Annotated in this window: 108 protein-coding genes, 3 tRNA genes, 1 other RNA gene, 1 pseudogene and 1 other annotated feature (1 of these 114 running past the window's edge); of the genes and pseudogenes, 58 read left to right on the plus strand and 55 right to left on the minus strand. The window is 53.1% G+C overall.

Annotated elements, in window-relative coordinates; genetic code table 11:
* The 4 genes from nirB to RIN69_RS10320 all read left to right on the plus strand — a co-directional run.
* A protein-coding gene (gene nirB, locus RIN69_RS10305) for a nitrite reductase large subunit NirB (protein ID WP_313857244.1) crosses the window boundary here: on the plus strand, nt 1-808 show its 3' end. It extends 3,281 nt beyond the left edge of the window; 808 of the gene's 4,089 nt are visible here — the last part of the coding sequence; its start codon lies beyond the left edge, outside the window; it ends in the stop codon at nt 806-808.
* Nucleotides 805-3,435, plus strand: coding sequence for a nitrate reductase (locus tag RIN69_RS10310; protein WP_313857245.1), 2,631 nt, complete (start codon nt 805-807; stop codon nt 3,433-3,435). Before nirB ends, RIN69_RS10310 begins: the two co-directional genes overlap by 4 nt.
* Nucleotides 3,436-3,446: 11 nt before the next feature.
* Nucleotides 3,447-4,277 carry a uroporphyrinogen-III C-methyltransferase gene (gene cobA, locus RIN69_RS10315; RefSeq protein WP_313857247.1) on the plus strand — a complete coding sequence of 277 codons (831 nt, stop codon included), beginning with the start codon at nt 3,447-3,449 and terminating at the stop codon, nt 4,275-4,277.
* 78 nt (nt 4,278-4,355) lie between these two features.
* Entirely contained in the window at nt 4,356-5,795 is a 1,440-nt protein-coding gene (locus RIN69_RS10320) for a YchO/YchP family invasin (RefSeq protein WP_390902511.1), read from the plus strand.
* A 46-nt stretch (nt 5,796-5,841) separates the two neighbouring features.
* Here RIN69_RS10320 and RIN69_RS10325 read toward each other — a convergent pair whose 3' ends face one another.
* Nucleotides 5,842-6,912, minus strand: a complete 1,071-nt coding sequence (locus RIN69_RS10325; RefSeq protein ID WP_313857248.1) for a porin — start codon at nt 6,910-6,912, stop codon at nt 5,842-5,844.
* A gap of 943 nt (nt 6,913-7,855) precedes the next feature.
* On the opposite strand from RIN69_RS10325, the gene RIN69_RS10330 reads away from it, so the two are divergent.
* From RIN69_RS10330 to spy, 6 genes are all read left to right on the plus strand, one after another.
* On the plus strand, nt 7,856-9,076 hold the full coding sequence (locus RIN69_RS10330; protein WP_313857249.1) for an aspartate aminotransferase family protein: 1,221 nt from the start codon (nt 7,856-7,858) through the stop codon (nt 9,074-9,076).
* Nucleotides 9,073-10,110: an arginine N-succinyltransferase gene (gene astA, locus RIN69_RS10335; protein WP_313857250.1), complete on the plus strand. Its 1,038-nt coding sequence runs from the start codon at nt 9,073-9,075 to the stop codon at nt 10,108-10,110. The genes RIN69_RS10330 and astA overlap by 4 nt, the downstream gene beginning before the upstream one ends.
* The gene (gene astD / locus RIN69_RS10340) at nt 10,107-11,573 is read left to right on the plus strand and encodes a succinylglutamate-semialdehyde dehydrogenase (RefSeq protein WP_313857251.1); all 1,467 of its coding nucleotides are present in this window, start codon (nt 10,107-10,109) and stop codon (nt 11,571-11,573) included. Before astA ends, astD begins: the two co-directional genes overlap by 4 nt.
* Nucleotides 11,573-12,901 carry an N-succinylarginine dihydrolase gene (gene astB / locus RIN69_RS10345; protein WP_313857253.1) on the plus strand — a complete coding sequence of 443 codons (1,329 nt, stop codon included), beginning with the start codon at nt 11,573-11,575 and terminating at the stop codon, nt 12,899-12,901. The genes astD and astB overlap by 1 nt, the downstream gene beginning before the upstream one ends.
* Nucleotides 12,902-12,974: 73 nt before the next feature.
* A complete protein-coding gene (gene astE / locus RIN69_RS10350) occupies nt 12,975-13,970 on the plus strand; it encodes a succinylglutamate desuccinylase (protein WP_313857254.1) in 996 nt (331 codons plus the stop codon).
* A 305-nt stretch (nt 13,971-14,275) separates the two neighbouring features.
* A complete protein-coding gene (spy, locus tag RIN69_RS10355) occupies nt 14,276-14,761 on the plus strand; it encodes an ATP-independent periplasmic protein-refolding chaperone Spy (RefSeq protein WP_313857255.1) in 486 nt (161 codons plus the stop codon).
* A gap of 86 nt (nt 14,762-14,847) precedes the next feature.
* Here the strand turns inward: spy and cho are convergent, their stop codons facing one another.
* The 4 genes from cho to RIN69_RS10375 form a co-directional block, all read right to left on the minus strand.
* Nucleotides 14,848-15,711 carry an excinuclease Cho gene (cho, locus tag RIN69_RS10360; RefSeq protein WP_313857257.1) on the minus strand — a complete coding sequence of 288 codons (864 nt, stop codon included), beginning with the start codon at nt 15,709-15,711 and terminating at the stop codon, nt 14,848-14,850.
* A 131-nt stretch (nt 15,712-15,842) separates the two neighbouring features.
* On the minus strand, nt 15,843-16,670 hold the full coding sequence (nadE, locus tag RIN69_RS10365; protein ID WP_313857258.1) for an ammonia-dependent NAD(+) synthetase: 828 nt from the start codon (nt 16,668-16,670) through the stop codon (nt 15,843-15,845).
* A gap of 104 nt (nt 16,671-16,774) precedes the next feature.
* Nucleotides 16,775-17,965 carry a multidrug effflux MFS transporter gene (locus RIN69_RS10370; protein ID WP_313857259.1) on the minus strand — a complete coding sequence of 397 codons (1,191 nt, stop codon included), beginning with the start codon at nt 17,963-17,965 and terminating at the stop codon, nt 16,775-16,777.
* Nucleotides 17,962-18,537, minus strand: coding sequence for a TetR/AcrR family transcriptional regulator (locus tag RIN69_RS10375; RefSeq protein WP_313857260.1), 576 nt, complete (start codon nt 18,535-18,537; stop codon nt 17,962-17,964). The genes RIN69_RS10370 and RIN69_RS10375 overlap by 4 nt, the downstream gene beginning before the upstream one ends.
* A gap of 215 nt (nt 18,538-18,752) precedes the next feature.
* Between RIN69_RS10375 and osmE the strand changes: the two genes are divergently transcribed.
* Nucleotides 18,753-19,088, plus strand: a complete 336-nt coding sequence (osmE, locus tag RIN69_RS10380; protein ID WP_313857262.1) for an osmotically-inducible lipoprotein OsmE — start codon at nt 18,753-18,755, stop codon at nt 19,086-19,088.
* A 133-nt stretch (nt 19,089-19,221) separates the two neighbouring features.
* On the opposite strand, the gene katE is transcribed toward osmE, so the two are convergent.
* The 6 genes from katE to hxpB form a co-directional block, all read right to left on the minus strand.
* Nucleotides 19,222-21,486, minus strand: coding sequence for a catalase HPII (gene katE / locus RIN69_RS10385; protein ID WP_313857263.1), 2,265 nt, complete (start codon nt 21,484-21,486; stop codon nt 19,222-19,224).
* 186 nt (nt 21,487-21,672) lie between these two features.
* Nucleotides 21,673-23,064 (minus strand): L-cystine transporter, encoded by a 1,392-nt coding sequence (locus RIN69_RS10390; RefSeq protein ID WP_313857266.1) that lies wholly within the window; start codon nt 23,062-23,064, stop codon nt 21,673-21,675.
* A 170-nt stretch (nt 23,065-23,234) separates the two neighbouring features.
* A complete protein-coding gene (locus tag RIN69_RS10395) occupies nt 23,235-23,825 on the minus strand; it encodes a metal-dependent hydrolase (protein ID WP_313857268.1) in 591 nt (196 codons plus the stop codon).
* Nucleotides 23,826-23,998: 173 nt separating this feature from the next.
* A complete protein-coding gene (gene kduD, locus RIN69_RS10400) occupies nt 23,999-24,760 on the minus strand; it encodes a 2-dehydro-3-deoxy-D-gluconate 5-dehydrogenase KduD (protein ID WP_313857270.1) in 762 nt (253 codons plus the stop codon).
* Between the two features lie 51 nt (nt 24,761-24,811).
* Nucleotides 24,812-25,648, minus strand: coding sequence for a 5-dehydro-4-deoxy-D-glucuronate isomerase (gene kduI / locus RIN69_RS10405; RefSeq protein ID WP_313857271.1), 837 nt, complete (start codon nt 25,646-25,648; stop codon nt 24,812-24,814).
* Between the two features lie 178 nt (nt 25,649-25,826).
* On the minus strand, nt 25,827-26,495 hold the full coding sequence (gene hxpB, locus RIN69_RS10410; RefSeq protein ID WP_313857273.1) for a hexitol phosphatase HxpB: 669 nt from the start codon (nt 26,493-26,495) through the stop codon (nt 25,827-25,829).
* 160 nt (nt 26,496-26,655) lie between these two features.
* On the opposite strand from hxpB, the gene RIN69_RS10415 reads away from it, so the two are divergent.
* The gene (locus RIN69_RS10415; protein WP_313857274.1) at nt 26,656-27,195 is read left to right on the plus strand and encodes a YniB family protein; all 540 of its coding nucleotides are present in this window, start codon (nt 26,656-26,658) and stop codon (nt 27,193-27,195) included.
* A gap of 22 nt (nt 27,196-27,217) precedes the next feature.
* Here the strand turns inward: RIN69_RS10415 and RIN69_RS10420 are convergent, their stop codons facing one another.
* Both RIN69_RS10420 and ghoS read right to left on the minus strand, forming a co-directional pair.
* Nucleotides 27,218-28,111 (minus strand): fructosamine kinase family protein, encoded by an 894-nt coding sequence (locus RIN69_RS10420; RefSeq protein ID WP_313857275.1) that lies wholly within the window; start codon nt 28,109-28,111, stop codon nt 27,218-27,220.
* A gap of 104 nt (nt 28,112-28,215) precedes the next feature.
* On the minus strand, nt 28,216-28,503 hold the full coding sequence (gene ghoS, locus RIN69_RS10425) for a type V toxin-antitoxin system endoribonuclease antitoxin GhoS (protein ID WP_313857276.1): 288 nt from the start codon (nt 28,501-28,503) through the stop codon (nt 28,216-28,218).
* A 144-nt stretch (nt 28,504-28,647) separates the two neighbouring features.
* Between ghoS and RIN69_RS10430 the strand changes: the two genes are divergently transcribed.
* Both RIN69_RS10430 and RIN69_RS10435 read left to right on the plus strand, forming a co-directional pair.
* Complete coding sequence (locus tag RIN69_RS10430; protein ID WP_313857277.1) at nt 28,648-29,778, plus strand: ABC transporter substrate-binding protein; 1,131 nt, start codon at nt 28,648-28,650, stop codon at nt 29,776-29,778.
* 256 nt (nt 29,779-30,034) lie between these two features.
* On the plus strand, nt 30,035-30,787 hold the full coding sequence (locus RIN69_RS10435) for a DUF481 domain-containing protein (protein WP_313857278.1): 753 nt from the start codon (nt 30,035-30,037) through the stop codon (nt 30,785-30,787).
* Nucleotides 30,788-30,839: 52 nt separating this feature from the next.
* Here RIN69_RS10435 and RIN69_RS10440 read toward each other — a convergent pair whose 3' ends face one another.
* From RIN69_RS10440 to RIN69_RS10460, 5 genes are all read right to left on the minus strand, one after another.
* Nucleotides 30,840-31,610 carry a DUF6216 family protein gene (locus RIN69_RS10440; RefSeq protein WP_313857700.1) on the minus strand — a complete coding sequence of 257 codons (771 nt, stop codon included), beginning with the start codon at nt 31,608-31,610 and terminating at the stop codon, nt 30,840-30,842.
* Nucleotides 31,556-31,711, minus strand: a complete 156-nt coding sequence (locus RIN69_RS10445; protein ID WP_313857279.1) for a hypothetical protein — start codon at nt 31,709-31,711, stop codon at nt 31,556-31,558. The genes RIN69_RS10440 and RIN69_RS10445 overlap by 55 nt, the downstream gene beginning before the upstream one ends.
* A gap of 62 nt (nt 31,712-31,773) precedes the next feature.
* Complete coding sequence (araC, locus tag RIN69_RS10450) at nt 31,774-32,649, minus strand: arabinose operon transcriptional regulator AraC (protein ID WP_313857702.1); 876 nt, start codon at nt 32,647-32,649, stop codon at nt 31,774-31,776.
* A gap of 52 nt (nt 32,650-32,701) precedes the next feature.
* Entirely contained in the window at nt 32,702-34,714 is a 2,013-nt protein-coding gene (locus RIN69_RS10455) for a beta-galactosidase (protein WP_313857281.1), read from the minus strand.
* Between the two features lie 12 nt (nt 34,715-34,726).
* Nucleotides 34,727-35,959: an oligosaccharide MFS transporter gene (locus RIN69_RS10460; protein WP_313857283.1), complete on the minus strand. Its 1,233-nt coding sequence runs from the start codon at nt 35,957-35,959 to the stop codon at nt 34,727-34,729.
* 369 nt (nt 35,960-36,328) lie between these two features.
* Between RIN69_RS10460 and thrS the strand changes: the two genes are divergently transcribed.
* The 8 genes from thrS to ihfA all read left to right on the plus strand — a co-directional run bounded on the left by thrS (nt 36,329) and on the right by ihfA (nt 43,704).
* Nucleotides 36,329-38,257, plus strand: a complete 1,929-nt coding sequence (thrS, locus tag RIN69_RS10465) for a threonine--tRNA ligase (protein WP_313857284.1) — start codon at nt 36,329-36,331, stop codon at nt 38,255-38,257.
* Nucleotides 38,258-38,260: 3 nt separating this feature from the next.
* Nucleotides 38,261-38,812, plus strand: a complete 552-nt coding sequence (gene infC, locus RIN69_RS10470; RefSeq protein ID WP_052901890.1) for a translation initiation factor IF-3 — start codon at nt 38,261-38,263, stop codon at nt 38,810-38,812.
* A gap of 94 nt (nt 38,813-38,906) precedes the next feature.
* Nucleotides 38,907-39,104 carry a 50S ribosomal protein L35 gene (rpmI, locus tag RIN69_RS10475; RefSeq protein ID WP_010275699.1) on the plus strand — a complete coding sequence of 66 codons (198 nt, stop codon included), beginning with the start codon at nt 38,907-38,909 and terminating at the stop codon, nt 39,102-39,104.
* Between the two features lie 162 nt (nt 39,105-39,266).
* The gene (rplT, locus tag RIN69_RS10480) at nt 39,267-39,623 is read left to right on the plus strand and encodes a 50S ribosomal protein L20 (protein WP_052901887.1); all 357 of its coding nucleotides are present in this window, start codon (nt 39,267-39,269) and stop codon (nt 39,621-39,623) included.
* Between the two features lie 188 nt (nt 39,624-39,811).
* Nucleotides 39,812-39,937, plus strand: a sequence feature (Phe leader region).
* Nucleotides 39,817-39,861, plus strand: a complete 45-nt coding sequence (gene pheM / locus RIN69_RS10485) for a pheST operon leader peptide PheM (RefSeq protein WP_106120997.1) — start codon at nt 39,817-39,819, stop codon at nt 39,859-39,861. Its footprint overlaps the feature before it by 45 nt.
* Before the next feature lie 76 nt (nt 39,938-40,013).
* Complete coding sequence (gene pheS, locus RIN69_RS10490; protein ID WP_313857288.1) at nt 40,014-40,997, plus strand: phenylalanine--tRNA ligase subunit alpha; 984 nt, start codon at nt 40,014-40,016, stop codon at nt 40,995-40,997.
* Between the two features lie 15 nt (nt 40,998-41,012).
* Nucleotides 41,013-43,400, plus strand: a complete 2,388-nt coding sequence (gene pheT / locus RIN69_RS10495) for a phenylalanine--tRNA ligase subunit beta (protein ID WP_313857289.1) — start codon at nt 41,013-41,015, stop codon at nt 43,398-43,400.
* 4 nt (nt 43,401-43,404) lie between these two features.
* Complete coding sequence (ihfA, locus tag RIN69_RS10500) at nt 43,405-43,704, plus strand: integration host factor subunit alpha (protein ID WP_017802142.1); 300 nt, start codon at nt 43,405-43,407, stop codon at nt 43,702-43,704.
* A gap of 110 nt (nt 43,705-43,814) precedes the next feature.
* On the opposite strand, the gene RIN69_RS10505 is transcribed toward ihfA, so the two are convergent.
* The gene (locus RIN69_RS10505) at nt 43,815-44,183 is read right to left on the minus strand and encodes a hypothetical protein (RefSeq protein ID WP_313857291.1); all 369 of its coding nucleotides are present in this window, start codon (nt 44,181-44,183) and stop codon (nt 43,815-43,817) included.
* A gap of 1,286 nt (nt 44,184-45,469) precedes the next feature.
* On the opposite strand from RIN69_RS10505, the gene mdtJ reads away from it, so the two are divergent.
* The 9 genes from mdtJ to RIN69_RS10550 all read left to right on the plus strand — a co-directional run bounded on the left by mdtJ (nt 45,470) and on the right by RIN69_RS10550 (nt 52,326).
* Nucleotides 45,470-45,829: a multidrug/spermidine efflux SMR transporter subunit MdtJ gene (gene mdtJ / locus RIN69_RS10510; RefSeq protein WP_313857293.1), complete on the plus strand. Its 360-nt coding sequence runs from the start codon at nt 45,470-45,472 to the stop codon at nt 45,827-45,829.
* A complete protein-coding gene (gene mdtI / locus RIN69_RS10515) occupies nt 45,819-46,139 on the plus strand; it encodes a multidrug/spermidine efflux SMR transporter subunit MdtI (RefSeq protein ID WP_313857294.1) in 321 nt (106 codons plus the stop codon). The genes mdtJ and mdtI overlap by 11 nt, the downstream gene beginning before the upstream one ends.
* A gap of 180 nt (nt 46,140-46,319) precedes the next feature.
* Nucleotides 46,320-46,697, plus strand: a complete 378-nt coding sequence (locus tag RIN69_RS10520) for a DUF2502 domain-containing protein (protein ID WP_390902512.1) — start codon at nt 46,320-46,322, stop codon at nt 46,695-46,697.
* Nucleotides 46,698-46,789: 92 nt separating this feature from the next.
* Nucleotides 46,790-47,773, plus strand: a complete 984-nt coding sequence (gene btuC / locus RIN69_RS10525) for a vitamin B12 ABC transporter permease BtuC (RefSeq protein WP_390902513.1) — start codon at nt 46,790-46,792, stop codon at nt 47,771-47,773.
* Nucleotides 47,774-47,812: 39 nt separating this feature from the next.
* Entirely contained in the window at nt 47,813-48,358 is a 546-nt protein-coding gene (locus RIN69_RS10530) for a glutathione peroxidase (protein WP_313857297.1), read from the plus strand.
* Nucleotides 48,359-49,111 carry a vitamin B12 ABC transporter ATP-binding protein BtuD gene (gene btuD / locus RIN69_RS10535; protein WP_313857299.1) on the plus strand — a complete coding sequence of 251 codons (753 nt, stop codon included), beginning with the start codon at nt 48,359-48,361 and terminating at the stop codon, nt 49,109-49,111.
* 73 nt (nt 49,112-49,184) lie between these two features.
* Nucleotides 49,185-49,643: an NlpC/P60 family protein gene (locus RIN69_RS10540; protein ID WP_313857300.1), complete on the plus strand. Its 459-nt coding sequence runs from the start codon at nt 49,185-49,187 to the stop codon at nt 49,641-49,643.
* Between the two features lie 381 nt (nt 49,644-50,024).
* Nucleotides 50,025-50,771 carry an EAL domain-containing protein gene (locus RIN69_RS10545; RefSeq protein ID WP_313857302.1) on the plus strand — a complete coding sequence of 249 codons (747 nt, stop codon included), beginning with the start codon at nt 50,025-50,027 and terminating at the stop codon, nt 50,769-50,771.
* 115 nt (nt 50,772-50,886) lie between these two features.
* Nucleotides 50,887-52,326, plus strand: coding sequence for a protein adenylyltransferase SelO (locus RIN69_RS10550; RefSeq protein ID WP_313857303.1), 1,440 nt, complete (start codon nt 50,887-50,889; stop codon nt 52,324-52,326).
* Here the strand turns inward: RIN69_RS10550 and RIN69_RS10555 are convergent.
* The 8 genes from RIN69_RS10555 to ppsR all read right to left on the minus strand — a co-directional run bounded on the left by RIN69_RS10555 (nt 52,323) and on the right by ppsR (nt 60,482).
* A complete protein-coding gene (locus RIN69_RS10555) occupies nt 52,323-53,102 on the minus strand; it encodes a heme ABC transporter ATP-binding protein (protein WP_313857304.1) in 780 nt (259 codons plus the stop codon). The two genes, RIN69_RS10550 and RIN69_RS10555, sit on opposite strands and share 4 nt — an antisense overlap.
* Complete coding sequence (locus RIN69_RS10560; RefSeq protein ID WP_313857305.1) at nt 53,095-54,096, minus strand: FecCD family ABC transporter permease; 1,002 nt, start codon at nt 54,094-54,096, stop codon at nt 53,095-53,097. Before RIN69_RS10560 ends, RIN69_RS10555 begins: the two co-directional genes overlap by 8 nt.
* Entirely contained in the window at nt 54,093-54,911 is an 819-nt protein-coding gene (locus RIN69_RS10565) for a heme/hemin ABC transporter substrate-binding protein (RefSeq protein WP_313857307.1), read from the minus strand. Before RIN69_RS10565 ends, RIN69_RS10560 begins: the two co-directional genes overlap by 4 nt.
* Nucleotides 54,908-55,939 (minus strand): hemin-degrading factor, encoded by a 1,032-nt coding sequence (locus RIN69_RS10570; protein ID WP_313857308.1) that lies wholly within the window; start codon nt 55,937-55,939, stop codon nt 54,908-54,910. The genes RIN69_RS10565 and RIN69_RS10570 overlap by 4 nt, the downstream gene beginning before the upstream one ends.
* 53 nt (nt 55,940-55,992) lie before the next feature.
* Nucleotides 55,993-58,008 (minus strand): TonB-dependent hemoglobin/transferrin/lactoferrin family receptor, encoded by a 2,016-nt coding sequence (locus RIN69_RS10575; RefSeq protein ID WP_313857310.1) that lies wholly within the window; start codon nt 58,006-58,008, stop codon nt 55,993-55,995.
* Nucleotides 58,009-58,116: 108 nt separating this feature from the next.
* Nucleotides 58,117-58,284, minus strand: a complete 168-nt coding sequence (gene hemP / locus RIN69_RS10580) for a hemin uptake protein HemP (RefSeq protein ID WP_313857311.1) — start codon at nt 58,282-58,284, stop codon at nt 58,117-58,119.
* 159 nt (nt 58,285-58,443) lie between these two features.
* Complete coding sequence (locus RIN69_RS10585) at nt 58,444-59,490, minus strand: 3-deoxy-7-phosphoheptulonate synthase (protein ID WP_313857313.1); 1,047 nt, start codon at nt 59,488-59,490, stop codon at nt 58,444-58,446.
* Nucleotides 59,491-59,648: 158 nt separating this feature from the next.
* Nucleotides 59,649-60,482: a posphoenolpyruvate synthetase regulatory kinase/phosphorylase PpsR gene (gene ppsR / locus RIN69_RS10590; RefSeq protein ID WP_313857315.1), complete on the minus strand. Its 834-nt coding sequence runs from the start codon at nt 60,480-60,482 to the stop codon at nt 59,649-59,651.
* 474 nt (nt 60,483-60,956) lie between these two features.
* On the opposite strand from ppsR, the gene ppsA reads away from it, so the two are divergent.
* Nucleotides 60,957-63,332, plus strand: coding sequence for a phosphoenolpyruvate synthase (gene ppsA, locus RIN69_RS10595; protein ID WP_313857317.1), 2,376 nt, complete (start codon nt 60,957-60,959; stop codon nt 63,330-63,332).
* Between the two features lie 207 nt (nt 63,333-63,539).
* On the plus strand, nt 63,540-64,694 hold the full coding sequence (locus RIN69_RS10600) for an RHS repeat-associated core domain-containing protein (RefSeq protein WP_313857319.1): 1,155 nt from the start codon (nt 63,540-63,542) through the stop codon (nt 64,692-64,694).
* Between the two features lie 26 nt (nt 64,695-64,720).
* Here the strand turns inward: RIN69_RS10600 and rprA are convergent.
* Nucleotides 64,721-64,826: antisense sRNA RprA (gene rprA, locus RIN69_RS10605), an RNA gene on the minus strand.
* A gap of 259 nt (nt 64,827-65,085) precedes the next feature.
* Entirely contained in the window at nt 65,086-66,219 is a 1,134-nt protein-coding gene (gene ydiK / locus RIN69_RS10610) for an AI-2E family transporter YdiK (RefSeq protein WP_313857321.1), read from the minus strand.
* Nucleotides 66,220-66,520: 301 nt separating this feature from the next.
* On the opposite strand from ydiK, the gene ydiJ reads away from it, so the two are divergent.
* Complete coding sequence (gene ydiJ / locus RIN69_RS10615) at nt 66,521-69,574, plus strand: D-2-hydroxyglutarate dehydrogenase YdiJ (protein ID WP_313857324.1); 3,054 nt, start codon at nt 66,521-66,523, stop codon at nt 69,572-69,574.
* Nucleotides 69,574-70,008, plus strand: coding sequence for a hotdog fold thioesterase (locus RIN69_RS10620; protein WP_313857325.1), 435 nt, complete (start codon nt 69,574-69,576; stop codon nt 70,006-70,008). Before ydiJ ends, RIN69_RS10620 begins: the two co-directional genes overlap by 1 nt.
* A 9-nt stretch (nt 70,009-70,017) precedes the next feature.
* On the opposite strand, the gene RIN69_RS10625 is transcribed toward RIN69_RS10620, so the two are convergent.
* The 4 genes from RIN69_RS10625 to RIN69_RS10640 all read right to left on the minus strand — a co-directional run bounded on the left by RIN69_RS10625 (nt 70,018) and on the right by RIN69_RS10640 (nt 73,820).
* Nucleotides 70,018-70,167 (minus strand): DUF2474 domain-containing protein, encoded by a 150-nt coding sequence (locus RIN69_RS10625; RefSeq protein ID WP_313857326.1) that lies wholly within the window; start codon nt 70,165-70,167, stop codon nt 70,018-70,020.
* A gap of 59 nt (nt 70,168-70,226) precedes the next feature.
* Nucleotides 70,227-71,234, minus strand: coding sequence for a cytochrome d ubiquinol oxidase subunit II (gene cydB, locus RIN69_RS10630; protein WP_313857327.1), 1,008 nt, complete (start codon nt 71,232-71,234; stop codon nt 70,227-70,229).
* Nucleotide 71,235: 1 nt separating this feature from the next.
* On the minus strand, nt 71,236-72,660 hold the full coding sequence (locus RIN69_RS10635; protein WP_313857328.1) for a cytochrome ubiquinol oxidase subunit I: 1,425 nt from the start codon (nt 72,658-72,660) through the stop codon (nt 71,236-71,238).
* A 752-nt stretch (nt 72,661-73,412) separates the two neighbouring features.
* Nucleotides 73,413-73,820, minus strand: a complete 408-nt coding sequence (locus RIN69_RS10640; protein ID WP_313857329.1) for a hypothetical protein — start codon at nt 73,818-73,820, stop codon at nt 73,413-73,415.
* Nucleotides 73,821-74,214: 394 nt separating this feature from the next.
* Here RIN69_RS10640 and sufA point away from each other — a divergent pair, with 394 nt between their 5' ends.
* The 7 genes from sufA (at nt 74,215) to RIN69_RS10675 (ending at nt 80,924) form a co-directional block, all read left to right on the plus strand.
* Nucleotides 74,215-74,589 carry a Fe-S cluster assembly scaffold SufA gene (gene sufA / locus RIN69_RS10645; RefSeq protein ID WP_313857331.1) on the plus strand — a complete coding sequence of 125 codons (375 nt, stop codon included), beginning with the start codon at nt 74,215-74,217 and terminating at the stop codon, nt 74,587-74,589.
* 8 nt (nt 74,590-74,597) lie between these two features.
* Complete coding sequence (gene sufB / locus RIN69_RS10650) at nt 74,598-76,094, plus strand: Fe-S cluster assembly protein SufB (RefSeq protein ID WP_313857332.1); 1,497 nt, start codon at nt 74,598-74,600, stop codon at nt 76,092-76,094.
* A 51-nt stretch (nt 76,095-76,145) separates the two neighbouring features.
* The gene (sufC, locus tag RIN69_RS10655) at nt 76,146-76,892 is read left to right on the plus strand and encodes a Fe-S cluster assembly ATPase SufC (RefSeq protein WP_313857333.1); all 747 of its coding nucleotides are present in this window, start codon (nt 76,146-76,148) and stop codon (nt 76,890-76,892) included.
* Nucleotides 76,867-78,156, plus strand: coding sequence for a Fe-S cluster assembly protein SufD (gene sufD, locus RIN69_RS10660; RefSeq protein ID WP_313857334.1), 1,290 nt, complete (start codon nt 76,867-76,869; stop codon nt 78,154-78,156). Before sufC ends, sufD begins: the two co-directional genes overlap by 26 nt.
* The gene (gene sufS, locus RIN69_RS10665; RefSeq protein WP_313857336.1) at nt 78,146-79,369 is read left to right on the plus strand and encodes a cysteine desulfurase SufS; all 1,224 of its coding nucleotides are present in this window, start codon (nt 78,146-78,148) and stop codon (nt 79,367-79,369) included. Before sufD ends, sufS begins: the two co-directional genes overlap by 11 nt.
* Nucleotides 79,370-79,398: 29 nt before the next feature.
* On the plus strand, nt 79,399-79,815 hold the full coding sequence (sufE, locus tag RIN69_RS10670) for a cysteine desulfuration protein SufE (RefSeq protein ID WP_313857337.1): 417 nt from the start codon (nt 79,399-79,401) through the stop codon (nt 79,813-79,815).
* A 68-nt stretch (nt 79,816-79,883) separates the two neighbouring features.
* On the plus strand, nt 79,884-80,924 hold the full coding sequence (locus RIN69_RS10675) for a L,D-transpeptidase family protein (protein WP_313857338.1): 1,041 nt from the start codon (nt 79,884-79,886) through the stop codon (nt 80,922-80,924).
* Between the two features lie 125 nt (nt 80,925-81,049).
* On the opposite strand, the gene RIN69_RS10680 is transcribed toward RIN69_RS10675, so the two are convergent.
* The 6 genes from RIN69_RS10680 to RIN69_RS10705 form a co-directional block, all read right to left on the minus strand.
* Nucleotides 81,050-81,286: a major outer membrane lipoprotein gene (locus RIN69_RS10680; RefSeq protein ID WP_052898670.1), complete on the minus strand. Its 237-nt coding sequence runs from the start codon at nt 81,284-81,286 to the stop codon at nt 81,050-81,052.
* 303 nt (nt 81,287-81,589) lie between these two features.
* A complete protein-coding gene (gene pykF / locus RIN69_RS10685; RefSeq protein ID WP_313857340.1) occupies nt 81,590-83,002 on the minus strand; it encodes a pyruvate kinase PykF in 1,413 nt (470 codons plus the stop codon).
* Nucleotides 83,003-83,385: 383 nt separating this feature from the next.
* Nucleotides 83,386-83,462, minus strand: a tRNA-Val gene (locus RIN69_RS10690).
* Nucleotides 83,463-83,485: 23 nt separating this feature from the next.
* A tRNA-Val gene (locus RIN69_RS10695) sits at nt 83,486-83,562 on the minus strand.
* 40 nt (nt 83,563-83,602) lie between these two features.
* Nucleotides 83,603-83,679: transfer RNA gene (locus RIN69_RS10700), tRNA-Val, on the minus strand.
* A 151-nt stretch (nt 83,680-83,830) separates the two neighbouring features.
* Nucleotides 83,831-85,204 carry an MATE family efflux transporter gene (locus RIN69_RS10705; protein ID WP_313857341.1) on the minus strand — a complete coding sequence of 458 codons (1,374 nt, stop codon included), beginning with the start codon at nt 85,202-85,204 and terminating at the stop codon, nt 83,831-83,833.
* Nucleotides 85,205-85,437: 233 nt separating this feature from the next.
* On the opposite strand from RIN69_RS10705, the gene RIN69_RS10710 reads away from it, so the two are divergent.
* Complete coding sequence (locus tag RIN69_RS10710; RefSeq protein WP_313857342.1) at nt 85,438-86,088, plus strand: riboflavin synthase subunit alpha; 651 nt, start codon at nt 85,438-85,440, stop codon at nt 86,086-86,088.
* A 77-nt stretch (nt 86,089-86,165) separates the two neighbouring features.
* On the opposite strand, the gene cfa is transcribed toward RIN69_RS10710, so the two are convergent.
* Complete coding sequence (cfa, locus tag RIN69_RS10715; protein ID WP_313857344.1) at nt 86,166-87,314, minus strand: cyclopropane fatty acyl phospholipid synthase; 1,149 nt, start codon at nt 87,312-87,314, stop codon at nt 86,166-86,168.
* Nucleotides 87,315-87,739: 425 nt separating this feature from the next.
* On the minus strand, nt 87,740-88,948 hold the full coding sequence (punC, locus tag RIN69_RS10720; protein WP_313857345.1) for a purine nucleoside transporter PunC: 1,209 nt from the start codon (nt 88,946-88,948) through the stop codon (nt 87,740-87,742).
* 118 nt (nt 88,949-89,066) lie between these two features.
* Between punC and punR the strand changes: the two genes are divergently transcribed.
* The gene (gene punR, locus RIN69_RS10725) at nt 89,067-89,975 is read left to right on the plus strand and encodes a DNA-binding transcriptional activator PunR (protein WP_313857346.1); all 909 of its coding nucleotides are present in this window, start codon (nt 89,067-89,069) and stop codon (nt 89,973-89,975) included.
* Nucleotides 89,976-90,006: 31 nt separating this feature from the next.
* On the opposite strand, the gene purR is transcribed toward punR, so the two are convergent.
* Nucleotides 90,007-91,032, minus strand: a complete 1,026-nt coding sequence (gene purR, locus RIN69_RS10730; protein ID WP_313857347.1) for an HTH-type transcriptional repressor PurR — start codon at nt 91,030-91,032, stop codon at nt 90,007-90,009.
* A gap of 283 nt (nt 91,033-91,315) precedes the next feature.
* Between purR and cydH the strand changes: the two genes are divergently transcribed.
* Entirely contained in the window at nt 91,316-91,405 is a 90-nt protein-coding gene (cydH, locus tag RIN69_RS10735; protein ID WP_156322070.1) for a cytochrome bd-I oxidase subunit CydH, read from the plus strand.
* Nucleotides 91,406-91,598: 193 nt separating this feature from the next.
* Nucleotides 91,599-93,881, plus strand: a complete 2,283-nt coding sequence (gene ybiO / locus RIN69_RS10740) for a mechanosensitive channel protein (protein ID WP_313857348.1) — start codon at nt 91,599-91,601, stop codon at nt 93,879-93,881.
* Nucleotides 93,882-93,940: 59 nt separating this feature from the next.
* Here the strand turns inward: ybiO and RIN69_RS10745 are convergent, their stop codons facing one another.
* Complete coding sequence (locus RIN69_RS10745; protein WP_313857349.1) at nt 93,941-94,729, minus strand: C40 family peptidase; 789 nt, start codon at nt 94,727-94,729, stop codon at nt 93,941-93,943.
* A 407-nt stretch (nt 94,730-95,136) separates the two neighbouring features.
* Between RIN69_RS10745 and RIN69_RS10750 the strand changes: the two genes are divergently transcribed.
* The gene (locus RIN69_RS10750; protein ID WP_313857350.1) at nt 95,137-95,469 is read left to right on the plus strand and encodes a Grx4 family monothiol glutaredoxin; all 333 of its coding nucleotides are present in this window, start codon (nt 95,137-95,139) and stop codon (nt 95,467-95,469) included.
* Nucleotides 95,470-95,531: 62 nt separating this feature from the next.
* Here RIN69_RS10750 and rnt read toward each other — a convergent pair whose 3' ends face one another.
* The 6 genes from rnt to RIN69_RS10780 all read right to left on the minus strand — a co-directional run bounded on the left by rnt (nt 95,532) and on the right by RIN69_RS10780 (nt 101,018).
* Nucleotides 95,532-96,188 (minus strand): ribonuclease T, encoded by a 657-nt coding sequence (gene rnt / locus RIN69_RS10755; protein ID WP_313857351.1) that lies wholly within the window; start codon nt 96,186-96,188, stop codon nt 95,532-95,534.
* 106 nt (nt 96,189-96,294) lie between these two features.
* Nucleotides 96,295-96,702 (minus strand): lactoylglutathione lyase, encoded by a 408-nt coding sequence (gene gloA / locus RIN69_RS10760; protein ID WP_313857352.1) that lies wholly within the window; start codon nt 96,700-96,702, stop codon nt 96,295-96,297.
* Nucleotides 96,703-96,851: 149 nt separating this feature from the next.
* Nucleotides 96,852-97,949, minus strand: a complete 1,098-nt coding sequence (gene nemA, locus RIN69_RS10765) for an alkene reductase (RefSeq protein WP_313857354.1) — start codon at nt 97,947-97,949, stop codon at nt 96,852-96,854.
* A gap of 48 nt (nt 97,950-97,997) precedes the next feature.
* Complete coding sequence (locus RIN69_RS10770) at nt 97,998-98,591, minus strand: TetR/AcrR family transcriptional regulator (protein ID WP_313857355.1); 594 nt, start codon at nt 98,589-98,591, stop codon at nt 97,998-98,000.
* 26 nt (nt 98,592-98,617) lie between these two features.
* Nucleotides 98,618-100,267, minus strand: a complete 1,650-nt coding sequence (gene eptA / locus RIN69_RS10775) for a phosphoethanolamine transferase EptA (RefSeq protein WP_313857356.1) — start codon at nt 100,265-100,267, stop codon at nt 98,618-98,620.
* A 106-nt stretch (nt 100,268-100,373) separates the two neighbouring features.
* The gene (locus RIN69_RS10780) at nt 100,374-101,018 is read right to left on the minus strand and encodes an NAD(P)-dependent oxidoreductase (RefSeq protein WP_313857357.1); all 645 of its coding nucleotides are present in this window, start codon (nt 101,016-101,018) and stop codon (nt 100,374-100,376) included.
* Nucleotides 101,019-101,124: 106 nt separating this feature from the next.
* Here RIN69_RS10780 and RIN69_RS10785 point away from each other — a divergent pair, with 106 nt between their 5' ends.
* The 5 genes and pseudogenes from RIN69_RS10785 to RIN69_RS10805 all read left to right on the plus strand — a co-directional run bounded on the left by RIN69_RS10785 (nt 101,125) and on the right by RIN69_RS10805 (nt 104,601).
* Nucleotides 101,125-102,054 carry a LysR substrate-binding domain-containing protein gene (locus RIN69_RS10785; protein WP_313857359.1) on the plus strand — a complete coding sequence of 310 codons (930 nt, stop codon included), beginning with the start codon at nt 101,125-101,127 and terminating at the stop codon, nt 102,052-102,054.
* 42 nt (nt 102,055-102,096) lie between these two features.
* Nucleotides 102,097-102,336 (plus strand): DUF1289 domain-containing protein, encoded by a 240-nt coding sequence (locus RIN69_RS10790; protein ID WP_313857360.1) that lies wholly within the window; start codon nt 102,097-102,099, stop codon nt 102,334-102,336.
* An 81-nt stretch (nt 102,337-102,417) separates the two neighbouring features.
* Complete coding sequence (locus RIN69_RS10795) at nt 102,418-103,314, plus strand: aldo/keto reductase (RefSeq protein WP_313857361.1); 897 nt, start codon at nt 102,418-102,420, stop codon at nt 103,312-103,314.
* A gap of 87 nt (nt 103,315-103,401) precedes the next feature.
* Entirely contained in the window at nt 103,402-103,923 is a 522-nt protein-coding gene (sodC, locus tag RIN69_RS10800) for a superoxide dismutase [Cu-Zn] SodC (protein WP_313857362.1), read from the plus strand.
* Nucleotides 103,924-104,076: 153 nt separating this feature from the next.
* A pseudogene (locus RIN69_RS10805) lies at nt 104,077-104,601 on the plus strand (phenolic acid decarboxylase).
* 40 nt (nt 104,602-104,641) lie between these two features.
* Here RIN69_RS10805 and RIN69_RS10810 read toward each other — a convergent pair.
* From RIN69_RS10810 to RIN69_RS10820, 3 genes are read right to left on the minus strand one after another with little or no spacing between them, the layout of a single operon-like run.
* Entirely contained in the window at nt 104,642-106,654 is a 2,013-nt protein-coding gene (locus RIN69_RS10810; protein WP_313857707.1) for an FUSC family protein, read from the minus strand.
* A 6-nt stretch (nt 106,655-106,660) separates the two neighbouring features.
* Entirely contained in the window at nt 106,661-107,518 is an 858-nt protein-coding gene (locus RIN69_RS10815) for an HlyD family secretion protein (protein ID WP_313857363.1), read from the minus strand.
* A 4-nt stretch (nt 107,519-107,522) separates the two neighbouring features.
* Nucleotides 107,523-107,750, minus strand: coding sequence for a DUF1656 domain-containing protein (locus tag RIN69_RS10820; RefSeq protein ID WP_313857708.1), 228 nt, complete (start codon nt 107,748-107,750; stop codon nt 107,523-107,525).
* 165 nt (nt 107,751-107,915) lie between these two features.
* Here RIN69_RS10820 and slyA point away from each other — a divergent pair, with 165 nt between their 5' ends.
* Nucleotides 107,916-108,353 (plus strand): transcriptional regulator SlyA, encoded by a 438-nt coding sequence (gene slyA, locus RIN69_RS10825; RefSeq protein ID WP_313857364.1) that lies wholly within the window; start codon nt 107,916-107,918, stop codon nt 108,351-108,353.
* A gap of 44 nt (nt 108,354-108,397) precedes the next feature.
* Here slyA and slyB read toward each other — a convergent pair whose 3' ends face one another.
* Complete coding sequence (slyB, locus tag RIN69_RS10830) at nt 108,398-108,865, minus strand: outer membrane lipoprotein SlyB (RefSeq protein ID WP_313857367.1); 468 nt, start codon at nt 108,863-108,865, stop codon at nt 108,398-108,400.
* Nucleotides 108,866-109,149: 284 nt separating this feature from the next.
* On the opposite strand from slyB, the gene anmK reads away from it, so the two are divergent.
* From anmK to pdxY, 5 genes are all read left to right on the plus strand, one after another.
* The gene (anmK, locus tag RIN69_RS10835) at nt 109,150-110,274 is read left to right on the plus strand and encodes an anhydro-N-acetylmuramic acid kinase (protein WP_313857368.1); all 1,125 of its coding nucleotides are present in this window, start codon (nt 109,150-109,152) and stop codon (nt 110,272-110,274) included.
* Nucleotides 110,275-110,304: 30 nt separating this feature from the next.
* Nucleotides 110,305-110,622 (plus strand): MliC family protein, encoded by a 318-nt coding sequence (locus RIN69_RS10840; protein ID WP_313857369.1) that lies wholly within the window; start codon nt 110,305-110,307, stop codon nt 110,620-110,622.
* Nucleotides 110,623-110,690: 68 nt separating this feature from the next.
* On the plus strand, nt 110,691-111,347 hold the full coding sequence (gene pdxH / locus RIN69_RS10845; RefSeq protein ID WP_313857370.1) for a pyridoxamine 5'-phosphate oxidase: 657 nt from the start codon (nt 110,691-110,693) through the stop codon (nt 111,345-111,347).
* A 136-nt stretch (nt 111,348-111,483) separates the two neighbouring features.
* Nucleotides 111,484-112,758: a tyrosine--tRNA ligase gene (gene tyrS, locus RIN69_RS10850; protein ID WP_313857371.1), complete on the plus strand. Its 1,275-nt coding sequence runs from the start codon at nt 111,484-111,486 to the stop codon at nt 112,756-112,758.
* 70 nt (nt 112,759-112,828) lie between these two features.
* Nucleotides 112,829-113,689, plus strand: coding sequence for a pyridoxal kinase PdxY (gene pdxY / locus RIN69_RS10855; protein WP_313857372.1), 861 nt, complete (start codon nt 112,829-112,831; stop codon nt 113,687-113,689).
* A gap of 43 nt (nt 113,690-113,732) precedes the next feature.
* On the opposite strand, the gene map is transcribed toward pdxY, so the two are convergent.
* Together map and RIN69_RS10865 are read right to left on the minus strand one after the other, a co-directional pair.
* Complete coding sequence (gene map, locus RIN69_RS10860) at nt 113,733-114,518, minus strand: type I methionyl aminopeptidase (RefSeq protein WP_313857374.1); 786 nt, start codon at nt 114,516-114,518, stop codon at nt 113,733-113,735.
* Nucleotides 114,515-114,754, minus strand: coding sequence for a ParD-like family protein (locus tag RIN69_RS10865; RefSeq protein ID WP_313857375.1), 240 nt, complete (start codon nt 114,752-114,754; stop codon nt 114,515-114,517). The genes map and RIN69_RS10865 overlap by 4 nt, the downstream gene beginning before the upstream one ends.
* Between the last annotated feature and the right edge of the window lie 228 nt (nt 114,755-114,982).

Here is a 114,982-nt window from a genome sequence, read left to right on the forward strand (position 1 = left end):
GATCGCCACCGATAAAGGCTGGAACCTGTATGTCTGCGGCAATGGCGGCATGAAACCGCGCCATGCGGATCTGTTTGCCAGCGATCTCGACGATCAAACGCTGTTGCGCTATGTCGACCGCTTGCTGATGTTCTATGTGCGCACTGCCGACCGTCTGCAACGCACCAGCGTGTGGATGGACAATATGGAAGGTGGCCTCGACTATTTGCGGGCGGTGGTGATCGAAGACAGCCTCGGTATCGCCAGCGAGCTGGAACAGGAGATGCAGCGGGTAGTTGAAGCTTATCAATGCGAATGGCAGACCACGCTGGAGAATCCGGATCGCCGCGCGCTGTTTCGCAGCACCCTCAACAGCGATCAACCGGATGAAACCGTGCGCTGGCAGCATCAGCGCGGGCAGATTTGCCCGTCGACCGAAGCGACTATTCCGCTGCAGCAACTGCCTGCAGAGCAGTGGACCCGACTCTGTCAGCTTGACGAGATCCCGCCGATGGCCGGGATCGGTGCGCGGCTGGGCAGTGTGCGCATCGCGCTGTTCCGCTTTGGTGAGCAGCTGTATGCGCTGGATGATATCGAGCCGGGTACCCATGCCAGCGTGATCTCGCGGGGATTACTGGGCGATGCCGGAGGAGAGGCGATAGTGATTTCTCCCCTGTACAAACAGCGTTTCCGCCTGCGCGACGGGCAGAGTCTCGATCGACTCGATCTGCAACTGCGCTGCTGGCCGGTAAAACTGGAAAACGGCGCGGTACTGGTGGCAAATTTCCCGCTGAGTGTGGCACCGATTGCGATTGCGGTGGCGTCGTGAACAGCACCTGTCCTTACTGCGGCGTCGGCTGCGGCGTGAAAGTCACGCCACAGCCGTCAGGCGCATTTCAGGTTGAGGGCGACACGCAGCATCCGGCGAATCAGGGGCGGCTGTGCGTCAAAGGTGCGGCGCTGGGTGAAACGCTGGGGCATCAGGGGCGTTTGCTGTATCCGCAGGTCAATGGTCAGCGGGTCAGCTGGGATGAGGCATTGCAGCAGGTTGCCAGCGATCTGCAACAGATTATTGATAACTATGGCGCGCAGGCGGTAGCGTTTTATGCCTCCGGCCAGCTGCTGACTGAGGATTACTACGTCGCCAATAAACTGATGAAGGGTTTTATTGGCGTCGGCAATATTGATACTAACTCGCGACTCTGTATGGCTTCGGCGGTAGTTGGCTATAAACGCGCATTTGGCGCGGATGCGGTGCCGTGCTGCTATGACGACTTTGACCACAGTGACCTGGTCATTCTGGTCGGATCTAACGCCGCATGGGCGCACCCGGTGGCTTATCAGCGGCTGGTCGCGGCGAAAAAACAGCGGCCTGATATGCAGGTGGTGGTTATCGATCCGCGTCGCACCGCCACCTGCGATCTCGCCGATCTGCATTTACCGCTGCGGCCGGGCAGTGATGCCGCATTGTTTAATGGCTTACTGCACTGGCTGTCGCAGCATCAGGCCATCGACAGCAGCATGCTGCCGCAGCTCGACGGCGTTGAGGCGGCACTGGCGGCGGCGCAGCCGTGGGACAGCCGGGCCGTTGCTGAGTTTTGCCAGCTGGAACAGGCTCAGGTCGAAGCGTTTTATCAGCGGGTGGTTGCCAGTCACAACCTGCTGACGCTGTATTGCATGGGGATTAACCAGTCGGGCAGCGGCAGCGACAAATGTAATGCGATTATTAATGTGCATCTGCTGAGCGGCAAAATCGGCCGCGCTGGTAGCGGGCCTTTTTCGCTGACCGGGCAGCCTAATGCCATGGGCGGTCGTGAAGTGGGTGGGCTGGCGAATCAGCTGGCGGCACATATGAACTTCGAGCCGGACGATATCGACCGTTTGCAACGTTTCTGGCACAGCGATCGGGTGGCGCGACAGCCAGGGCTGAAAGCGGTGGAGTTGTTTCAGGCAATTGAACGCGGTGAAGTGAAAGCCGTCTGGATTATGGGCACCAATCCGGCGGTATCGCTACCGGACGGTCATCGGGTGGCTCAGGCGCTGGCACGCTGTGACAAGGTGATCGTCTCTGACGTCAGCCAGCATACCGACACCACTGCCTGGGCCGATATTCTACTGCCCGCGCAGGGCTGGGGCGAAAAAAACGGCACGGTGACCAACTCTGAACGGCGTATCTCGCGCCAGCGCGGTTTTGTCGCAGCGGCGGGCGAGGCGCGGCCCGACTGGTGGATTCTCGCCGAGGTAGCGAAGCGCATGGGCTTTGCCGATGCGTTTAGCTGGCAGCATCCGGCAGACATTTTTCGCGAACATGCGGCGCTCTCCGGCTTTGAAAATCACGGTACGCGTGCATTTGATATCAGCGGGCTGGCACAGTTAACTAACGCGCAGTGGGATGCGCTGCAACCGCTGCAATGGCCGGTCAATGCTCAATATCCTCAGGGATGCGCGCGACTGTTCAGTGAACGGACGTTTTTCCATGCCAACGGTAAAGCGCGCCTGCTGCCAATCAGCCCGCGTTTACCGGTGGCGCAAGTCAGCGCTGGCTGGCCATTAATGATGAATACCGGCCGCATCCGCGATCAGTGGCACACCATGACGCGAACCGGCAGCGTGCCACGCCTGATGCAGCATCACAACCAGCCGTTTGTCGAAATTCATCCACAGGATGCCCGCCAGCATCAGATTAACGAAGGCGATTTGGTGCGGGTGCAGTCGGCCACCGGCTGGCTGGTGGTGCGCGCCCAGCTTTCCGGCGGGCAACAGCGCGGCAGCGTGTTTGTACCGATGCACTGGACGCGTCAGTTCGCCGCGCAGGCCAATGTTGATTTGCTGGTATCAGCGCATCTTTGCCCGGAGTCTGGCCAGCCGGAAAGCAAACAGACGCCGGTACGCCTGCGCCGCTGGCATAGCGACTGGCAGGGAGAGTTATTCTTGCGTGACACTGTCACTGTCACTGATATTCGGGCGCTGTGGTGGGCGCGTACGCCATACCCTGCTGCCACGCGCTATACGCTGGCCGCTGATGGCGATCCGCAACAGTGGCTGTCCCGGCAGTTCGATCTGAGTGAACTGACCTTGCAGTATGCCGACGGACAAGGGATGTTCCGGCGCGTGCTCGGCTGGCAGTCAGGAGAACTGGTGCTGGCATTTTATGCTGATGGCGTTCGTCCACAGCTGGATGAGGCGTTTATCGCTGCGGCGTTCAGCCAGCCGGTGCAGACGGCGCAGCACCGGCACGCTTTACTTGCCGGTTATGCAGCACAGAGCGAGGCGAAAGGCAGAACGGTTTGTAGCTGTTTTGGCGTCGGCGAACAGCAAATTGTCGCGGCCATCGCCAGTGGCTGCGTTACCCCCGAAGCGCTGGGTAAAAAATTACAGTGCGGCACCAACTGTGGTTCCTGCATTCCTGAACTCAAACAGTTAATTACCCGAAGTGAAATCATTCAGCCGGGTTAACGAGGACTCTGATGACTTACACTGTCTCTTCTCTGGATAAGTTACTGACCGGCAAGTCCACCGGCAGTGAACCGGGCGCGGTGTGGCTGGTGGGTGCAGGGCCGGGCGATGTCGATTTGTTAACCGTGAAGGCACTGCGTTTGATTGAAAGCGCCGAAGTGGTGGTGTATGACCGGCTGGTCAGCCCTGAGATTCTGGCACTGGCACCGCCAGAAGCGTTGTGCATTGATGTCGGTAAAACGCCGGGCTTTAACGGTATGAAGCAGGCGCAGATTAATCAGCTATTGGTCGATCTCGCTGCAACCGGACGTCAGGTGGTAAGGCTGAAGGGTGGCGATCCGTTTATTTTTGGTCGCGGCGGTGAGGAAATGAGCTGGGTGCAACAAGCCGGTATTGCCTGTCATATCGTGCCAGGCATTACCGCGGCGATTGGTTGTGCGGCAGCGACCGGTATTCCGCTGACCCATCGCGATATGGCGCAGTCGGTGCGTTTTATTACCGGCCACGGGCGCGACGGTAAGCCGCAGCTTGACTGGCAAAGCCTGCAGGACAAGCGCCAGACGCTGGTGTTTTACATGGGGCTAACCTGGTGCCAGGCGCTGAGCCAGCAACTGATTGGTCACGGTCGCGACGCCGACACGCCGGTGGCAATCGTGGAACGCGGCACCCGGCGCGATCAGCGGGTAATCATCACCCGTTTGCAGCAGCTGGCAGAGTGTGTGGCCCGGCAGCAGCCGCAATCACCCAGCCTGTTGATTGTTGGTGAGGTGGTAAAAATGTATCGTCAGCCACCGGAAGCGACGCAGTGCTCATTTTTCGAAATGACCGATGCAGTATGTTAAACTAAAGTCTACTTTTTTATGTCAACTCCGTGAGCACCATCATAAATTGCTCAACGGCCAGACTAAACGGTAGGTTTGATGTCGATATTGCAGCGCAATAAAGGGTTCTGTACGCTCCTGATGCTTAGCGGCATCGGGTTGGCCGTGTCTGAAGCCAGCGCGCTGCAAACCGACACGCAGGTTGCTGAGTATCCTTTCGACAATCCCGCACGCTTCAGTGAGATGCAAAGCGGTTTGCCCGAACTGGGCGGCGCCAGTGCCAGCAGTGACGCTTTTGCCACCAAATTAGCCACGGTCGCCAGGGATATTGGTCAGGCCAGTATGAACAGTACGACTGACGATCCGCTAAGAAAGCAGGCCGGTGAGTGGGCCTTCAATCACTTCCGCGATGAGCTGGCAGAGCGGGTCGTCGATCGCGGCCAGAGCCTGCTTTCGCCCTATGGTTCAGCCAGCTTGTCATTGCAGGTTGATATGGAAGGCAACTTAAACGGCAGTAATGCGCAGTTGCTGACGCCGTGGCAGGATAAATATCAGTATTTAACCTTTACACAGGTCGGCGTAACCGAAGCGGATAACAGCACCATCGGCAATGCCGGTTTAGGCCAGCGTTGGTTCGCCGGTAACTGGCTGCTGGGCTACAACGCCTTTGTCGACCGCCAGTTTGACAACGGTTTGCAGCGGGCCGGAATTGGCACCGAGGCCTGGGGTGACTTCCTGCGTTTTTCAGCCAATTATTACCATCCGATTGCCGGCTGGCGCGACGACAGCAGCAGTTCACAGACGCGTCTGGCGCGTGGTTATGACATTACCACTCAGGGGTATCTGCCTTTTTACCGTCAGCTGGGCGTATCGCTGACTTATGAGCAGTATCTCGGGGACAATGTCGATCTGTTTAACAGCGGCAACCGCTATCGCAATCCGGTGGCGGTTAAAGTTGGCGTTAATTACACTCCGGTGCCGCTGCTGAGTTTTACCGCTTCGCATAAAGAGGGCGAGGGGGGAGAGTCTCAGGATCAGTTTGGTATGAAGGTGAATTATCGCATTGGGGTGGCGCTGAGCAAGCAGCTTTCGGCTAATAATGTCGCAGAGGCGCGTTCGCTGCGCGGCAGCCGTTATGATACCGTTGAACGCAACAATACGCCGGTGCTGGAGTTCCGCCAGCGTAAAACGCTGTCGGTGTTCCTCGCGACCCCGCCGTGGCAGTTGCAGCCTGGAGAAACGCTGCCGTTGAAACTGCAAATCCGCGCGGCTAATCCTGTCAGTAAGGTCAGCTGGCAGGGTGATACCCAGACCCTGAGCCTGACGCCACCCGCCAATAACAGCGATCCGCAGGGCTGGACGATCATTATGCCGCAGTGGGACAACTCGCCGGGCGCCAGCAACGAGTACCGATTGTCGGTGACGCTGGAAGACAGTAAACAACAGCGCGTGACCTCCAACTGGATCACGCTGAAAGCCTCGCCGCCAATGTCACTGGAAAATAACCGTGGCGGCAGTTTTGACCTGATGGCACCCTGAAGGCAGGCAGCGCGTCAGTCGCGCTGCCGCAGGATCGCAGGCCAGATCAGAACTGGTAGGTCAGACCAATACCGGTAACATCATCATTAGACAGGCCAAGTGGGTTATCACTGTCCAGCAGGTTGATTTTGTATTCTGCGTAGAACACCATGTTTTTGTTGAAGTAGTAGTAGGTCCCCACCGCGATATATTTAAACAGGTCGGCGCTGCCAATCCCTTCGATATCTTTGCCTTTCGACGAAACATACGCCAGAGAAGGGCGTAAGCCATTCAGGAATTGATACTGAGCCACCGCTTCAAAATTCTGCGCTTTATTGGCAAAGCCACCGCTGATTGGCGTGGCGTTACGCGTTTCACCGTATAGCGTTGCCAGGTAGATCTGGTTAGCGTCGTACTTGATTGACGTAGCCCAGGACTGCGCGCGATCGCCGTCACCGCGAGCTGCCGCATTCTGTGCCGCAGTGCGATCAATGCTGGCATAAGCACCGGTTATGCCAAAACCGGAGTCCAGATTATAAGCCGCGGAGAGGGCATAGCCATCACCGTTCGCGCGCCGAACGGCATCGGCATTGCCGCTGCGCTCGTTTTTACCCTGATATTGCAGGGCAAAATTCAGCCCGTCCACCAGACCAAAGAAATCGTTGTTGCGCCAGGTCAGCAGGCCACCGGCACGAGCGGAGGCGAAGCCATCGCTGTAGCCAGAGTCGCCACCAAATTTTGGCAGCATATCGGTGGCGGCCAGTGCGTCATAGATAAGACCGTAGTTGCGGCCGTAGTCGATCGAGCCCCAGTTAGCGAATTTCAGACCGGCAAAACCTAAGCGGGTTTTATTGCCATTCTGCGCATCGGAACCTTCAGAGTTATTGACCTGAAAATTGTATTGCCACATGCCGTAGCCGCTGAGCTGTTCGGTTATCTGCGTTTCACCTTTAAAGCCGAGGCGGGCGTATGTGGTATCGCCATCATTATTGGCGTCATTGGAGAACACATGACCGGCGTTAACTTTTCCCGACAGATCGAGTTTATTCCCGTCCTTGTTATAAATTTCTGAAGCCTGAGCATTACCCAGCACTAGCAGAACAGGTATTACCACTGCAATTACATTACGCTTCATCATTAAAATATCCTGTGATTTATTTTTTTATTTTGACGCTGATTTGCGACCGGAAGAAAATGTCATAAATAATAAATTTACAATAGAGTCATAACTGTTACAAAATGTAAATAAGTGACCATTATCATCATTTATGACGTTTATCGCACTATTAAGACCATGCTTATCATTTTTTCGTATTTAGAAGAGTAGTGCGCGAAGTTTGCGGTTGGTTGTTTAATTGATTGTATTTAATTGATAATTTATTGTAATTCCTGCTTTACTAAACTCGCAATCTGACGAGTGGTTAATTTTTATCCATTTATGAATTATTTAATTCTCTTCCCTGTTGTCACTCAATAATTATATGATCGTGTTACATGTAATGCTTATTTTTAATTTTCATAGTTACAAATATTTCTTGATGGAAATAGTTTTTTATGAGGTGAATACAGATATAAACTGGACGGGTTAGCTGTTGTATCGCTGCCGAAATGAAAACAGCACCGTACTGACTACGCGCTCATAACCAGGGACAAAAACATTGCAGGTGAGCGCCGCGGCAAAAATTATATCAGATGCATTGTAGGGTGATTACCCTATAACAGAGGGCGAGACACTCGCACTGTTTCAGTGCGCGATGCGCCATAAACGTGCGTTAAATGCTTCTTAATAAAACCAAATCCCATCATCGATCACAAAAGCGATATTTTATTTGGCAAATGCATAATTTGTCTTTTTTATGTTCCGCATATGGCCTGCTTTCGGATTGTTATTCACTTTATATGCATTAATTATGCATATCGCGCTGAGCTAACTTATTGATATTTGGTTGGTGATAACGATTTATGCATTTATAGCGCTGGCTGGCACGATGCGTGCACTTTACAGTAGGGCTGTGGTAAATCATTTCATTAACATTTTATAAACTTTTAGTTCACCTGACAGAGTGAACAGTGAGGCCGCTATGCAACAGTCAGTTTCGCGTGAAAATTTTGACCAGTGGATGGTTCCATCCTATGCACCTGCCACTTTTGTACCGGTGAGAGCGGAGGGATCAACGCTGTGGGATCAAAATGATAAAAACTATATCGATTTTGCTGGCGGTATTGCGGTTAACGCCCTTGGACATGCGCATCCTGAATTGCAGCTGGCGTTGCAGCAACAGGCGGCCCGTTTATGGCATACCGGTAATGGCTACACTAATGAACCCATTCTGCGGCTGGCAAAACAGCTGATTGATGCCACCTTTGCCGAGCGGGTATTTTTCTGTAACTCCGGAGCTGAGGCTAACGAAGCGGCACTGAAACTGGCGCGTAAATATGCCCATGATCACTATGGCCCACATAAAAGCGGTATCGTCGCCTTCAATAATGCCTTCCATGGCCGCACGCTGTTTACCGTTTCGGCCGGTGGTCAGCCTGCCTACTCGAAAGATTTTGCGCCGCTGCCGGGAGCGATTGAGCATGCGGTTTTCAACGATTTAGATTCTGCTGCCCGGCTGATTAATGATGAAACCTGCGCGGTAATCGTCGAGCCGATTCAGGGCGAGGGCGGCGTAGTGCCGGCAGAACCGGCATTTTTACGCGGCCTGCGTGCGCTGTGTGACCAGCATAACGCGCTGCTGATTTTTGATGAAGTGCAGACCGGCGTTGGCCGCACCGGCTCGCTGTATGCCTATATGCACTACGGCGTGACGCCGGATGTGCTGTCAACCGCCAAAGCGCTGGGCGGCGGTTTCCCGATTGGTGCAATGCTGACCAGCGAAAAACTGGCCTCAGCAATGGGGGTTGGCACTCACGGCACCACTTACGGCGGTAATCCGCTGGCGGGTGCGGTGGCGGGTAAAGTGATTGAGCTGATTAACCGTCCGGATGTGATGGATGGTGTCGGCCTGCGTCACCGCTGGTTTATCGACGGATTAAATGCGATTAATCAGCGTTTGCATCTGTTTAAAGAGATTCGTGGTCTCGGCCTGCTGATTGGTTGCGTGCTGAATGAAGATTACAGCGGCAAAGCGAAACAGTTCAATCTGGCGGCTGCCGAACAGGGACTGATGGTGCTGATCGCCGGTGCGAATGTGGTGCGTTTCGCCCCGTCACTGGTGATCAGTGAACAGGAAGTTAAAGAGGGACTGAGCCGCTTTGAACGTGCTTGCGAAGCGGTCGTTACAGGAGTGAGCGTATGATGTTTATTCGTCCCGTTGAGCGGGACGATCTGCCGCAGCTGCTGGCGCTGGCGGGTAAAACCGGTGGTGGCCTGACCTCCTTGCCTGCCGACAGTAATACCCTGTCGGCGCGGATCGAACGCTCAATCCAGACCTGGCAGGATGCTTTGCCGCGTGCTGAGCAGGGGTACGTTTTTGTCCTCGCCGACGGCAGCAGCGGCAAAGCGGTCGGCATCTGCGCCATTGAGGTCGCGGTCGGCTTGCAGGATCCGTGGTACAACTTTCACGTTGGCACCCAGGTTCACGCTTCGAAAGAGCTGAATGTGTATAACAATCTGCCGACTTTGTCGCTCAGCAATGACCATACCGGCAGCAGCGAGCTTTGTACGCTGTTTCTCGATCCCGATTATCGCGATGGTAAAAATGGCTATCTGCTGTCGAAGTCGCGCTTTTTATTTATGGCTGAGTTTCGTCAGCGATTTATGGACAAAGTGGTGGCAGAGATGCGTGGCGTCAGTGATGAGCAAGGTCGCTCGCCGTTCTGGGATAGCGTCGGCAGCCGTTTCTTCTCGATGGCTTTTGCCGACGCTGACTTTCTCAGCGGCACCGGGCAGAAAGCGTTTATTGCCGAACTGATGCCCAAGCATCCGCTATATATCGACTATCTGTCGCCTGAGGCCCAGGCGGTAATTGGCAAAGTGCATCCGCAAACGGCGCCAGCACGGGCGGTACTGGAGGCCGAAGGTTTTCAGTATCAAAACTATGTCGATATTTTCGACGGTGGCCCGACGCTGGAGTGCGATATTGATCGGGTGCGCGCCATCCGTAAAAGTCGGCTGTTATCGGTAACGATCAGTGATGCTCCGCCGGATGAAAGCCTGCCGCTGTGCCTGGTGGCTAACAGTCATTACCAGCAGTTCCGCGTAATGTTGCTGCATGCTGACACCAAAAGCGGAAGTATCGCTATCAGCGAGGAAGTGGCGCAACAGATGAAATGTCAGGCGGGCGACAACCTGCGGGTAGTGAAACTCTGTACTGAGGAGAAAAAAGCATGACGCACTGGATTAACGGACAATGGCTCAGCGGCCGCGGTGAGGCTTTCAGTAAACGGGATCCGGTTGACGCGGTGCAACTGTGGCAGGGGCAGGCGGCCAGTGGCGATCAGGTGGCTGCCGCCTGTGAAGCGGCGCGCGCGGCCTTCTCCGGCTGGGCGCGACAGCCGTTTGCTGCACGTCAGGCGCTGGTGGAAAAATTTGCCGCACTGCTGGAAAAAAATAAAAGCGAACTGACCGCAGTGATTGCGCAAGAAACCGGAAAGCCGCGCTGGGAAGCGCAAACCGAAGTGCAGGCGATGATCAATAAAGTGGCCATCTCAGTCAAAGCCTTTCATGCCCGCACCGGCGAACAGCAAGAGGGCGACAGCTCGCTGCGGCATCGTCCGCACGGCGTAATGGCGGTGTTTGGTCCCTATAATTTTCCGGGGCATCTGCCTAATGGTCATATAGTTCCGGCGCTGCTGGCGGGCAATTGCGTGGTGTTTAAACCCAGTGAACTGACGCCGCTGACCGCTGAGCATACCGTGCGTTTGTGGCAAAGTGCCGGGCTACCGGCGGGAGTACTGAATTTAGTGCAGGGCGGTCGCGAAACCGGTCAGGCGCTGGCGCAGGATCAACAAATTGACGGCCTGCTGTTTACCGGCAGCGCCGGTACCGGTTATCAGCTCCATCGCCAGTTTGCCGGCCAGCCGGAAAAAATGCTGGCGCTGGAGATGGGCGGCAATAATGCGCTGATTGTCGAAGATCCTGATGATATCGATGCGGCGGTGCATATCGCCATTCAGTCTGCGTTTATCACCGCCGGGCAGCGTTGTACCTGCGCGCGCCGGATGCTGGTAAAACGTGGTGCGGCCGGTGATGCCTTCCTCAAACGTCTGGTGCAAGTGGCGGGGCGACTGACCACCGGCCGCTGGAATGACGAGGTGCAGCCGTTTATGGGGAGCGTGATCTCGTTGTCGGCGGCGGAGCATATCTGGCATGAGTGGCAGTCGCGCGTGGCTGCCGGTGGTGAAGTTCTGCTGGAAATGCAATGGCCGCAGCGCAGCAGCGCGATTCTGACGCCGGGCATTATTGATGTGACGCAGCTGAAAGACCTGCCGGATGAAGAGGTGTTTGGGCCGTTGCTGACGGTGATACGCTATGACGATTATCAGCAGGCGATTGCAATTGCCAACAACACCCGCTATGGCTTGTCCTGTGGGTTAATCTCGCCGCAGCGTGACAAATTTGACCAACTGTTAATTGATGCGCGCGCCGGTATTGTTAACTGGAATAAACCGTTGACCGGCGCGGCCAGCAGCGCACCTTTCGGTGGCATCGGTGCTTCCGGCAATCATCGTGCCAGCGCCTGGTATGCGGCGGATTACTGCGCGTGGCCGATGGCCTCGCTGGAAAGCCCGCAGCTGACATTACCTACGGCGCTGTCGCCGGGGCTGGACTTTAGTCCGGCAGGAGATCGGTGATGAAAGCAGCCGAAGTCAATTTTGACGGTCTGGTGGGCTTAACTCACCATTACGCCGGGTTATCCTTTGGCAATGAAGCCTCAACCCGCAACCAGCATCAGCAATCAAACCCGCGTCTGGCGGCAAAGCAGGGCTTGCTGAAAATGAAGGCGCTGGCCGATCTCGGCTACCTGCAGGGCGTTATTCCCCCCCATGAACGGCCGAATATCTGCGCACTGCGTCAGATTGGTTTCAGCGGCAGCGATGCACAGGTGCTGGCGAAGGCGGCCAGAGAGGCGCCGCAGCTGCTCTCCGCTGCCAGTTCTGCTTCGGCGATGTGGGTCGCTAATGCGGCGACCGTTTCTCCGTCAGCGGACAGTGGTGATGGCCGGGTGCATCTGACGGTTGCCAACCTGAATAATAAGTTTCATCGCGCAATGGAAGCGCCGACTACCGAAGCATTGCTGCGCGCCATTTTCCGCGATAAACAGCACTTTATCGTGCATCAGGCACTGCCGCAGGTGGCGCTGTTTGGTGATGAAGGGGCGGCTAATCATAACCGTTTTGCGGCCGATCACGGCGAGCCTGGGGTACAGTTGTTTGTTTATGGCCGTGAGGCGAACAGTCACGGGCAGGCCCCGGCGCGTTATCCGGCACGTCAGACGCGTGAGGCCAGCGAAGCCGTGGCGCGTCTGCACCAGCTGAATCCGCAGGCGACGGTTTTTGCCCAGCAGAACCCGGCGGTGATCGACAAAGGGGTATTTCACAATGATGTGATTGCCGTCAGCAATCAACAGGTGCTGTTTTGCCATCAGCAAGCTTTTCTCCATCAGCCGCAGCTGCTGGCCGAACTACAGGAAAAAGTCAGTGGTTTCACCGCAATTGAGGTGGCTGATAACCGCGTGTCGGTCAGTGATGCGGTGCAAACCTACTTATTTAACAGCCAGTTGTTAAGCCGCGATAATGGTAAAATGCTGCTGGTTCTGCCGGAAGAGGCGCGGCAACATGCTGGTGTCTGGCGTTACCTTACTGAACTGTCAGAGAGCGGCGGGCCGATTGATCGGCTGGAAGTGTTCGATCTGCGTGAAAGCATGTGTAACGGTGGCGGCCCGGCCTGCCTGCGTTTGCGCGTGGCGTTGAATGCACAGGAGCAGGCGGCGGTAAATCCGGCGGTGATGATGAATGAAAAGCTGTTTACCACACTTAATCATTGGGTCGATCGCCACTACCGCGATCGCCTGTCGCAGGATGACCTTGCCGATCCGCAATTGCTGATTGAAGGGCGCGAAGCGCTCGATGAGCTGACTAAGCTGCTAGACTTAGGCAGCATTTACCACTTTCAACGATGATCATGGATGAACTGTAAGGGCGGCGATAGCGCCGCCTTCATAATAAGGAGCACGATGATATTAAGGAGTATCAATGCAGGATTTTCTACAGCAAACGCTTTCTGGTGTGACACCGCAACCTCAGTCCGGTGAAAACTCCCGGCTGCGCTGGCAGTGGTGGGATGAAGGCATTCTCGAGTTAACGCCGCATCAGGCGACGCGTCAGGCGATTGTCATTTCGGCAGGATTACACGGTAACGAAACCGCGCCGGTCGAGATTCTGAACGCGTTAATCACTCAGTTACTAAAAGGTGAGAAAGCGCTGGTGCCGCGGGTTCTGGTGATCCTCGGTAACCCGGCGGCGCTGCGTGCCGATAAACGCTATCTCCGTTGTGATATCAACCGCATGTTTGGCGGGCGCTGGCAACAGTATGAAGATTGCCCGGAAGCGCGACGCGCCTGGCGGCTGGAGCAGGCGATGGAAACCTTCTGGCAGGCGGGTGACCATGTTGAGGTGTGCTGGCATATCGATCTGCACACCGCTATCCGTGGCTCTTATCATCCGCGTTTTGGCGTGCTGCCGCTTAATCAGCGTGAGTGGCCAGAGAACTTTATGCAGTGGCTGGCGGCGGCCGGGCTGGAAGCGCTGGTGTTTCATCGCGCACCGGCAGGCACCTTTACCCACTACAGTTGTGAACACTTCAATGCTGCCAGCTGCACGCTGGAGCTGGGCCAGGCCCGGCCATTTGGTGAAAACGATCTGTCGCAGTTTGCCGCGGCACAGCAGGCGCTTGCTTCGCTGCTGTTTGGTGAGCCTTTGCCGCACAATGCAGAGGCGCCGCGCCGTTATCGGGTTTCGCAGCAAATTACCCGCGCCTCAGCCGCATTCAAACTGCATATGAGCGCTGAGACGCTGAATTTTACCGCCTTTCCACAGGGAACACTGCTGGCGGAAGATGGCGAAAAGCGTTACTACGTTCAGCAGGCGCGAGAATATGTGCTGTTTCCGAATTCGCAGGTTGCCCCCGGGCTGCGGGCAGGTTTAATGCTGGTGGAAGATAACGCCCACAATAAAATCACGGGTTCATGACCAATACCTCGGGCGCATCCCGCGCCCGAAATCAATAAAGTGTAAAGCCACGCGGTTAGTCTTTCCCTGAAACTGTATTTAGCGTTACACTCCTCCATAATTTCTACTGAAATCACTGCAAATTCATATTCTTTAGCAATTCTTAATCAAATTCTTCTTATTCTCTCCATGATTGTTTCTTTATTGTCTCTTATGCTTTCAGGGCTTTACCCACGCTCTGAGTACTTGACGTTCAGCGCCCTAAACTTAATTCCGTACTCACGACACAGGCTGTCGTCATAAAACTGAAAAGTAAGGACAATATTATGCGTAAATTAACATCCCTTTTTGTTGCAACTACACTGGCACTGGGTGCAGCTAATATCGTTCACGCTGCAGCGGACAACCTGACACCTCCGCCAGCAGGCACTGAAAAACCGATGCACAAGCCAGCGATGCATCGTGGTATGCACGATATGTTTAAAGGTCTGAACCTGACCGATGCGCAGAAAGAGCAGATGCGCACTATCATGCGAGATTCACGTAAAGAGATGAAGCGTCCGTCACTGGAAGAGCGCCGTGCTAACCACGCGATTATCGCGTCAGACAGCTTTGATAAGAGCAAAGCCGAAGCGCAGGCTGCGACCATGACCGCTAACGCCAAAGAGAATGCGGTCGCGATGATGGAAACGCAGAACAAGCTGTATAACGTGCTGACGCCGGAACAGAAGAAACAGTACAACGCTAATTTTGAGAAGCGTCTGACAGAAAAACCTAAGCATGAAGGTAAAATGCAGCCTCCAGCAGAGTAATGACTCTGGTTAGCATGCGATGATTTGAGACCGCCGGTGTTGCCCACATTGCCTAAAGCTTGTGGTCAGCCCCGGCGGTTTTACATTTATTTCAGCTCAATAATTGGATATTTGCCGCTGAGCAGTGGGCGACAAAGAATCTTGTAGCCGTCGTTATCAAACCCCTTCGGCGTGACGCACAGCGCCGATGCCTCACTGATATCACTGACCGAACCGAGATAGAACCAGTGATCGATGATGTGAATCTGCGTTTCTGCCGGTCCTTTCTCCACTAAACCTATCGCTCCCCGATAAGGCCAGCAGACAACGCGCACCTGCTCCAGCGCCGCCAGCAGGCGTTGCTGATGCGCCTCTTCACTCTCTTTACCGCAGCATGCCCCGGCGCAGCGCCCAAGGCTGGCGCGAAAGCAACCGCGACCTTTGCTGAGCTTTTCCAGACCCAGCAGGCCATAACAGAGGCGCTGTTCGTCGGCTATTTTCTTTAACTGCTCAAGGGCGGCAAAGCGGCTGGCATACAGACCAAACAGATTGGGCGAAGTGGAGAAATCCAGCTCTTTGGCATACACCACGGCGGGTTTGCTGTCGGTTAACTGGAGTGAGCAGAGCTGACGATTTTTACGCAGTCGTTTATTAAATAGCGGCTGCTGAGTTTTGATCATCTGCGCCTCCAGCAGCAGCGCACCCAGTTCACCTGCGGTGGTGATCCAGCTGATGCGTCGCGCCTGGCGCAGCATTCTGGCTTCGTCGGTGGTGCGAAAATGTGACATCACCCGGGTGCGCAGGTTGACACTCTTACCGATATACAGCGGCATGACTTCACTGTCACCGTGAAAAAAATAGACGCCGGGCAGGTTGGGGAGCTCATCCAGCCAGCTGCGCAGGTGTTCAGGATATTCATAAATTGTGGCTGGTTCAAAATCCAGCCGATGACTTGCGACTCGCCTTACCACTCTGTACTCCGGTTACTGGTTACTTATCCAGTATAGCAGCTGAAGGGAGAACAAAAAAGAGTCAGTGGGGAGCATCTGGAAGGCGCTGTATTTTGCGGGCGGCGAGAGCACCGCCCGAATGAATCAGGGGATTATTTTTTCCAGAAATCGTCAAACACGGTGATCGGTGGGCGGCGTTTATGTTCGGTTTTCAAATACCAGCCCTCAATAATTTTCGCCGTCTGCTGTTCGAGTTGTTTGCCTTCCAGATACTGATCAATCTGCTGGTAAGTGACGCCCAGCGCCACCTCATCCTGCAAACCAGGTCGGTCATCTTCCAGATCGGCAGTCGGCTGTTTCAGATACAGATGCTCCGGGCAGCCCAACGCTTCCAGCAGCTGTTTACCCTGACCCTTATGCAGACGGAAAATCGGGTTAATATCAGTGCCGCCATCGCCGTATTTGGTGAAGAAGCCGGTCAGCGCTTCTGCGGCGTGATCGGTACCGACCACCACGCCAGCGTTCATGCCAGCAATGCTGTATTGCGCCTTCATTCTTTCACGGGCTTTTTCATTACCGCGAATAAAATCGGAGAGGATGACGCCGGCCTGCTTCAGCGCTTTTTCACTGGCCAGCACCGCTTCCTTGATATTGACAGTCAGCACCTGGTCAGGCTGAATGAAATCGATGGCGTCCTGACAATCCTGCTCATCAGCCTGCACGCCATAAGGCAGGCGCACCGCAATAAAGCGATAATCGCCGTTACCGGTTTCTGCACGCAGTTCGTTAATCGCCATCTGACACAATTTGCCGGTTAGCGTGGAGTCCTGGCCGCCGCTGATGCCCAATACTAAGGATTGTATAAACGGGTAGGTTTTCAGATAAGACTTCAGAAATTCAACGCTGGTGCGGATCTCTTGCTGCGCGTCGATGACCGGCTTAACGCCGAGTGCTGCGATAATGTCTTGCTGCAGTGCCATGAACCTCTCCTCAAATCAGTTACGAAAGCGTTGCTTAAAGCTAACGCGCATCGGGCGAAACGACAAGTCACAATCCCTGTCGCTTCGCATCAAATGCTGTTAAATCAGGCAGTTTTCGGTTTTTTGGCTAACAGTGTGAACATGATAATCGCCAGCATATAGCAGCCAAAAATCGTCATGTTCATAGTCAGCACCGACGTTCCGCCAATACCGGTGACCGGCACGCTGATTGCCCCGAGGGTGAACATGGTCACCCCAATCACTGCGGAAGCACTTCCGGCACGATGCCCCTGACTTTGCATCGCCAGTGATGACGCAGTGGTGGCAATCACGCCATTACTGGCGACGCTAAAGAACAGTGCGACTAACACCAGCGGTAGTGCGGCACCGCTGAATCCTGCCAGTAGCAGAGTAGCGGAAGAGATCAATGCCAGCGTCAGGCCGCCTTTCAGCACCCGGTATTCACCCCACAGCGGACAGAGTCGCGCACTGGTTTGTGAAGCAATGATCAGGCCAACACCGTTGGCGGCAAAACAGAGGCTGAACGCCTGCGGCGACATACCATAAAGTTCCTGAAGCACAAAGGGGGATGCACCGATATAGGCGAACATGCCAGACATCATAAAGCCCTGCGTCAGGCAGAAGCCCATAAATGGGCGATGCTTCACCACCTCGCCGAGTGCCGCCCAGGCAGAAAACAGGCTGCCCTGACTGCGTTTTTCTGGCGGTAGCGTCTCTGTTAATTTAGTGCGGGCCAGCACCAGCAGCAGAATGGCAATCAGCGCCAGTATCATAAACAGCCCGCGCCAGTCGAAGAAGGCCATCAGTGCGCCGCCCATCACCGGTGCGGCAATCGGTGCCAGGCCATTGACCAGCATCAGCATCGCGAAGAAACGCGTCAGTTCATGGCCGCTGTACATATCACGCGCGATAGCACGCGACAGCACCGCACCACCGGCGGCAGAAAGCCCTTCAAACAGCCGCGCCAGTAGCAGCTGATTAATATCCTGTGCCAGCGCGCAGCCGACGGAAGCGATACACAACAGTACCAGCGACAGTAACAGTGGGCGAATACGACCATATTTGTCACTCATCGGGCCGAAAATCAGCTGGCCCGCACCGAGGCCAAGCAGGCCGGCGGTCAGGCTTAGCTGCGCGGTGGCGGTGGGGGTGTTCAGATCGCGCGCCAGTTCCGGCAGCGCGGGTAAGTAAAGGTCAATACATAACGGCCCGAGTGCCGCCAGTAAGCCAAGGGTAATCGCATAGCCAATGCGACCAGGATGTGCAGGTGTCATTTATCTTCTGTCTCGAATAGTTGTTTAATCAGTTGCTGGTAAATCGTGTGGAGCCGATCCGCGGATGCTTTTTGTGGCGTCAGCCGGCGAAAAGCGGTGCCTTCCACCATCACCGCCAGCACTTCCACGCAGGCACGCAGTTTCTCCTCGCTGAACTGCGGATAATCCTGTTGCAGAGTCTGCATTGCATGGTCAAACATGCGGCTGTCTGCTTCGACCAGCATGCTGGCGACGCGCGGATTACGCGTAGCTTCCGCCGCCACTTCCAGCATCAGCGCCTCGTCGTCTTCATCAGTAACCTGACGCCAGGCAAGCAGTGCCGGCAGCCTTGGCGTATGGCTGTTCACCACAACTTCAGCCATGCGGTCATCAATAATTCTCTTTACCATCTGTTCGATAATCGCATCTTTATTCGTAAAGTAGCGATAGATCTGGCCGACGCTAAGCTGCGCTTCACCGGCCAGCTGCGCCATACTGGCGGCGTGAAAACCGGACTGACGAAAACAGCGCCGCGCCGCAGTGATAATGTCATCCTGGCGCTGACGATGGCGGGCATCGCGTTCAAGGTTCATATCAAATTCCGGGTGAGTGTGAACGTTCATTCTCATTCGCAGCATTATACCCAAGCCGTCTGCGAATCCCAGCCCTTTTATCCGCCGCCGCTTCCAGCTGAGCGGGGCTGTATCAGCGGAGTCCTAAAAACCAAAAATTAACGGCATAAACTTGATAAATCAGCATTTATATTCCAGGCTTAAATTCGCATGGATAATAAATGAGGAATAACAAGATGACTAAAGTAACGGGACTTATTGGTGCTGCAGTGGCTCTGGCGATGTTATCTGGCTGTACGGCTTATGATCGTGCAGAAAGCTACGTCACCAAACCGGTGGTGAAGGACGTCAAGAAAGGGATGACACGTGACCAGGTTCGCCAGATTGCCGGCGCTCCGTCTACTGAAATCACCATGGTACACGCGCGCGGTACTTGCCAGACTTATGTGCTGGGCGAGCGTGACGGTAAAGCACAGACTTACTTCGTCAGCTACAGCGACACTGGCCGTGTGATGAACTATGGCTTCCAGAGCTGTAAAGACTACGATACCGATCCGCAGGTTAATCAGTAATTACTGCGCAGGTCTCTGATTTAAAAAAGCCGGGAACGTAATGTTCCCGGCTTTTTTATGGTTGTGATACCACAAGGCTGCAAACAGAGACAGTAATTGAAACCGGTGGCGAAATCGCCGCCGGTTAATCAGGTCAGGCCGGCACGCTCAGCGCTTTCTGGCTGCGTGACCAGATGCGGTGTGCGGCCATAAATGACAGAAACTCACTCATAAACAGGCCTTCTGCTTTGTCATCCGCAACAATGCCTTCTTCCTGCTCGTCATCCGCCAGCCCGAACTGTGCTTTAAAGCGTCGTGCATCGCCGCTCAGCCCAATGACCTTCAAATGCTTATACGCTTCCAGCAGGTAGTAACGCGCATCGCCGCTCAGCAGCAGGGCGTCGATATTGCCATCCGGCACGATAACCGCATCAAAAGTAAGTGACGGCAGGCCGCTAAAGGTGGCGTCAATTGGCAGCGTTGAGCCATCATCAGCCCGGATTTGGCCCATGTGCGATGCCAGCAGTTTAGCGTGCACACCGCTGGCTTTCAGTTCCTGTAAAATCGCCAGTACATCAGCGGCTTTGACCCCATCGCTAATAAGCAGCGCCACCTGACGGCCCTTAACATTACCGCTTGGTACGGCATACAGGCTGAGGCTGGCATCCTTTTTCAGGCCATTAACGTCTTTTGGCGGCGCGGTGTGCAGTTTCTCATCTGACAGTGCGATACCCAGATTTTCCGCCACCGCGTTCGCCAGCGACACGTCGATATGCAACAGATGATCGACGACCCGTTCACGGATATAGGGGCGGGAGAGCTTGCCAAGTTCAAATGAGAAAGCATCAATTATATGCTGCTGCTCAACCGGCGTCTGGCTCAGCCAGAACAGACGTGGCTGCGAGTAATATTCGCCAAACGACGGACTGCGCTCGCGCACTTTATGGCCTTCAATCCGCTCCTGATAACTTTCAAAGCCGCCACGATGCGGTGCCGGTGGCGTTTCACGTGGCCAGTTATCATTGATTGAGTTAGGTTCGTAGTTAGCTGGATTAGTATCAATATCCTGCCGATGCATGCCGCCGCGCTGGAAGTTATGATACGGGCAAACCGGGCGGTTAATCGGAATTTCGTGGAAATTCGGCCCGCCAAGACGGCTAATCTGGGTATCGGTGTAGGAGAACAGACGGCCCTGCAACAGAGGATCGTTAGAGAAATCGAGGCCTGGTACAATATGGCCCGGGTGGAACGCCACTTGCTCAGTTTCAGCGAAAAAGTTATCCGGGTTACGATTCAGCACCATTTTACCAATCAGTTCGACCGGTACCAGCTCCTCCGGGATCAGTTTGGTGGCATCCAGCAGATCAAAGTCGAACTTAAATTCATCCTCTTCCGGTACCAGCTGAACGCCCAGCTCATATTCCGGGAAGTCTCCGGCTTCAATTGCTTCCCATAAATCGCGGCGGTGAAAGTCGGGATCGCGGCCAGTGAGCTTTTGCGACTCATCCCACAGTAATGACGCTTTACCCGCCACCGGTTTCCAGTGGAAGCGGACAAAGGTGCCTTTACCTTCGGCGTTGATCATCCGGAAGGTGTGAATACCAAAGCCTTCCATGGTGCGATAACTGCGTGGAATACCGCGGTCCGACATCGCCCAAATCACGTTATGCAGCGTTTCTGGCTGTAGCGAGACGTAATCCCAGAAGGTGTCGTGGGCGCTTTGACCCTGCGGCATTTCATTATGCGGCTCCGGCTTTACCGCATGAACAAAGTCGGGGAATTTATGGGCATCCTGAATAAAGAACACTGGCGTGTTGTTGCCGACCAGATCGAAAACCCCTTCCTGGGTGTAAAACTTGGTGGCCCAGCCGCGAATATCACGCACGGTATCGGCGGAACCGGCGCCACCCTGTACGGTAGAGAAGCGCACAAACACCGGCGTTACCGTATCAGGATCGCGCAGGAAGTCAGCTTTAGTAATATCACTCATATCGCGATAGGGCTGAAAATAGCCGTGAGCAGCGGAACCGCGTGCGTGGACGATACGCTCTGGAATGCGTTCGTGGTCGAAGTGAGTGATTTTCTCCCGCAGAATAAAGTCTTCCAGCAGGGTTGGCCCACGAGTACCGGCACGCAGCGAATTCTGATCGTTTGCAATGCGAGTGCCCTGGTTGGTGGTCAGCGGAAAGTTTTCACCGCCTTTACGGTGCGCTTCAAGCTGGTCCAGCTTGGCGTTATGGGTATCTGGTGCTTTCAGGCTGCCTGGGGCGGTCGGCTGCTTGCCCGGTGCACTCGGCTCGGCTGAAGGTTTGTGAGAACCATCCGCTGGTGCCAGTGAACCAAGTCCGGGTTTTGCCGACTCAGGGCCTGTCGTTGGAGCATTGTGGCTCAGCTCCTTGCTGTCAGTTTCTTTCGACATGATGTAGTGCTCCCGTTGATGTCGTGTTTTAGGCATCCTTAACTATAGAACAGTGGCGTTTATACGCCTGCAAAGTTCATGGATATGTCACAACATGCCAGAAATCAGCGGAGGGAAGCGGGGAAAAGAGCTGTAAGGATTTGTTTCGCGGATAAGAAAAAGGCCGGAGATTCCGGCCTTTAGCTATTACTTGTGGATGAGTTCAGCGTGCTCGTCGCTGTTCAGCACCTTTTTATCGGTCAGTTTCAGCCAGCGACTGGTCAGCGAGCCGGCAGTCATAGAACCATTAACGTTAAGCGCCGTACGGCCCATATCAATGAGCGGTTCGATTGAAATCAGCAGCGCAACCAGGGTAACCGGCAGGCCCATGGTTGGCAGCACAATCAGTGCGGCAAAGGTGGCACCGCCACCGACGCCCGCGACACCGGCAGAGCTGAGCGTCACGATGCCCACCAGCGTGGCAATCCACAGCGGGTCGAGCGGGTTAATTCCCATGGTGGGTGCAACCATCACCGCCAGCATCGCCGGATACAGGCCAGCGCAGCCGTTCTGACCAATAGTGGCACCGAAAGATGCAGAGAAGCTGGCAATGGACTCAGGTACGCCAAGACGACGCGTTTGCGTCTCAATGCTCAGCGGAATACTGGCGGCGCTGGAGCGGCTGGTAAAGGCAAAGGTGATCACCGGCCATACTTTACGGAAGAAGCGCATTGGATTGATGCCGTTTACCGACAGCAGCAGGGCGTGTACTGCAAACATAATCGCCAGGCCGAGGTATGACGCCACCACAAAGCCACCGAGCTTAACGATGTCCTGCAGGTTAGAGCCGGCGACGACTTTGGTCATCAGTGCCAGCACGCCGTAAGGCGTCAGTTTCATAATCAGGCGCACCAGCTTCATCACCCAGGATTGCAGAGTGTCGATAGCGGCCAGCACGCGCTGTCCTTTAACCTGGTCGTCTTTTAACAGCTGCAGTGCCGCCACGCCGAGGAAGGCAGCAAATATCACCACGCTGATAATCGAGGTCGGGCTGGCACCAGCCAGATCGGCAAACGGATTCTTCGGGACAAAAGAGAGCAGCAGCTGTGGCACGGTTAAATCAGCAACCTTACCGGCATAGTTGCTCTGAATTGCCACCAGGCGCGCGCTTTCCTGAGTGCCTTGCACCAGGCCTTCTGCCGTCAGGCCAAACAGCTGAGTGACAAACACGCCAACCAGCGCGGCGATCGCGGTGGTAAACAGCAGCACCCCAATGGTCAGAACGCTAATTTTACCCAGTGACGAAGCGTTATGCAGGCGGGCTACCGCGCTGAGAATCGAAGCGAAGACCAGCGGCATCACGATCATTTGCAGCAGCTGCACATAACCATTACCAACGATATTAAACCAGCTAATCGACTCCTTCACCACGGCGGAGTTTTCGCCATAGATCAGTTGCAGGCCAAGGCCGAACAGTACGCCAAGCACCAGGCCGGCGAGAACTTTTTTCGACAGACTCCAGTTTGTGCGGCCGGTGCGTGCCAGCAGCACGATCAGCGCGAGAAAAACCACGATATTCAGAATCAGCGGTAGATTCATCCCATTTCTCCGGTGAAGGGCAATCCGTGACGCTTTGGCGCGGATCACCAAATGGCGATATTTTATATCGCGCAAAAAGATTTATTAGCGGGGGATATTATCAGTTGTATGAAGCGCAGCATTATATCCAAAAGTAATGGGCTATAACCTTTTGATATTAAATTGTATAATTATTGTGCTAACTGTTTATTGGTTATTCGATTGATGCCATCTTGCACGGAATTAATTATCTGCGCGGGCCAGCCATGGGTGCCTAAATAAGGCTGTTCCGGCGAAAACCAGATGGCGTAGCCGACCAGTGCCAGGCAGAGTGCACGTTCAAGCTGATTGCCTTTCTGGCTGTTAAGCAGCGGCAGGCGAAAGCGCCAGCGGCAAGGCCATAATAGCGGCACACCGGCGGGCGTCAGCATATCGGCAATAATATGGCTGAGGTAGCCGAGCACCATGCCCTGTAATACGTCGGCGGGTACCGGCCAGTCGGCGGGCACATTAATCTGAAACAGCGCCAGCCCACCCAGCACCGCCAGCAGGCTGTGGGTAAATCCACGATGGCCGAAGGCGCGGGATATCGGCACCGCGATCCATTTCAGCCGTTGGCCAAGCAGTGATTTTGGATGATCGATATCCGGTAACAGACAGGTCAGCAACGCAGCCGGAATCAGATGCCACCAGTCAGCGCTGGCCAGCACCGGCGTCAGCTCGGCGCGCTTGGCGAAAATTGCGCTGGCGATGGCAAAAATAATATGGCCTTCGGCCGTCATGGGGATAACCTGGCTGCATAGCTGTCGATGCATCCAGTATAGGGGATATATCCAGTAGATTAAATATGTGACGCTGTAACTAAAGGTGAATTTTGTCACCTTTCTTCAGTAACACGGCAGTTCGATTTTCCGCGGGCGACAGCGTTGCCGCCCAACGGCAGAAAACTGAAAGATTAACGTGCCAGCCAGCCGCCATCCACCGCCAGCGTATAGCCGTTAACATAGTCTGAGGCTGATGACGCAAGGAACACCACCGGCCCCATCATATCCTCTGGCTTTCCCCAGCGAGCAGCCGGAATACGGCCAAGAATTTCCTGGTTACGTCCTTCGTCATTACGGATCTGTTCGGTGTTATTGGTCGCCATATAGCCGGGCGCAATGGCATTGACATTAATATGATGCGGTGCCCATTCATTGGCCATCAATTTGGTTAAGCCCATTACGGCGCTTTTTGACGCCGTATAAGAAGGAACGCGGATGCCGCCCTGGAAGGAGAGCATCGAGGCGATATTAATGATCTTGCCGCCGTTGCCCTGTTTAATAAACTGACGAGCGACCGACTGCGACAGAAAGAACAGGGTCTTACTGTTAATGTTCATCACATCGTCCCAGTCCTGCTCGCTAAATTCCAGTGCGTCCGCGCGGCGAATAATACCGGCATTATTAATCAGAATATCAATACGACCGAATGCGGCGATGGCCTGTTCAACCACCTGTGGCACCGTGGCGCTGTTGGTCAGATCGGCTTCAATACTACAGAAACGGCGGCCAGTGGCTTCCACACGGGCCTGGGTTTCATCCGGAACGCTACGATTAACGCCAATAATATCGCAGCCCGCTTCGGCAAGGCCGACGGCCATTCCCTGACCTAAACCGGTGTTACAGCCGGTGACCAGCGCCACTTTGCCTTCCAGATTAAATGCATTAAGGATCATATTCGCTCTCTTTTTCTTCGGCCCGCTGGCCGCAACGTTGCTGATTAGCGCTTAGCGCAATTCGCTGACTTTGACGTGGTCCATATCGTCAAACACCTGATTCTCACCGACCATGCCCCAGATAAAGGTGTAACGTTTGGTGCCGACCCCGGCATGAATCGACCAGCTTGGGGAGATAACCGCCTGTTCGTTATGCACCAATAAATGACGGGTTTCCTGCGGCTGGCCGAGCATATGGAACACCGCGGTCTCTTCATCCATATCAAAGTAGAAGTAGACTTCCATCCGGCGCTCATGGGTATGACAGGGCATGGTGTTCCACAGGCTGCCTTCTTCCAGCTGTGTCAGGCCCATTGTCAGTTGGCAGGTGGGCAACACCTCCGGGACGAGATATTTATTGATGGTGCGGCGGTTACTGGTCGCAGCATCACCGAGCGTGGTAGTGGCGGCTTCGTCGAGGGTAATTTTTTTGTCAGGATAGCGGTGGTGAGCAGGTGCGCTGTTGTAATAGAATTTGGCCGGTTTTGCCGCATCAACACTGCTGAAAACCACTGATTGTGCGCCCATACCGACATACAGCGCCTGCTGATGGTCAATCTCCCAGCATTTACCATCCACTTCAATGATGCCCGCACCGCCAATATTAATGACGCCCAGTTCACGACGCTCAAGAAAGTAACTGACGCCCAGCTGTTTACCCACTTCACTGCCAATGGTGACGCTTCGGCTTTGCGGCATCACGCCGCCGATAATTATGCGGTCGGTGTGGCTGTAGGTCATGGTGTAGTTATCGACAGCAAAAATAGTTTCAATAAGAAACTCTCCGCGCAGTCCGGCGGTATCGAGTTGTCTGGCGTGGTCGCGGTGAATGCTTTGACGAACGTGCATGTCGATGCCTCTCTGATTCGGGTTAGCCGTGCGAAGCTGATAACCGATGATAGGCATGATGGGACGTTAATTCAATAAAAATGAAATGCTGTTTTATTTATTATGTCGCGTGGATCATATTTTTGCGACAGCAGAAAAAACACGGGCCGCATCTGCGGCCCGTCGAGAGAGAAGGCGATTATCCGATAAGATGTTGTAAGCTTAATTGTTCAAGCGAAGCGAGTTGCACATCTGCCAGCGACCAGCGGGGATCCTCGCGCGCCGCGCTGGCCGGGATCACGATTGAACGCATACGCGCCGCTTTGGTGGCTATCATCCCGTTGAGCGAATCTTCCAGCGTCACGCAGTTCAATGGATCGATGCCCAGTTTTGCCGCCGCATCGTGATAAACCTGCGGATGAGGCTTGCTCCACGGCAGTGATTCGGCCGATGCAATGACGTCAAAGTAGTCACGCAGGTTAAATAATTCCAGTACCCGCTCCAGCATAAACAGGGGTGAGGCCGAAGCCAGGCCGATCTTCAGGCCATTATCACGGCACAGCTGCAGTGCATGCTCAACGCCGGGTAGCAATGGACGCTGCTGTTCAACCAGCGTCAGGGCGCGCGCAATCACGCGCTGCGCCACTTCTGCCTGGTCCGGGCCGTTCCACGGACAGGTCTCGTACCACATGCGCACCACCTGATCGATACGCAATCCAACGGTATCCGGCAGTTCATTGCGCCGCGATACGTCACCGCCCAGCGTGGCAAAGATATCCAGTTCGGCGCGTTCCCACAGCGGCTCCGAATCAATCAGTAAACCATCCATATCGAATATTGCAGCAAGCACAGGTCGGCTACAGGACATATAACGGCTCCGTTTTACAGTTTTCCTAACCTTAGCATGAAGCCTGGCGCGTCTGAACCATTCAGATTCGGGAAAATCAGCCGGTCACCACGTTTTTTGCAGGCAGTTTTCTTCGCCAGCGGGTAGACTTACAGCCAAACATAAGGTGTAAGGAGAAACCATGACTTATCAACAAGCTGGCAGAGTCGCCATCCTCAAGCGCATTGTCGGCTGGATTGTCTTTATCCCGGCATTACTTTCAACCCTGATTTCACTGCTGAGCTTTATGTTTAAGCACAGTGAAAAACAGCCGGGGATTGATGCGGTCATGCTTGATTTTGTTCATGTGATGATCGATATGATTCGCTTTAATACGACGTTTCTCAATTTTTTCTGGGAAAACTCGCCGGTGCCGAACTTCAACGGTGGCACCAATTTGAGCTTCTGGGGGATTTATATCCTGATTTTCGTCGGTCTGGCGTTACAGGCCTCCGGAGCACGGATGTGGCGGCAGTCACGTCACCTTAAAGAAGGTATAGAGGATCAGCTGATTCTGGAAAATGCCAAAGGCAGCGAAGGACGCAGTCGTCAGCAGTTGGAAGAGAAGATTGTGGTGCCGCGCCACACCATCTTTTTGCAGATTTTCCCGCTGTATATCCTGCCGATAATTATCGCCGTCGCGGGTTATTTCATCCTGTCACTGTTAGGCTTTATTCATTAATTCCCGGCCTGATGCTGCGGCATCAGGCCGGTTTTGCCTGTTTATCTCCCAGTTCATCCTGATCGAGCAGGGCGCCCACAGCGCGTTGCGCCTCACCCAGCCAGCTGCCACCGAACACGTTAGCGCGATTCAGCAGATAGTAGAGTTGATAAATCGGCTGCCGCTGAATAAAGCCGTGCGGCAATGGCCATACTGACTGATAGCCATCGTAGATTTGCGGCGGTAGCTCATCGAACCACGGCAGCATCGCCAGATCGCATTCGCGATCGCCCCAGTAGCAGGCAGGATCGAATATCCACGGGCCGCTGCTGCTGCCAGCGCAATTAGCCGGCCAGAGATCGCCATGCAGCAGGGAAGGCTGCGGATGATGCGCGGCCAGTGCCTGTTGCACGCAGGCGACAATCAGTTCCGTATCGCCATACTGAATGCCTTTCTCCGCTGCCAGTTGCAGCTGCCAGCCAATACGCTGCTCAGCAAAAAATACCGACCAGCGGCGTAACCAACTGTTGGGCTGCGGGGAGGTGGTAAGATTGTTGTCAAAATCGAGGCCGAACTGAGGTTGCTCACTCCACTGATGCAGCCGCGCCAGCTGCTGACCGAGCTGATAGGCACTGTGGGCATCAAGCGGCTTAACGGGCAGGTATTCCAGCAGTAAAAAGCTGTAGTCACGGTCGCTGCCGACGCCATACACTTTTGGCACCCGCACCGTCTGGCTGCGCGCCAGCAACTCCAACTGGTCGGCTTCCCAGGTAAACAGCGCCAGCATCTCGCGCTGATTACATTTGACGAATACGTCATATTCGCCGTAACGAATATGCCAGGCAGGATGAACGTCACCGCCGGGAAGCTCGGTGCGCTGGTGGATTTCGGCGTTGCCTAACTGCTCACTCAACAGACGACTAATGGCTGACCACATTGGGGTTTCCTCTATTTCGCTGCGAAATGCCAATTCTAACGCTTAAATATTAATCAAATCCAGCCTTTTGCACCCTCTAACGCTCCCTTTACATAATCATACGGTTAAGGCTGTTGTTGCTGATAAGTCTCCCAGCTTTGCACTTCAACTTCCGGCCGCTGGCCGAGCGCCACTTCGCCTAAGCCGGCCGCCATTTCGCTAATTTCCTGCTGTTCAAGCGCACTGACAAAACCAAAGCTGTTGGTGCCCAGCTCATGTGGAACGCCGTTGTCATCGTGATGCGTCAGTGAAAAGCCCGCACCGGTCAGGGTGCTGGTGAGTTTATTCAGGTCAGTCAGACCTTTTTCCTGGTAACGAAAGGTCACTACATAGCGGGTTAATGATGAGCTCATGATTTACCTCGTTGTTATATGGCGTTTTTTCAGCATAGACCATCATCACAAAAATGGGGTCAATACGGCACAATTGGATTTGATAATGCAATTGATTATCATTACTATCACTTGGTTAACAATTCGATCCTAAAGGAGCACGACGTGCAACGCGCAATCAAATTTGCCACGCTGGCCTCACTGCTGGCGCTCTCTTCCCATGCTCTGGCGACGACCTATCCGCTTACGCTGACTGACTCAGACGGGCAAAAAGTGACGCTGAAACAGGAGCCAAAACGGCTGGTTGTTCAGGATGGTCGCGATATCATGACGCTGGCGTTACTGGATCGTGATAATCCGTTTGAGCGCGTGGTCGCCTGGAATAACCTGCTGAAGAAGAGTGACGGTGCCACCTGGGAACTGATGGCTGATAAGTGGCCTGAGTCGAAAAAAATCATCGATATGGGCTTTAGTGATAAAGGTGAAGTAAACCTGGAGAGCGTGATTGTTCAGCGTCCCGATCTGATGATTGCGCAGCTGCGTTCTAAACCGTCACTGACGCAGACCGGCGTGCTGGATAAAATGAAGCAGCTGGGGATTCCGGTGCTGTTTATCGACACCTTCCAGAAGCCGGTGGAGAATGCACCAAAAAGCATCACGCTGCTGGGCGAGGCGTTGAATCGTGAAGCAGAAGCCAAACAGTACACCGATTTCTATCAGCAGCATTATCAGGCAATTCTCGATAAGGTGCGTGATGTCGAGCCAAAGCCGCTGGTATTTATTGAAGCCAAAGCCGGGCTGGGTGGACTGGAATCCTGCTGCTTTACCCACTCGCACGTCGGCTGGGGAGCATTGGTAGAGGCGGTGGGGGCGAAGAACATTGGTTCCGAGCTGCTGCCTGGCGCAACCGGCGATATCTCACTGGAAAAAGTGATCGCCATGAAGCCGGATGCTTATATCGTTTCCGGTTCACAGTGGGCGAGTAAAAATAACGCGGCGGTGCCATTTGGTTATGGCGTTACGCAGCAGCAGGTTGATGCCGCATTTGAAAAAATGAAGCAGCGTCCTGGTTTTGCTCAGCTTCAGCCGATCAAACAGGATCGCTTCTACGGCCTGTATCACAACTTCTATAACCATCCGTATAACATCGTCGGTCTGGAGTATCTGGCGAAGTTTATCTATCCGCAGCAGTTCAGCAGCCTTGACCCGGCAAATACCTGGCATGAGATTCTGACTCGCTTTACCACGGTGCCGGAAGGTAAGGGCGTATTAGGTTCGCAAGCGCCGAAAAACTAAGTCTCTGGCGGGCGCGACAGTGTTGTGCCCGCCGTGCATAAATTCTTGTTGTAAAGCCAGTGTACCGCCGTCTAATAACCTCTATAATGCGCGCCGTTAATAAGAAGAATCTTATTAATGGAGCGTTTCAGCAAGGGTGCTTAATAAAAAAAGCGATTTCATATTTTTTTACAAAAGTTACCGTAAATTACATTGATCGTCCTCGAAAACGCTTCAGACTCTCTCTTTTTTAAACTGTCGTACGGGTCATACTTTCATGAAAGCGCTTAAAAATTTATCTGCAATTCTCTTGCTCTCCGGAGCTTTCTGCCACCAGGCCATGGCTGATAATAACGTCTTTACTTCAATGGACGATCCCTCTACTGCAAAAAAACCGTTTGAGGGCAGTGCATCGGCGGGTTACCTGGCTTCAACCGGCAACACCACCAGTTCTGCACTGTCTGCTTCCACCAATATGACCTGGTTTCAGACCAGAACCGCGTGGAGTCTCTGGGGCAATGCGGCAAATAACTCTTCCAATGATGAGCGCTCCTCTGAGACCTATCAGGTGGGTGGTCGTTCACGTTATAACATGACCGACTATGACTACCTGTTCGGCCAGGCCAGCTGGTTAAGCGACCGGTTCAATGGCTACGACGGTCGTTCTATTTTCGCGGCCGGTTACGGTCGCCAGATCCTTAACGGCCCGGTACACTCTCTGCGTATTGAAGCCGGTCCGGGTGTGCGTTACGACGAATATCATGGTGGCGGTCACGATACTCAGGCACTGGCTTACGGCGCACTGAGCTATAACTGGCAGCTGACTGACAGCACCAAATTTATTCAGGGTGTGTCCGTGCTGGGTAGCGACGATACCACGGTGAACTCCGAAACCGGTTTACAGGTGGCGATCAACGATCACTTCTCACTGAAACTGGCTTACAACGTGACCTGGAACCAGAATCCACCGGCATCTGCACCGGATAAAACTGACACCAGAACCTCAATTCAGCTTTCCTACGCGATGTAATTCCTCCCCGGGCCGAATACTTTCGGCCCGCTGCTACCGTGGGCCGATACTGTCAGCGCGTGTTTAAAACGGTTTTTCGGTGCTGTTTACGGTAGTGGCGATACTTTGTTAACAGCATTTTTCGGCCATCAAAAATGCGGCCTAATTTTATTCCTTCACGATAAAAAACCCATGCCATAAATAAAAACAGCGCGCTAAACCACCAGAATACTTTCTGACTGGCGATGGTTTCATTGATATATTGCCGATCCTTTTTGCTGCTGAAAGCCTGGCATATTGAGCGGATACTGTCTGCTGACAGCGCGGTTGCCGTCATTAGCTGCCGTTGATCGCCGTCATCGCGCGCGCACTGCTCAGCACTGATTTTCCAGCGATCGCGCTGGCTGGATTTAAGAAATTTAGTGGCATGATCGTCAGACAGCCATATCCACGGCTCGTCAGGTTTAAGCTTCAGCAGTGCCGCATTTTGCGAGGCGATAATCGCCGGAATCACCGCCGCCAGCGTAAAAGCTGCACATAACAATAGAGCCAGCAGAATCAGCTTCACCGAACCTTTGCGGATTTTCAGTCGTTCAATATCAAAATAGCCGCGAATCGATGACAGCATTCTCACTGCCACACCGTATTTCAGCGTCCACTGTTTGAATTTGATAATATGCCCGGTACTGTCGGCCGCCATATTGAAGTTGACGTTAAATTTTTCGATGTCGGAAGAGTACTGATAAAAGGCTTCTATCTCCGGATCGTGATACTTCCTGCCGCCGACGATTAAAAACCAGATGCGGTTAATAATGCTGTAGGCTGACCCAGCCTTGCGCCAGATATACCGACGGCAGCAAGGATCAGCAGCAGAATAAAAGCAATATTGATAAAATTATTATAATCGACGATTAAATTCAGCAGGCCGTCAAACAGATTACTCATAACACCTCCTTGTTAACTTTAGCGGGCAACGTAATCTCCAGCATAATGGCAATCAAACGCGGTTAAAAGCTGTTCATTTTTTCAAAGGTCTTTTTATACTCGCGCGGGCTGACGCCACAGTGATGACGGAATATACGCGAAAAATAGAGCGGGTCGTCGTAGCCAACCGCTTGTGCAATCTGGCTGACTGAAAGATGGGTGGTCTGCAACAGGCTGCGTGCGCGGATCACCCGCTGTTTTTCGCGCCAGGCAAAAATAGTCTGATGCATTTCACTTTTGAACAGATGCGCGACGCGCGACGGCGAAAGAAATATCTGCTTTGCCAGCTGCTCAATTTTCAGATCTTCAGCAATATGATCGTTAATAAACTGACAAAGTGAATTAATTCGTGGGTCGACGGCATTGCGATTGCTGAGTGGCTGTGCCTGGAAGCAGGACAAAATGATGCGCTCCAGCGCGTTCATCGCCATCGCCTCGGAAAAGGCATCGGTCACCGAATGATGATGAATAACTTCAGAAAACAGTGATCTCATCGACTCAACGCCAGCGGCGTTTTGCAGCGTCATTCGCCAGATACCGCCGTCACTGACATCCCAGCGTAGCCAGTCGAGCCAGTAGGGTCGGGGCAGAAAATAGATCCACAAATGATCCCAGCATGCGCTGTGTTGCTCACGTCCATAGTGATGCGCGACGCCGGGTGGAAATAACAACATCTGATTTTCTTCGCAGTGCAGGTAGTGGTCGCCGGCTTTTACCCGACCGCGACCTTTTAGCGTCAGGTTGATGATATAGCCTTTCATCCCTTTTGGCCGGTTAATGTAGTAATCGAGCCGACTGCCACAGGAGATGGGGGTAAAACCGGCGACCAGATAAGCATTGAAGGTAAAACTTTTCATTAATGGTGAATAATTCACCATGTCACTGACATCAAATTCCACGGCCATGCTGCTCTCTCTGTTCACCGGTTCTGCCAGGCGTCGTTACTTTACTTCAGCTCAGCAACAGACGTAAGCCCCATGGGGGCAGAGTGATTTGCTGCGCGGCATTAAGCTGTTCACCGGTTAATACACAGCGGGCAGCATCAGAGAGGGTGAAGTTAAGCGCACTGGCTGAATAGTTGAAGATAAAGCGCAGCTGCTGACCATCACGATTACGCCCCTGGCGGACGATCAGCGGGAAATGTGCGGCAGTGGTGCGCGACGCCAGCGTGATATCGCGGCATAGATGATCAAGCAGCTGGCTGATATAGGCTTTGGTCGGCAGGAAACCGAGATACATCGCCCGTCCGCTGCCGTAGTCGGCTTCGGTGGCTGCCGCATAGTCGCCCCAAAATGGATGCTGATAGCGAGCCACTTCCCGGGTTGCCGGGCTGGTGGGCGTCAGCAGCTCCATCCACAACTCGACCGGTTGCGCATCAGCGTCGCTAAATCCGGCGGCGGTGGTGCGAACGGTAACCGCATCCGGTAGCACAAACTGGTTATAACTGACGCCGCAACATGCAGTTAACTGACCTGGTTGAGCGCTGCGTCTGACTTTGACATTCTCATCGCTGAAACCGGACTTAAAGCTAATCAGTGCGCGACCGCCTTGCTCAACATAGCGATTAATGCGCCCGAGCAGTGCATCGTCGGCGGCATACAGCGCCGGTACGATGATCGCCTGATACTTTTTACTGCTGTCGTCAATGTCATTAATGATATCGACGGCAATATTGTGATCGTACAGCGCATCGTAAAAGCGGCGGACGATATCGTTATACACATTGGTTTGCGTTTCACCGGGTTTAAACCAGTTGAGTGCGTCCATCGCTTCATTATTGATCAGTATCGCCACATCATTATTGATGCGCAATCCGGCCACCTCACTGGCGATCCTGGCGAAGTCTGCGCCAATGGTTTGCGCTTCGCGCCAGGTCGGGTTAGGGCTGAAGTCGTGGCTCAGCAGGCCTTTCCAGTAGGTTTCAAACGAATTATGGATCGAGTGCCAGTGCCAGTAGGAGACCATCTTTGCACCGTGCGCCAGATGACTGAACGCCTGTAAGCGCAGCTGGCCGGGGAAGGGCGTCCACTGCGCAAAACCCTGCGCCTCGGTTTCCAGCACCAGATAGTTATCACCGGCTTTCAGATTACGCGCCACATCACCACCGAAGCCAATTTCCCGGCCGGTAAGCTGCGCTTGTGAAGGGTGATAAATATCCACGCCCGCTACCGTCAGTGCTTTGGCAGCGGCAAAATGGTCGACGCGCGGCTGTACGCCGTAGGAATAGCCGCGCCATTCGAAATCAAAATTATGGGTAATAAATTGCTGTGGCGTGGCGTATTCCTTAACTACCTCAACCTGCCAGGCGAGATACTCTGTGACCATTTGACGCTGAAAGCGCGAAAAGGCGCAGCCGAGACTGGCGTTAATCGTACTCTCAACCGGTGGGAAATCATCCCAGTTATCGATGCGATTGCTCCAGTAATCCAGGCCGAAATCCGCGTTAAACTGGTTAATATCTGGATAACGCTGTTGCAGATGGGTGATAAAACGCTGCTGCATCTCACCGCCGACGTTATCGTAATGCTTGGTTTCATTGTCCACCTGATAGCCAACGATTGCCGGATGCGAACAAACGTGCGCCAGTAGCGTGCGGATAATATTTTCCGCATAGTGGCGGAACACCGGACTGACAATATCCATAATCTGGCGGCGACCGTATTTTTCCTGACGCTGTGGCGTGGTGACCATCACTTCCGGGTGTTTATGCGCCAGCCATGACGGAATAGCGTAGGTTGGGGTGCCGATTATCACCGCGATCCCGGCGCGGTGCATGGCATCAAGTACCCGGTCAACATGATAAAAATTGTATTGACCCTCCTTAGGTTCCAGCGTACTCCATGTTGATTCGGCGATGCGCACAACATTAATACCGGTCGCCAGCATCATTTCGATATCTTTTTCCAGCCGGTCTTCCGGCATATACTCATCATAATATGCGACGCCATAATAGAGTTCAGACATACCACCTCCAAATTATTTTGCCAGCGCTGAGCGTTGAGTGAAGGCGCGGGCAGATTCAAGTGTAAAATAAGAAACCAGCGTAAAAGTCAGAGCAATCATGCCGAGAATCAGATAGCTGTCAGCGAAGCCCATGCTCTTATACATATGACCGATGCCGCTGGAGAGAAATATTTCGCTAAAGCGTTTAGAAAACTGGAAGCCAATTAAATAAACGGTGGCGGATAACCACGGATTAAAGTTGGCAGAGATATATTTCAGCCCGGCGACGAGGAATACCGAACTTTCAAATCCGTGCAGCATTTTCACCACGCTAATGGAGATCGGTCCGATGGCATAAGCTGAACCAATGATGCGCAGGCTCATAATTATGCCGCAGTAAATCAGCGCATTTTTTGGGCCGATTTTATTGACAAACCAGGGCGAGAAGAACATCACCACCGCATCAAGAAAAATCTGTGCGGTATACAGATACCCAAACACTTCTGCACCGCGCGCCTTGGTGACAAAGAAATGGCTGTAATAGATGGCGAACTGCTGATCGTAGGTTTCATACACCGCGCCGACGCCGACCATATACAGAGCGAAGAACCAGAATTTCCTCAATTTCAGTAAATTACGCACGTCATTAAGTGAGATGGGTGCCGAGGCTGGTCGTGCGGGACCGCTGCACATCGCCACGCGCGGCTGGGTTTTCCAGACAATCAGCAACAGTGCCAGACCCGCGAGGCTGGCCATCCAGAAGATATAATCCTGATTGATGCCGTACAGTTTACCGGCCATAAACGTGCCGATAGCCGCACCAATACCGCCAAACATCCGCGCCTTGCCAAATTCAAATCCGGTCATACGGCTGACCTTGTCGATATAGGCTTCGCAGACGCCGCATCCGGCACCAAATGCCATGCCGATATAGATCCCACCAGCGAAGGCACCTAATATCACATTGTATTTCAGCAACGGCGCAAAGATATAAATCCAGTAGGGGGCAAACAAAGTGATAATTATCGCCAGCATCCACATCAGATGTTTGCGGAATATTAATTTATCGGAAATAAAGCCAAATAACGGTTGTACACACACTGAAACGATAGCGGTAAAAGAGTACACCAGTCCGACATCGGCATAATCAATGCCAATGGTGTCAGTCAGCCATAATGAAAGATATGGATAACAACTTCCCCAGCCGATAAAGAAAAATAAGAAAAACAGGCAGCACATTAAATAGTTTTTTTCTATGCGAAACATGATCTACCTCATTCCTGCGCAATTAATTATTACCTCGTTTTGGAGACGCTAACTTAACGTTAAACGCCGCGGAAAATCTGGAGGCAGTCGCTACCGACCTGTAAAAATCTGCTGCCCGCAGCAGAACTGTGAACGGCCTCACGATTCACCGTAAGGGTACAGCCCGTGCATTTAGGCTTTACGACGTGTAAGATGTTTGTCCTTCAGGAGTTTTTGCTTTTTGCTCACTTTTGAACCTGTGTACCGCTGGCGAGTACCAAACTGACAACTGTGAGTCGGTTTCAAGTCTCAAGTGCCTGAGGTATATCAATAAACTATGATTTGTATGTAACCTTGCGTGTGGGTTACCACTGCAATTAAGGATGTAAAATGCCCGTTATTACTCTTCCTGATGGAAGTCAGCGTACTTTCGATCACGCCGTCAGCGTGATGGAAATTGCTCAGGACATCGGTCCAGGTCTGGCGAAAGCCTGTATTGCTGGTCGTGTGAATGGTGAACTGGTCGACGCGGTTGACCCGATTACCGATGATGCAAATGTCGCTATCATTACTGCCAAAGACGAAGCCGGTCTGGAAATTATTCGCCACTCTTGCGCGCACCTGTTAGGTCATGCAATCAAGCAGCTGTGGCCGGATACCAAAATGGCGATCGGCCCGGTAATCGACAATGGTTTCTATTACGACGTTGATATCGACCGCACCCTGACGCAGGAAGATCTCGAACTGCTCGAAAAGCGTATGCACGAGCTGGCTGAGAAGAATTATGACGTCATTAAGAAAAAGGTGAGCTGGCAGGAAGCCCGTGATGCATTTGCGGCACGCGGTGAAAGCTACAAAACCACCATTCTTGATGAAAACATCAGCCATGACGATCGTCCTGGCCTGTATCACCATGAAGAATATGTCGATATGTGCCGTGGTCCGCACGTACCGAACATGCGTTTCTGTCATCATTTTAAACTGCAGAAGACTTCTGGCGCCTACTGGCGTGGTGACAGCAACAATAAAATGTTGCAGCGCATTTACGGCACCGCATGGGCTGATAAAAAGCAGCTGGCGGCTTATCTGCAGCGTCTGGAAGAAGCGGCGAAGCGCGATCACCGTAAAATCGGTAAGCAGCTCGACCTGTATCATATGCAGGAAGAAGCGCCGGGCATGGTATTCTGGCATAATGACGGCTGGACCATTTTCCGCGAGCTGGAAGTGTTCGTTCGCACCAAGCTGAAAGAGTATGAGTACCAGGAAGTGAAAGGTCCGTTTATGATGGACCGTGTGCTGTGGGAAAAAACCGGCCACTGGGAAAACTACAAAGAAGCGATGTTTACCACGTCATCGGAAAACCGCGAGTACTGCATTAAACCGATGAACTGCCCTGGTCACGTGCAAATTTTCAATCAGGGTCTAAAATCATACCGCGATCTGCCGTTACGTATGGCTGAGTTCGGTAGCTGTCACCGTAATGAGCCGTCAGGCGCGCTGCATGGTCTGATGCGCGTACGTGGCTTTACCCAGGATGACGCCCACGTGTTCTGTACTGAAGAGCAGGTGCGTGATGAAGTAAACAGCTGTATTAAGATGGTGTACGACATGTACAACACCTTCGGTTTTGATAAAATCGTGGTGAAACTGTCGACCCGTCCGGAAAAGCGTATTGGCAGCGATGAGATGTGGGATCGCGCCGAGAAAGATCTGGCGGAAGCACTGCAGGAAAATAATATCGAATTCCAGTATCAGCCGGGTGAAGGGGCGTTCTACGGTCCGAAAATTGAGTTTACCCTGCATGATTGTCTGGATCGTCCGTGGCAGTGTGGTACTGTTCAGCTCGACTTTTCCTTGCCGAGCCGTTTGAGTGCATCTTACGTCGGCGAAAATAACGAACGTCAGGTGCCGGTGATGATTCACCGTGCGATTCTGGGTTCAATGGAGCGCTTTATCGGTATTCTTACCGAAGAGTACGCCGGTTTCTTCCCAACCTGGCTCGCTCCGGTACAAGCAGTGATTATGAATATCACTGATGGTCAGTCCGAATATGTTGCAGAATTAACCCGTAAACTGCAGAATGCGGGAATTCGTGTAAAAGCGGACTTGAGAAATGAGAAGATTGGCTTTAAAATCCGCGAGCACACTTTACGTCGTGTCCCTTACATGCTGGTCTGTGGTGATAAAGAGGTGGAAGCAGGCAAAGTTGCCGTTCGCACCCGCCGTGGTAAAGACCTTGGAAGCATGGACGTAAATGATGTTATCGAAAAGCTGCAGCTAGAGATTCGCAGCCGAAATCTTCATCAATTGGAGGAATAAAGTATTAAAGGCGGAAAACGAGTTCAACCGACGCGACCTAATAAAATTAACGGTGAAATCCGTGCTACCGAGGTGCGTCTGACAGGCATCGAAGGCGAGCAGCTTGGTATTGTAAGCCTGCGTGAAGCTATTGAAAAAGCTGAAGAAGCAGGTGTTGATTTAGTTGAAATCAGCCCTAACGCCGAACCGCCTGTATGCCGTATTATGGATTACGGCAAGTTCCTCTACGAAAAAAGCAAATCTTCTAAGGAACAGAAGAAGAAGCAGAAAGTTATTCAGGTTAAGGAAATTAAATTCCGTCCTGGAACCGATGATGGCGACTATCAGGTCAAACTACGCAACCTGATTCGCTTTCTGGAAGATGGCGATAAAGCCAAGATCACACTGCGTTTCCGTGGTCGTGAAATGGCGCACCAGCAGATCGGTATGGAAGTGCTTAACCGCGTCCGTAAAGACCTGTGTGAAGATCTGGATTTGGCTATTGTCGAGTCCTTCCCTTCGAAGATCGAAGGCCGCCAGATGATCATGGTGCTCGCTCCCAAGAAGAAGCAGTAGGCCATTCAAGTAGTTATCCGCGCAGCGTCCGCGCTGCACGGTAACTCGCCTGTCTGATTCATTTTATTAACAATGCGAAGTGGAAATTTTTGAAATGCCAAAGATTAAAACTGTACGTGGCGCGGCTAAGCGCTTCAAGAAGACCGCCTCTGGTGGCTTCAAGCGTAAACACGCTAACCTGCGTCATATTCTGACCAAAAAATCTACTAAGCGTAAACGTCACCTGCGTCCGAAAGGTCTGGTGTCTAAAGGCGATCTGGGTCTGGTTATCGCCTGCCTGCCGTACGCATAAGTAAATTTTTATCGCCTGACAGATTCCGCTTTGAGATAAGGCGGCACCTGAGCGAATCCCCTGAGCTTACATCAGTAAGCGACTGGGGTGAGCAAAGGAAGCCAACGCAGTCACAGAGCGAAAGATTAACGGCCAAATTCAGAATATAAACAGGAGAGCTAAATGGCTCGTGTAAAACGTGGTGTAGTTGCTCGCGCACGTCACAAAAAAATCTTAAAACAAGCTAAAGGCTACTACGGTGCACGTTCACGTGTATACCGTGTTGCTTTCCAGGCTGTTATCAAAGCTGGTCAGTATGCTTACCGTGACCGTCGTCAACGTAAGCGTCAGTTCCGTCAGCTGTGGATCGCGCGTATCAACGCAGCAGCTCGTCAGAACGGCATGTCTTACAGCCGCTTCATCAATGGCCTGAAAAAGGCTTCTGTTGAAATCGACCGTAAGATTCTGGCTGACATCGCAGTATTCGACAAAGTGACTTTCTCTGCACTGGTTGAAAAAGCGAAATCAGCTCTGGCGTAAGTCAGAATATCCTGAAAACTTCGGGCGGCAGTCAACTTGCCTGCTGCCAGAAGGATAAAGGATAGGTGAAAGAGGGGGCTTGTCTCCCTCTTTTATTATCTAACTCAAGCAAAAGATTGACATTTCTGCCTGCTGGCCTTTCAATAGAGCAACAGAAATTTTCCGACAAGACTCCTGATAAGGTAATGCAAGCATGAATGCTGCTATTTTCCGTTTCTTTTTTTACTTTAGCGCCTGAAAATCGGGGGCTTTTGCGCAAGAGAAGAGAAACGAAAAATCGCGCTGAAAGCCTCCCACGTGGAGGCTTTTTTGTTTCTGGCGAAATGATAATTGGACTTTTTGTCCCAACAAAAAACAGACCGGCCGTGACGGCTGGAAGAAGAGGAAACAATGCCACATCTCGCAGAGCTGGTTGCCAGTGCCAAGGCAGCTATAGAAGATGCCCATGATGTTGCCGCGTTAGATCTGGTACGCGTCGAATATTTAGGTAAAAAAGGGCATCTGACGCTCCAGATGACCACACTGCGCGAATTGCCAGCAGAAGAGCGTCCGGCGGCGGGTGCGGTAATCAATGAAGCCAAGCAGCAGGTGCAGGAAGTGTTGAGCGAGCGTAAAAATACGCTGGAATCAGCTGCACTGAATGCCCGTCTGGCACAGGAAACTATCGACGTTTCACTGCCAGGCCGTCGCATTGAAAATGGCGGCTTGCATCCGGTCACCCGCACCATCGATCGTATTGAAACCTTTTTCGGTGAGCTGGGCTTCGCGGTCATGACCGGACCGGAAATCGAAGATGACTACCATAACTTCGATGCGCTGAATATTCCGGGTCACCACCCGGCACGTGCCGATCACGATACCTTCTGGTTTGATGCAACGCGCCTGCTGCGCACCCAGACTTCTGGCGTGCAGATCCGCACCATGAAAAACCAGCAGCCGCCAATCCGTATTATTGCGCCGGGCCGCGTCTATCGTAACGATTACGATCAGACCCACACCCCAATGTTCCATCAGATGGAAGGGCTGATTGTTGATAAAAACATCAACTTCTCCAATCTGAAAGGCACGCTGCATGAATTCCTGCGCAACTTCTTTGAGGAAGATTTGCAGGTGCGCTTCCGTCCTTCTTACTTCCCGTTTACTGAACCGTCCGCGGAAGTGGATGTGATGGGTAAAAACGGCAAGTGGCTGGAGGTGCTGGGTTGCGGCATGGTGCATCCAAATGTATTGCGTAACGTCGGTATCGATCCAGAAATCTATTCTGGTTTTGCCTTCGGCATGGGCATGGAGCGTCTGACTATGCTGCGTTACGGCGTGACCGATTTACGCGCCTTCTTCGAAAATGATTTACGTTTCCTCAAACAGTTTAAATAAGGGCAGGTTATACCAATGAAATTCAGTGAACTCTGGTTACGCGAATGGGTAAACCCAGCCATTAGCAGTGAAGCGTTGTCCGATCAAATTACCATGGCCGGGCTGGAAGTTGACGGTGTTGACGCCGTTGCCGGTGCCTTTCATGGCGTAGTGGTTGGTGAAGTGGTGGAATGCGGTCAGCATCCCAATGCCGATAAACTGCGCGTGACAAAAGTTAATGTCGGCGGCGAACGCCTGCTGGATATCGTCTGTGGCGCGCCAAACTGCCGTCAGGGGCTGAAAGTCGCAGTGGCGACCGTAGGTGCCGTGCTGCCGGGTGATTTCAAAATTAAAGCGGCGAAACTGCGCGGCGAGCCTTCTGAAGGCATGTTGTGCTCATTCTCCGAGCTGGGAATCAGTGATGATCATGCAGGCATTATTGAATTGCCGGCTGATGCGCCAGTAGGCAGCGATATCCGCGAATATCTGCAGCTGAATGACAATACCATTGAAATCAGCGTGACGCCGAACCGAGCTGACTGTCTGAGCATTATCGGTGTCGCCCGTGATGTGGCGGTACTGAACCAGCTGCCGCTGAGTGAGCCTGCCATCGAACCGGTTGCCGCGACGCTGAACGAGACATTCCCGATTCGCGTTGAGGCTGGCGAAGCCTGTCCGCGCTACCTCGGTCGTGTGGTAAAAGGCATTAATGTGAAAGCCGCCACGCCACTGTGGATGCGTGAGAAACTGCGTCGTTGCGGGATTCGTTCTATCGACCCGGTGGTAGATATCACCAACTATGTGCTGCTTGAGCTGGGCCAGCCGATGCACGCGTTCGATCTCGATCGTATTGATTCGGCGATTGTGGTGCGTATGGCCGAAGAGGGTGAAACCCTGACGCTGCTGGATGGCAATGAAGTCAAACTGAACAGCGACACGCTGGTGATTGCTGATGAGAAGCAGGCGCTGGCAATGGGCGGTATTTTTGGTGGCGCGCACTCTGGCGTCAACGAAGAGACACAGAATGTCCTGTTCGAATGTGCTTTCTTCAGCCCGCTGTCGATTACCGGTCGTGCGCGTCGTCACGGTCTGCACACCGATGCATCTCATCGTTACGAACGCGGCGTGGATTCCGCATTGCAACATAAAGCAATTGAGCGTGCGACGCGTCTGTTGCTGGATATCTGCGGCGGTGAAGCCGGCCCGGTTATTGATGTGACTAACCAGGCTGCGCTGCCGAAGGCGGCCTCTATCACTCTGCGTCGTGAAAAACTGGATCGCCTGATTGGTCATGTGATTGCTGACCACCAGGTGACCGACATTCTGCAACGTCTGGGCTGTAAAGTGACCACTGGCAGCGGCGAGTGGCAGGCGATTGCACCAAGCTGGCGTTTCGATATGCAGATCGAAGAGGATCTGGTTGAAGAAGTGGCGCGCGTCTACGGTTATAACAATATTCCGGACGTGCCGGTGCATGCCAGCCTGGTGATGACTAAACATCGTGAGGCCAATCTTTCTCTGAAGCGCGCTAAAGCGATGCTGGTCGATAAAGGCTACCAGGAAGCGATCACTTACAGCTTTGTTGACCCTAAAATTCAGGCGCTGCTGCATCCGGGGGAAGAAAACCTGCTGCTGCCAAGCCCGATCTCTGCAGATATGTCGGCGATGCGTTTGTCGCTGTGGAGCGGATTACTGTCAGCGGTGGTGTATAACCAGAACCGTCAGCAGGGGCGTGTACGTCTGTTTGAGAGCGGTCTGCGCTTTGTTCCTGATACGCAGGCAAACCTCGGTATTCGTCAGGATCTTATGCTGTCCGGCGTGCTGAGCGGCAATCGCTATGAAGAGCATTGGGATCTGGCGCGACAAACAGTAGACTTCTATGATTTAAAAGGTGATTTAGAGTCTGTTCTGGATCTGACCGGTAAACTGGAGTCCATCGAGTTCCGTGCAGAAGCCAATCCGGCGCTTCATCCGGGGCAGAGTGCGGCGATTTATCTGCGCGGCGAAAAAATCGGATTTATCGGTGTGGTGCATCCGGAACTGGAACGCAAACTGGATCTTAACGGTCGAACCTTAGTGTTTGAACTGCTTTGGGATAAGGTCGCAGACCGCGTGCTGCCTGAAGCGCGCGAGATTTCTCGCTTCCCGGCAAACCGCCGTGATATCGCTGTCGTAGTGGCTGAAAACGTGCCTGCAGCAGATATTATCACTGAGTGTAAGAAAGTTGGCGTAAATCAGGTAGTTGGCGTAAACTTGTTTGACGTGTACCGTGGTAAGGGCGTAAATGAGGGTGAGAAGAGCCTCGCTATCAGCCTGATTTTACAAGATACCAGCCGGACACTCGAAGAAGAGGAGATTGCCGCTACTGTTGCACGATGTGTAGAGGCACTGAAAGAGCGATTCCAAGCATCCTTGAGGGATTGAACCTATGGCGCTTACAAAAGCTGAAATGTCAGAATACCTGTTTGAGAAGCTTGGGCTTAGCAAGCGGGATGCCAAAGAGCTGGTCGAGCTGTTTTTCGAAGAAGTCAGACGTGCTTTGGAAAATGGTGAGCAGGTTAAGCTGTCCGGTTTTGGCAACTTTGACCTTCGCGACAAGAATCAACGTCCGGGACGTAACCCTAAGACTGGCGAAGATATTCCGATCACGGCACGGCGCGTGGTGACGTTCCGCCCGGGTCAGAAATTAAAAAGTCGGGTTGAGAACGCTTCGCCAAAAGAAGACTGATTGACTCACCAACAAAAGGCCGCGTAAGCGGCCTTTTTCATGCCTGAAAAAAATGAAATGTGGATTATTTTAGAGTAGTTGCCGCACTGCAGCAGTGAGTTAAAAGGGTTTCAGAAAAGAAATTTCGCAGCAGTCATACAAAGAGCAGCCACGCCTATGATGGTGGCAGCGATCCATTTTGTCTGGCCGCTAATCTCCTTATGCAAATCACCCTTAGTGGCGAATTCATTAGAACGGGCAACCAGCTCGGCAAGGCCAGATTTTGTGGCAAACTCTTCGGAACGAATAGTCAGTTTAGTCAAATCCAGTTTAATCTGAGTAACGTCAGTTTCAAGCCTCTCGACTCGCTTCTCTAATCTGTCCATCATACCGCCTCCTCCGCTACCGCCGCCATGTTCATTAGGTGTTGGATTATCTTTAACACCAGAGTCTATTTTATTATCAAAAAGCCGTACAAGGTTATCTTTTACAGTATTCATTTGGCGTCCCCCTTATTTTCAGATGGGAACCAATCTGTTTCCAACCAAAGAGATACTATGAAGGCCCAGTAATAGCTGGTGAAGCCGCAATTGGTACATATAACACGATACTCACAGTTGTTAGTAGTAGCGGGTTCAGACTCTTGAATTTTATAATAAGTTACGTATTCATTTGAGGTGTTGGATGACGATCCATCCAGGCTGGCACCGTGCACGACATTATTCACTCTGGGTACAAATAGATGGGGACTGCCGCAGGACAGACAACACTGAGAGCCATTTTTGGCACTCAGAAAGGCAGAAAAAACTTCGGGTGATATAAGACTGAGAAGCTTCGATTCATCCATGTTGTTATTCATCACATATGCTCCAATGGATTAAGTTTTACTAAATCGTTCAGATAGTCCGGCGCGAAACGCACAAACTATCGTCTGTAAAATTGTGGAGCGCCCAAGAATTTTTTGCAACGATATGTTGTTGACACTGTTGATCATAAAGCGATCCGCAAACGTGTGGCGCATTACATGAGGTGCCTGGCCGGCAGGCAGGTCATGAACCAACGTTTTAGGCGTCTTGCGGACATTAAGTCAATCAGCGGTCGAGAAGATTTGTTGCCCATCATAACCGTCCAGACTACAGAAAAAATCCCCGGCATCTGTAGAATGCGTCGTGCAGAACCAGCAGGCTGAATAGTTCTAAATGCTGCCGCATGACAGTGACATAGAAAAATACAGCCCCCACAAACCGGGCTGTAACACACTCATTAAACGCAAAAAAGATCGAGAAAGTTCGGCTTTTTCTGCGTCCGCTTTATCACGCCTTATCAAACGAACAGAACCATGTAGGCGTTAGCGGATCTTAGGCGTATGTGGCGCTAAACCATATCCGGCTGCACAATTAGGATCTTGAAATTTGGCAAACGGCATTTTTCATTCTTTAAAAAATCCATCCTCTCTGGCTCAAAACCACCAAAATAATCAAAAACACTGCTTTATCAGGATTTAGTTGGCTAATTATTCTGGGGCGGGTATTATATGCACTATCTTAGCAACGTGAGGATGTGAGGCTGGTGCGATTGCCGCCGAAAACATAAACCCAATGACTTTCTCCAAAGGAATGCTCGTTACCCTTTCTACATCTCAATTCTTTATCACTGCGGTCATGGCCAGCGTTCTGGCATGGTGCAGCGAGCTATAGCGACTTCACAAAACGTTTAAAAACGACTTTTAGCACTGCGTTGCTGCGGCAACGGCGGTTAATCACGTGTTTTGTTTTGTGAGGAAACTATGATCTATTGGATCTTTTTATCTGTCGCCATCGTTTGTGAAATTCTTGGTACGCTGGCAATGAAATACTCCAGTCTGCACGGCGGCATCAGCGGCCATATCGCGATGTATTTGCTGATCGCGGCGTCCTATATTCTGCTGTCTGTGGCGGTTAAACGTATTGCACTGGGCGTGGCCTACGCACTGTGGGAAGGGGCAGGCATTTTGCTGATTACCCTGTTTAGCGTGCTGATGTTCAGTGAATCACTGTCGCTGGTTAAAGTGATAGCGTTAATCCTGCTGCTGGCCGGCATCACCCTGATTAAATCCGGTACTGAAATGCCTAAGCGTAAACGCAATGAGGTGAAACATGCAGGCTGAACATCTGCTGTACCTGTTGCTGGCGGTAGTGCTGGAGATTATTGCCAATATTATGCTGAAGAAATCGGAAGGTTTCCGCCGCTGGGGATATGGCGTGCTGTCATTACTGGCGGTATTGGGCGCATTCAGCGCGCTGGCTCAGGCGGTGAAAGGTATCGATCTGGCGGTGGCTTATGCGCTCTGGGGCGGGCTGGGTATCGCCGCGACCGTCGCCGCTGGCTGGATTCTGTTTAATCAGCGGCTGAACAAAAAGGGCTGGATCGGTCTGATTGTGCTGCTGGCCGGGATGGTGATGCTGAAACTGGCGTGATGCCAGAGTGTTAATCACGCAGCGGCTGAACGTATTGTGCTTCACGGTCGCTCCACAGTGTCAGGATTGCGTAAGCGGCGGGAAAGTAACGTGAAAATCATCCGTCAGCTGATAGTTAGCGCTATAAGTGATTGCTATAACAGGCTCATCTAATAAAGAGAGGTCAGCCTGATGAAAAAAATGGCTATATTACTTTGCGTCCTGTCTGGGATGCCGCTGCTGGCAAATGCTGGCGTGTCGATTGACATTCATTCACCCGGAATTTCTATTCAGCTTGGCGATCGCGATCAGCGTGGTTATTACTGGGACGGTTATGACTGGCGTGCGCCAGCGTGGTGGCATGACTGGCAGGGTCGTCATGTTGGAGCGCGCGGCCCGCGCGGTGATTACTGGAACGGCAATGGCTGGCAGCCACATGCGCCGCAGCATCACTCTCATTCACGGCCGCAGCAACAGAATCATCACCAGCCGGAACGACCACAGCATAATCATCATGATAAGCCTGGGGCGGGTAACGATAATCCTCATCAACGTCCTCCGGCGCAACAGCGTCATTAATTTCTCCCTTAAGGGCCAGCAATGCTGGCTCTTTCTTTTTCTGCATCAGCCACTACAATCAAAGCCTTGTTTTCACGGATAAAGAGTCACTGATGACGCTGATTTCCGAACTGTCGCATCGGGCAGCACGACGCGGACGGCGCTGGCTGATGGTGCTGCTGCTGCTGACGTTGATCACCGCAGCCATAAGTCTGTGCGCAGGGGAGAGCTGGATTGCCCCTGGCGACTGGTTCAGCCCGCAGGGGCAGCTGTTTGTCTGGCAGCTGCGTTTACCGCGTACGCTGGCGGTATTACTGGTCGGTGCGTCACTGGCGGTGGCTGGCGCGGTGATGCAGGCGCTGTTTGAAAACCCGCTGGCGGAACCCGGGCTGTTAGGCGTATCGAACGGAGCCGGTGTCGGTTTGGTATTAAGCGTACTGCTGGGAAGCGGCCAGCCGTGGAGCCTGAGTCTGGCCGCCATCGCCGGTGCCTTACTGGTGACGGTGCTGCTGCTGCGATTTGCCCGGCATCATCTCTCTACCAGCCGTTTGCTGCTGGCCGGCGTTGCGCTGGGAATTATTTGCAGTGCGATAATGACCTGGGCGGTCTACTTCAGCACCAGCCTCGATCTGCGCCAGTTAATGTACTGGATGATGGGCGGCTTTAGCGGTATAGACTGGCGTTACGGCTGGCTAATGCTGGCGTTACTGCCGATTCTGCTGTGGCTGACCTGCCAGTGGCGCGCGCTGAATTTGCTGATGCTGGGCGAGATTTCCGCGCGTCAGCTCGGGCTACCGATGGCGCTGTGGCGCAACTTACTGGTGATGGCGATTGGCTGGCTGGTAGGGGTCAGCGTGGCGCTGGCAGGCGCCATTGGCTTTGTTGGGTTGGTGATCCCGCACATATTGCGGCTCAAAGGGCTGACCGATCACCGCATACTGCTACCGGGATGTGCTTTCGCCGGCGCGACGGTGCTGCTGGCGGCTGATATCATCGCCCGGCTGGTGCTGAGATCGGCTGAATTGCCGATTGGCGTGGTGACGGCCACGCTCGGGGCACCCATATTTATCTGGTTATTAGTAAACCATCGCCGCTAGCGCAGGCTGGCAAATACACTACTGATACAGGAAATCCGCATGAGCATTTTTGATACAGAACTGGAAACGCTGGATGGTGAGAAAACCACGCTGAAACAGTGGCAGGGCGACGTGCTGTTAGTGGTTAATGTGGCCTCTAAATGTGGCTTAACGCCCCAGTATGAACAGCTGGAGCAGCTACAAAAACAGTGGCAGGATCAGGGGTTCAGCGTGCTGGGTTTCCCGTGCAATGCGTTCCTTGAGCAGGAGCCGGGCAGTAATGAAGAGATTAAAACCTTCTGCAGCACGACCTACGGCGTTACTTTCCCGATGTTCAGCAAAATTGAGGTTAATGGTGAAAACCGGCATCCGCTGTACGCTCAGCTGGTGGCTGCACAACCGCAGGCGGTAGCACCAGAAGGCAGCGGCTTCCTTGAACGAATGACCAGTAAAGGCCGCGCGCCGAAAGCCGCGGGGGATATTTTATGGAACTTCGAGAAATTCCTTATTGGTCGGGATGGTAAGGTGGTTCAGCGCTTCTCGCCGGATATGACCCCGGATGATGCGGTGATCGTCGACAGCATCAAGCAGGCGCTGGCAAAGTAAATGCTGCTGGAAATTGAACAGGCTGCGGTCGCCGGGCGACTGGCCCCGTTCAGTGCGCAGGTCAGCAGTGGGCAACTGATTCATCTGCTGGGGCCGAATGGTGCCGGAAAAAGTTCGCTGCTGGCGCGCTTGTCGGGTTTATTGCCCGGCAGCGGCAAGGTTCAGTTTCTGGGAAAGCCACTTGAAGACTGGAGTGGCAGTCAGCTTGCCCGTCATCGCGGCTGGTTGCATCAGCAGCAGTTGCCCGTCGGCCAGATGGCGGTTTTTCACTATCTGCAACAGCATCTGCTGCACGCCGACCAACCTTATGAAACGGTGTTACAGCAGGTTCTCGAGGGATTGCAACTTGGCGATAAGCTGGCGCGGCCGCTGAATCAGTTGTCCGGTGGCGAGTGGCAACGGGTAAGACTGGCCGCTGTGCTGTTGCAGATCGCGCCGGCGGCAAATTCCCAGGGGAAATTGCTGCTGCTGGATGAGCCGATGGCCGGGTTGGATGTGGCTCAGCAGGCGGCAGTCGACCGCCTGCTATTGCCGCTGTGCCAGGCCGGGGTAAGCATTATTATGAGCGGCCATGACCTTAACCACAGCCTGCGCCATGCGCAACAGGTGTGGCTGATGGCCGATGGTCAGTTAGTGGCGCAGGGTGAAACAGCCACGGTGATGCAACCTGAACGTCTTGAACAGGTGTATCAAGTGCCCTTTCGCAAACTGACGGTTGAAGGCCATCAAATTCTCACCACGTTAACGGAATAGCGGGCAGTCCCTTGCCAGAATCAATGATTTACCGCTACATTAAGTTTTTGTCTGATTGCAGGGAATGTCGGTTATGCGGATCTGGTTGTTGCTGGTTGTGGTTATTCTTGCTGGATGCAGTCGCCATGCTCCTCCTCCTGACGGTCGTTTGTCAGATCCGATAATGGTTATCGCCCAACTTAATGAACAACTGGGTCAGTGGCGCGGAACGCCATACCGCTATGGTGGGATGAGTCGCGGCGGCGTCGATTGCTCCGGTTTTGTTTATCTTACCTTCCGCGATCGTTTTGACCTGCAATTACCGCGTTCAACCAGCGATCAAACGGATATCGGCACCCGCATTGATAAAGATCAGTTGCTGCCAGGCGATCTGGTATTTTTCAAAACCGGCCGTGGAGAAAACGGCCTGCACGTCGGCATTTATGATACTGATAATCAGTTTATTCACGCCTCAACCAGCAAGGGAGTGATTCGATCTTCACTCGATAATGTTTATTGGCGTAAAGTATTCTGGCAGGCGCGACGCATTTAATAAGTGTTGTAGTAATTAATAAACTGAGAAGAATTTAGGATAAATGCGTATTTCTTCGCCGGAAAAAATAGAGCATGATGAATGCTGGTTTTCGGCGAAGTGAATGAGATTAATTTGTATTAGATGGCGGTTTTATATTTACTTAAGCCATATTTTTTCTTTTTTCATCACTGACGCTGTCAGAAAACCTGCCTTACACGCATCTGAAATCTCAGCAACTGCTCGATTTACGACAATTTAAAGATTAATTTTATTTAAGCATCTTTCGGTTTTTTTTCTGCCGAAAAATGACTAAGTGTCTGATAGCGCATTAGCACTATTGATTGTCATAAATTGTTGTTATAGGATGCACAAACTGCCACTTAATAATGGCTTATCAAAATGAAAATCCATTTAGCTGCCGACTACCGTAGTAACGCAGCATTTTATCCGGTATATACCCTGACGGGTAGGCTGACTGCTGTAGAGCTGATCTCATGGTTCTCGGACGAAAACGCCAATGTTGCGATTCCGGCAGAGATGCTGATTCCGCAACTGACATTCGAACAGCGTATATCGCTACTGCAAAGTCAAATAACGCTGGTGGAGAAATATCGGGAATTTTTCAGCTATCACGATCTATATGTCGCGATTAATATTGATGAAATTATCGCGCAGGCGATTTTAGAAAGTGAGTTTCTTTTACACAAGTTAGGCCTGCTGGATTGCCTGGAACTGGAAATAAATGAAAGTTTTACTGATTTATCCGCAGGTAAAGATAATCCTTTACTGGCTGCGCTAAATGATCATTTTTCTCTCAGTCTGGATAATTTTGGCGCAGGAAAAGCGACGGCGAAAGCGGTATACGATGACCTGTTTAATCGTATCAAATTAGATAAGGGGTTTATCCAGCACAATATCAAACGGCGCTCATTTGCACCGTTTATTAATGCCATACTGGATAATATAACGCCACACTGCCAGCAGGTGATTGTACAGGGAATTGATGATATTCAGGCGCTGGCAACCATTCGTCAGTATCCTTTTGCCGGAATTCAGAGTGCGTTATTTCCGGCGACGGATGAACTCTCTTTAGCGGCTTTGCTGAAGACTCCAGCGTTACTGATGCCGCCCGCAGAGTCACCGTAAACGGAATGTATGCCCTGTAAATTAGCACGCACAGGGTTTACACTGACAGCATTGTGGCCGTTTTACTGACTGATTCTTATCAGAAAAGGCCCCAGCGATGTCTTAAGGAGGCACCATGCAGTTCAATAACAGCTGGTTTAACGAGCTGCCGGGCTTTTATACCGCACTGAATCCCACCCCGTTGAAAAATCCGCGTCTGCTTTATCACAGCAGGTCACTGGCACAGGAGTTGGGCCTTGATGAAAGCTGGTTCAGCCAGGATAAAGCCGCTATCTGGAGCGGCGAGACGCTGTTGCCTGGCATGCAGCCGCTGGCGCAGGTCTACAGTGGCCATCAGTTTGGCGTCTGGGCCGGGCAACTCGGTGACGGGCGGGGTATTCTGCTGGCAGAACAGCAATTGCCGGACGGACGTAAAGTTGACTGGCATCTGAAGGGAGCAGGGCTGACACCTTACTCACGGATGGGCGACGGACGTGCCGTACTGCGTTCAACGCTGCGGGAGTTTCTCGCTTCAGAAGCGATGCATCATCTCGGGGTGCCAACTTCTCGGGCCTTAACCGTGGTCACCAGTGAAGAGCCGGTTTACCGTGAAAGCGCCGAGCGTGGTGCGATGCTGTTGCGTGTGGCCGAAAGCCATCTGCGATTTGGTCATTTTGAGCACTTTTTCTATCACGGCCAGCAGCAAAAAGTTCAGCAGCTGGCAGACTATGCTATCGCGCATCACTGGCCGACACTGGTCGATCAACCTGATCGCTATCAGCTGTGGTTTACCGATGTGGTGAAACGCACGGCGCGACTGATTGCTCACTGGCAGAGCATCGGCTTTGCTCACGGCGTGATGAATACCGATAATATGTCGATTATTGGTATCACGCTGGATTACGGCCCTTATGGCTTTCTCGACGACTATCAGCCGGATTTTATCTGTAATCACTCTGACCATCAGGGGCGTTATGCATTTGATAATCAGCCAGTGGTGGGGCTGTGGAACCTCAATCGCCTGGCGCATGCGCTTTCCGGGCTGATGACCCCGGAACAGTTAAAACTGGCGCTGGCTGAGTATGAGCCAGAACTGATGCGTGCCTGGGGCGAGAAGATGCGTGCCAAACTGGGACTGTTGACACAGGATAAAAGCGATAACGACATTCTTACCGGGCTGTTGTCGCTGATGACCAAAGAGGGCAGTGATTATACCCGTACCTTCCGTCTGCTCAGTGCCACACAGCAGGATGAAACGCGCTCGCCACTGCGTGATGAGTTTATCGACCGCGATGCCTTTGACCACTGGTATCACGACTATCGTCAGCGACTGCTGCGCGACGAGAAGAGTGATGCTGAACGTCAGCAGCTAATGAAATCGGTTAATCCGGCGATTATTCTGCGTAACTATCTGGCGCAGCAGGCAATTGAGCGTGCGGAGCAGGATGATATCAGCGTACTGACGCGGTTGCATCAGGCGCTCGCCCGTCCGTTTGACGATGCGCCTGAATTTGCGGATTTGGCGAAACGTCCGCCAGACTGGGGTAAGAAGCTGGAAGTGAGTTGTTCAAGTTAACGGCGCAGGGCGATCTGGGGCACGGCTTCACTGGCGTGAGGCAGTACCATCAGGTCGGCCTGGTACCAGCGCGTCAGAATCGATTCGGTCATCACCTCAGCTGGCGTGCCGCTGGCAACCAGCTTGCCGCAATGCAACAGCATCATGCGATCTGACCACAGTGCAGCCAGGTTCAGGTCGTGCAGCACGCAGCATACCGTTAGCTTGCCATTACGCGTCAGCTGATGCAGCAGGCGCAAGGCGTGTTGCTGATGGTAAAGATCGAGCGCCGAAGTCGGCTCATCGAGAAATAACCAGCCTTGCGGACCGTCGTCGTGCCAGAGTTGTGCCAGCGCTCTGGCTAACTGCACCCGCTGCTGTTCGCCGCCGGAAAGCTGCCGATAATCGCGCTTCGCCAGCACATCACAGCCGGTTAATGCCATCACTTCTCTGACTACCGGTGCTGCCGGCTGCTGCGGCCAGGGCGCGCGACCCATCGCAACCACATCTTCAACCGCCAACGGAAATGCTACCGCGCTCTGCTGACGCATGACTGCACGTTGCTGTGCCAGAGATTGACGCGGCCAGCGATCGAGCGGTATCTGCTGTAGCTGGCAACTGCCGTCAGAAGCCATCAGATAACCGGTAAGCAGGCGCAAGAGCGTTGATTTACCGGCACCGTTTGGGCCAATCAGGGATACCATCTCACCGGCGCGCAGCTGCAATGAGACGTCGTCAATCAGCGTGCGTCCGGCGACGCGATAACTGAGGGAACTGGCCTGTAACTGGTTATGCATGGCTGCTTCCCTGACGACGTAAAATCAGCCACAGAAACCACGGGCCGCCCAGTAGGCTGGTTAACAGTCCGACCGGCATTTCCGCCGGTGCCACCAACGTGCGTGCCAGCGTATCGGCAACCAGCAATAAAATTGCGCCAGCCAGCACTGAACCCGGCAACATCCAGCGGTGATCGGCACCGAGACAGATACGCATCAGATGCGGCACGACCAGGCCAATAAAGCCGATGATACCGCTAACTGCCACCGCAGCGGCGACCAGCAGTGCGCTGAGAATTAATAAATGACGCTGGGTACGCTGCACATCCACGCCGAGATAATGGGCTTCCTCTTCACCAAGCTGTAGCAGATTCAGCCGTGCGGCCAGCCACTGAATCAGTAGTGCGGCGGGAATAATCAGTGAGGCAGAGGCCAGTAAGGTTGACCACTGAGCTTGTCCGAGACTGCCCATTCCCCACAGCGATAACTGACGCAGCTGCTGATCGTTACTGACCCATGACAATACGCCAACCGCCGCGCCACAAAGGGCGTTGATGGCAATCCCTACCAGTAACAGACGGGATAATCCCGCCTGACCCGAGCGGGTCAGCGCAAAGATAATCAGCGTAATCGCCATGCTGCCGATAAATGCTGCCAGCATCGGCAGATAAAGGGCGAGGATGGCGGGCAGCGCCAGCGGCAGTACTAACGCAAGTGCTACCGCCAGTGCCGCTCCGCTACTGATACCCAGCAGGCCGGGATCGGCCAGCGGATTGCGAAACAGCCCCTGCATCACGGCACCTGACAGCGCCAGCGCCGCGCCGACCAGCATCGCCAGCAGCACGCGTGGCAGACGAATATTCAGCCAGATTTGCCACAGCATGCTGTCGGCTGGCGCGGCCCACAGCATCGGTAACGACAGGCGCATTGCGCCAATATTGGCCGCCAGCACCGCCAGTACTAACAGCGTAATCAGCATGGCGAACAGCCAGCGTAGCGGTAAACGCGCAATCATTTTGCTATTGCTTCCGCCGCTTTACGCAACTTAAGGATGGCCGAAGGTGTGTCGATGCCAAAGCCGAGCAGCGCCATATCATCCACCACCAGCAGCTGATGCTGCTGTCCGGCAGGCGTCATTGCCAGCCCCGGCAGCTTCCACAGGTTGTCTTTGCCACCCAGCGTGCGCAGGCCATCTTCACCCACCACCACCAGCTGCGGCGCGCTGGCAATCACCCCTTCCTGTGAAAGTGGCTGGTAACGCTGCACATTGCCCATCGCATTCTGCAACCCGGCGGTCTGGATCGCTGCGTCGGCCGCCGTGCCACGCCCGGCACTCATGGTGGTGACGCCGTTGTGCGCCATGATAAACAGCACTTTCACCGGCAGCGGCTGGCGATTCAGCGTAGCCAGCTGTTTATCAAGGCGTTGCTGCAAACTTTTGCCCGCCTCTTCGCGCTGCAGTGCCTGAGCAATCGTGCTGATTTTATCGTCGATAGCCTTGATATCGGCTTTACCGCTGACGGTCACCACTTTTACACCGGCTTGCTGCACCTGCTCCAGCGCCATCGAGGGTTTAGCCAGCTCACTGACCAGTACCAGCGTCGGTTTTAATGCCAGAATGCCTTCGGCATTAAGCTGGCGCATATAGCCGACATCCGGCAGTTTGGTCGCCAGCGCCGGATGCAGGCTGGTACTGTCGCGACCCACCAGATTTTGCTGGGCGTCGAGTGCATAGACAATCTGCGTGACGTCGCCGCCAATCGATACCACGCGCTCAGTCGCCAGTGCCGAAAGCGGCAGAGCGAGCAGGGCGATTAGCCAGCGTTTCATGCGGCAACTCCTTCGCGGGTTAACGCCGCCAGCTGTTCACGCCACTGCGTCTGCTCAGGTTGCCCCTCGCTACGCTGACCATACAGTTGGGCAATTTGCGTGCCGTCGGCAGCAAACAGCTCGAGACTGGTGACAAAACCGTCAGCGGTCGGTTTGCGGGTTACCCAGCTTTCGGCAATGGCATCCTCAATCAGATGCAGGGTAAATTCACGGTTGAAGATATTGATCCAGTTATCCATCGGCATCAGCTTTTCAACGTTGCCGGTAAAGATCTGCACGCAGCCGCGGTTGCCAACGAAGATCATAATTTCGTTAGCGTCAGTTTTTGCCACTTCAAGAATCTGGCGCAGCGACTGATTGCTGACCTGACAGGCCAGATCGCTGGCTACTGCGTGGAAGGCTTGCTGGCGGCTGATATTGTGACGCTTCAGCAGGCGGAAAAACTGATGCACGTCGGTCATTGCGCGCCACTCTTGCTCAATCAACGCGGCATCGGTGACCTCACTGGTCGCCTCGGTAACCAGCGGCGTCACGATCAGATCGCTGGCTTGCGGTTGTACAAAGCGTTCAACCAGCGCCTGCCATGCGGCAAGATCGGTTTTATCGGTGGTATAGACTTTCAGTACCGCATCGCCCTGTGCATCAAAGAATTGCAGGCTCTGACGTTCGCCGCGCGCATTTTGCTCTTTCAGTGCAAAGGCACTGTGCCACTGATTAACGAACAAACGTTGGTCCAGCGCGCGTGGATTCAGCACCAGCCCGGCATGGTCGCTGAGATGCAGGTTACTGTAGTGACCCACCTGCTCGTGCACCGCGTATTCATTGCGGGTAATGGATTTGGTTTCACCGACCGCTTCCAGTGCCTGAAGCATTTCACGCATCTCATTGCGCAGCTGCTGTGCATCATGTCCGACGCGGGAATGGGTCAGCTCTGCTTCGCTGATCGCCATATCGGCCGCCAGATCGCGGGCATATTTTTTTGGATTAGCGGCTTTCAAAGCCTGGTATTGCTGATAAATCATGTTCATGGACTGCTTCCTTGTTTCAAATTCGCCCTGCGGTTTCTGGCAGGGCGCAATTATTACCACTGGTAACTGACGAATACTTTGCCGTTGATCCCATCCTGCGGAATGCCCTGCGTAGAGTAGTACTCTTTTTCAAAGGCATTAGCCAACACCAGAGTAGTGGTCAAGCCTTTCAGGCGATCCTGACCTTTATAGCGCAGGTAGAAATCATTGACCGCGTAGCCAGGTTGGTTGGCATAGGTTGAACTGATATGCGTTGAACGCTCAACAAAGGTGCCGACCCAGCCGACCGAGAAGGCAGTCTGGGCAATCGGCACATCGAGGATGCTGGTAACGGTGTCTGGGTTCAGGCTGGAGATCCACTCGCCGGTATCGCTGTCTTTACCACGAGTACGGTTATAGGCCAGATCCCAGCTGAACACGTCGGTGTTGTACTTCAGAGACATATCCCAGCCCCAGATTTTCGCCTGCGGCACGTTGTAAGACTGGGTCGTGGCGGCGGCAAAATCGACAGTGGTCGAAATGTAATCCTTCGCTTCGGTATCGAAATAACTGGCCTTGAATTCGATTCCGTCGTTAGCCATCAGCAGGTCGTCAAAGCGTAAACCAAAACCGGCTTCACGCGTTGAGTTGGTCTCAGGGCGCAGGTTCGGATTTGGCACCCAGCGGTTAACGTAGCCCGGGAACGAGAAGTGTACGTCGTCGTTATACATCTCGCCCATGGTTGGCGCGCGGAACGCCTGCGCATAGGAGCCGAACAGCATCAGCCAGTCGGTTGGCGTCACAGAGAGCGCGGCGCGTGAGGACCATTTATCGGCATCGACATCGGCATAGCCATCGCTGCTGCCGCTATAGTTATCGTAGCGGGTACCGAGCACCAGTGAAGCCGGAATATCGCGCAGGGTAATTTCATCCTGCAACCAGCCGGAAGAGAAGTCGATTTTCGCCTGTGGGAAGCTGGTGGTGGTTCCGCCCGGATGCTGCTCCTGGCGGTAGTATTCGCCGCCATAAGTGAACAGGTGAGAAGCAAAACTGTCGGCAAACAGGCGGCTGCGGTTGTCCAGCTTCAGTCCTTTGGTGGTCTGTTCGCGATACTGACTGCCGGTATCACGGGTTCCGGCATTAATTCGGGTTTCAGACCAGTAGGTGGTCAGGTTGGCATTCAGCCACTCCATATCGCTTGGATCGAGGTGATAACCCAGCTGTACATCGCGCTGAATGGTGGAACGATCGGTCATCAGGTTACCGGTACCAGGCTGAACCACCTGTGGGTTAACCGGTTCCTGAGCGTTGTTGTTGTAGTAACGCAGGCTGCCGCTTAAGGTTTGTGCCGGATCCAGTTTCCAGCTGCCTTTTGCCAGCAGATTACTGATACTTTCATCGTTTGGCGCATCAGCACCGCTGCTTTGTCGAATATCACCGCGGTCGCGGCTGCTCCACGACAGCACGCCATCAAGATCGTCAGTACGGCCAAAGGCGCTGGCGCCTAAACCGAAGCTGTGATCGCCGGTTGCCGCGTTGCTGAATACGCGATAACCACTGTTTTTACCCGGTTCCAGCAAATCGGCGGCATCCACCGTTTCATACGAGATAACGCCGCCCAGCGCGCCGCTGCCATACAGTAGCGCTGAAGGGCCACGCACCACTTCGATGCGTTTAATTAACGCCGGATCAAGAAACACACTGTTCAGGTGGCCAGTATCGGTTCCCTGACGAATGCCGTCTACCAGCGTTAAAACGCCGCGGCGATCGTAGCCACGCATACTCAGGTCCTGGCCATTAGTACGACCGGTACCGCTGATGGTTATCCCCGGAACGTTGCGCAGCATATCGGCGGCAGAAGAGGCGGTTTGTGACTCAGGCGAATTGCCATCAATCACCGTCACCATCATCGGTGCTTCAAAGCTGCTGCGCGAGTTACCGGTAGCGACCACCGTCATTTGATCGTTTTTTGCGTTAGTTTGGTTGCGATCGCTGGCGGTGTCAGCTGCCTGTGCGAAAAGCGGTAAAGCACAGGAAATAGCCAGCGTTAAACGCGACAGGCGCGGACCGGCTGAAGGTAAGTGAGGCATCAATGCAACTCTCCATATTATGGTATCCCGGGGATAGCCTCGGGAAGTGTCAGGAGCTGGCTGCCTTGGCTTAATGCCTGGGTGGCTGGCGGTTATGAGATTTTTAGGTTACTTCGTCAGGATAAGTTTACCGGCCTGGGTCTGACGCAAAATGTATTGCTGACCCTGATGCAGGATGACAACGCGACCTTCACTGCCTAACAGCAATTTGCTGTCGACCTGCCGCAGGCTGTGCCCGGTTTCCGGTATGGCGCAGGTGGAAGGGGATTTATCCATAAAGCTACCTGTTAATAATGTAAATTGTTTTCACAATGATAATCATTATCAACAAATGTTTCATCCAGGCAAGGATAAAATTGTCAAAGCGAGGGAATGTTGGCGAATTTGCAACTTTATGCTAATAACGCTGGCGGTTTTCCCGCCAGCGTCGGGGGATCAGAAGCGGCAGTCGATGGCTTGCGCCAGCAGGGCCAGCACGGCTTCACTGTCTTCCCAGCCGAGGCAGGGATCGGTAATTGACTGGCCATAAACCAGCGGTTGTCCGGCAATCACTTTTTGCGTACCTTCCTGCAGGAAGCTTTCAATCATCACGCCAGCAATCGCCTGCGATCCGTCGCGGATCTGTTGCGCCACCGATTCTGCCACGTCGCGCTGGCGGCGATGTTGTTTCAGACAGTTGGCATGGCTGAAGTCGACGACCAGCTGTTGCGGCAGGTGAAACTCGCGCAGGCTGGCAGCGGCGGCGGCAATATCTTCCGCATGATAGTTAGGCTGTTTGCCGCCGCGCATAATGATATGACCGGACGGATTGCCGCTGGTCTGATAAATGGTCATCTGCCCGTATTTATCAGATGACAGAAACATATGGCTGGCACGCGCCGCACGGATGGCATCGACGGCGATTTGCGTGTTGCCATCGGTCCCATTTTTAAAGCCGACCGGGCAGGAGAGAGCCGACGCCATCTCGCGGTGAATCTGGCTTTCAGTGGTACGCGCGCCGATGGCACCCCAGCTGATCAGGTCGGAAATAAACTGGCCGATCACCATATCAAGAAATTCGGTGGCGGTTGGCATTCCCAGCGCATTGATATCCAGCAGCAGCTTACGGGCGATTTCAAGGCCATGATTGACGCGAAAGCTGCCATCGAGATCGGGATCGGAGATCAGTCCTTTCCAGCCGACCACGGTACGCGGCTTTTCGAAATAGGTGCGCATTACGATTTCCAGCCGATGCTGGTGTTTAACCCGTAAAGCGTTAAGTCGGGTAGCATACTCAACGGCAGCTTTGGGATCGTGCAGTGAGCAGGGGCCAATCACGACCAACAGGCGTTTATCTTCCCCGGTCAGGATACGGGCAATGCGTTTACGTGACGCTGTCACGTTTTCTGCAATGGCGGCGGTTATCGGATGCTTTAACGCCAGTTGCTCAGGCGTAATCAGGCTCTCGATGCGCGCGGTTCGCAGTTCATCTGTTTTATTCATCTGCATCTCTGAAATTTTTTTCTTCTCAACGGCAAAAGTGCCGGGAAGTGATGGCGATCACAATAGCCCAAATAGCGATGAATTCAACTGGCTGAAGAGTTAAAACGCGGCATCTGCCACAAAAAGCCGCGGCAAAGCGGCTCTGTTGGCGAGCTGAGCTAATACATATGGCGATTCAGCCCCATGATATCGAGGATTTTGGTGGCAATTTCCTCCACCGAGTAGTTGGTACTGTTGAGGTAACGAATCTGGTGGGTGCGGAACAGCGCTTCGACTTCGCCTACCTCCATCCGGCATTGCCGCATTGAGGCGTAGCGGGTGTTTTCCGCCCGTTCCTGACGAATCGCCGACAGGCGTTCCGGATCGATAGTCAGCCCGAACAGCTTCTGCTGATGCGCTTTTAGCGCCGGTGGCAATTTCAGATTATCCATATCATCGGCAATAAACGGATAGTTGGCGGCACGCACGCCAAACTGCATGGCCAGATACAGGCTGGTGGGGGTCTTACCGCAGCGCGATACGCCTAACAGAATCACCTGCGCGTCTTCCAGCCCGCGCAGCGAAATGCCATCATCATGCGCCAGTGCGTAATCAATGGCGGCGATACGCGCATCATACTTGCCGAGGTTGCTGGCAGTCAGGCCGTGGGTGCGGTGTGCCACCGGAGCCGGAGCCATACCCAGCTCTTCCTGAAGCGGAGCAACCAGCGACTGAACAATATCCTGGCAAAAGCCGTCGCTTTGCATAATGATTTCACGTACGTCCGGCGTGACAATCGAGAAAAACACCAGCGGTCGAATACCGCTTTTTTGATAGATGGCGTTAATCTGACCTTTTACCGCCTGCGCCCGCTGGACATTCTCAACAAAAGGTAGCGTGACGCTGTTCATGGCTACCGGAAATTGCGACATCACCGCGTGACCCAGCACTTCAGCAGTAATCGCCGTACCATCCGAGATGTAGAAAACACTTCGTTCGCCTGCTGCGTCCATTTTATCTCCTGCTAATGATCTCTGCTGCATCTGATTGTATCGGTGAAGAGGATTAACGCCACCTGACAGAATGAATCATTCACATTTAAATAAAGTGAATGATTTATTTTTAACCTTTCGATATTGAATTAAATCATAATAAATGAAATGGCGTTTCTTTTTTTTAATTGTTGATTATAACGCTTTCTCTGGTGTGAAACGGTTATTTAGCTCGGATTTTGTTGCGCAAAAGAAATAGAGCTCTGATTAAAGGCTATTTAACTAACAATCTGATTATGATGGGTTTTTGTTGATTTTTGCTCGTTGCGCAACGAAATGAGTTTAGCGCGGAGTTTTCTTAAAAACACTTTTTTAATTTGCTTGAACGATTCACCACTTCCTCTTTGCATTCTCTCTGTGCCAGGCTGAAGACGTGATATCTGCACCGCAGAATGTGACTTGCGCCCCCTCATTAAACTGAAAAGGATTGCTTCAATGTCCAATATAGGCGAAGTGCCGCTAGTGCTTTGGTACAACCAGCTCGGCATGAATGATGTTGATCGGGTGGGAGGCAAAAATGCTTCTCTGGGTGAAATGATTACCAATTTGTCTTCACTGGGTGTGTCAGTGCCAAACGGCTTTGCTACCACCTCCGATGCTTTTAATCAATTTCTGGACCAAAGTGGCGTCAACCAGCGGATTTATCAGTTGCTGGATAACACCAATATTGATGATGTTGATGAACTGGCAAAAGCCGGGAAACAGATCCGTCAGTGGATCGTTGATACCCCCTTCCAACCGGAACTGGAGCAGGCCATTCTTGCTGCCTATCAACAACTCTCTGCCGATGACGCCGATGCCTCATTTGCCGTGCGCTCCTCGGCTACCGCAGAAGATATGCCCGACGCGTCGTTTGCCGGCCAGCAGGAGACTTTCCTGAATGTGCAGGGCATTGAGGCGGTGATGGTGGCGGTGAAACACGTTTACGCTTCATTATTTAACGATCGGGCCATCTCTTATCGTGTGCATCAGGGCTACGACCATCGTGGCGTGGCGCTCTCCGCCGGGGTGCAGCGCATGGTGCGTTCTGACCTCGCTTCCTCAGGCGTGATGTTTACCATTGATACCGAATCCGGTTTTGATCAGGTGGTGTTTATCACCGCTGCTCTGGGACTGGGAGAAATGGTGGTGCAGGGCGCGGTTAACCCTGATGAATTTTACGTGCACAAACCGACGCTGGCAGCCGGTCGGCCGTCAATTGTGCGGCGCAATATGGGTTCGAAAAAAATTCGCATGGTCTATGCTGACTCGAAACAGCATGGTGAGCAAGTTCGGATCGAAGATGTGCCGCAGCAACAGCGTGACCGTTTCTGCCTGTCCGATGACGAAGTGCAGGCGCTGGCGCAGCAGGCGGTACAAATCGAGCAACACTACCAGCGGCCGATGGATATTGAATGGGCGAAGGATGGCCATACCGGCAAGCTGTTTATCGTGCAGGCGCGCCCTGAAACCGTGCGTTCCAACGGCCAGGTGATGGAGCGCTACAGCTTACAGGGCAAAGGCAAGGTGGTGGTTGAAGGCCGTGCTATCGGCCATCGCATCGGTGCCGGTGCGGTAAAAGTGATTCACGATATCAGTGAAATGAACCGCATTGAAAAAGGCGACGTGCTGGTTACTGACATGACTGACCCGGACTGGGAACCGATCATGAAAAAGGCCTCGGCGATTGTCACCAACCGGGGCGGGCGTACCTGCCATGCGGCGATTATCGCCCGTGAGCTGGGGATTCCGGCGGTAGTGGGCTGCGGTGATGCCACTGAGCGCCTGAGTGAAGGGCATAATGTTACGGTTTCCTGTGCCGAAGGTGATACCGGCTACGTCTATGACGATCTGCTTGATTTCGACGTGACCAGTTCGCAGGTGGATAAAATGCCGGACCTGCCGCTGAAAATTATGATGAACGTCGGCAACCCGGATCGTGCCTTTGATTTCGCCTGTCTGCCGAATGAAGGTGTTGGCCTGGCGCGACTGGAGTTTATTATTAACCGTATGATTGGCGTGCATCCCAGGGCGCTGCTGGAATTCGATCAACAGACCCCGCAACTGCAACAGCAGATTCGCGAGATGATGAAAGGTTTCGACGATCCGGTTGAATTCTATATTGCCCGCCTGACCGAAGGCATCGCCACGCTGGGCGCGGCCTTTGCACCCAAGCGGGTGATCGTGCGTCTCTCTGACTTTAAATCCAATGAGTACGCCAACCTGGTGGGCGGCGAGCGCTATGAGCCGGAAGAGGAAAACCCGATGCTCGGTTTCCGTGGTGCCGGGCGCTACGTTTCAGACAGCTTCCGCGACTGTTTTGCCCTCGAGTGCAAAGCGGTCAAGCGGGTGCGTAATGAGATGGGGCTGACCAACGTTGAGATCATGGTGCCGTTTGTACGTACCGTGGCGCAGGCGAAGGCGGTGGTCGAGGAGCTGGCACGTCAGGGGCTAAAGCGCGGCGAGGACGGTCTGAAGCTGATCATGATGTGTGAGATCCCATCAAATGCCTTACTTGCCGAGCAGTTTCTTGAGTATTTCGATGGCTTCTCGATTGGCTCTAACGATATGACTCAGTTGGCGTTAGGTCTGGATCGTGACTCCGGCGTGGTATCCGAGCTGTTTGACGAGCGCAATGAGGCGGTGAAAGCGCTGCTGTCAATGGCGATTCGCGCGGCGAAGAAGCAGGGTAAATATGTCGGCATCTGCGGCCAGGGGCCATCCGATCACGAAGATTTTGCCGCGTGGCTGATGGAAGAGGGCATCGACAGTTTGTCACTTAACCCGGATACCGTGGTACAGACCTGGCTGAGCCTGGCGCAAATTAAATAATCCCTTCCTGCAAACGCGCTTAAACAGCAGCAGCCTGTCGCTGCTGTTTTTTTTGCCTGTCCATCCGCTTAAGCACAAAAAAATAAACTTCAACACGTCGCCGTGCTGTGTTGTTGATTGTCTTTACGCTCAGCCCGGAGCTTGTTAGTTATTTAAATAAAAGGATGCTTATTAATTAATAAAACAGACAGCAGACAAGGAGTCAAAATGAACAGCTATCTTCTGGCATTTAACGGTGAGCGCCGGGATCCGCTTAGTGGCGCTTATCACCTGGGAAACGGTTATCGGGCCTATAATCCTCAGTTACACCGCTTTAACGCGCCGGATAGCTGGAGTCCGTTTGGCGCAGGAGGAATTAACCCCTATATTTTTTGCGCTGGCGATCCGATTAATCGCGCCGATCCCAGTGGCCATTTTAACTGGCAGGCGGCATTGGGTATTGGTTTCAGCATTCTCGGCGTGCTGGGTGCCATTTTTACCGGCGGTAGCTCACTGGTGGCGGCAGGCAGCCTCAGTGCAGCACTGACCAGCGCGTCGCTGGCATCCCTGACGGTCGGCGGCAGCGCGCTGGTGGCCGATATGACCGCGATCGCCAGCGTGGGGTTAGCGCATCGCGATCCTCATGCTTCGGCGGTATTGGGCTGGATCTCTTTTGCCAGCGGGCTGCTCTCTTTAGCCAGTGAACTGGCTGCAGGCGTTAGTCGCATGACCACATCGCTGAATAAAACCGTCTGGGGATGGGATTCCATTCAGGACGTTAAGCTGATTGCTGAACCCAGAGATACATTGAGCCCGGTTACCATTTTTACGGATATGCATCACGGTCTGCGGCGTCTGAACGTCATGGCGCATAGCCAATTTACGGCACGAGACTTTAGCGCCAGAATCTTATTACGCAGTGGTGTGGAATTTAACGGACGCAGACTGGCGCTGGAGATTATGCAGCAGGTAAATATTAGTGAATATGGCTGCGCCAGAACCATTATTTGTCACTCCGCAGACGGAGTCGTCAGCCTTGCCGATCAATTCAGAGAGACCACAGGATTAATTACCACCGGCTTTCGCGGCAAAGTTACCAGCTACGGCGAACTGCCGTCAGATATCAGAGAGGTCTATCAGTTACAGCGTAATCCCTATCGCGCATCTACACAGAATTTGCGCTTTATTAGCCGGATAGTTGAGCATAAGGTGATCAATTACCGAAATTCACAACGCAGTTTCTCACTGTTTGATGGCGCTGGTCGTGCTTATTTCAGAATCGGAAATGGCCTGGACGATAACTACCAACCGGTGACCTTTTTCTCGCTGGAGCGAAACCGCGCATTACAGGTGGACGGTGAGCTGGGTGGATTCAGTATCTGATCTCAGTAACTGACGCTCAGTTCGGCGAAAAAAAAAGCCCATCACGTGGATGGGCAAAGACTACACACAGCAATTCGTTACTTACTCAGGGAAAAGGTTGTTTAGAAATCATGGGGTTGATTCTGAACATAGGCCTCATACTATGCAGCATCACGTAACGCGTCTTTAAGAATCCTCTCATTAGTTTAAAGCTGATAATCTTTTGTCAGGCGCAAAAGCTAAAGTCAGGATGAAAGCTGTATTAAAAGTAATCAATGGGTTGGAATTTAAGCAGGAGTGCGTTGATTCACGCTTTTACTGATAAAAGTTTCTAAATAAATTCGTCACGAAATAATTGTGTAAACGGCCAGCATTGGCTGGCCGTTTACCGGTAGTCATAAGCAGAGAGTGACTACTTTGACGGGATTTTATCCGCTTCGTGATCCGCGACAAATTCCGCCAGCTCTTCAACCACCTCCTGCGGATCTTCATCCGGCGCAGGGGCTTCATGCATCCAGACGGAAACCAGACGATAGGAGACCGCCAGCACCACCGGACCGATAAACAGGCCAATCATGCCAAAGGCGAACAGGCCACCGATAACGCCTGACAGGATCAGAATCATCGGCAGATCGGCCCCCATCCTGATCAGTACCGGGCGCAGCACATTATCCAGCGTACCGACGACACAGCTCCACACCAGCAGCACGGTGCCCCAGGTGGTATCACCGCTCCAGTAAAGCCAGACGATCGCCGGAACCAGCACCAGCAGCGGGCCGAGCTGAACCAGACAGAACAGAATCATTAACACGGTTAACAGCGTGGCGTAGGGGATACCGGAGATCGCCAGGCCAATGCCGCCCAGCACGCCTTGTACCAGCGCGGTAACCACCACGCCCAGCGCCACAGCACGGATCGCCTGACCGGCCAGTAATACCGCCGCATCACCACGACGTGAGGCGAGGCGGAAAGCGAAATGCCGGATGCCGTTACCCACCTGCTCACCACGCCAGTAGAGCAGCACGCTGAACAGCAGCATCAGGCCAAGGTGGATCATTAACCGACCAAAATGCCCCGCCTGAGCAACAAAGAATCCAGTGGTGCGACCGATATAAGGTTGTATCTGGGTCATCAGCGCGCCGCCGCCGCCAGCCACCAGTTTGTGATAGCTCGAAAAAAGCTTATCCCCAATCATCGGGATCTCTTTTAGCCATTCCAGCCGGGGAATCTGCATTTGCCCTGAGGTCGCCCACTGGATCACCGGCGCACTATTATCAATCAGGCTGTTAACCAACAGCGCGATGGGAATAATAAACAGTAAGATCAGAATCAACGTCATGGCGACCACCGCCAGCGAGCGGCGACCCCACAGTAAGCCTTGTAGCTTGATCATCAGCGGCCAGGTCGCAATCACCACCATGCTGGCCCAGGCAAAGCCAAGGATAAACGGCTGTACGACCCAAAAACACGCGACGATCAGCAGGGTAATGAGCATCAGCGTAAATACTATCTGCGGATAGTCGATCCCGCGTTCCAGATTTTTCATACGAAAATCAGTACCTCAAAGAATTCCTTAATGATGATAACCGTCCGGCTTCATATTGCAGGTGGCGGGGTTGTGCCCACCTTTGCAACTGAGTTATTCGGGATATCTTTTCCATAACCATGGCAACCGGTGCCACTTTGCTAATCATGATGCATTTATTCACTTTGCGACAGTGCTGGAGCAAAAAGTGATTTTACGTTTCTTGAAAAAACGGCAGGTGATAAAAAAATATGATAAAACGGATAACTCACTGATAAAAAGCAAACGCAAACGATTAACACAACATGCTGGTCACCCGATAATGATCCCACAAATTTCTCAGGCACCTGGCCTCGTTCAGCTGGTGCTGACGTTTTTGGAAGCTTTACAGCAGCAAGGCTTTACCGGCGACAGCGCTACCAGCTACGCCGACCGCCTTACCATGTCAACGGATAACAGTATTTACCAGCTGTTACCGGATGCCGTTCTTTTCCCTCGTTCCACCGCCGATGTTGCGCTGATTGCCCGCGTTGCCGCCGAGCCACGCTTTGCCAGCCTGGTGTTTACGCCGCGCGGCGGGGGAACCGGCACCAACGGCCAGTCACTGAATCAGGGCATCGTGGTCGATATGTCACGCCATATGAACCGGATTCTGGAGATCAATGCCGAAGAGGGCTGGGTCAGGGTCGAAGCCGGGGTCATTAAAGATCAGCTTAATGCTTATCTGAAACCTTACGGCTATTTCTTCTCTCCTGAGCTGTCTACCAGTAACCGCGCGACTCTCGGCGGGATGATTAATACCGATGCTTCCGGCCAGGGCTCACTGGTGTACGGTAAAACCTCCGACCATGTGCTGGGTCTGCGTGCGGTACTGCTGGGGGGCGAAATCCTTGATACCCGCGAGATGCCGGTTGAGCTGGCGGAGGTGCTGGCCGGAGAATCGTCGCCGGAAGGTGTGATTTACCGCACGGTGCTGGAACGCTGTCGCCAGCAGCGCAGTCTGATTGTTGAAAAGTTCCCGAAACTGAACCGCTTTCTTACCGGATACGACCTGCGGCATGTGCTGAGCGACGACCTGCAACGCTTTGACCTGACCCGTATTCTGTGCGGCGCTGAGGGAACGCTGGCGTTTATCAGCGAAGCGCGGCTGGATATTACGCCACTGCCGAAAGTCCGCCGTCTGGTTAATATTAAATACGATGCGTTTGACTCTGCGCTACGCAATGCGCCACTGATGGTGGAGGCGCAAGCGCTGTCGGTAGAAACCGTCGACTCAAAAGTGCTCAACCTGGCGCGTGAGGATATTGTCTGGCATTCGGTGCAGGAACTGATTACCGATGTGCCGGATCGGCAGATGCTTGGGTTGAATATTGTAGAATTCGCCGGCGATGATCAGGCGCTGATTGACGGTCAGGTCACCGCGTTGTGCCAGCGGCTGGATAGCCTGATGGCCGAACGTCAGGGTGGAGTGATTGGCTGGCAGCTGTGTCACGACCTTGACGGCATCGAGCGTATTTATGCGATGCGTAAAAAAGCCGTTGGCCTGCTGGGTAATGCTAAAGGGCGCGCCAAACCGATCCCGTTTGTCGAGGATACGGCGGTGCCGCCGGAGCAACTGGCCGATTATATTGTTGAGTTTCGCGCATTGCTCGATAGCCACAACCTGAGCTACGGTATGTTTGGCCATGTCGATGCGGGCGTGCTGCATGTGCGCCCGGCGCTGGATATGTGCGACCCTCAACAGGAGATGCTGATGAAACAGATCTCCGATGAGGTCGTCGCGCTGACCGCACGCTACGGCGGTCTGTTATGGGGCGAACACGGTAAGGGCTTCCGCGCTGAATACAGCCCGGCGTTCTTTGGCGAGACGCTGTATAACGAGCTGCGCCGTATCAAAGCGGCGTTTGATCCCGCTAACCGGCTGAATCCGGGTAAAATCTGCGCCCCTTACGGCGTTGACGATCCGATGATGAAAGTGGATGCGGATAAGCGCGGGTCTTACGATCGGCAAATCCCGGTGAATGTGCGGAGTGACTGGCGCGGAGCTATGGAGTGTAACGGTAACGGCCTGTGCTTTAACTTTGATGTGCGCAGCCCGATGTGCCCGTCAATGAAGATTACCCGCAACCGTATCCACTCGCCGAAAGGCCGTGCCACCCTGACGCGTGAATGGTTGCGCCTGCTGGCTGAGCGGGGCGTCGATCCGCTGCTGTTGGAAAGACAACTGCCGACCGCCGGTGTTAGCCTGCGCGGTCTGATTGAGCGTACTCGCAACAGCTGGCATGCGAAGAAGGGCGAGTATGATTTCTCGCATGAAGTGAAGGAGGCGATGTCTGGCTGTCTGGCCTGTAAAGCCTGCTCGACCCAGTGCCCGATCAAGATCGATGTGCCGGGCTTCCGCTCGCGTTTCCTGCAGCTGTATCACACCCGCTACCTGCGCCCGGTGAGCGATCACCTGGTCGCCAGCGTGGAAAGTTATGCGCCGTTGATGGCGCGCGCGCCAAAAACCTTTAACTTCTTCCTGAAGCAGCCGTGGCTGCGCGAGCTGAGTAAGAAGCATATCGGCATGGTCGATCTGCCGTTGCTCTCCTCGCCTACGCTGAAGCAGCAGCTGGCCGGACACCGTGCTGGTAATATCACGCTGGAAAGCCTCGAGCAGCTGAGCGCCGAACAGCGCGAGAAAACCGTGCTGGTGGTGCAGGACCCGTTCACCAGTTACTACGAAGCGCAGCTGGTGGCAGATTTTGTCCGCCTGATTGAAAAGCTTGGGTATCAACCGGTGCTGCTGCCGTTCTCCCCTAACGGCAAAGCCCAGCACATTAAAGGTTTCCTGCAACGCTTCGCCCGTACCGCACAGAAAACCGCTGACTTCCTGAATCGCGTTGCCGTACTGGGCATGCCGTTGGTCGGTGTCGATCCGGCGTTAGTGCTCTGCTACCGTGACGAATACCGTCAGGTGCTGGGCGAACAGCGCGGAGAGTTTCATGTGCAACTGGTGCATGAGTGGCTGTCAACCGCGCTCGATCGTCGCGAAACGTCTGTTGCCAGTGGCGAAGCCTGGTATCTGTTTGGTCACTGTACTGAAGTTACCGCGCTGCCAGCCACGCCGAACCAGTGGCAGGGAATTTTTGCCCGCTTTGGTGCGAAACTGGAAAACATCAGCGTGGGCTGCTGCGGTATGGCAGGCACCTACGGTCATGAAACTAAAAATCTTGATAACTCGTTGGGAATTTATGAGCTGTCATGGCATCCGGCGTTACAGAAGTTACCGCGACAGCGCTGTCTGGCGACCGGCTACTCTTGTCGCAGCCAGGTCAAGCGGATCGAAGGTAACGGAATGCGCCATCCTCTGCAGGCGCTGCTGGAGATGATTTAATGGCAATATGGCAACGCGAGGCGACGCTGGAACAACTGAATCAGCGCAGCGCGGATTGTATGGTCGGGCATCTCGGGATTCGCTTTATCGCCCTCAATGATGACAGCCTCGAAGCGGTGATGCCGGTGGATCAGCGCACCACTCAGCCATTTGGTCTGCTGCACGGCGGTGCACCCGCGGTGCTGGCAGAGACGCTGGGTTCAATGGCGGGTTATCTTTGTACTTGCGGGGAGCAGCAGGTGGTTGGGCTGGAGATTAATGCCAACCATCTGCGCTCTGCGCGCGAAGGTGAGGTGCGCGGCGTCTGCCGCGCGCTGCATCTTGGCCGTTCGCACCAGGTGTGGCAAATTGAGATTTTTGATCGGCAGCAGCGCTTGTGTTGCATATCCCGGCTGACGACCTCAGTAATAATGGCCAAACCTGAGCAGCGTTGATGTTTTCGCTTAGTGCGACTTCATACCCGCTGCCGTCATCATCAGGCGAAACAGCGTAGCCACCAGGCCCAGGGCCAGCACGCTGCCGCCATAAATTACCACCAGCCATAACACACGTTTCCACCAGCGGCTGACGGGCTGAGTTTGACTCTGTTCCATCGCTTACCTCCATAATATTCAGTTGTGTTCCACCACCCGGGTGGAACACAGAACAACAATCAGTGATAGCCTTCGTCCGGCGTGATTTTTCCGCGGAACACGTAGTAGCTCCAGAAGGTATACACCAGAATCACCGGGATAATCAGCAGGCCGCCGACCAGCATAAAGCCCTGGCTTTGTGGCGGTGACGCTGCCTGCCAGATCGTGATGTGCGGCGGAATGATATTTGGCCAGATGCTGATACCCAAACCGGTAAAGCCGAGGAACACCAGCGCCAGCGTCAGCAGAAACGGCGCATAGTGGGCATGACGCTTCAGCGCGCGCAGCAGTGCCCATGAGACCGCCAGCACCAGGACCGGAACCGGCAGGAACCAGAACAGATTTGGCAGACTGAACCAGCGCTGCATAATGTCGGCATGCTCCAGCGGCGTCCAGATACTGACAATGGCGATAATCGCCAACAGCGTCAGCAGCAGTGGCTTCGCCAGCGCGGTCATCTTACGATGCAGTTCTTTCTCGGTTTTCATGATCAGCCAGGTGCTACCCAGCAGCGCATAGGCCACCACCAGGCCCAGGCCGCAGAACAGCGCAAAGGGCGTTAACCAGACCAGTGCCGGTCCGCTATAGGTACGGTTGGTCACTTCCAGTCCGTTAATCAGGGTACCAAGCACCACGCCCTGGCTGAACGTCGCGACAATCGAACCGACGATAAATGATTTATCCCAGAACGGACGATGCTCCGGGGTGGCTTTAAAGCGAAACTCAAACGCCACGCCACGGAAAATCAGGCCGATCAGCATCACCGTTAGCGGTACCGTCAGCGCATCAAGAATCACTGCATAGGCCAGCGGAAAAGCGCCATACAGCGCTGCACCGCCCAGCACCAGCCAGGTCTCGTTACCATCCCAGACCGGCGCAACGGTATTGACCATCATATCGCGCTCAACAGCATCCTTATTAAATGGAAACAGGATGCCGATACCGAGATCAAAACCATCCATCACGATATACATCAGGGTGGAAAAGATAATGATGGTAAACCAGATAATTGACAGATCGACACCCATCTTATTTTTTCTCCTGTGAAGCGCTTAAGTTTTCCTGCACCGCAGACAGTGGGCGGGAAGCGGTATGGGAAGTACCCGGGCCGCCTTCTGGCGTATGTCCACCTTCACCTGACTGTGGGCCTTTCTTAATCAGTTTGACCAGGTAGAGATAGCCGACGCCAAACACCGACATATACACGACGATGAACGCCAGCAGGCTGAGGCTCATATGCATATCGCCGTGGGCAGAAACCGCATCTTTGGTACGCATCAGTCCATAAACTACCCATGGCTGACGGCCAATTTCCGTGGTAAACCAGCCTGCGAGAATGGCGATCAGCCCGGACGGCCCCATTAACAGGGTAAACCACAGGAACGGACGCGAGCTGTAAAGACGGTTGCGGAAGCGCAGCCACAGGCTGACGACTCCCAGCAGCACCATCAGCATGCCGAGACCGGCCATAATGCGGAACGACCAGAAGATAATGGTGGAGTTCGGGCGATCTTCTTTGGGAAAGCTTTTCAGCGCCGGCACCTGCTGGTGCAGGCTGTGGGTCAGGATCAGGCTACCGAGATAAGGTATTTCCAGCGCGTAGCGGGTTTTTTCCTGCTCCATATCCGGCAGGCCAAACAGAATCAGCGGCGTCGGTTCATCAGCCGGATTTTCCCAGTGTCCCTCAATCGCGGCAATTTTAGCCGGTTGATATTTCAGCGTGTTCAGGCCGTGCATATCACCGAGCATCGCCTGGATTGGCGAAACGATCAGTGCCATCCACAGCGCCATTGACAACATTTTGCGAATGGCTGGCGTGTCGTTTTTACGCAGCAGATGCCAGGCTGCCGATGCACCGACAAAGAAGGCGCTGGCGAGGAAGGCGGCGGTTGCCATATGCATCAGGCGGTACGGAAACGACGGGTTAAATACGATGGCCATCCAGTCAACCGGGATAACCACGCCATCCTGAATTGCGTAGCCCTGCGGGGTTTGCATCCAGCTGTTCGACGCCAGAATCCAGAAGGTGGAAATAATGGTGCCGAGCGCCACCATGCAGGTCGCAAAGAAGTGCAGGCCACGACCAACGCGGTTCCAGCCAAACAGCATCACGCCAAGAAAACCGGCCTCGAGGAAGAAGGCCGTCAGTACTTCATAGGTCAGCAGCGGCCCGGTAATGCTGCCGGCAAACTGCGAAAATCCACTCCAGTTGGTGCCGAACTGGTAGGCCATTACCAGCCCGGAAACTACGCCCATACCGAAGTTAACGGCGAAAATTTTCGACCAGAAGTGATAAAGGTCGCGATAGACCTCATTTTTGCTTTTCAGCCACAGACCTTCGAGCACGGCAAGGTAACTTGCCAGCCCGATGGTAATAGCCGGGAAAATAATATGGAAGGAGACGGTAAAAGCGAATTGAATCCTTGCCAGGTGAAACGCATCTAATCCAAACATTGCATGCCCCTGTCTTACTCAAACTTTATTAGTTTTTTTATTCGTCGTTCATGAGCAAAGTGCCAGGATTTATTTCCCCGCGCTTTGCAGCTGAACGGCAATATCAACGCAAAAAGGATGTTACGCCTGAGATAAGGTAAGAAACAGGATCAGTCGTGGCACCTGGGGATATAACAGCCATGATAATTGTGATGATATGTTTTCCGTCTTTGTTAATCCCGCGATCGGGTTTGTTAAATTAACGCGCGAGATTGATAACGGCATGTAAGCGCGAGGTTTTTTTTCGGGCTGCGCGGGATTGCCGCGCCGCGATTAATCGCAAGCCGATCTGTCATTAAGCCAAATCTGGCAATGTAGACTGGGAGAGTTATTCAACAGTTAAGTGACAGGCGTGACAATAAACGGCGATTTTAGTTGTTTAAACTCAGGCGGTAAGCATTTTCGATAGCGGAATTTAAATCAGGCAGGCGAGAGAGGGTACGGCAGAAGAGTAATATACATTATACAGTGAAGTGATAATTCAGCAGGGTTAATACCGGCTAAACCTTTATTTGTAAATTTAACATTTCATAATAATATTTTGATACCTTAAGAAACATTTTCTTACTTTCATCTTGCCGGAGAGTAGATGTTGTTTGTCCGGGATCAATGCAGGAACGAAAATGTTAACGCGGGCGGCGAAATCGTCGCCCTGCAGAAAAGTAACCGGCATGAGCTGCTGACGGCTCCCAAACCGTGGAGAAAAAGCCATTCTACATATTGTTCCACGAAGCGTGCTTTACGAAATCACTCTGTAACACTGTGGCTTTATCCCACTCGCCGCTCAATGCCAGCTGATGGCACAAACGGGTCAGGGTGTGCCTGGCTAGTTGCCAAGCCTGCATACGAAATAATCGATCTCGCTCATTATTGACCATTTCTGTCACTAACCGGTGATGTAATTTACCTAAAGCGTGCAGATAGCTTTGATCATCGCCGTTGAGTTGGCATAATTCAGCCATGTCTAAACAGGTGTCGTTAAATTTGCGTAGCTGATCGAGTGAGCAGTCCGGACGGTTGAGTTTTGCTTGCGCCATATAAAAGTCAACCGTGATGTCACGTACTGAAAATTTGTATTCGTCAATTTTGTACTGCAGCCAGGCACTCATCGAGACATTCATGCAATCACCTAATTACGGTAATGATAATCATTATCATATTATAATGACTGGAATGTTCAAGAGAATCCAGTGACAAATTTATCGATAAATGCTGCCTGTTAATTAAATTGATATTAACGATACTTCGCAGCGTATAAAGGGGTAAAATGAGTATTATTCTTATTCGCTACGTTGTGTTAACTATTTAGTTGTTGTTTTTTAACAGGTTATCTCTTCGGTTCTGCAGCATGAGGCGCAGATCGCAATCGTCTTTGTAGGGTCTATCCTTATTAAATGGGTAAGAAAAATGCCGTTTTAGGCTTATCCCTGCAAAACAAGAGGTTGAAGCGATATCCATTATCACTAACATAGGGATATTAGCCCGAAGGGCTATCGCATCGCGAGGTACTTAATTATGCAATCTGCTAATCCAGCATCGTTCTCTCCTGACGACTTCGTCTGGAAAGGACTCAAGCTCACCGACAGCGCGGCACAGCAAATTATTGCGCTGTCTGCCAGCGATCCGCACGTCCAGGGCCTTAAGCTTGGCGTGAAGCAGTCTGGCTGCGCCGGTTTCGGATATGTGATGGAGCTGGTCAAAGAGCCAGCCGCTGATGATCTTCAGTTTACCCACCAGGGTGCCAGCTTGTTTGTTCCGCTTCAGGCGATGCCTTTTGTTGATGGCACCGAAGTTGATTTCGTTCGTGAAGGCCTGAATCAGATTTTCAAATTCAATAACCCCAAAGCTCAACACGCCTGCGGCTGTGGTGAAAGCTTTGGCGTAGAGTAATTAACGTTATGTCTCGACACAGTGATGCATCTGATGATGTACAAATTTGGGAAGGCGGCCACAAGGGTTACAAAGAGGGCTTCTTTACCCATCTGCAAACCGATGAGCTGGCACACGGCATCAGTGAAGATGTGGTGCGGGCCATTTCCGCCAAGCGTAATGAACCTGAATGGATGCTGGAATTCCGCCTGAAAGCCTATGAAGCCTGGCTGAAGATGGAAGAGCCTCACTGGCTGAAAGCCAAATATAAGCCACTGGATTACCAGGACTACAGTTACTACTCGGCACCGTCCTGCGGTAACTGTGATGACAGCTGCGCTTCTGAGCCGGGCGCCACCCAGGCCTCCGGCAGCGAGCCGGCCAGCAACTATCTGACGCAGGAAGTGGAAGAGGCGTTTAAACAGCTGGGCGTGCCGGTGCGTGAAGGCCAGGAAGTCGCCGTTGATGCGATTTTTGACTCGGTATCAGTTTCCACCACCTACCGTTCTAAGCTGGCAGAGCAGGGCATCATCTTCTGTTCCTTTAGCGAAGCGATTCACGATCACCCTGAACTGGTGCAAAAGTACCTTGGCACCGTGGTGCCGGCCAACGATAACTTCTTTGCCGCGCTGAACTCCGCCGTTGCCTCTGATGGCACTTTTGTCTACATCCCGAAAGGCGTACGTTGCCCGATGGAGCTGTCGACCTATTTCCGTATTAACGCGGCAAAAACCGGTCAGTTCGAGCGTACCATTCTGGTGGCCGATGAAGACAGTTACGTCAGTTATATCGAAGGGTGTTCTGCACCGGTGCGCGATACCTATCAGCTGCACGCGGCGGTAGTGGAAGTGATTATCCACAAAAATGCCGAAGTTAAATATTCAACGGTGCAGAACTGGTTCGCCGGCGGCGAAGCGGAAGGTGGCATTCTCAACTTCGTGACCAAACGCGCACTGTGTGAAGGCGACGGCAGCAAAATGTCGTGGACTCAGTCGGAAACCGGTTCGGCGATTACCTGGAAATACCCGAGCGTGATCCTGCGCGGTGATAATTCCATCGGTGAATTTTTCTCGGTGGCGCTGACCAGCGGTCATCAGCAGGCCGATACCGGCACCAAGATGATTCACATTGGTAAAAACACTAAATCAACCATTATCTCGAAAGGGATTTCGGCCGGTAAAAGTGAAAATACCTATCGTGGTCTGGTGAAAATTATGCCGACGGCGACCAATGCGCGTAACTTCACCCAGTGTGATTCAATGCTGATTGGCGCGGATTGTGGTGCGCATACCTTCCCGTATGTTGAAGTGCGTAATAACAGCGCGCAGCTGGAGCATGAAGCCACCACCTCACGTATCGGTGAAGATCAATTGTTCTATTGTGTGCAGCGCGGTATCAGCGAAGATGACGCAATCTCGATGATTGTTAACGGTTTCTGTAAGGACGTCTTCTCCGAGCTGCCGCTGGAATTCGCTGTCGAAGCGCAAAAATTACTGGCCATCAGTCTGGAACATAGCGTGGGCTAAACCCGCGTCGCGATAAGAACCGTTGCCCGTCGGCAATGCGAAGGAAATTCTATGTTAAGTATCAAAGATCTACAGGTAAGTATTGAAGATAAGCAGATTTTGCGCGGCCTGAACCTCGACGTGAAGCCGGGCGAAGTGCATGCCATTATGGGCCCGAATGGCTCAGGCAAAAGTACGCTTTCCGCGACTCTGGCCGGACGCGAAGAGTATGAAGTGATCGGCGGCGAAATCAGTTTTAAAGGCAAAGATCTGCTGGAGCTGGCTCCGGAAGATCGTGCCGGTGAAGGTATCTTTATGGCGTTCCAGTATCCGGTAGAGATCCCGGGCGTCAGCAACCAGTTCTTCCTGCAAACTGCGGTGAACTCGGTGCGTAAATACCGTGGGCAGGACGCGCTTGACCGTTTCGATTTCCAGGACTTTATCGAAGATAAAATTCAACTGCTGAAGATGCCGGAAGATTTGCTGACCCGTTCAGTCAATGTTGGCTTCTCTGGCGGTGAGAAAAAACGTAATGACATCCTGCAGATGGCAGCCCTGGAGCCGGAACTGTGCATTCTCGATGAGACCGACTCCGGTCTGGATATCGATGCGCTGAAAATTGTTGCCAACGGGGTCAATACCCTGCGTGACGGTAACCGCTCATTTATTATCGTGACTCACTATCAGCGTATTCTTGATTACATCAAACCTGATTTCGTCCACGTGCTTTATCAGGGCAAGATCGTTAAATCAGGCGACTTTAGCTTAGTGAAACAGTTGGAGGAGCAGGGCTATGGCTGGCTTACCGACGAAGAGTAGCGAAAACGCGCTGCAACAGTGGCACCACCTGTTTGAGTCACGCGGTGAAAATCGCTCCTTGCAGGCACAGCAGCACTGGCAGCAACTGCTGCGCTTAGGTTTACCGACGCGTAAGCAGGAAAACTGGAAATACACTCCGCTGGAGACGCTGTTCAGCGAGAGCTTTGTGCTGCCGCAGGCGGGTAACGTCAGCGCAGACGATCTGGCGCAAATTGCACTGTCGCTTGATGCGGTTCGTCTGGTCTATATTGACGGAAAATTAAGCGCGGAACTGAGTGACAGCAACTTCGATCTGTTTGATGTACAGATTTCTCAGGCCGCTGAACGTCGCGCATTTGACGCGCCGGTGCAGCCTGAAGTGTTTCTGCATCTGACCGAAAGTCTCGCCGAGCAGGCTACCACCATACAGCTGGCGCGTGGCAAAGTGGCACCGCGTCCGCTGTATCTGCTGCATATCAGCAGCGGCAGCGGCGACGAACAGATGAATACTTCGCACTATCGTCACCATGTGCAAATTGACGATGGCGCGCAGGCAGAAGTGATCGAGCACTACGTCAGCCTGAATGATGCGGTGCACTTTACCGGCGCGCGTCTGACCATGTCGGTTGGCAATAACGCGCAGCTGACGCACACCAAACTGGCGTTTGAGAATGTTGGCAGCTATCACTTTGCGCACAACGACATTATCTTGCTGCGCGATGCTAACGTCAGCAGCCAGAGCTTCCTGCTGGGTGCTGGCCTGACGCGGCACAACACCAGTTCACAGCTGAACGGTGAGAACACTAATCTGTCGATTAACAGCCTGGTGCTGCCGGTGGGCAAAGAAGTGTGTGATACCCGCACTTACCTTGAACACAATAAAGGCTACTGCCAGAGCCGTCAGCTGCATAAAACTATCGTGCGCGACCGTGCCCGTGCGGTGTTTAACGGCATGATTAAAGTGGCGAAGCATGCGCTGAAAACCGACGGACAGATGACCAACAACAACCTGCTGTTGGGTCGCCTGGCCGAAGTGGACACCAAGCCGCAGCTGGAAATTTACGCCGATGACGTGAAATGTAGCCATGGTGCCACCATTGGCCGCATTGACGACGAGCAGATGTTCTATCTGCGCTCGCGCGGTATCGATAAGCCGCTGGCAGAGCAAATGATTATTCACGCGTTTGCCGCTGAGCTGACCGAAGCGATCGCTGATGAAACGCTGAAAGAGGTGGTGCTGCAACGCATCGCCCAGCGTTTCCCGGAGGCAACGAATGAGTTTTGATCTGGCGCGTGTCAGAGCTGATTTTCCGATTCTGGCGCGCGAGGTCAACGGTCAGCCGTTGGCCTATCTCGACAGCGCCGCCAGCGCACAAAAACCGTTAGCGGTGATTAACGCCGAAAGCCATTTTTATCAGCATGGCTATGCCGCGGTACATCGCGGCATTCACACGCTGAGTGCTGAAGCGACCACTGATATGGAAAACGTGCGCAATCAGGCGGCGCGTTTTCTGAATGCGGCTTCGCCGGAAGAGATCGTGTTCGTGAAGGGCACCACCGAAGGTATTAACCTGGTGGCCAGCAGCTGGGGCGGCAGTCAGTTACAGGCGGGTGATAATATTATCATCACCCAGATGGAGCACCACGCCAATATCGTGCCGTGGCAGATGGTCGCGAAGCGCGTTGGCGCTGAAGTGCGTGTGCTGCCGCTGACGCCGCAAGGCGAGCTGGATATTGCCGTGTTGCCAACGCTTATCGACAGTCGCACCCGGATGCTGGCGGTGACCCAGGTCTCCAACGTGCTCGGTTCGATAAATCCGGTAAAACAGCTGGTGGCGCAAGCGAAAGCCGCGGGGGTTACCACGCTGATCGACGGTGCCCAGGCGGTGATGCATCACCAGGTTGATGTCCAGGATATCGACTGCGACTTCTATGTGTTCTCTGGCCATAAAATTTATGGGCCTACCGGCATTGGTATTCTGTACGGCCGCAAAGCGCTGCTGGACCAGATGCCGCCGTGGGAAGGGGGCGGTTCGATGATCGCTAACGTCAGCCTGACCGAAGAGACGACTTTTGCTGCTGCGCCATGGCGCTTTGAGGCGGGGACGCCCAATACTGCGGCGATTATCGGTCTGGGTGCGGCGCTGAGCTATGTTGAAGAACTGGGGCTGGAGAATATCCATCAGCACGAACAGATGCTGATGCGTTACGCGCTGGATAAGCTGGCCGCGGTGCCTGATTTAATTATCTACGGGCCGCAAAATCGCGCCGGGGTGATCGCATTCAATCTCGGTCGCCATCACGCCTATGATGTGGGAAGTTTCCTCGACCAGTACGGTATTGCGATTCGCACCGGCCATCACTGTGCTATGCCGCTGATGAACTATTACCAGGTTCCGGCGATGTGTCGCGCTTCTTTTGCGATGTACAATAGCGAAGAGGAAGCGGACCGGCTGGTAGCGGGTCTGACACGTATTCATCGTTTGTTGGGCGGCTGACAGACCGCCAGCAGGCAAGGGAGAAACTGATGGCAACACTGCCAGACAAAGAAAAGCTGGTACGCAATTTTAATCGTTGCGCCAACTGGGAAGAGAAGTACCTGTACGTGATTGAACTGGGCGCGGTTTTGCCTGAATTGTCCGATTCATTTCGTCAGCCCGAGTACATTATTTCTGGCTGTCAAAGCCAGGTGTGGATTGTGATGGATGAGGCCAGCGATGGCAAAATTCAGTTGCAGGGTGACAGTGATGCGGCAATTGTTAAAGGCCTGATTGCTATCGTCTTTATCCTTTATCAGGGGATGACTGCGGCTGAAATTGCCCGCTTTGATGTTCGCCCGTGGTTTGAGCAACTTGCCCTGACGCAACACCTTACGCCATCCCGTTCGCAGGGGCTGGAAGCGATGATTCGCGCGATTCGCCATAGAGCACAAGCCCTCAGCTGAGCTACAATATCTCGTAACACACCTCGTTACATATAACGGGGTGTTTTATTCCTTACGAGAGATTGCGCATGAAACCTTTGTTACGCCTTGCAGCATTTTTTGCCCTGACGCTGATCGCCGGGACGCGCGTTGTCAGCGCGACAGAATACCCTTTGCCACCAGATAACAGCCGCCTAATCGGCGAGAACAGTATCTACGTGGTGCCGGCGGATAACCGTTCGCTGGAACGGATTGCCGCTGAATACAAAATTGGACTGCTGAGCATGCTACAAGCGAATCCCGGCACTGACCCGTGGTTGCCAAGAGCCGGTAGCCAGCTGACGATTCCCAGCCAAATGTTGTTACCTGACACCAAACGCGAAGGGATAGTGATTAACCTCGCGGAGCTGCGACTCTATTACTACCCCAAGGATGAGAATAAAGTCATCGTTTATCCGATCGGCATTGGCCAGCTGGGTGCCAATACACCAATCATGGTGACCAGTATCAGCCAAAAAATTCCTAATCCAACCTGGACACCCACCGTCAATATCCGCAAGCGCTATGCCGAACGGGGGATTACCCTGCCGGGTACGGTCCCTGCCGGGCCGGATAATCCAATGGGACTGTTTGCGCTGCGCCTGGCGTACGGTGCCGGCCACTATCTGATTCACGGTACCAATGCTAATTTTGGCATCGGTATGCGCGTCAGTTCGGGTTGTATTCGTTTACGTAACGAGGATATCGAGGCGTTATTTAATGACGTGCCGAGAGGGACGCGGGTAGAGGTGATTAATCAGCCGATTAAATACGCCATTGAACCGGATGGTAAGCGCTACGTTGAAGTGCACCAGCCGCTGTCAAAGAGTGAGAGCGACGATCCCCAAACCAAGAAAATTGCGTTGAGCAACACGGCGAAAGCGTTTATCGACAGTCAGCTCAGTGATTCCGGGCTGATTAACCAGGCCATCGAGCGGCGTTCCGGGATGCCGGTATTGGTTAACAGCGGGGAGCCTGTCGATCAGCATACGCCACTGCCTGCGATAATATCGCCGCAGACGGGCTCTGCGCCGTCCGGGCGTGTACCCGCTACCATCTCTCAGGCGGAGGGAGTACGCGTCATACGGTGATGCAGGGGGCCATGGATGGCTATTGCCGGGTAAGGGTGTAACTGGAAAACAGCAAGGGAAGATAACCGGAAATCAGGACAAAAAAAAATGGCGCACAATGTGCGCCATTTTTACAACCAGAACTCTTACTTACGGTAAGAGTGAGCCTGGTTGTCCAGACGCTGGTTTGCACGAGCTGCGTCATCTTTAGCAGCCTGAACGTCAGAACGCACTGCGTTCACGTCGTTGCTCAGCTGGTCAACTTTAGCGTTCAGAGTCTGAACGTCAGTAGACAGTTGGTCGATTTTAGCATTGCTAGAACAACCAGCCAGCAGAGTAGAACCCAGGATTACCGCGCCCAGTACCAGTTTAGTACGATTCATTATTTATACCCTCTAGATTGAGTTAATCTCCATGTAGCGTTACAAGTATTACACAAAGTTTTTTCTAATGAGAATATATTTTTGATGAGAACATGCCTAAAGTTGATCGTTCGCTCAAAGAAGCATCTGATTGCCGCAAAAAGATAAAAAATTAAAAGAAAACAGGCAGATTTAATCGGGTTAATCTTTGTAATTTCCAAAATTGAATAGTTATTATCGATTGGAAATTTCTCAATTTTCAGTTACGCAACTGCCAAAAAAAAGCGCCCTGAGGCGCTTTTTAAATTTAATGGCATTGTTTAATTACAGAACGTGAACTGAAGAGGTATTGGTAGTGCCGCTTGGTACCAGAGCACCGGATACCATGACGACCACTTCGCCCTTCAATGCGTAGCCACTTTCCAGCGCGGCTTCTTTACCAATACGGTAGAAATCGTCGGTAGAAGCGATCTCTTTCACGATATGGGTAACCACACCTTTGGTGAGAATCAACTGACGTGCAGTCTGCTCATTGGTGGTCAGCGCCAGGATGGTGGCGTTAGGGAAGTATTTACGCACTGACTTAGCAGATTTACCGCCTTCGGTTGCCACCACAATGACTGGCGCTTCCAGTTTCTCAGCGGTTTCTACCGCGCTGCGACACACCGCTTCGGTGATACGCATTTTGCGGTTATCTTGCTGGGAGTCGATACGGCTTTTCATCACACGGTCTGTACGCTCACAGATGGTCGCCATAATGGTGACCGACTCCAGCGGGTATTTACCCTTGGCGCTTTCACCAGACAGCATCACTGCATCAGTACCGTCGAGAATGGCGTTAGCCACGTCGCCGGCCTCCGCACGGGTAGGGCGCGGGTTTTTGATCATTGAATCGAGCATCTGGGTGGCGGTGATGACCACTTTACGTGCACGGTTACATTTTTTGATCATCATCTTCTGCGCGAAGATCACTTCTTCAACCGGGATCTCTACGCCGAGGTCGCCACGCGCTACCATGATGCCATCAGAAGCATCGAGGATTTCGTCGAAGTTGTTCAGGCCTTCCTGGTTTTCGATCTTGGAGATGATCTGAATGTGCGCGCCGCCGTGCTGTTTCAGGTGTTCGCGAATTTCCAGCACGTCAGAACGTTTACGAATAAACGAGGCGGCAACAAAGTCCACGCCCTGTTCGCAACCGAAGATCAGGTCGCGTTTGTCTTTTTCGGCCAGCGCAGGCAGCTGGATAGAAACGCCTGGCAGGTTAACGCCTTTATTTTCACCAAGGTCGCCGTTATTCAGCACTTTACATACCACGGTGTTTTCGGTGACTTCAATGACTTCCATACCGATCAGGCCGTCGTCAACCAGCACGGTATTACCGATTTTCAGGTCAGCCGCGAAACCCGGGTAGGTGACCGCCACGCGTTCGGCATTGCCGATCACTGACTGATCGGTAGTAAAGGTAAAGGTCTGGCCCGCTTTCAGTGCAGCATCAACGCCGCCTTCCAGCTTCATAGTACGAATTTCCGGACCTTTGGTGTCGAGCAGAATCGCAGCCTGGTGGCCGGTTTTGCTCATCACCGCACGCATGTTTGCGATGCGTTTACCGTGTTCATCGTAATCGCCATGAGAGAAGTTCAGGCGCATGACGTTCATGCCAGCGTCAAGCAGGCTGGTCAGCATTTCTTCCGATTCAGTTTTCGGGCCGATAGTACATACAATCTTGGTCTTTTTCATGAGCAAGTTTTCTATAAGTTGTGATGGATGTTAAAGGATTGATTTCGACGGCGATGCCAGCGAATGAGAAAGTGGTGCCTGGTAAGAGAACGTAATCTACTCAGTAAGGATAGGTGACAGATATAAAGCGTGCAGAGGAAGTTGTGCGGATGGTTCAGCATGCCCGCCGGGCTGTGTTGCGCAAGCTGTGATCGTTGTAAGTAAGGGCACGTCAATTGGCTGAAACCATTCAAGTGAAACAACGCCTGCCATTATAATCGCTAAGTGTGCGAAAACCAATTAAAAAGCTGTCATGGTACAGGTATCAGATCAAGAAAAAGTGATGTTGCGCAAACGCTGGGTGATAAGCTGAATGTGTTTTACGGGCGGAAAAATAAGGGGAGTGGTGCGTTCTAGAGGACTCGAACCTCCGACCCCCACCATGTCAAGGTGGTGCTCTAACCAACTGAGCTAAGAACGCAAACCTGAACAATCACTGATAATTGGTGCGTCCGAGTGGACTCGAACCACCGACCCCCACCATGTCAAGGTGGTGCTCTAACCAACTGAGCTACGGACGCACATACATCGCTACAACTTCAATGACTTTGCCTGAAAATCTGGTGCGTTCTAGAGGACTCGAACCTCCGACCCCCACCATGTCAAGGTGGTGCTCTAACCAACTGAGCTAAGAACGCATTAGGCTGCTGTCTGGGTGACAGCGGGGACGAATATTAACGGCAGCGTACATCGCTGGCAAGTGGAAACATGCATTTTTGTTACTGACTGACGATCTACTGTGCGACCCGCCGTTTTTTTAAACGAGAAGGGCCATAAATGGCCCTAAAATTAACGCGCTGCGCGTGCGAGGATCACTTCCGCCGGCAATCGTTGCAGACGACGCATCCGCCAGATCATCATCACCGCCGATGAGGTCAGGCCAATAATAAAGCCGCACCAGAATCCGGCCGGACCCATTGCCGGCACGACCCAGTCGGTCATCCCCAGCAGATACCCGACTGGCAGGCCGAGTATCCAGTAAGCGATAAAGGTGATAAAGAAAATCGAGCGGGTATCTTTATAGCCGCGCAAAATACCGCTGCCAATGACCTGAATCGAATCAGAGAACTGATAAATCGCGGCCAGCAGCATCAGCTGTGTCGCCAGCGTAATCACTTCAGGATTGTCGGTATAAAGCTGGGCTATCTGTTCGCGGAAAATCACCGTAAAGGTCGCAGTGAATGCTGCCATTATTACGCCGACGCCTTGTGCGGTCCAGGCGGCGACGCGCGCAGCTTCCGCCGAGCCTTGCCCAAGGCGATAGCCGACGCGAATGGTCGCCGCGACGCCGAGCGACAGCGGCAGAACAAACATCAGCGAACTGAAGTTCAGCGCAATCTGGTGACCGGCCACCTTGACGATACCCAGTGGTGACACCAGCAGCGCCACCACCGCAAACAGCGTGACTTCAAAAAACAGCGCCAGCGCCACCGGCAGGCCGAGGCTGCTCAGGCGATACAGCACTTTCCAGTCCGGCGCATCGAAGCGAGTAGCCAGTTTAATATCACGCATCGAACCGGCGCGGCCAACCCAGATTTTCATCAGAATAAACATCACCCAGTAGACCGATGCGGTGGCAACGCCACAGCCAACGCCGCCAAGTGCAGGCATGCCAAAATGACCGTAGATAAAGATGTAGTTAACCGGAATATTCACCAGCAGGCCAATAAAGCCCAGCACCATACCGGGTTTGGTCTTCGACAGTCCTTCACACTGGTTGCGTGCCACCTGGAAAAACAGATAGCCCGGTGCGCCCCAAAGCAGGGCGTGCAGATAGCCGACGGCAATCTCAGCCATTCTGGCATCAATGCCGTGCATCGCCGCAATCATATAGCCGGCGTTATACAGCACCAGCATAATTAGCAGTGAAACCAGAGCGGCCAGCCAGTAAGCCTGGCGCACCTGATGCGCAATGCGGTCACGTCGACCGGAACCGTTAAGTTGCGCAACGGTTGGGGTTAACGCCAGCAGCAAACCGTGACCGAACAGAATTGCCGGCAGCCAGATTGAGGTTCCTACCGCAACCGCGGCCATGTCGGTCGCGCTGACGGCACCAGCCATAATGGTATCCACGAAGCCCATGGATGTTTGCGCAACTTGCGCAAGAATCACCGGGATCGCGAGCGCTAATAATTGACGCGCTTCTGTCAGATACTTCTGCACGTATACACCTGTCTGTTTATTAAGGATGAACGAAATTAACGCCCGGGCGGGCGTCTGAATAAAAATCGGCAGATTAAGTCGCTCAGTTTAACGGTCGCCACGCATTAAGCCAATGACCAGCATCAGGATATGCAGAATATGTTTTTGCGGTAGCACAGATTGCTATCCCTTGTTACCCGTGCCAGCCTGCATTTATGGTAGGATGATCAAAAAAACAGACTGAGGCATTAAGCATGTTTACCGGTATTGTGCAGGGCACCGCAGAGGTGTTGTCGATTGAAGAGAAAACCAATTTCCGAACTCATATTGTTAGATTACCGGCTGAAATGCTGCCGGGGCTGGAGTTAGGTGCGTCGGTATCCCATAACGGCTGCTGTCTGACGGTCACTGCGGTAGACGGCGATCGGGTCAGTTTCGATTTGGTAAAAGAGACGTTGCGTATTACTAATCTCGGCGACTTGCAGCCAGGCGACCAGATTAACGTCGAGCGTGCGGCAAAATTCAGTGATGAAATTGGCGGACATTTAATGTCAGGTCATATTATGACCACCGCAGAGATCTGTAAGATCGTTAATTCCGAGAATAACCGTGAAATCTGGTTTAAACCGCAAGATGCTTCGCAAATGAAGTATATCCTGCATAAAGGTTTTATCGGCATTGATGGTATTAGCCTGACGGTAGGGGATGTGACCAAAAGCAAATTTTGCGTGCATTTAATTCCTGAAACGCTGGCGCGCACCACGCTGGGCAAGAAAAAACTCGGCCAGCGGGTCAATATTGAAATCGATCCTCATACCCAGGCGATTGTTGAAACCGTTGAGCGCGTGTTGGCACAGCGCGAAGCGGCATTGCTGGCCGCAGCGGCCGAGCAGATTTCCGACTGAGCAAGGTGCAGCCTCAGGCAACAGAAATAACAATCGTCGTATTGGGCGGCGCTGCCGCCGCCCAATACGACAGCTACTTAATGCGGAACGCGCAACCCACCATCTACGCCATGACTGAATACCACCTGCCATAGCTGAATATCGCGCGCGCGAAATGCACCGGCACAAGCGTTAAGATAGTAGCTAAACATTCGTTTAAAACGTTCGTCGTAATTATTTTCCAGCTGCGGCCATGCCTCCAGAAAGCGCTGATACCACGCCATTAAGGTGGTGTCATAATCCGCACCAAAGTTATGCCAGTCTTCCATCACAAAGTGCGGTTCACTGGCGTCGGCAATATGGCGCACCGAAGGTAAACAACCATTGGGGAAAATATACTTATCAATCCATGGGTCGACATGCATATCAGTGCGAATCGCGCCGATGGTATGCAGCAGGAAAAGACCGTCCGGTTTTAAATTACGGTTCACCACCTCAAAATAAGTGGCGTAATTCTTCGGCCCGACGTGTTCAAACATTCCGACGGAAACAATACGGTCAAACTGCTGATTCAGATCGCGGTAGTCTTGCAACAGGATGGAAACATCAAGGCCGGCACAGCGGTCCTGCGCCAGTTTCTGTTGTTCAGCAGAAATCGTTACGCCCACCACGCTGACGCCATAATGACGCGCGGCGAATTCCGCCAGCCCGCCCCAGCCGCAGCCAATATCCAGCAGCGTCATGCCCGGTTGCAGCTGTAATTTATCGCAGATCATGGTCAGTTTGGCATGTTGCGCCTGTTCCAGCGAATCAGCCTGTTTCCAGTAGCCACATGAATACTGCATATGCGAATCGAGCATCAGGCTAAAAAGATCGTTGCCAAGATCGTAATGTTCTTTGCCAACAATCCAGGCGCGTTTTTTTGATTGCAGATTAGTCAGGCGGGCCGCGGCGATGCGCAGGGTATCTTTAAAATGATGAGGTAATTGCTGATCGAGTCGGTGCTTTAACACCCGATAAAAAAACATATCCAGCTGATCACACTCCCACCAGCCGTCCATATAACTTTCACCCAGCCCCAGCGAGCCTTCCTGCAATACCCGACGGAAAAATTGCGGATTTTTTACCTGAATATCCCAGGGCCGTGAACCGTTTACCTCGACATCGGCAGTCTGCAACATTTCGCGGACGATGCGATACCAATTATTTTCTTTTAAGCCCACTTCTTCTATACACGATGAACTCATAGCTTCTCCATCACCTGTTGTGATACGAACCTGAGAAATAGAATAGTCAATTTCTACAGGATTGTGAGAGAACTCACGGATTATCCGTGCGCCAGTTATCCGACGTTAAACAGAGGATTGAATTTAATGAAAATGACTCGGGTCACTGGCTTTGGCCACCGCACTCCCGCCACACTTACCGGATGCAATGAGCAAGGAAGCTATAAAGCCAGTTTACGATCGTCGACCAGAGTCCTGCAGAGAAGCGTCACGAATGCCACGCCAGACAACACCACGACAACCCTGTCAGGTCCGGACCCTGTACAACGGAATGGGGGCCCGGTGAATAATGTTGATTTTTTGTTATAAATTAATGCCTCAGATGAGTATATGCTCACGTGAGGCAATATTCAATGCATTATTGTAAGCGTGCTAACTAAAAGTGATCAACCCTTTTGCGTCGCGGTATCTGCCGCTTTAACAGTATGATTTTCACTCAACTTACGCTGAAATTGTAGTGCGAATCCGATAAACGCCAGCACAACCGTCGACAACATAATCGCCGTGGTGGTCAGCAGCGGCTGAGAAATCAGCGCGGAGACCGCCATACTGGCGACAAAGCAGAGACCAAGTTGCAGCGTATTCTGTAATGCTGCGGCTTTGCCGGTAGCCTGCGGGAACGGCAGCAGCGCGTTCGCCACCACAATAGGATAAAGCGCGCCATTGGCCATGGCCATGCCACAGAAGGGAATCAACAGCGCGGTGAGCGTCACGTGACCCGACAGAGCAACGGCAAAAATTGCGCTGATACTGACGGCATAACCGAGCAGCAGCCACGGTAGCAGGGTACGACCTTCGACCCGTTGCAGCAGTGAGCGACAGCCAAAACCACCAATCAAAAATGCCAGCGTTTGCGGGATATAACTCAGACCAATATCCCCTGGCGTCAGGCCTAAATCAGACAGAATAAAGGGTGAGCCGGTTAGCCATGCGAAGAAGCTGGCAGAACAGGCGGCATACATCAGGACGTTACCGCTGTAAATGCGAGATTTCAGCAGCGACAAGAAGCCCACTTTGGGTTCATCAGCCGCTGACGCTGGCGTTCCGCTAGCTTTCAGGCGCAGGGTAGGAATCAGTAACCCCAGGGTGATCAGCAGCAGGGCGACGAAAATCGAGCGCCAGTCAAAGTGGTTCAGCAGCCAGGCACCCAGCAGGGGGGCCAGCGCCGGTGACAGCGCAACCAGCGGCATAATGGTGGCAAAAACACGGTTGGCCTGTGCACCACGGTAGCGATCGACCACCAGTGCCTGCCAGCTTACGGTGGCAGAACAGACGCCAATCGCCTGCACAAATCGCAGTACCAGCAGCATGGTGGCATTTTCTACCCACAGAATGCCGGCGCAGCCGACAGCAAACATACTCAGGCCGATTAACAGTACCGGCTTACGCCCGATACGATCGGAGAGTGGCCCCCAGAGCAACTGGGCGCAGGCAAAACCGGCCAGGAAAATACTCAGGCTGGCGCTGATGGCGCCGGGATGGGTCTGCAGATCTTGCTGCATTGCGCCAAACGCCGGAAGATACATATCGGTAGCAAGGAAACCCAGCATGCTCAGTACCGCCAGGTAAATAATAAATCCTTTTGATTTAATCATCAGTTAACTCTTTATTTTAGTGCAGGTGATTTTAACGCTGCAGAGTGTAATCGCGTGCGTTGTCGCTTGTGAAACGCTAATATTTGCACATTGCGTTCAAAAATTTTGCAGGCAAGCTATGTGGTCGGAACATTCTCTTGAAGTCGTTGATGCAGTAGCGCGTACCGGCAGCTTTACTGCCGCCGCCGCCGAGCTGCATCGTGTGCCCTCGGCGGTAAGTTATACCGTGCGTCAGCTGGAGGAGTGGCTGGCGGTTCCGCTGTTTCAGCGGCGTCATCGCGATGTGGTATTAACCGATGCGGGGAAAGTATTTATACAGGAAGGGCGCACTGTTATCAAAAAAATGCTTGCCACGCGCCGTCAGTGTCAGCAGGTCGCTAACGGCTGGCGCGGACAGCTGAGCATTGCAGTGGATCTGATTGTTAAACCCCAGCGCACCCGCCAGCTGGTGCTCGATTTTTATCGCCATTTCCCGGATATGGAGCTGCTGGTCTGGCATGAAGTGTTTAATGGCGTCTGGGATGCGCTGGTTGACGGGCGAGTCGATGTCGCGATTGGCGCTACCCAGGCGATCCCGGTCGGTGGTCGCTTTGGTTTCCGTGATATGGGCGCACTTAACTGGCGCTGCGTGGTCAGAGCCGACCATCCGCTGGCGCAGCAAGTGGGAAGCATTGATGATGATACAATTCGCCAGTGGCCGTCGCTGGTGCTGGAAGACACCTCGCGCAGCCTGCCAAAACGCATTACCTGGACACTGGACAACCAGCGAAGGCTGGTGGCACCGGACTGGGAATCGGCGTTTGATTGCCTGCTGGCAGGGTTATGCGTGGGTATGGTTCCCGGGCATTTTGCTGCGCCGCTGATTGCTGAAGGTTCGCTGGCCGAATTAACGCTACCGGCCGAATTCCCCGACAGCCCGTGCTGCGTCAGCTGGGCTGAGCAGAGTGCTTCACCGGCGCTGAGCTGGTTGCTGGAGTATCTGGGTACACCGGAGACCATGAATCAGGAGTGGCTTCGCGAAGGATAAACTGACCGGCCAACGGGTGGCCGGTAGCGGATTAACGACGGTAGTCGCGGAACGGACCGTCAGCCACCGAGCGGCGCTCGATTAATGAAGGATGTACTTCAATCGTCTGCGGCTCTTCGCGTTTACTGGTGATGCGATCCAGCAGCATATCAAATGCGGTTTCGCCGAGGCGCTCTTTCGGCTGATGGACGGTAGTCAGCGCTGGCGTGAAATAGCGCGCGTTGCGCACATTGTCATAACCGATCACCGAAATATCCTGCGGCACCCGCAGGCCCATTTCATCTGCTGCACAAATGGCGCCCATCGCCATAATATCGCCGCCGCAGAATACCGCGGTTGGCCGCTGTTTCTGCGATAAAATCTGCTGCATCGCGCGATATCCGGATTCCGGCTCAAAGTCGCCTTGCACAACCCACTCATCGCGCACGGCAATATTGGCCTCGGCCAGCGCTTTGAGAAAACCGGCATGGCGCCCACCGCCGGTGTTTCGCTCAAGTTGACCCGGGATCGCACCAATATCACGGTGACCACGCTCAATCAGATAGCGTCCCACCAGGTAACCGCCTTCAAAAGCATTATCCAGCACGGTATCGGTGAAATCGCCGCGTGATTCGCCCCAGTCCATCACCACCATCGGAATGTTGCGATTGTCTTCCAGCATCTTCAGCAGCTCGTCAGGATATTCCGAGCACATCACCAGCAGACCATCGACGCGCTTTTGCGCCATCATCGACAGATAAGCCTGCTGTTTTTGGAGATCATTATGAGCATTGCCGAGGATCAAGGTATAGCCCTTGGCAAAACAGCGCGTTTCAACTGCTTCAATAATTTCAGCAAAATAGGGCGCTTCACTGGAAGTCGCCAGCAAACCAATCGATTTGGTATGGTTCACTTTCAGGCTGCGCGCAACGGCGCTGGGCGAATAGTGCAGCTCTTTGATGGCGGCCCAAACGGCTTCGCGGGTCTCTTCAGCCACGAAGCGGGTTTTATTGATGACATGAGAAACGGTGGTGGTAGAAACACCGGCGCGTTTCGCCACATCTTTAATTGTTGCCATTAAAATGGTACTCCTGCGCTTATCTTAAAGGATTGATAAGCATCATGTTAAACGTTTGCGTATGCTTCGCGTTTTCTGGCGCGATCGGTTTCATTGTTGCAATCTGAGTGACGTCGGGCAGGAGATTGACGTCAGGAAACACGGCAAGTGACGCGGTGTTGCAGTTGTTGCGCAACGGAAAAACAGAATTCTATCAAGGCTGTGAGCAGAAAACGAGATTTTTACCTGTTTATATGGGAAAATAGTGAGAGTTATTAATTGTAAGGTCTTTAAGGAGTGAAGTATGGACACCAATCTGAAGTTTTCTCTGCTGACCACCGTCGGCGCGCTGCTGGTAATTATTGCCTTCAGTTTCACCGCGGTAATGAATTGATAAACATCGGTTAATCTTCAGGATTAACCCTTTTAAAACGTCTGATGAATTCCCTCAGACGTTTTTTTTTGCGCAAATTGGCTATTTAATGGTCATGCGCACGCGGAGTTAAACAGCGCCTGCATGCTGCAATATGCTCAGTGGCGGGATTGTTATGCGCCGCTGACGGTCTGTTACTCACTTGATTGTGCTAATGAAATTATTCGAGAATACCATGTCATCAACTATCTGCTGTCGGGCGCCAGGGCGAGCGCACCCGTCGGGATTTTTTCCCTTCATCGCCGTATTATTGCTGCTGTTAATCAGCGTTATCTCACCGGTTGCTGTTGCGCAACCCGCGCCTGCTGCCGATACCGCGCAGCAAACTGAGCAGGATATTCCTTACGCCGCGCTGGCGGGCATCCTTAAAGATGAAAAGGCGCGTGATGCATTAATTGATCAGTTACAGCGCGCCGCGGAAGCGCAGTCTAAAACTCAGGCGGCGGATGCTGTGCCGCAAGTTGCCGCACCCAGCGGTGCGACCAGCTTAAGCGACAGCGTCAGCCAGTTTGCGCAACAGACGTTACAGGCGCTGAGTCAGCGGGTGAACGCCTTGCAGAAAGTGGTCGAATCCGGGCCGCAGCGCACGTTTGATCCCAGTGCATTTTTCCACGCCCTCGGCTATTTTTTGCTGATGGTGGTGGTGACTTTTGCCATATTCCATCTGATTCGCCGGCTGGTGGGCCCGCTGTACAATCGAATTGGCAGCTGGGGTCGTAACGCCAAGGATCACGGTGGACCGTGGTACAAATTACCGGCCGCCATTCTCGGCGCGTTTATCATCGATCTGTTAGTACTGATGCTGGTGCTGGCAGGTGGCAAACTGTTTTCTCACCAGTTCAACAACGGCAGTGCGGTGATCGCTCATCAACAGTCGCTGTTCCTCGGTGCTTTTGCGGTAATAGAGTTCTTTAAAGCGGTTCTGCGGCTGATTTTCGCGCCCGGTTTCGCTTATCTGCGCCCGTTCCCGTTCAGTGATGCCACCGCGCGCTACTGGAATCAGCGTCTTGCCTGGCTGAGTGGTTTAATCGGTTATGGCCTGATGGTGGTGGTGCCGGTGGTGGCGACGCAAATCAGTTATCAGGCAGCCGCGGCGGTCAATCTGGTTGTAATGCTGGCGCTGACGGTCTATGCACTGACTCTGATTATGCGTAACCGTAAATCGATCCATAACCAAATCGATTTGCTGGCAGAACGGTCAATGGCGTTTTTCAGTGTGATACTCCGCGGCTTTGGCCACATCTGGCACCTGCTGGCGATTGCCTATTTCCTGATGCTGTTTTTCCTCTCGCAGTTTGATTTCGGCAACAGCCTGAGCTTTATGATGGGTGCCACGGTGAAGAGCCTGCTGGTCATTGGGCTTGGCGCACTGCTGTCCGGTATGATGACGCGCTGGATCGCCCGGCGGATTTCACTGCCGGATCAAATGAATCTGCGTTATCCGATGCTGGAACGCCGTATCAACTCTTATATACCCAACGGGCTGAAAATTCTGCGCGTAATGGTGGTGCTGGCGGTATCACTGTTCCTGCTGGATGCCTGGCATCTGTTTAATTTGCAACAGTGGGCCAGCAGCGAGACCGGCGGTAAAGTTATCGGCGGCCTGTTACATATTCTGCTTATTCTGCTGATCGCCACCTTTAGCTGGACGATTCTGGCCAGTATTATTGAGCATCGCCTGGTACTGGAGATGAGTAACGGCACTCGTCCCAGCGCGCGCGAACGCACGCTGCTGACGCTGTTTCGCAACGTGCTGGCGATTGTTATCAGCACCATCACCATTATGATCGTGCTGTCGCAGGTAGGCATCAATATCGCGCCGCTGTTGGCCGGTGCCGGTGCGCTCGGACTGGCAATCAGTTTCGGTGCACAGACGTTAGTGAAAGATGTGATTACCGGCGTGTTTATCCAGTTCGAGAACGGCATGAACACCAGTGAATATGTCACGGTGGGTGGCATTACCGGCACCGTCGAGCGTATGACGATCCGTTCTGTTGGCCTGCGGGATGACTATGGTGTCTACCATATCGTGCCTTACTCTTCGATGACGACGCTGGCTAACTATGCGCGTGAATTCGGGGTGTATCGTGCTAATTACACCGTGAGTCGTGATGAAGATATCGATCATGTTAATCAGGTGCTGCATCAGGCAATTGAAGAGCTGAAGCAGGATGAGCAGGTGAAATTCTTCCTGATTGGCGAGCCGGTGTTTAACGGCGTGGTGGCCCTGGGCGACCGCTCGTTTACCACCAGGGTAACGGTGCGCACGCTGGCGCTCAAACAGTGGGTGGTGCAGTATGCGCTGGATCGCCTGGTTAAAATTCACTTTGACCGTGCAGGGATCAGTATGCCGCAACAGGCGATGCAGCTGTCGCGCGCCGGGCAACATCCACAGTTAATGCAACAGAGTGAGAACAAAGTGAATCCGGCTTCGTAATTACAGTAACGGGCGGCACAGGCCGCCCGTTTCATTTAAATCAAAGCTGTCGGAAGCGTTTAACGAATGGTTTTTGGCGTCATTACCCGACGCGCGCCTACATAGTGGCGCTGCCAGTAATCTTCGCTTAACGCGCTAATCTGAATATCTTTGCCGGTGCGTGGCGACTGAATAAATTTACCGTTACCAAGGTAAACGCCGACATGATCGGCAGCCCCGCGGTTATTGATGCGAAAGAACACCAAATCACCTTTTTCCAGTGACTCGCGTTTGACCTGGGCGGCATCGCGCAGGTGATACATCTCATTGGCAGTGCGCGGGATCTTGAATTTCACCAGATCTTTATAGGCGTACCACACCAGACCGCTGCAGTCGAAGCCGGTTCGTGGCGATGCGCCACCCCACAGATAGGGTTTACCTAACTGGCCCATGAGCTTATTCATCGCCGTTTCACGTGCTTTCTGATAGCGCACGCGATGGGCTTTACTCATCTTAAGCGGACCATTGTTGATACTGGCAGTGGTGGCAACATCGCTGGTTTTGCGATTGCGCTTATGACCATAGCGTTTGGCCAGTTTCTTCGTGGTGAGGGTACTTTTCGGTGCGCTGAGCGAAGCGGTCTGCACTTTACTCTTTTTCTTCAGCTTCGGTTTCTGTTCCGAAATCTGGCGGGGTTTCTTTACCGGGGTTTTTACCTGCTGACGTCGCTTTCGGCGATCGTCATCACGGGCGCTACTCTTTTCTGCCTTATGCTGACTGGCATTAATAGCGGTGTGTGGCGATGCGTGCGCCAAATTAAAGATCATCTGAGCAAAAGCCAGTAGGAAAAGTGTGATGAGTAAACGCATTGTCCGTTACAGGTTAGGCTCTCATTTGCAACCGAGAGGACCACACTACATTCCCGGCGTCGAACGTGGTTCGCATGCCTGGGGTCCATGTTAAAATTGTTTGCCCTAAAACAGGGCTTAAAACAATTCTAATCTAACTTTTTCACAAAAGGTAAGGCCTTTTTAAATTAATCAGTTCATTCACGTTATTAGTATTATAAATGAGCCAGATCAGACGCTTATCTCACCAATAGTATTGCTAATTATTAACCGATTAATCAGTGGTAATGATAAGAAATTGTTATTTTCTGCGCCGCATTTGGCATAATGAGCCTTAAGTGATTCGCCGTGGGCAAAATGTCGTTTTCAGTCGGCACAGAGAATCGTTATAGTAATAGACACGAAGTAACGAATTAAGGAAGTCAAAAATGAGTACTGTTGAAAAAATTCAGCGTCAGATCGCAGAAAACCCAATCCTGCTGTACATGAAAGGTTCACCGAAGCTGCCAAGCTGCGGGTTCTCTGCCCAGACGGTTCAGGCTCTTTCAGCTTGCGGCGAACGCTTTGCGTATGTCGATATTCTGCAAAATCCGGACATTCGTGCTGAACTGCCAAAATATGCCAACTGGCCAACTTTCCCGCAGCTGTGGGTTGATGGGGAGCTGGTTGGTGGTTGCGATATCGTAATTGAGATGTATCAGCGTGGCGAACTTCAGTCGCTGATCAAAGAAACTGCTGAGAAGTATAAAGAAGCAGAATAAATTCAACGGCGGCGATAACGCCATTGAGGTCATAAAAAAGGGAGCCATCAGGCTCCCTTTTTTTATTCTTCAGATTCTTCTTGTGCCGGCACCAGCGGCCAGCCGCCCAGGCGTTTCCAGCGGTTGACCAGCTCACAAAACAGATCGGCAGTTTGTTCAGTGTCGTACAGCGCCGAGTGTGCTTTGGTGCTGTCAAACGGAATACCGGCGGCCTTACAGGCTTTTGCCAGCACGGTTTGTCCGACCACCAGTCCGCTCAGCGCCGCAGTATCAAAGGTGACAAAAGGGTGAAACGGATTGCGCTTCAGGCTGGCCCGTTCAGCGGCAGCACTCATAAAGTTCAGATCGAACGTGGCGTTGTGCGCCACCATAATCGCCCGGTTACACCCTTTATCTTTGATGCCTTTACGCACCACTTTGAATATCGCATGCAGCGCTTCATATTCACTGACGGCACCGCGCAGCGGATTGTGCGGGTCGATGCCGTTAAACGCCAGCGCTTCCGGCTGAAGAATTGCCCCTTCGAACGGCTCTACATGGAAATGAAGCGTCTCATCTTTTTCCAGCCAGCCGTTCTCATCCATTTTTAAGGTCACGGCCGCAATTTCCAGCAGCGCGTCGGTTTTCGCATTAAAACCCGCCGTTTCTACATCGATTACGACCGGATAAAAACCGCGAAAACGCTCGCTTAGGGTATTCAATTCTTTCGATTCAGGCATCGGGATCTCGTTGACGGAAAAATGCAGCGCGTATTATGGCAAATTTCAGAAAGGCTTGCAGCAGGGGATACGAGGAGCAGGGTGCCATTAAGGCACCCCGACGGCATTAATTGCCGAGGCCGTGACCGGCATGTTTGTTTTCAATCAGTTCCACTTTATAGCCATCCGGATCTTCAACGAAGGCAATAATGGTGCTGCCGCCTTTAACCGGGCCAGCTTCACGGGTGACGTTGCCGCCATCTTTACGAATGCGCTCGCAGGTTGCGGCGACATCGTCAACGCCCAGCGCGATATGGCCATAAGCGTTACCGAGGTCATAGCTATCCACGCCCCAGTTGTAAGTCAGCTCAATGACCGCACCTTCGCTCTCTTCGGTGTAGCCAACAAACGCCAGGCTATATTTGTATTCGGTATTTTCGCTGGTGCGCAGCAGACGCATACCAAACACTTTGGTGTAGAAGTCGATGGAACGTTGCAGATCGCCAACGCGCAGCATGGTGTGAAGTAAGCGCATAATATCCTCTTTAAATGGCCTGCCAGACTAACCGCTGGCAGGTTATGTTTGTCATCATGTCGCGGATGACTGAAAAATCGTGCTAAGTATAGCGTTGATTAACCAGCCTGTTAACGTTTAGCCGCAGCCTGAAGACGGCGGCAGGTGTCTTACAGGGTCGGGTAATCAGTGTAGCCTTCGGCACTGCCGCCGTAGAAACTTTCTGGTCTTTGTGGGTTAAGTGGCGCTTTTTTGTGCAGGCGCTCAACCAGATCCGGGTTAGCGATATAAACACGGCCAAACGCCACCGCATCAATCAGACCTTTTTCAATCAGCTCTTCGCCTTTCTCAGCGGTATAAGCACCGGCACCGATAATCACGCCTGGATAGATGGCGCGAATCGCCTGGCGGAATGACTCAGCGTAAGGCTTACCGCCTGCCCAGTCTGGTTCAGAGATATGCAGGTAGGCAAGGTTACGTTTTGCCAGCTCGCCAATGTAGTACAGCGCGGCTTCTTCCTGATCTTCACCGTTATCGAGGCCGTTAAACGGACCGAGCGGAGAAATACGGATACCGATGCGATCTGCGGCCCAGCCGTCAATGGCTGCATCAACCACTTCCAGTGCGAAACGGGTGCGGTTTTCAATACTGCCGCCATATTCGTCACTGCGCTGGTTGGAGGCCGGTGACAGGAATTGATGGATCAGATAGCCATGGGCAGAGTGCAGCTCGAGCAGGTCGAAATCGGCTTCGCGGGCGTTAATCGCCGACTGGCGGAAATCATTCACAATGGCGGCGATTTCGTCTTTTTCCAGCGCACGCGGGGTTGAAGTCTCTTCACGAATTGCATTCCCCTGCGCGTCACGCAGCGAGGTACGCGTCTGAGCAGAGATGGCAGAAGGGGCGACCGGTGCTTGCTGACCGGGTTGCAGGCTGGCGTGTGAAATACGGCCGGTGTGCCACAGCTGTACCGCACTGTGGCCACCTTCAGCGTGAATACCGGCGTTAATTGCTTTCCATGCCGCGATTTGCTCTGCGGTATGCAGTCCTGGCGCACCGGCATAGCCTTTCGCCTGGAAGGAAATCTGGGTGGCTTCGGTAATGATTAAACCGGCGCTGGCACGCTGGCGATAGTACTCGCCCATCAGAGGAGTAGGGATATCACCCGGCTCAATACTGCGCAGGCGCGTCAGTGGTGCCATGAAAATGCGGTTTGGTACCGTAATGGCGCCCACTTTCAGTGGGGTAAACAGTTTGGTGATTTCCATGCAGACTCCTGTATTAGACCGGTCGACTAGTAAATGTGTTTTTTTTTATCAGGCTGCGGGTAGCATACGTTCAATTTGATCGTAAGCCCAGCTTAACGGTGCGCTGTCACGACGGATTTTGCACTGTAAACTGGCACCGAGCCATAACATATAGAGCATTTCAGCACAGACCGTGGCGCTGGTGGCGATACGTACTTCGCCAGCCTCTACCGCACGCTGAAGCGTACTGGCCAGTGCTGCAATAATTTCTCGCGAACCTCGTTCCAGTGCGATGCGCATCGGTTCCGAGAGATCGCAGACTTCCGCGGAAAGTTTCACTGACAGGCAAGCCGCAAAGCCGCTGTCGTGGCAAAAGTGCTGATAAGCGGTACGGTAGTAATCAAGGATGCGCTGGCGAGCATTGCCCTGTTCAGCCTCCATAAACTGGCGTACTTCTGAGTGATACTGGGCGAAATAGCGCTCCAGCATTGCTACACCAAACACTTCCTTCGAGCGGAAATAGTGATAAAACGATCCCTTAGGCACTTCGGCGACGCTGAGCAGTTCGCTCAGCCCCATGCCGGTAAAGCCACGTTGCAGGCAAAGCTGCTCACCAGTGGCAAGCAGATGTTCGCAGGTATCGTTTCGGGTATGTTTGTTCATCGACACAGGTTAATAGACCAATCGGTCTAATGCAACCCCTGGTTTTCGGCGCGACAGTTTTTCAGCAAATCGAGATCCGCCTGATACTCACTGCTTTGCACATTCATCATGCCGAGCAGGGTATGGAAAAGGTTATCCTGCGAAATCTGATCTGTCGCAGCATGCTGTTGTAAACATGACCGATCAATATTAAAGGCCTGGCGATAGCCCGGTGACAGCCACAGCAGAAAGGGAATGTGCGTCTGCTGATCTGGCGCAAACACATACGGCGCGCCGTGCAGATACATACCGTGTTCCCCCAGCGATTCGCCGTGATCGGAGAGATAGACCAACGCCACGTTAAATTTGTCACTGTAGGATTTCAGCAGATCGATAGTCTGACCGAGCAGCGCATCAGTATATAAAAGGGTGTTGTCATAAGTATTTATCAGCGCCTGCGAATCACAATCCTGAATCTGGCTGTTATCACAGTCAGGGGTAAATTTACGCAGTTGTGGCGGATAACGCAGGTAATAAGCCGGACCATGACTGCCCATCTGGTGTAACACAATCACTGAATCATCTTTCACGCTATCGATATAGTGATCAAGCCGGTGCAGCAGCGCATCGTCGAGACAGTAGCCGCCGCGGCACAGTTCAGGAAGGTGCCACTGGGTCATATCGGAATGCGGCACGCGATCGCAGGCGCCTTTACAGCCGCCATCGTTCTCTCGCCAGAGAATATTGATGCCGGCATGGGCCATCACATCCAGCAGGCCTTCCTGATGGTGTGCCAGGCTGGCATCGTAATCGACACGCGGCATATTGGAAAACATGCACGGCACTGAGATGGCGGTTTCGGTGCCACAGGAACGGGCGTTCGCATACCAGATAACATCCCGTTGCTTTAGCTGAGGATTGGTTTCACGCGCATAACCGCCGAGCGAGAAGTTTTCGGCACGGGCCGTTTCACCCAGTACCAGTATCACCAGGGTCTTTTTCTGCTCTGCGCGAATCTGCGGCCCTTTCCTCGCATCCTCGCCGATGCGCACCAGCGAGCGATCTCCGGCTAACCAGCGGTCGTGGATGTAGTGGCCGCTGCCGCTGATCACATTAGCGGGCGTGATCATTTTAACCAGCCCTTTATTGTTGCGGATAACCGAAGCGTAATCTTTATAAAACAGCGCCGCGATCAGCAAGATAATCAGCAGCGAAACGATACTGCTCAACCCGCGCAGCGCCAGTGAAAACCACCACGGGCTGGGCTGGCGGATGGTTACCAGAGCCAGCAACAGTGAAGGAATCACACCCATTAACGCCATCCATACCAGATAGCGCGGGGTTAACAGTGCCGCTGCTTCCTGCAGATCGGTTTCAAATACGTTCTGCACCATATCGGTATCGATTACCGTGGCAAAACTGAACATAAAATAGTTGGCGGCCGCGCTGACCAGCATTAAAGCAATCAATAACGGTTTACGGATCCATGGCAAAGCCAGCAGGTTGAAAATCAGCGTCCAGGCGCAGAACAGCACCAGCGGTAGGGTGGCGGCGAACAGGTAATCGTGCCATGAGACGAAGGGAATACTTTCCCAGGCCCGCACCAGAAACAGCCCGTTAAGAATCAGCGCAAACCACAACGCTGCCAACAAATTAAACGCGTATTCGTTACAACGTAACTTATTCAGGATTTTCATAGCATCTGGCAGCGAGAGAATATTGTGGCCAGCTTAGCGTAAAATCTGGTGAAAATCTCAATGCAACTATAGCTTTAGCGGCCCGCAGCGTGCGGGCCGGCATTATTTAGTAAGCAACGGTAAACTGCTTTTGCAAGTGCTGAGGATGTTCAATTTCATCGACAATTGCGACTGCCAGATCTGCAACGCTGATGGAGGCAGGATGGTCGCCAGACATCAGCAGTTCGGTGCTGCCGACGCGGAACTGGCCGGTGCGTTCACCCGGCTCCAGCATTGCCGCCGGTGACAGATAGGTCCAGTCGAGGTCCGTGCCGCTGCTTTGCAGGGTATTACGCAGGGCACGTGCACCCAGTGCGCCGGGTTTAATTTCGGCTGGAAACGCCTCGGTATCAACCAGTTCAACGCCCGGAGCCACCTGTAGGCTACCCGCGCCACCGACCACCAGTAAGCGTTTTACCTGTGCGGCCCGCACCGCTGCCAGAATTTGCGTGCTGCCTTGGGTAAACTTCTCAAACAAATCGCTTTCAGACCAGCCCGGATTATAGGCGCTGATAACCGCATCCTGACCGCGCAGCACGCCGCTAAGCCATTCGCTATTGTGAATATCGCCGCTTGCCAGCGTCAGATGAGTATCCTGCGGTAAATTTTTACCCGAACGGGAGATGGCGGTCACCTGATGGCCGCGCGCCAGCGCTTCCTTTACCACTTCCTGACCGACAAAACCTGTTGCGCCGATAACTGAAATTTTCATGCTGTCCACCTGTAAGTTTGAATTGCGTGATTAAACTTTACTGCTTAACAATAGTATTGATAAGTGGCATATTTCCACTTTTATAATGAAGTAAAACTTACGAATAATGGAAAATCTTAACCGAATGGCGGTATTTGCCACCGTAGTGATTGAAGGTTCGCTGGCCGCGGCCGGTCGGCGATTGGGGATCTCAGCCTCTGCGGTCAGTCAGCATTTACGTCAGCTGGAAGGTTCGGTCGGCGTGCCGTTACTGCACCGATCCACACGCAAATTGACCCTGACCGATGCTGGCGCCGCTTTTTTTCCCGGTTGCGAAGCGATGCTAAACAGCGCCCGCGACGCAGAGCAGCGGCTGGCAGAGAGGCGCGATACCCTGAGTGGAGAACTGCGCATCTCTTCGACGGTGGGCATCGGCGGCCAGCCACTGTGTGAAGCGCTGACGCCGTTATTGCAGCAGCATCCCGGACTTCAGCTGCGGATTATCGCCACTGACAATGTGCTGGATATGATTGAACACCGCATTGATATTGCATTGCGGGTCAATCGCCAGTTAAGCGATTCCCGTGTTATCGCTCATCAGCTGGTGAACTGGCCGCTGGTTATCTGCGCTACGCCGCGCTATCTCTCAATACACGGCGTACCGGAACGGCCAGAGGATTTGGTACAACATCGCTGGATTAGCGGTATTCATTCTGGCGGTACGGTTAACGCCAGGTCTATCGAGCTGCATCACCTCAGGCTGCCGCCGGTTAAATTACGGCTCGCCGAAGGGCAGGTATTGAGTGACAGTATGCATGTGGTGCGCGCCTTTACCCTCGCAGGCCAGGGTATTTCACTGCAACCGCTGTTTGAGATTCAGGACAAGCTGCGCAGTGGCGAGCTGATGCTGCTGCTGCCAGAGTGGCGTCCGGCATCGATCAGGCTGACCGCGTTAACGCTGGAACGGGTGTTACCCGAGAAAACCCGACAGGCATTACAGGCATTAGGTGACTATTTCCGGCGAATTGATGCCGTGCCGCTTGCAGATAACCGCTAAGCGATCTTCAATAAAGAATAACAGTGTTAACCAGGAGTTCAGGTGGCCGAGCAACTTGAGTTTTTCCCGGTTCCCAGTCCGTGCCGGGGCATATGTCAGTCAGATGAACGCGGCTACTGCCGTGGCTGCCTGCGCAGCCGCGACGAGCGCTTTAACTGGATGAAATTCAGCGATGCACAAAAGCATGAGGTGTTACGCTTGTGCCGTCAGCGCCTGCTGCGTCGCCAGCGTGGTGCGAAAAGCGAAGTTCCTCACGATCCAGAGCAGCCTTCACTGTTTTAACTCGCGTTTTTTTCCTGCCGAACCGGCTATACTGTTGCGCAAATTCAGTTAGATGGCCGTCTGGCCACGGGGAGAATCGCAATGCTTAAACGTCTGCAAATTGCACCACAAGGGCCGGAGTTTTCCCGGCTGATTATGGGTTACTGGCGGCTGATGGAATGGGGCATGACGCCGCAGCAACGGGTGAGTTTTATTGAACAGCATCTGGAGCTGGGCATCACCACGACCGACCATGCCGATATCTACGGTGACTATCAGTGCGAAGCCGCATTTGGTCAGGCATTGCGGTTGGCTCCATCACTGCGACAGCGGCTGGAGCTGGTAACTAAATGTGGTATCGCCACGACGGCGAAGCCTGAAAACCGCCTTGGTCACTATATTACTGACAGCGCCCATATTATCCGCAGTGCCGAAAATTCTTTGCGTCATTTCTCAACCGATTACCTTGATTTGCTGCTGATTCATCGCCCCGATCCGCTGATGGATGCCGATGAAATCGCCGCAGCGTTTCTCTCGTTGCATCAGAGCGGCAAAGTGAAACACTTTGGCGTCTCCAACTTTACGCCGGCACAGTTTGCACTGTTACAGTCACGCCTGCCGTTTACTCTGGCGACCAATCAGCTGGAAATCTCACCGCTGCATCAGCCAGCGATTCTCGATGGATCACTCGATCAGTGTCAGCAGCTGCGAATTAAACCGATGGCGTGGTCGTGCCTGGGTGGCGGCCGTTTGTTCAGCGATGCAGAATTCCAGCCACTGCGTGATGAGCTGACGGCAGTGATGGCGGAGACTGGCGCAGATAATATTGAACAGCTGGTGTATGCCTGGGTGATGCGTTTACCTTCACAGCCACTGCCAATTATTGGTTCCGGTAAAATTGAGCGGGTTCGTGCTGCGTTGCGCGCCAGTGAAATCGAACTGACACGCCAGCAGTGGTTCCGCATTCGCAAAGCGGCGCTGGGTTACGACGTGCCGTAAAGAAACGCAAATCGTGGCTTTTTGTTGCCCGTTCTGCTGAAAAGGGTCCAGGCTTAGCAAGTGCGTGATCAATTCAAAGGAGCGGAAATGAAAAGTTACGGTTTGGCAGTACTGGCACTGTTGGTGTCGGGATTTGCCCAGGCAGCCAGCGAGAAGGTTGAACTGCACGATGTCAGCACCCAGGGCATTGGCAGGTCGATAGGTCAGGTTACGATTAGCGAGACGCCTTACGGGCTGGAGTTTAAACCCGATTTGCATTCACTGAAGGCGGGCGTTCACGGTTTCCATGTGCATGCTAAAGGCAGCTGTGAACCGGCCACTACCGACGGGAAAGCAGTGGCGGCAGGCGCGGCAGGCGGGCATCTTGACCCCGGAAACAGTGGAAAACATCTCGGCCCTTATCAGGACGGGCACTTAGGTGACTTACCGGCGCTGTTTGTTACCGCGGACGGTAAAGCCACCTATCCGGTACTGGCTCCGCGCATCAAGAAACTGTCTGAGATCTCCGGTAAGGCGCTGATGGTGCATGTTGGCGGTGATAACCACTCCGATCATCCAAAACCGCTGGGCGGCGGCGGTGACCGCTTTGCCTGCGGCGTAATCAACTAACGTTTTTTCCCAGGGCGGTGTTCTCGCCGCCCGTTGCCGCGAACAGCATATAGCCATCTGCCTGAGGTTTCAGCGTAGCCAGTCTGTTGACACTGGTTTTCTCTGCTATTGAATCTATAGTTAACTGGCATACTCAGATGAAAGGATCTATTTATGGAAGCGACGTCAGAAAAAGATATTTCCAGTGATTTATCAGAGTTCGTCGGCACGCATTTCGTTTATACCTATGAAAACGGCTGGAAGTATGAATGGTACGCCCGCAACGACAACACCTGTGATTACCGTATTCATCAGGGACTTGTCGGTGGACGCTGGGTGACGAATCAGAAAATGAATGCAGTACAGTTTGCCCCCGGCATCTTCAAAGTTGACTGGCATTAACCAACCGGAACCTGTGTCAGCCTGCTGTTTGATATCCGAAGGAAAGTGATCCACGGAACCATATTCTTTCCACAGTGGATAGCAGGAGAAGGCCAGCATCCGGAGAAAACCATTTGTTACCAGAATGAGTTTATCGACGATATGCATCGGTTCCGAGATGAGGGACCGGCCTATCCATATGTGGTGATTCCGGAGTTCGCAAAAGTGACCTGGATGAAAAATGAAGGCGCGGATAACGACGGCGTGATCAATATGCCGCCCGGTCAACTTCCTTCAGATTTCTTTGACGGTAAATAATCCTTACGGCTGACAATAGTCAGCCGGTAAAGGTTAGCCCTTAATCAACCGTTCTCGCTGGCAGCGCCTGCTTTAACTGCGACAATGAGCACCACAGCCGCCAGATAATTCCCGCCAGTTCGTCGGCATCCTCACGGTGTTGCGCCTGTAAGGCATCAATCATCTGCTGGAGTTCTGTCAGCGTTTCATCCAGATAGCGGTGATGAACGCCGCGCTCGCTGATAATACGGTGCAGCCCACGCAGGCTGGCGTCACGCATGGTTGCCAGTGAAGCAGAGTCGCTTTGCCATTCGCGCAGTTGCCAGACGATATGCGAGCAGTTGAGCAGCACAACGCCCCAACGCAGCAGCCAGACGCGCGCAGGCTGATCGCGGCTGGTATTCAGCTGGCTGATACGGTGGTAAATCTGCGATTCAAACCGGCTTTCGCTCAGTCGCGGATGACGACCAAGCTGATCGAGAAACTCACGCCGCAGCGCACGGATGTGGCGGCGACTTTTGCGTTTGTCAGAGCTGGGGCGCAAAATCTGAAACGCCAGCCAGGCCAGCAGCACGCCGCAAACCTTGGCGATATTATCGTTGAGAAAATCCTGATAGTCATATACCGGCGGATTCGTTACCGCCAGAAACGACCCCATAAACACGATAAACTGGCCCCACAGCGCGGCGCGCTTCTGTTGTTGCAGCTTAAACAGTTGCAGGGTAATTAACAGCGGCAGCAGAAAGATCAGAAATTGCCATAGCTGGCTGATTTGAATCATCAGACCAAATTTAACCAGAAAGCTGAACACTGAAAGCAGCAGCAGTGTTTTCAGCAGCAGTGAAATGCTGCCAGTCGGCGAGGGCGCTGAGGAGTAGAGCACGCAGCTGATAGCGGTCAGCGTCAGTGCGGCACTGCCTGCATCCCACTGGGTATTAATCCAGAAGGTACAGCCCAGCACGATAACGCTGAAGGTACGCAGTGCGCTCCAGCTGGCTTCTGCGCTGTCGGTATAGCGCGCCAGTGACGGCACCGGCGGCGGTGAGAAGCGCGTTTCGGCATCAGCTCGTTCAAACTGACGCAACCAGCGGCTGACGTTAAGATACATCCAGCAGAAGTAGCGCAGACGATGCCAGAAGGCGCGATGGCGGTAGTCGCTGTCAGTATCTGGCGCTGCACTCTGCAAAATTTGCGCCAGCCGATATTTATCGCAATCGCTGCGTGCCAGTTCGCTGAGCAATTGATGCAGCGCGCTGAACAGCACTTCCGGCGGATTGGGCCAGTTAAGCAACATTCGCCGCAGGCTGGAGATCACGCTGGTGAGCCGCAACTGCTGGTGCAGCACATAGTTCAGCAGGTTATTTTGTCGGCGAAAGCGATAATGGCTCCAGAATGCCTGAATGCGCAGCAGATTCATGGTGAGAATCTGGCTGATAACATTTTCATGGGCGGTGCGCATGGTATCGGTGATTTCCGGCTGTAGCATCAGTGCAGCGTGATCCAGCAGCCGGGCGTGCATGGTTTTCAGCGAGGTGATTAATGCATCGCCATCTGAAGTGCTGGGCAGGATCATCATCATCAGGCCACCGCACAAAATGCCGGAAATCACCTCACAGACGCGTGCCTGAGTTATCTCCCAAAGGTCGCCGATATCGGTGATATTGACCGTGCTGAAGGCGATGATCGCCGCGGTATAACCCGCCAGCGAGAACGCATAGGCCACATTGTTCTGAAAGTGGTTGGCAATCCAGGTGCAGAGCGCCAGCCAGCTGGCAATCGCCAGAGTAAACAACCAGGGTTCGTTGAGCGTATGACCGGCAATCAGCAGCGCCGCGCTGGCACCCAGTAAGCTTCCGGCAATGCGGCCAAGACTTTTACTGATGACGCCACCAACGGTCGGAAAGCTGACCACTGCTGCGGAGGTCATCGCCCAGTAGGGTTCATCAAGGTCCAGCGCGTAAGCAATGCTCAACGCCAGACACATCGCCAGCGCGTTGCGTAATGCATAGCGCCACTGTCCACCGGTGGCCTTAATCCACGGCAGTTGCTTCCATTCCAGCCAGCTGAGGTTCATCATCGATCAGGGCTGAATGGAGACGGTGGCGGTAGTGCCGGCGACCAGCGGCAAATCATCCGGAATATTGCTGATTGCTATACGCACCGGTACCCGCTGCGCCAGCCGCACCCACGGAACGTTGGGTTTAATATCCGGCACCAGCCCGCTGTCACTTTCAATGCTCTGATCGTAAATCGCCCGTCCAATGCTCTCGACCCGGCCTTTCAGTTGTCGATCGTTGCTGTAAAGCACAATATCGGCTTCAGCACCGGGGCGGATATGGCGCAGTTTGGTCTCTTCAAAGTAACCGATAATATAAAATGAGTGGCTGTCGACCAGTGCAAACACCGGTGTGCCGCTGGTGGCGTAATTGCCAGGGCGCAGATTGAGATTAGTGATCCAGCCATCGGTCGGCGCATAAACCTGGGTTTGCTGCAGGTTCCACTGTGCCTGTTCAAGCGTGGCTTGCGCGGCTTTTGCGCTGGCCGCCGCTGCATTGGCGGTTAAGTTAGCCGCATCCATATCCTCAGCTGAAATCACATTGCGCGGCAGGCTACGTCGGCGACTGGCTTCATGCTGGGCTTTTTGCAAGTCCGCCTGCGCTTTGCTTAGCTGTGCTTCTGCATTGAGCAGCGCGATGCGCCAGGGTTCGTCGTCAAGGGTAAACAGCAGGCTGCCTTTTTTTACCCACTGATTATCCTTCACCAGTAGTTTATCTATGCGTCCTGACACCTGTGGCGTAATATCAACCAGTTCGGCGCGCACTTTGCCATCTCGCGTCCATGGCGATTGCATATAGTAATTCCACAGACACCAACCGGCGCACAGTGCGGCAGCGAAAACAATCACCGTTGAGAAATACTTTAAGCTATTCAGTTTCATCTAATCACCAGCGTCCAGACAACCATAATGATGCACTCACACACAGCACAAACAGCGACAGATCCATTAACGTCGGATGCCAGATTTCGCCGGAATAGAGCCAGCCTCGAATCAGAGGGTGGAGTAATAACCAGATAAGGAAACCCAACAGTACCGCTTTAAAAATGGGCGGAAAAAACAGCGAGGCACCAAAAACCAGGTCAGTGAGGGGAGCTGTGGAACTCAGTAGCATTGTCGACACGTTTCGTCATCCTTCATTGCGGGTATGCGAGGTAACCCGAAATTAAAATACGCTTTCCATTTTGTGTTTGCCCTGGATTTGTATTTTGTCCTGTAAACTCGCAGAATAGTCTAGAATCAGGCTTGATAGCTAGCAAGCTAATTATAAGGAGATGAAATGGATACGCCACTAGGAACGGACCTGGCACGATTAGTGCGCATATGGCGCGCTCTGATTGATCAACGGTTGAAACCGTTGGAGCTGACTCAAACACATTGGGTCACACTGCATAATATTCATCAGTTGCCACCGGATCAGTCTCAGATTCAGCTGGCCAAGGCAATTGGTATTGAGCAACCTTCGCTGGTAAGAACGCTGGACCAGCTGGAGGAGAAAGGGCTGATTACCCGTTGTACTTGCGCCAACGATCGTCGTGCCAAGCGTATTAAGCTGACGAAAGAAGCTGAACCTATCATCTGTGAAGTGGAGCACGTGATTGATGCGACACGCGATGATATTCTTTCGGGTATCTCTATGCAGGAGATAAGCCAGCTGGTTACGCTGATTGCGCGACTGGAGAAAAACATTCTCGAGTTGCACAATAAAACCGAGTAAACGTTAGAAAAAACCGGCGTCTGGCGCCGGTTTTTTTGTATAGATTAACGTGGGGAAACGGTAACCTGCCTGCCGTTGGATGCCAGCATGACGCGCTGACCAACCGAGAAGCGGGTTGAACCCTGTTTCTGCACCACCAGGATGGTATTACCATCATCTTTACGCACTTCCAGCTCAACGCCAGCGGTTTTATTCATCGAACCCTGCACGCCCTGGCCAGCTACGCCGCCCAGTACCGCACCACCTGCAGTTGCCAGGCTGCGTCCGCTGCCGCCGCCAATGGTGTTACCAAGGAAGCCACCAAGCACCGCACCGCCGATCGCGCCAATGACGTTGTTATCGTCACCGCCCTGAATCTGGACTGGACGAACGGAAACCAGCGTGCCGTAAGTGACGCTCTGAACCTGTTTGGCTTCAGATGCACTGTAAACGTCGCCGGAGAGGCTGCTGGAATTAGTACAGCCTGCCAGTGTAATGCCGGTCAGTGCCACTACAAACATACGCTTGATCATTGTGATGCTCCTCAATTACTTATTGGCTACGCAAAAGGTGTAACCATCGCTAACCATATTATATGGCACAAGTCTGGCTTGTTGCGGATTTTAGTCAAAAAAACTGACAAGTGCAGCATACCCATGCAAGATTAAACGAACTCTCAATAACCATGCCAACTTGACGGGCATTCAGAAAAAACCGTTAGTTGCTTCAAAAAACGGCAATTAATCATAGTATTACACGGCTATTTTTGCCAGGCTGAAGTAAAGGCTCTTTCCGGGCGCGATATTAAGGCAATGAAATGAAATCAGGACGTTATATTGGAGTGATGTCCGGCACCAGCCTCGATGGTGTTGATGTGGTGCTGGCGGCAATTGACGAGCGCATGGTGGCGCAGCAGGCCAGTTATGTCCATCCGTTCCCGCCTGAGCTGCGCCAGCAGGTGCTGGCGATTTGCCAGGGCCAGAGCCTGACCTTATCGCAACTGGGCCAGCTGGATACGCGCCTCGGGCGGCTGTTCGCCGAAGCGGTGCTGACCATGATGAAGCAGCAGGGGCTGGAAGCTTCAGATATTACTGCAATCGGTTGTCATGGCCAGACCGTCTGGCACGAACCGCTGGGTGAGGCGCCTAACAGCCAGCAGATTGGCGATAATAATCAGATTGCTGCCGCCACAGGCATTACCGTGGTCGGCGATTTTCGCCGGCGCGATATGGCGCTGGGCGGGCAGGGCGCGCCGCTGGTGCCCGCGTTTCACCAGGCGCTGCTGATGCACACCAGCGAACGTCGTATGGTGCTTAATATTGGCGGCATCGCTAACTTATCGCTGTTGATACCCGGTAAACCGGTGCGCGGCTATGATACGGGTCCGGGTAATATGCTGATGGACGTGTGGATCTGGCGTCAGCGCGGCAAAGCCTATGATAAAGATGGTGAGTGGGCCAGCAGCGGCAAAGTGATCGTACCGCTGTTGCAATCAATGCTGGCCGATCCCTGGTTTGCGCTGCCGGCACCGAAAAGTACCGGACGCGAATATTTTAACCTCGGATGGATTGAGAAACAGCTGAGTGCTTTTCCGGCGCTGGCGGCGCAAGATGTGCAGGCGACGTTGACAGAGCTGACCGCCGTCACCATTGCTGAACAGGTGCTGCTGAGCGGCGGCTGCGAACGACTGATCGTTTGCGGCGGCGGCGGGCGCAACCCGCTGCTGATGGCGCGTCTCGCCGGGCAGCTGGCGGGAACGGAAGTGCTCAGCACCGACGAACTGGGAATCAGCGGTGATGATATGGAAGGGCTGGCATTTGCCTGGCTGGCTTATCGCACCTTATCTGGTCTGCCGGGGAATCTGCCCTCCGTGACCGGTGCCCGTAGTGCCAGCGTGCTGGGTGCCATTTTCCCGGCTAATTATCCCGATGGTTCACACTAATTAGCAGTTGTGGTTGAAAAGGAGTTATTGATGAAAAACACCCTGATGGTAGCCGCTTTATTCACCTTATCGGGCTGTGGTCTGATGTCGCATTCTGAGCAACAACAGGTTGAAACCCTGCGCTATACCTGCGGCACCCTGCCGCTGACGGTTAAGGTAGACAACAGCCAGGAGCAGGTCAGCCTGATTTTGGATGGTAAGCCGCTGACCCTGAAGCAGCAGATTGCCGCTTCCGGCGCGCGCTACAGTGACGGCAACTACGTCTTCTGGTCGAAGGGAGACGGGGCTTTTATCGAACGTAACGATAAAATTATTATCGATGATTGTAAGCTGCAATCAGGAAGTTAAGTCGTTGAAGTTCATCGGGGTGAGGCGCACAATGGCTTCACCCTTTTTATTTTCCAGAAGCCTTTGTTATGACCGATAGCGATAACCTGCAACAGATTGCCCATCTGCGTCGTGAATATACGCGTGGTGGCCTGCGCCGTAAGGATCTTCCCGAACAACCGCTCGATCTGTTTGAGCACTGGCTGCGCCAGGCATGTGACGCCCAGCTGCCCGATCCCACCGCGATGAGCGTGGCTACCGTTGATGAACACGGCCAGCCTTATCAGCGCATTGTGCTGCTGAAACACTACGATAAACAGGGAATGGTGTTCTACACCAATCTCGGCAGTCGTAAAGCGCATCACCTTGAGAATAACCCGCGCATCAGCCTGCTGTTTCCATGGCACATGCTGGAACGCCAGGTGATGGTGCTGGGCAGCGTTGAGAAACTGTCGGCGCTGGAAGTCATGAAGTATTTCCACAGCCGACCGCGCGATAGCCAGATCGGCGCCTGGGTATCAAAACAGTCGAGCCGGATTTCAGCGCGTGGCGTGCTGGAAGGTAAATTCCTTGAGCTGAAGCAGAAGTTCCAGCAGGGGCAGATCCCGTTGCCGAGTTTTTGGGGTGGATTCCGCATCAAAATCGATACGATGGAGTTCTGGCAGGGAGGAGAACACCGGCTGCACGATCGCTTCCTCTATCAGCGCGACGGCGAAGGCTGGAAAATCGACCGACTGGCGCCCTGAATTGCTGAAAAATCCCTTTAAGCGCTGGTACTGAATCCTTCAGCGCTTTATTCTATAGGCCGTTATTTTTTCTTCCGCATCCAGGCGGAAAGCTGTGTACCAGCCCAGGTGCAGTCGTTTCTACATGGAGTCTTTGATGGCCAGCAGTAACCTGATTAAACAATTGCAAGAGCGGGGCCTTGTCGCCCAGGTAACGGATGAGGACGCGTTAGCAGCACGACTGGCGCAAGGGCCAATCGCACTGTATTGCGGCTTCGATCCGACCGCCGACAGCTTGCATTTGGGGCATCTGGTGCCTTTGCTTTGCCTGAAACGCTTTCAGGACGCCGGACATAAACCTGTTGCCCTGGTAGGTGGCGCAACCGGACTGATTGGCGACCCAAGCTTCAAAGCAGCCGAACGTAAACTGAATACCGCCGACACCGTTAATGAGTGGGTTGATAAGATTCGTCATCAGGTGGCACCGTTCCTCGATTTTAACTGCGGTGACAACAGCGCCATTGCCGCCAATAACTACGACTGGTTTGGCGGCATGAACGTGCTGACGTTCCTGCGCGATATTGGTAAGCACTTCTCAGTTAATCAGATGATTAATAAAGAAGCGGTGAAGCAGCGTCTGAATCGCGATGACCAGGGGATCTCTTTCACCGAGTTTTCCTACAATCTGCTGCAGGGCTATGACTTTGCCTGCCTGAATGAGCGCCACGGTGTGGCATTACAGATTGGCGGTTCCGATCAGTGGGGCAATATCACTTCCGGTATCGATCTGACGCGTCGTCTGCATCAGAACCAGGTATTTGGCCTGACGGTGCCGCTGATCACCAAAGCTGATGGCACCAAATTCGGTAAAACCGAAGGGGGCGCGGTATGGCTGGACGCGAAAAAGACCAGCCCGTACAAATTCTATCAGTTCTGGATCAACACCGCCGATGCCGATGTCTATCGCTTCCTGAAATTCTTTACCTTCCTTAGCCTTGACGAGATCAATGCGCTGGAGGAAGAAGACAAAAACAGCGGTAAAGCACCACGTGCTCAGTACGTGCTGGCGGAAGTGGTAACGAAGCTGGTTCATGGCGAAGAGGGGCTGGCAGCGGCAAAACGCATTACCCAGAGCCTGTTCTCCGGTGCGATGACCGAAATGACCGAAGCAGATTTCGAACAGCTGGCGCAAGACGGCATGCCGACAATTGAACTGGCGGCAGAAGACGATCTGCAACAGGCGTTGGTCAATGCTGAGCTGGTGCCATCCCGCGGTCAGGCGCGCACAATGATCGGTTCTAATGCGGTAACGGTGAACGGTGAGAAGCAGTCTGATGCGGAATACCGCTTCAGCGACAGCGACAAACTGTTTGGGCGTTTTACCCTGCTGCGTCGCGGCAAAAAGCACTACTGCCTGGTGTGCTGGAAATAAAATAATATCGATCCTCAAGTGCCGGTGATGCCGGCACTTAATTTGGCAAGGCTGTGCAGGTCCCCCGATAATGAAAAATATCCTTTCTATCCAGTCGCATGTGGTTTTTGGTCATGCTGGCAACAGTGCGTCAGAATTTCCGATGCGTCGCATGGGCGCAAACGTTTGGCCGCTCAATACCGTGCAGTTCTCTAACCACACTCAATACGGTCACTGGACCGGCTCAGTGATGCCGGCCTCACATCTGACCGATATCGCCAAAGGTATCGCTGAAATCGATCGCCTGAAAACCTGTGATGCGGTGCTGAGTGGTTACCTCGGTTCGGCTGAACAGGGCGAACATATATTAAAGATTGTTCAGCAGGTAAAAGCGGCAAATCCTGACGCCTGGTATTTTTGTGATCCGGTGATGGGTCATCCGGAAAAAGGCTGCATTGTGGCTCCCGGCGTCGCCGAATTTCACTGCAAAGCGGCACTGCCTGCCAGCGACATTATTGCGCCAAACCTGCTGGAGCTGGAAATGCTTAGCGGGAAAAGCGTGGCCAGTGTGGATGAAGCAGTAGCGGCCGCGCGTGAGCTGATCGCACTGGGGCCGAAGGTGGTACTGGTTAAGCATCTGGCGCGTGCCGGATTGCGCAGCGATCGCTTCGAAATGCTGCTGATCACCGCCGGGGAAGCCTTCCATATCAGCCGTCCGCTGGTGGATTTTGGCGTGCGTCAACCGGTCGGTGTCGGCGATCTGACCAGCGGGCTGTTATTGGTTAATCTGTTGCACGGCCAGCCGCTGCAACAGGCGCTGGAACACGTCACCGCCGCGGTGTATGAAGTGATGATTAAAACCCATGAAATGGGTGAATATGAGCTGCAGCTGGTGGCGGCACAGGAAGGAATTGCTAAGCCTCAGCACCATTTTGCCGCGGTGAAGCTGTAAATCTGCTTTATTTACGGGCGACGATGATGCCGCCCGTAGACCTCTATATCGCTTCGTAATCACCGGTGCCTTCCGGCCACGGCGTCAGCAAATCATAACCTGAATCAGTGACCGCAATGGTGTGTTCCCACTGGGCAGAGAGCGAGCGATCCTTAGTGACCACTGTCCAGCCGTCGGAAAGTACGCTGGTGGCGGCTTTGCCGACATTGATCATCGGTTCAATGGTAAAAATCATCCCCGGCTCCAGCACCATCCCTTCACCGGCGATACCGTAATGCAGCACCTGTGGGGCAGTGTGATACTCCTCACCCACACCATGACCACAATACTCCCTGACCACCGAGAATCCGGCACCTTCAGCTACGCGCTGGATGGCCGCGCCGATATCACCCAGCGTGGCGCCCGGACGCACAACCTTAATACCGGCCACCATCGACTGATAAGTGACATCCACCAGCCGTCGTGCGCGTACTGACGGCTCACCGACAAAGTACATTCTGCTGGTATCGCCATACCAACCTTCTTTAACGATCGCCACATCGATATTAACGATATCGCCGTTTTTCAGCTTTTTATCCGATGGAATGCCGTGGCAAACCACATGATTTACTGACGTGCAGACGGTGCGCGTATAGCCGTGATAGCCAATATTGGCAGGAATGACATTCAGCTGATGAACCAGATAATCATGGCACAGGCGATCAAGTTCATCGGTAGTCACGCCAGCGCGGACATACGGGGTGATCATTTCCAGCACTTGTGCGGCTGCCTGCCCGGCCGCGCGCGCCAGTTCAATTTCTTGCTGCGAGTGCAGCTTGACCTGTTTCATTGTGCTTCCTCATGCTTTTCAAACGATTTAAGCAGGCTGGCGATATCGGTATCGCCCTGTAATTCCGCCTTAACCAGCGCACGAGCCAGTTGGTCATGCGACAGCTGCGGGCAAAGCTCCGCCAGCATGCCGATCTTCATCCAGTGCTCAGCCTGAGCGTTAATCGACCGGCTCATGGCATTGCTGGCGATGCGCAAATTCTCGTGCATCAAATCAGAGATTTTTACGATTCCCATACATCACCTATACGAAACATATATGAAATGTATATTGCCACATTCTGCCAGGCAAAAGATAGCGTCAAACGGAATGCGCTCAGGTCATCGGTGATTTTTGCCCGACAATTTCGTGAATGACATCTCAAATCGGTTAGAAAGTCAGCGTTGACTATTGCGGGTGGCCAGCACCAATGATATTTGTAAACAACTTTACGGATGTATGTGAAGTTGGAAAGTACATCACAA

It is taken from the genome of Winslowiella toletana (assembly GCF_032164335.1).
Lineage (GTDB): Bacteria > Pseudomonadota > Gammaproteobacteria > Enterobacterales > Enterobacteriaceae > Erwinia > Erwinia toletana_A.

What these genes read in the sequence shown, in the direction of transcription:
- RIN69_RS10375 (WP_313857260.1), bottom strand. Translation starts at nt 18,537, where the DNA reads ATGAACCTTGAACGCGATGCCCGCCATCGTCAGCGCCAGGATGACATT.
- pheT (WP_313857289.1), top strand. Translation starts at nt 41,013, where the DNA reads ATGAAATTCAGTGAACTCTGGTTACGCGAATGGGTAAACCCAGCCATT.
- astA (WP_313857250.1), top strand. Translation starts at nt 9,073, where the DNA reads ATGATGTTTATTCGTCCCGTTGAGCGGGACGATCTGCCGCAGCTGCTG.
- sufD (WP_313857334.1), top strand. Translation starts at nt 76,867, where the DNA reads ATGGCTGGCTTACCGACGAAGAGTAGCGAAAACGCGCTGCAACAGTGG.
- RIN69_RS10390 (WP_313857266.1), bottom strand. Translation starts at nt 23,064, where the DNA reads ATGAATCTACCGCTGATTCTGAATATCGTGGTTTTTCTCGCGCTGATC.
- mdtJ (WP_313857293.1), top strand. Translation starts at nt 45,470, where the DNA reads ATGATCTATTGGATCTTTTTATCTGTCGCCATCGTTTGTGAAATTCTT.
- nemA (WP_313857354.1), bottom strand. Translation starts at nt 97,949, where the DNA reads ATGGAAATCACCAAACTGTTTACCCCACTGAAAGTGGGCGCCATTACG.
- punC (WP_313857345.1), bottom strand. Translation starts at nt 88,948, where the DNA reads ATGATTAAATCAAAAGGATTTATTATTTACCTGGCGGTACTGAGCATG.
- RIN69_RS10330 (WP_313857249.1), top strand. Translation starts at nt 7,856, where the DNA reads ATGCAACAGTCAGTTTCGCGTGAAAATTTTGACCAGTGGATGGTTCCA.
- sufE (WP_313857337.1), top strand. Translation starts at nt 79,399, where the DNA reads ATGGCAACACTGCCAGACAAAGAAAAGCTGGTACGCAATTTTAATCGT.
- RIN69_RS10865 (WP_313857375.1), bottom strand. Translation starts at nt 114,754, where the DNA reads ATGGGAATCGTAAAAATCTCTGATTTGATGCACGAGAATTTGCGCATC.
- slyA (WP_313857364.1), top strand. Translation starts at nt 107,916, where the DNA reads ATGGATACGCCACTAGGAACGGACCTGGCACGATTAGTGCGCATATGG.
- kduD (WP_313857270.1), bottom strand. Translation starts at nt 24,760, where the DNA reads ATGATCCTTAATGCATTTAATCTGGAAGGCAAAGTGGCGCTGGTCACC.
- cydH (WP_156322070.1), top strand. Translation starts at nt 91,316, where the DNA reads ATGGACACCAATCTGAAGTTTTCTCTGCTGACCACCGTCGGCGCGCTG.
- RIN69_RS10550 (WP_313857303.1), top strand. Translation starts at nt 50,887, where the DNA reads ATGCAGTTCAATAACAGCTGGTTTAACGAGCTGCCGGGCTTTTATACC.
- anmK (WP_313857368.1), top strand. Translation starts at nt 109,150, where the DNA reads ATGAAATCAGGACGTTATATTGGAGTGATGTCCGGCACCAGCCTCGAT.
- cydB (WP_313857327.1), bottom strand. Translation starts at nt 71,234, where the DNA reads ATGGGTGTCGATCTGTCAATTATCTGGTTTACCATCATTATCTTTTCC.
- pykF (WP_313857340.1), bottom strand. Translation starts at nt 83,002, where the DNA reads ATGAAAAAGACCAAGATTGTATGTACTATCGGCCCGAAAACTGAATCG.
- RIN69_RS10635 (WP_313857328.1), bottom strand. Translation starts at nt 72,660, where the DNA reads ATGTTTGGATTAGATGCGTTTCACCTGGCAAGGATTCAATTCGCTTTT.
- ppsA (WP_313857317.1), top strand. Translation starts at nt 60,957, where the DNA reads ATGTCCAATATAGGCGAAGTGCCGCTAGTGCTTTGGTACAACCAGCTC.
- RIN69_RS10585 (WP_313857313.1), bottom strand. Translation starts at nt 59,490, where the DNA reads ATGAATAAAACAGATGAACTGCGAACCGCGCGCATCGAGAGCCTGATT.
- ydiJ (WP_313857324.1), top strand. Translation starts at nt 66,521, where the DNA reads ATGATCCCACAAATTTCTCAGGCACCTGGCCTCGTTCAGCTGGTGCTG.
- sufA (WP_313857331.1), top strand. Translation starts at nt 74,215, where the DNA reads ATGCAATCTGCTAATCCAGCATCGTTCTCTCCTGACGACTTCGTCTGG.
- RIN69_RS10540 (WP_313857300.1), top strand. Translation starts at nt 49,185, where the DNA reads ATGCGGATCTGGTTGTTGCTGGTTGTGGTTATTCTTGCTGGATGCAGT.
- punR (WP_313857346.1), top strand. Translation starts at nt 89,067, where the DNA reads ATGTGGTCGGAACATTCTCTTGAAGTCGTTGATGCAGTAGCGCGTACC.
- thrS (WP_313857284.1), top strand. Translation starts at nt 36,329, where the DNA reads ATGCCCGTTATTACTCTTCCTGATGGAAGTCAGCGTACTTTCGATCAC.
- RIN69_RS10625 (WP_313857326.1), bottom strand. Translation starts at nt 70,167, where the DNA reads ATGGAACAGAGTCAAACTCAGCCCGTCAGCCGCTGGTGGAAACGTGTG.
- RIN69_RS10560 (WP_313857305.1), bottom strand. Translation starts at nt 54,096, where the DNA reads ATGATTGCGCGTTTACCGCTACGCTGGCTGTTCGCCATGCTGATTACG.
- btuD (WP_313857299.1), top strand. Translation starts at nt 48,359, where the DNA reads ATGCTGCTGGAAATTGAACAGGCTGCGGTCGCCGGGCGACTGGCCCCG.
- ppsR (WP_313857315.1), bottom strand. Translation starts at nt 60,482, where the DNA reads ATGGACGCAGCAGGCGAACGAAGTGTTTTCTACATCTCGGATGGTACG.
- RIN69_RS10620 (WP_313857325.1), top strand. Translation starts at nt 69,574, where the DNA reads ATGGCAATATGGCAACGCGAGGCGACGCTGGAACAACTGAATCAGCGC.
- hemP (WP_313857311.1), bottom strand. Translation starts at nt 58,284, where the DNA reads ATGGATAAATCCCCTTCCACCTGCGCCATACCGGAAACCGGGCACAGC.
- sufC (WP_313857333.1), top strand. Translation starts at nt 76,146, where the DNA reads ATGTTAAGTATCAAAGATCTACAGGTAAGTATTGAAGATAAGCAGATT.
- ydiK (WP_313857321.1), bottom strand. Translation starts at nt 66,219, where the DNA reads ATGAAAAATCTGGAACGCGGGATCGACTATCCGCAGATAGTATTTACG.
- RIN69_RS10810 (WP_313857707.1), bottom strand. Translation starts at nt 106,654, where the DNA reads ATGAACCTCAGCTGGCTGGAATGGAAGCAACTGCCGTGGATTAAGGCC.
- RIN69_RS10545 (WP_313857302.1), top strand. Translation starts at nt 50,025, where the DNA reads ATGAAAATCCATTTAGCTGCCGACTACCGTAGTAACGCAGCATTTTAT.
- RIN69_RS10770 (WP_313857355.1), bottom strand. Translation starts at nt 98,591, where the DNA reads ATGAACAAACATACCCGAAACGATACCTGCGAACATCTGCTTGCCACT.
- RIN69_RS10460 (WP_313857283.1), bottom strand. Translation starts at nt 35,959, where the DNA reads ATGTTTCGCATAGAAAAAAACTATTTAATGTGCTGCCTGTTTTTCTTA.
- RIN69_RS10640 (WP_313857329.1), bottom strand. Translation starts at nt 73,820, where the DNA reads ATGAATGTCTCGATGAGTGCCTGGCTGCAGTACAAAATTGACGAATAC.
- RIN69_RS10420 (WP_313857275.1), bottom strand. Translation starts at nt 28,111, where the DNA reads ATGTGGTCAGCCATTAGTCGTCTGTTGAGTGAGCAGTTAGGCAACGCC.
- gloA (WP_313857352.1), bottom strand. Translation starts at nt 96,702, where the DNA reads ATGCGCTTACTTCACACCATGCTGCGCGTTGGCGATCTGCAACGTTCC.
- pdxH (WP_313857370.1), top strand. Translation starts at nt 110,691, where the DNA reads ATGACCGATAGCGATAACCTGCAACAGATTGCCCATCTGCGTCGTGAA.
- kduI (WP_313857271.1), bottom strand. Translation starts at nt 25,648, where the DNA reads ATGCACGTTCGTCAAAGCATTCACCGCGACCACGCCAGACAACTCGAT.
- astB (WP_313857253.1), top strand. Translation starts at nt 11,573, where the DNA reads ATGAAAGCAGCCGAAGTCAATTTTGACGGTCTGGTGGGCTTAACTCAC.
- RIN69_RS10815 (WP_313857363.1), bottom strand. Translation starts at nt 107,518, where the DNA reads ATGAAACTGAATAGCTTAAAGTATTTCTCAACGGTGATTGTTTTCGCT.
- map (WP_313857374.1), bottom strand. Translation starts at nt 114,518, where the DNA reads ATGAAACAGGTCAAGCTGCACTCGCAGCAAGAAATTGAACTGGCGCGC.
- tyrS (WP_313857371.1), top strand. Translation starts at nt 111,484, where the DNA reads ATGGCCAGCAGTAACCTGATTAAACAATTGCAAGAGCGGGGCCTTGTC.
- RIN69_RS10600 (WP_313857319.1), top strand. Translation starts at nt 63,540, where the DNA reads ATGAACAGCTATCTTCTGGCATTTAACGGTGAGCGCCGGGATCCGCTT.
- cfa (WP_313857344.1), bottom strand. Translation starts at nt 87,314, where the DNA reads ATGAGTTCATCGTGTATAGAAGAAGTGGGCTTAAAAGAAAATAATTGG.
- osmE (WP_313857262.1), top strand. Translation starts at nt 18,753, where the DNA reads ATGACTAAAGTAACGGGACTTATTGGTGCTGCAGTGGCTCTGGCGATG.
- RIN69_RS10395 (WP_313857268.1), bottom strand. Translation starts at nt 23,825, where the DNA reads ATGACGGCCGAAGGCCATATTATTTTTGCCATCGCCAGCGCAATTTTC.
- btuC (WP_390902513.1), top strand. Translation starts at nt 46,790, where the DNA reads ATGACGCTGATTTCCGAACTGTCGCATCGGGCAGCACGACGCGGACGG.
- RIN69_RS10820 (WP_313857708.1), bottom strand. Translation starts at nt 107,750, where the DNA reads ATGCTACTGAGTTCCACAGCTCCCCTCACTGACCTGGTTTTTGGTGCC.
- RIN69_RS10840 (WP_313857369.1), top strand. Translation starts at nt 110,305, where the DNA reads ATGAAAAACACCCTGATGGTAGCCGCTTTATTCACCTTATCGGGCTGT.
- RIN69_RS10520 (WP_390902512.1), top strand. Translation starts at nt 46,320, where the DNA reads ATGGCTATATTACTTTGCGTCCTGTCTGGGATGCCGCTGCTGGCAAAT.
- mdtI (WP_313857294.1), top strand. Translation starts at nt 45,819, where the DNA reads ATGCAGGCTGAACATCTGCTGTACCTGTTGCTGGCGGTAGTGCTGGAG.
- rnt (WP_313857351.1), bottom strand. Translation starts at nt 96,188, where the DNA reads ATGCCTGAATCGAAAGAATTGAATACCCTAAGCGAGCGTTTTCGCGGT.
- eptA (WP_313857356.1), bottom strand. Translation starts at nt 100,267, where the DNA reads ATGAAAATCCTGAATAAGTTACGTTGTAACGAATACGCGTTTAATTTG.
- sodC (WP_313857362.1), top strand. Translation starts at nt 103,402, where the DNA reads ATGAAAAGTTACGGTTTGGCAGTACTGGCACTGTTGGTGTCGGGATTT.
- purR (WP_313857347.1), bottom strand. Translation starts at nt 91,032, where the DNA reads ATGGCAACAATTAAAGATGTGGCGAAACGCGCCGGTGTTTCTACCACC.
- RIN69_RS10455 (WP_313857281.1), bottom strand. Translation starts at nt 34,714, where the DNA reads ATGTCTGAACTCTATTATGGCGTCGCATATTATGATGAGTATATGCCG.
- sufB (WP_313857332.1), top strand. Translation starts at nt 74,598, where the DNA reads ATGTCTCGACACAGTGATGCATCTGATGATGTACAAATTTGGGAAGGC.
- ihfA (WP_017802142.1), top strand. Translation starts at nt 43,405, where the DNA reads ATGGCGCTTACAAAAGCTGAAATGTCAGAATACCTGTTTGAGAAGCTT.
- RIN69_RS10710 (WP_313857342.1), top strand. Translation starts at nt 85,438, where the DNA reads ATGTTTACCGGTATTGTGCAGGGCACCGCAGAGGTGTTGTCGATTGAA.
- sufS (WP_313857336.1), top strand. Translation starts at nt 78,146, where the DNA reads ATGAGTTTTGATCTGGCGCGTGTCAGAGCTGATTTTCCGATTCTGGCG.
- spy (WP_313857255.1), top strand. Translation starts at nt 14,276, where the DNA reads ATGCGTAAATTAACATCCCTTTTTGTTGCAACTACACTGGCACTGGGT.
- RIN69_RS10680 (WP_052898670.1), bottom strand. Translation starts at nt 81,286, where the DNA reads ATGAATCGTACTAAACTGGTACTGGGCGCGGTAATCCTGGGTTCTACT.
- RIN69_RS10570 (WP_313857308.1), bottom strand. Translation starts at nt 55,939, where the DNA reads ATGAACATGATTTATCAGCAATACCAGGCTTTGAAAGCCGCTAATCCA.
- RIN69_RS10530 (WP_313857297.1), top strand. Translation starts at nt 47,813, where the DNA reads ATGAGCATTTTTGATACAGAACTGGAAACGCTGGATGGTGAGAAAACC.
- RIN69_RS10555 (WP_313857304.1), bottom strand. Translation starts at nt 53,102, where the DNA reads ATGCATAACCAGTTACAGGCCAGTTCCCTCAGTTATCGCGTCGCCGGA.
- rplT (WP_052901887.1), top strand. Translation starts at nt 39,267, where the DNA reads ATGGCTCGTGTAAAACGTGGTGTAGTTGCTCGCGCACGTCACAAAAAA.
- RIN69_RS10745 (WP_313857349.1), bottom strand. Translation starts at nt 94,729, where the DNA reads ATGCGTTTACTCATCACACTTTTCCTACTGGCTTTTGCTCAGATGATC.
- RIN69_RS10750 (WP_313857350.1), top strand. Translation starts at nt 95,137, where the DNA reads ATGAGTACTGTTGAAAAAATTCAGCGTCAGATCGCAGAAAACCCAATC.
- ghoS (WP_313857276.1), bottom strand. Translation starts at nt 28,503, where the DNA reads ATGAGCTCATCATTAACCCGCTATGTAGTGACCTTTCGTTACCAGGAA.
- slyB (WP_313857367.1), bottom strand. Translation starts at nt 108,865, where the DNA reads ATGATCAAGCGTATGTTTGTAGTGGCACTGACCGGCATTACACTGGCA.
- RIN69_RS10780 (WP_313857357.1), bottom strand. Translation starts at nt 101,018, where the DNA reads ATGAAAATTTCAGTTATCGGCGCAACAGGTTTTGTCGGTCAGGAAGTG.
- hxpB (WP_313857273.1), bottom strand. Translation starts at nt 26,495, where the DNA reads ATGTCCTGTAGCCGACCTGTGCTTGCTGCAATATTCGATATGGATGGT.
- RIN69_RS10320 (WP_390902511.1), top strand. Translation starts at nt 4,356, where the DNA reads ATGTCGATATTGCAGCGCAATAAAGGGTTCTGTACGCTCCTGATGCTT.
- RIN69_RS10505 (WP_313857291.1), bottom strand. Translation starts at nt 44,183, where the DNA reads ATGAATACTGTAAAAGATAACCTTGTACGGCTTTTTGATAATAAAATA.
- RIN69_RS10795 (WP_313857361.1), top strand. Translation starts at nt 102,418, where the DNA reads ATGCTTAAACGTCTGCAAATTGCACCACAAGGGCCGGAGTTTTCCCGG.
- astE (WP_313857254.1), top strand. Translation starts at nt 12,975, where the DNA reads ATGCAGGATTTTCTACAGCAAACGCTTTCTGGTGTGACACCGCAACCT.
- katE (WP_313857263.1), bottom strand. Translation starts at nt 21,486, where the DNA reads ATGTCGAAAGAAACTGACAGCAAGGAGCTGAGCCACAATGCTCCAACG.
- RIN69_RS10575 (WP_313857310.1), bottom strand. Translation starts at nt 58,008, where the DNA reads ATGCCTCACTTACCTTCAGCCGGTCCGCGCCTGTCGCGTTTAACGCTG.
- nadE (WP_313857258.1), bottom strand. Translation starts at nt 16,670, where the DNA reads ATGGCACTGCAGCAAGACATTATCGCAGCACTCGGCGTTAAGCCGGTC.
- RIN69_RS10370 (WP_313857259.1), bottom strand. Translation starts at nt 17,965, where the DNA reads ATGACACCTGCACATCCTGGTCGCATTGGCTATGCGATTACCCTTGGC.
- RIN69_RS10435 (WP_313857278.1), top strand. Translation starts at nt 30,035, where the DNA reads ATGAAAGCGCTTAAAAATTTATCTGCAATTCTCTTGCTCTCCGGAGCT.
- rpmI (WP_010275699.1), top strand. Translation starts at nt 38,907, where the DNA reads ATGCCAAAGATTAAAACTGTACGTGGCGCGGCTAAGCGCTTCAAGAAG.
- ybiO (WP_313857348.1), top strand. Translation starts at nt 91,599, where the DNA reads ATGAAATTATTCGAGAATACCATGTCATCAACTATCTGCTGTCGGGCG.
- RIN69_RS10325 (WP_313857248.1), bottom strand. Translation starts at nt 6,912, where the DNA reads ATGATGAAGCGTAATGTAATTGCAGTGGTAATACCTGTTCTGCTAGTG.
- RIN69_RS10785 (WP_313857359.1), top strand. Translation starts at nt 101,125, where the DNA reads ATGGAAAATCTTAACCGAATGGCGGTATTTGCCACCGTAGTGATTGAA.
- pdxY (WP_313857372.1), top strand. Translation starts at nt 112,829, where the DNA reads ATGAAAAATATCCTTTCTATCCAGTCGCATGTGGTTTTTGGTCATGCT.
- RIN69_RS10675 (WP_313857338.1), top strand. Translation starts at nt 79,884, where the DNA reads ATGAAACCTTTGTTACGCCTTGCAGCATTTTTTGCCCTGACGCTGATC.
- RIN69_RS10445 (WP_313857279.1), bottom strand. Translation starts at nt 31,711, where the DNA reads ATGAGTAATCTGTTTGACGGCCTGCTGAATTTAATCGTCGATTATAAT.
- astD (WP_313857251.1), top strand. Translation starts at nt 10,107, where the DNA reads ATGACGCACTGGATTAACGGACAATGGCTCAGCGGCCGCGGTGAGGCT.
- RIN69_RS10415 (WP_313857274.1), top strand. Translation starts at nt 26,656, where the DNA reads ATGACTTATCAACAAGCTGGCAGAGTCGCCATCCTCAAGCGCATTGTC.
- RIN69_RS10565 (WP_313857307.1), bottom strand. Translation starts at nt 54,911, where the DNA reads ATGAAACGCTGGCTAATCGCCCTGCTCGCTCTGCCGCTTTCGGCACTG.
- pheS (WP_313857288.1), top strand. Translation starts at nt 40,014, where the DNA reads ATGCCACATCTCGCAGAGCTGGTTGCCAGTGCCAAGGCAGCTATAGAA.
- cobA (WP_313857247.1), top strand. Translation starts at nt 3,447, where the DNA reads ATGACTTACACTGTCTCTTCTCTGGATAAGTTACTGACCGGCAAGTCC.